The sequence below is a fragment of the Sphingopyxis sp. PAMC25046 genome (assembly GCF_004795895.1).
In the GTDB taxonomy this organism is placed as follows: domain Bacteria; phylum Pseudomonadota; class Alphaproteobacteria; order Sphingomonadales; family Sphingomonadaceae; genus Sphingopyxis.
In genome coordinates this window covers 1,595,060-1,708,397 of sequence record NZ_CP039250.1, presented here as the reverse complement: position 1 = coordinate 1,708,397, position 113,338 = coordinate 1,595,060, and the positions used below count along the sequence as shown (strand labels likewise).

Sequence of the window (113,338 nt, the reverse complement as noted above, 5' to 3'; positions counted from 1 at the left end):
GCTTCCCGTACGAACTGACGCATGGCGCGCTGTATAACGCGCTCGACCGCGCCCGCGGCGCGGCGCTGGTCGATCCGGCCCAGGTGTTCCTCAACACCCGCCCGGCGACCTTTGGACGTCGCGGATTGAGCTGACCATCAAAAGCGCGGGACCGTCACGTCCGCGCGCTCATTGTCCCAGATCATCGCCATGATCCGCCAGCCGCGATCGGGGTCCTTGAAAAGCTGGATCGAATTGATCCCGCGCCGCTCGGGCTCGGCGTCATCCAGCGAATTGCGCGCCTCATAGGCGCTCCAGACATGCGCGATATTGCCGAACAGGTCGATCCGCCGGCCGATTTCGATCTCATAGAAATCATTGGCCGCGAAAAAGGGCGTCGTGTCGCGCGCATAATCGTCCAACCCCATGCTCCGAAACGTCGCGCGGCCATCGGCGTCGATCCATGTCCGGATCTGCCGCGCCTCGGGGTGAAAGCAATACGTCTGCCGCGACCAGTCACGCGTCCCCTTGGGGCCCGAAATCATCGCATACATCTCGTCTATCACCGCGCCGATCGCATTTTCCTCGCTCATTCGGACCATCCTTTCCCGCTCGACGGCACGACCATCCTGCTTTTCCGTCGCATCGCAAGAAGAAAGCATCGCGGCCGCGCGCCGCCAACCTTGCCGCGTTCGCCTTTTGTCCCTAGCTTGGCGCGATGGCCCCCGACCCGCTTACCCTGCCCGCGATCCATGCGAGCCATATCGGCATCTGGATTGCCGACACGCACGGCCGCGTCCAGCGCGTCGGGCGCGGGGAGGCGATCGCGGCGGTCGCCGCAACCCCGCATGTGTTGCTGAACGCGACGCTGACCGGCGACCGGCTCGGCTATCCCGAACTGTCGGGGCTCGACCTGCTCGAGTTGTTCGCCTTCCTCTATCCCGCGCGCTTCGCGGTGCCGACCCCGGCCGGCCTCGCCGCCGCGGCCGGACTGCCGCCGCCCAAGAGCGAAGACGACGTCGCCGCTTTCCTGCCCCGTGCCGCTGCGGCGATGCTCGCCAGCATCGACAATCCCGATTGGGCGGAACGCGAAGGCGCGTGGCACGGCGTCGAGGCGCTGGCGCGCCAGCGCTGGTCATGGGCGCCGCTCGTCCAGCCGCGCCTCGCCCGCCCCGATGCCGGCGAACGCTGGCTCTTTGCGCGCCTTCCCGAATGGGAAGAGCAATCGCCGCGCGGCGCCCCGCGCCAAGTGGCGATCGATGAAGCCGACGTCGCCGCGCGGCTCGACCGCCTCACCGGCGACGGTGCCGAACGCCGACCGGGCCAGCAGGATTATGCCCGCGCGACCGCTGCGATCTTCGCCCCGCGCGAACGCAAGGATGCGCCGCAAATGCTTGTCGCCGAAGCCGGCACCGGCATCGGCAAGACGCTGGGCTATCTGGCCCCCGCCAAACAATGGATCGACCAGTCGGCGGGTGCGATCTGCATTTCGACTTTCACCAAGGCGCTGCAACGCCAATTGTCGCGCGAGACCGAACGGCTCTATCCCGATGCCGCGACGCACCGCGAAAAAGTCGTCGTGCGCAAGGGGCGGGAGAATTATCTCTGCCTGCTCAACCTCGAAGATGCGCTGCAAGGCGGCTTTTCGGGCCGCGCCGCAATCCTTGCGCAGCTCGTGGCGCGCTGGGCCGCCTACACCCGCGATGGCGATATGGTCGGCGGCGATCTGCCCGGCTGGCTCCCCGCCCTGTTCCGCCGCAACGGCACCACCGCCCTCACCGACCGGCGCGGCGAGTGCATCTATGCCGGCTGCCCGCATTTCCGCAAATGCTTCATCGAACATTCGGCGCGCGCGGCGACGCAGGCCGATATCGTCATCGCCAATCACGCGCTGACGATGGTGCAGGCCGCACGCCCGCGCGACAGCGGCGCGCCTGCGACGCGGCTGATCTTCGACGAAGGTCATCACCTTTGGGACGCCGCCGATTCGATGTTCGCCGCAGCGCTTACCGGACAGGAAGCGGTCGAAATTCGCCGCTGGGTGCTGGGGCCGGAGGGCAAGTCGCGCGGGCGGCGGCGTGGGCTCGCGGCGCGCCTCGCCGATGTCGCCAGCTATGACGAGGCGGGCGACCGCGCAATCCAGGCCGCAATCGCCGCTGCTGCGGAACTGCCGGGCGACGGCTGGCTTGGCCGGCTTTCCGAAAACGAACCATGGGGCGCGATCGAAGCGCTGCTCGTCGCGGTGCGCGCCATGGTCTACGTCCGCGCTGTCGACACGCGGACCGCCGATAGCGGCTATGGCCTTGAAACCGAACTCGCGGATCCCGAACCCGAACTCGTCACCGCCGCGGCGAGCGCGAACGACGCGATCGAGGCGCTGCTGCGCCCGCTGATGGCGCTTGGCAAAAGGCTCGAAGCCTTGACCGAAGATCCGCCCGACTGGCTCGACGGGCAGGCGCGCGCGCGCGTCGATGGCGCGCGGCACAGCCTCGGCACGCGGATCGACACATTGGGCAGCTGGCTGTCGCTGCTCGGACGCGTCGGCGGGCCCGCCGACCCCGATTTCGTCGACTGGCTCGCGGTCGACCGCTACGACGGGCGCGAGTTCGACTGCGGCCTCCACCGCCACTGGCTCGACCCCGCGCGCCCCATTGCCGAGGTGGTTTACCGCCCCGCGCAGGGCGTTCTCGTCACCTCCGCGACCTTGCGCGGCGGCGGGCATGGCAGCGGCGGCTGGACCGACGCCGATATCCGCACTGGCGCGCGCCACATGGACGGCGGCGTCCAGCATTTCGCGGTCCCCAGCCCGTTCGATTATGCGCGCCAGTCCGAAGTGCTGATCGTCACCGACATCGCGCGCGGCGACCTGCCCGCGCTGGCCGGCGCCTACAGCCGGCTGATCGAGGCCGCGGGCGGCGGCGCGCTCGGACTGTTCAGCGCGATCCGGCGGCTGCGTATCGTCCATTCGCGTATCGCCGACCGGCTCGCCCGCGCCGGGCTGCCGCTCTTCGCGCAGCATGTCGATCCGCTCGACACCGGGACGCTCGTCGACATCTTCCGCGCCGATCCGCACGCCTCGCTGCTCGGCACTGATGCGCTGCGCGACGGCGTCGACGTGCCCGGCGATTCGCTGCGGCTGGTCGTGATGGAGGGCGTGCCCTGGCCGCGCCCGACGATCCTTCACGCGGCGCGGCGCGCGGCGCAAGGCGGCAGCGCCTATGACGACATGGTCATCCGCGCGCGCATCGGGCAGGCGTTCGGCCGCCTGATCCGCCGCGCCGACGATTTCGGCCAGTTCGTGATGCTCTCGCCCAGCTTTCCCTCGCGGCTGCTCAGCGCCTTTCCCGAAGGCACGCCGATCCGCCGCCTGCCGCTCGACGAAGCGGTGGGCCATGTCGCCGCGGCGAATGTCGAAAGGCGAAAAAGCGCGTTTGCCGCCTTTTCACCGTCATAAGTTTGCGGCACAAGGCCCCGAATAAGGGCATAAGCGCGGGGACGCGGGGAGAAATTTTGAAGACTTTGACCATCCTGCGCCACGCCAAGTCGGGTTGGGACGTGGCCGTCGAACGCGACTTCGACCGCCCGATCAATAAAAGGGGCCAACGCGGTGCCGAATTGATCGGCCAGTGGCTGAAACGGCGGAAACTGCCGGTCGACCGCATCATCGCCTCGCCCGCCGTCCGCGTCACCGAAACGCTCGATATCTTCCAGCCCGCCGCCGGCCTCGACGCGCTCGAACCGCATTGGGACCGCCGCATCTATCTCGCCTCCGCCGCGACGCTGATCGACGTGATCCGCGACTCCGGCCGCGACGCGCAGCATCTGCTGATTTCGGGACATAATCCGGGGCTCGAGGATCTGATCCTCATGCTCGTCCCCGAATCGCAAGACGACAAACTCCGCGCCAGGGTCGAAGAAAAGCTCCCGACTTCGGCGCTCGCACGCCTCGACCTCGACATCGCCGACTGGCACGACCTCGACACCGGCATGGCGCGCTTCGCCGATTTCATCCGCCCCCGCGACCTCGACCCCGCGCTCGCGCCGGCGATGGACGACGACTAGGGCGCCCCGCCCGTCCCTTCTGGCCAACCCGCCTCGTCGCCCCTATGGCGGCAAATGATGGCCGATGACCGCTTCCATTCCCGCTTTGCCGCCGATGCGAGCCTGCTGCCGCATATGGCGGATCTTGCGAACGACCGGGTGCTGATCGCGCTGCTGGGCGAAGCCGATTATCGCGCCGCGAGCTTCCTCGACCAGCGGCTGCTCACCGATCGCATCGGGCGCGAGTGGATGGCGTGGAGCGCCCTCCCCGACCTCGGCGCGCCGGCGCCGCGGCCCGATTTCATCTTCCACATCGGTCATGTCGGATCGACGCTGGTATCGCGCCTGCTCGCCGAGACAAGCGGCGCGCTGCCGCTACGCGAACCGATGCTGCTGCGCACGCTGGCGCAGGTCGCCGAGCGGATCGACCGGCCCGAATCGCTCTGGTCGGCCGAGCTTTACCGCACGCGCCTCACACAAAGCCTCGGCTGGCTGGGCCGCGGCTTCGCGCGGGGCCAGCGCGCGATGGTCAAGGCGTCGAGCGTGATCACCGCGATCGCCGGCGACCTCACGGGCCCCGACGGCCGCGCGCTCTTTCTCTATGTTCCACTCGACCGCTATGTCGAAACGATCCTCGCGGGCGAGGCGTCGATGGCCGAAACGCTGGCGCAGGCCCCCGCGCGCATGGCGCGGCTCGCGGCCCTGCTCCCCGATTTCCCCCATGCGCTGTGGCAACTGCCGCCGGTCACGCGCGTCGCTATGAGCTGGCTTTGCGAAATGGCGACCGCGCAGCACACATTACCGCGCGACGATCCGCGCCACCTCTGGGTCGATTTCGAGAGAATGCTGATCGACCCCGCCGCCGCACTCGCGGCGCAAGCGACGCACTTCGGCTTGCCGGTCGACGGCGCGCGTATCGATGCGGCGCTCGCCGGGCCGATCATGCGCCAATATTCGAAAGCGCCCGAACATGGCTACAGCCCTGACCTGCGCCGCGAATTGCAGGCGCAGGCGGCGGCCGGCCATGCCCCTGCGATTGCCGAGGCCATCGCATGGGTTGAAGCGCTCGCCGCGCGCTATACAAGCCTTGCCGACCTGCCGATCCACGGCCAATAGGAAGCCTTAGATGTTCAAGCTCGTCCAACTGCTCGACGACAATGCGGTCCGCGCGCTGCGCGAGATCGCCGCCGGCGGAAAGTTCGTCGACGGCAAGATCAGCAACCCGCATTCGAAGGTGAAGAACAACCTGCAACTTCACGACGCGGGCGCCTATGAACGTTCGTCGAAGATATTGCTCGACGCGATGGTGCAGAATCCCGACTTCATGGAATTCTCTTTTCCGGCGCGCATCGCCCCGCCGCTGCTGACGCGCTACACGCCGGGCATGCACTATGGGTTGCACCCCGACGCCGCCTATATCCCGCTACCCGACGGCCAGCTGCGCACCGACGTCAGCTGCACCGTCTTCCTGAACGACCCCGCCGATTATGACGGCGGCGCGCTGCATGTGCGGCTGGGCAGCGCCGACCTGCGCTTCAAGGAAGCGCCGGGGGTCGCGGTCGTCTATCCCTCGCACACGCTGCACGAAGTCGAACCGGTGACGCGCGGCGAACGCCTCGTCGCGATCACCTTCATCCAGAGCCTGATCCCCGACGTCCAGCACCGGAACCTGATGTACGAACTCAACGAGGTGGCCGCGCTGGAGGGCGGCAAGATGGAGCCCGAGAACTTCACGCGGCTCCAGGCGGTCCAGTATCAGCTGCTCAGGATGTGGCGGCGGTAATCTCGTCGCCCCCGCGAAGGCGGGGGCCGCTGGAGTGGTAGCGCAAGGCCGACGGCGGCCCCCCCTTCGCGGGGGCGAGGGTTAGTAGCCCATCAGGCTCAGCACTTCCTTGCGGCTGCGCTCGTCGTCGAGGAAACAGCCGAGCAGGCGGCTCGTCACCATGCCGACGCCCGGGGTGCGCACGCCGCGCCCGGTCATGCAGCCATGCTGCGCGTCGATCACCACCGCGACGCCGTGCGGGTGCAGATTGTCCCAGATGCAGCGCGCGACTTCAGCGGTGAGGCGCTCCTGCACCTGCAACCGCCGCGCATAGCCGTTGAGCACGCGCGCCAGTTTCGAGATGCCGACCACGCGGTCGCGCGGCAGATAGGCGATCGACGCATTGCCGGTGATCGGCGCCATATGATGTTCGCAATGCGACTGGAACGGAATGTCGCGCAGCAGCACGATCTCGTCATAACCGCCGACCTCCTCGAAGGTGCGCGACAAATGGATCGAGGGATCCTCGTCATAGCCCTGGCAATATTCCTTCCATGCGCGCGCGACGCGGCGCGGCGTATCGCGCAGGCCCTCGCGCGCCGGGTCGTCGCCCGCCCATTCGATCAAGGTCCGCACCGCGTCGGCGACATGGTCCGGAACCACCACCTTGCCGTCCGGCCCCAACTCGACTTTGTCGCTCATTGCCCCGCTTTCACTGTTGCCATCATGTCGCACATTTCGACGTCCCGGTGCCGATACGCAAGGGCCGGACCAAAAGAAATTGTCCTTCCCCGTCAACTTTACGTTGCGGAATCTTGACTTTTTCTCTTTTCGGAGAGGCGCGGTTTCGCGTCCTTTTTCGGGCCAAACAAGTGACTTGACGCTTTCGTCAACTCGGCGCACCTTCACCTTGCATTACAGAACCCGCCCAAGCGGGTCGTGATCCGGAGAGGCCGCGCGTTTTCCCCGACGCCGGCGGGAGAGGACGATGACCAGCACAGCTGGCAAGTGGGACACAGACGGGTGGCTGGCCATATCGGCCCGGCGCCCTTCTCCATGGCCGGTCATATCCCCTCCCCTTACCACAATTTGAAGTTGGGCGGCGCCGCACCTCGCGGGGTCGAAAAAGGGAGGCTATAGATGAAGTTCAAGGCACTGATCGGAACGTCGATCCTTGCAATGACGGTGGCGACGCCGGCAATTGCGCAGGACGCGGCGGATGAAGTGGAACGCGATGCTTTCGGCGGCGAAATCGTCGTCACGGCGCAGCGCCAGTCGGAACGCCTGCAGGACGTGCCGATCGCGGTCAGCGCCTTCTCGACCGAGGCACTCGAAGCGCAGCAGATCAAGACCCCGTCCGATCTTCAGCTGACCCTGCCCAACGTCACCTTCACCAAAACCAACTTCACCGGCGCCAGCTTCACGATCCGCGGCATCGGCGACCTTTGCGTCGGCACGACCTGCGACAGCGCGACGGCGATCCACCTGAACGGCGATCCGCTGTTTTCGACCCGCCTGTTCGAAACCGAATTCTTCGACCTCGAACGCGTCGAAGTGCTGCGCGGGCCGCAGGGTACGCTGTTCGGCCGCAATGCGACGTCGGGCGTGGTCAACGTCATCACCGCCAAGCCCAAACTCGGCGTCTTCGAAGCCGCCGCCGAGGCCGAATATGGAAATTTTGATTCCATGAAGGGCAAGGCGATGGTCAACATCCCGCTCGGCGATTCCGCGGGCATCCGCGTCGCGGGCATCTATCTCAATCGCGACGGCTATACGAAGAACGAGTTCCTCGACACGCGCATCGACGATCGCGACCTCTATTCGGTCCGCGGCTCGTTCCGCTGGGAGCCGACCGAGGACACGACGATCGACCTGCTCGCCTCCTATTTCCGCGAAAAGGACAAGCGCACGCGCATCCAGAAACAGCTCTGCCAGCGCGACCCGACCGGCATCCTCGGCTGTCTGAACAGCCGCCTCGACAACGAACCCTTCAATGGCAACGCGACCTTCACCGCCGCCCTGACCTCGCGCGAATTCTTGGCCATTCGCGGCATTCCGCAAGGTTTCGCGCTCGGCAGCCTCTATGGTCCCGACGTCTATGCCAATACGACGATCCCGTCGGATCCGCGGACAGTGAACACCGCCTATACGCCGAGCTATTTCACCAGCGAACTGACGCTGCAGGGCCAGATCGAGCATAATTTCGGCCCGGTGTCGCTACAGGTTTCGGGCCAGTATCAGAAGGTCAAGCTCGACGCGTCGCAGGACTATAACAGCAATGTCGGCGACCGGTCGCTTTACGCGACCGGCCTCAACACCCTTGCCTTCTTCGCCAACAACCCCATTCCGTTGGGGGTGGACGCGGGCGGCAACCCGATCCTGTCGAACACCTATTTCGGGCCGGTGGCCGCGGCGATCATTCCCGACGGCCCGAACGGCCAGCTTTGCACGTCGCTCGCCGAGGAAAGCGGCTATGGCAGCTTTGGCGGCAACAAGATCTGTAGCGACCAGTCGCTCCAGTTCGACCGCTCGAACCAGTATAACAGCAGTTGGTCGGTCGAAGGCATTTTGTCGAGCGACCTCGACGGGCCTTTCAACTTCCTCGTCGGCGGCATCTATGCCGATTACCACCTGACCGAGAACAGCTATTATGTGAACGCCTTTCCGATCGACTATCTGACCGGGGTATTGGGCGCATTCACCGCGGCGACCAATCGGGTTCCCGATCCGAACAATCCGGGGCAGACGATCGCCGCGCCGCTGCCGCCCTCCTTCCTCGCGACGCCTTTCTTCCGCAACAACACCGACGATCTGAAGATCCGATCCTACGGGCTGTTCGGCGAAGCTTATTTCGAGTTCAGCGACCGGCTGAAACTGACCGCCGGCCTGCGTTACAACAATGACAAGAAGAGCGTCCGGGCGCGTTCGACGCTGGCAAGCTTCCTGGCTCCGCACGGCGGAACGGGCAGCGCGTTCGATTCACCCTTTGTCGGCTCGTTCGACGCCGACCCCGGCACGCCGGGCAATCAGATCATTCAGGAACGTTCGGTCAAGTTCAACAAGCTGACCGGCCGCGCGGTGCTCGACTTCAAGATCACCGAGGATAATCTCCTCTATGCCTCCTATTCGCGCGGTTACAAATCGGGAGGCATCAACCCGCCGCTACAGCCGATCTTCGAAGTGCCCGAAAGCTTCCGACCCGAACAGGTCGATGCGTTCGAAATCGGTTCGAAAAACACCTTCGGCAACGGCGCGCTCCAGCTGAACCTCACGGCCTTCTATTATAAGTACAAGGACTTGCAGCTCAGCAAGATTGTCGCCCGCACCGCGGTCAACGACAATGTCAGCGCCGACATCTACGGGTTCGAGGCCGAAGCGATCGTCCGGCCCGACCCCGATCTCGTCGTCAACCTGGGCTTCAGCTATCTGCACAGCAAGGTCACCGACGACAAGTTCACCAGCAACCCGCGCGATTTCGGCGGCGGCCGCGAAGATGCGGTGATCATCAAGGACATCACCAACGCCGCAAACTGCGCCGTGGCGTCAACCTCCGGAAGCATTGCTGGGGTCAACGGCTACGTCAATCAGGTTCAGCAACTGATCAACGGTGGCCTGATCCCGGGTGTCGCGGCGGGCGCTAACCTGCAGCCGACGACGGCCTTTCCCGCCGACGGCGGTATCGCATCGACGGGCGCGTTCAGCATCTGCTCGGTCATGGAAGCGACGGCGGGCACGGTCGGCGCGGCCTTCGGCGGGATCGAATATTTCTCCGCCGGCATTCCTGTCAACATCAAGGGCAACCAGCTGCCGCAGGCGCCGAACTACAAGTTCAGCGCGGGCGTGCAATATACGGCGCGGCTGGGCGGCGGCGACATGTCGCTCGTCCCCCGCTTCGACCTCGCCTATACCGGCGAAAGCTATGGCAGCATCTTCAACGGCAATGTGAACCGGATCAAGGGCTATGCCCAGGTCAACGCCCAGCTGCAGCTGAACGGCCCCGACGACAAATGGTATGTGAAGGGGTTCATCCAGAATGTCTTCGACGCCAACAGCGTCACCGGGCTCTACATCACCGACCAGTCGTCGGGGAATTACACCAACATCTTCACCCTCGAACCGCGCCGCTACGGCATCGCGGCGGGCGTGCGATTCTGATCGCCCGAGGCGGCAACGCCACAAAAAAGCCCCGGCCTCTCATTCGGGAGGCCGGGGTTTCTTTTGCCCTGATGGCGGGACGGCCGGGCGCTCGCCGCCCGGCCGCTCGCGATCAGAATTTGAAGCGGACCGTGCCGCCATAGGTGCGCGGCTGGCTCGGGTAGCCCGAGACGCTGCCTGCCTGCGCGACGGCGTTGAAGATGGTCGTCAGATATTGCGCATTGGTGAGGTTGCGGCCCCACACGCCGACCTCCAGCCCGTTGGTCAGCGCCAGCGTGAACGATGCGTTGAGCTGGTTCACCTCGCGCTTCAGATTCTGCGCGACGCTTTCGGGGAAGCCGTTCAGACCGTCGACGATCTGGGTCGGGCTTTCATACTGATAGTCGACATGCGCGATCGCGCGCGTGCCGCCGGCGAACTCGTGGGTATAGGTAGCGCCCATCGACACCGCCAGATCGGGGATGCCCGCGGGCTTGCGCCCCGAAAGATCGCCGAACGCCGAACCGACGAAGCTGTCGTATTTGGCATCGAGATAGGTGACCGCAAGGTTCAGGTTGAGCCCGTCGACCGGACGCACCGACCCGTCGAATTCGACGCCGAAGGTCGACTGCTTGCCGGCGTTGGCCAGCGCAAAGCCGGTGCCGGTGAAGACGTTCGACTGGAAGCCCTTGATCGACTGCTTGAACACCGCGAGGTTCATGGCCGCGACCGACCAGTTCGCCTTGAGACCGAATTCATAGACTTCGGATTCCTCGGGCGCGGCAAAGCGCGAGCCCGCGGCGAGGTTCGGCGTCGTCAGCCCCGCCGCGGCGATCGCCGCAAGGTCGCTGGCGAGCGGACGGCTGTCGCGCGACAGGTTGACCGAGCTCGCCTTGAAGCCCGTCGCATAGGTCGCATAGACATTGACCGTGTCGGTGAGCTCATAGGCGGCGCGGACGCTCCACGCGAGATCGCTGTCGTTGGTCTTGCCCGATTCGACCGCGTTCGGCACGTTCAGGAACGGCGGCAGGAACTGGAACGCCTTCAGCCCGTTGAGCGGGTTCGCCGCCGGATTGTTGTCGTTGGCATCGGCAAACGCGACAAACTGCTGGAAGATCGGCGCCGTCGCGGGGTTCGTCGCAAAGGCCGCGACCGCGGCGGGGTCGTTGGGATTGACCCCGGCCTGTTGCAGCGCGCCGCCGAGCAGCAGCTGGTTGCGGAACGGCGCAAAACCCGCGGCGTCGAGGTCGATCGCCGAGAAGGTGTCGGTGCTGACCACGTCGGTCGAAAAACGCTTCTTGTCCTTCGTATAGTTGGCGCCGGCAGTCAGCGTCAGCCGGTCGGTGACGTCGAAATCGACCGTGCCAAAGATCGAGAAGGCCTCGTTCTTCATGCGATAGGCTTCATCGAAGCCGTCGCCCGCGCGGAAGAAGGTGCCGAGATATTTCGTCGGGTCGCCTTCGAGCGTGCCCAGCGTTCCTTCGAGCGTACCGACGTTCAGCGCACCGCCGCTGGCGGCCTGGATCAGCGCGTTGCCATAGGGACGGAAGTCGTCGCCGAACAGCAGGCCGTTCTTCTGGTCGATCTTTTCGTTGAAATAATAGCCGCCGAGCAGGAAGTTGACCGGCCCGTCGAAGTCGGAGGTCAGGCGGACTTCCTGGGTAAAGGTGTCGATGCCCAGATCCTGGCTGTTCTCGCCGATCAGGTCGGCGGCGGTGAAGTCCGAATCCTGATTGGTCAGCGCACGCACCTGGCGATAGGCGGTGATCGAGGTCAGCGCCATCGTGCCGAGGTCATAGTCGATCTGCGCCGAACCGCCGTAATTCTCGATCTCGTTCGACGACAGGAAATTGTTGTAGACGTCGTAGGAGAAGGGATTTTCGCGATCGACGCTCGTGCCGCCCGCGAGCGCGTCGGTGATCGCAACCGTCGGCCCGGCGATAACATTGCCCGCGATGCAGCAATTTTCGTCGATCTTGTCGTAATCGCCGATCAGGCGGATGCTGAGTGCGTCGGTCGGTTCGAACAAAAGCTGGCCGCGCACGCCCCAGCGGTTGCGGTCGTTGACGTCGGTATCGAGCGCGAGGTCCTGCGCATAGCCGTCGCGACGATTGTAATTGCCGCCGATCGAGAAGGCGACCGTTTCGCTGATCGGGCCGGTAATATCGCCCTTGACGGTGATCGCGTCGTAATTGCCATAGGTCGCCTCGATCGAGCCGCCGAATTCATATTGCGGCTTGCGCGTGACGATGCTGATGACGCCCGCCGACGCATTCTTGCCGAACAGCGTCGATTGCGGGCCGCGGAGCACCTCGACGCGCTCGACATTGGGAAGGTCGCCGATCTGCGCGGCGGAACGCGAGCGATAGACGCCGTCGATGAAGACGCCGACCGACGGTTCGATGCCAGCGTTGTTCGCGCCGTTGCCGAAGCCGCGAATGATGAAGTTGGTGTTCGCGCTCGACTGAAGCTGCGACACGCGAAGGCTGGGAACCGCCGACTGCAGGTCGATCAGATCGCGGATCTGCGCATTTTCCAGGTCGGCGCCCGAGGTGACCGAAACGGCGACCGGCGTGTCCTGCAACGTCTGCGACCGCTTCGTCGCGGTGACGATGATCTCGTTGCCATAGTCGGTGGTGTCGGGGGCCGCATCCTCGGCCGGCGCGGCATCCTGGACAAAGGCATAGGCCGGGGTCGTGGCAGCGCACAGCATCGTGCCGCCCAACAAAATGTTGCGCAAAATCATGACAGGTCCTCTCTCCAAAACCGTCGCGGCGCAGCCAAAGGCTTATCGGGAGATGCCCGACGGTGAAGTGCCGGTCTAACGCACCGCCCCGCCGCGTCAACGCGCGCGCGCGCGAGCATCTGGATTTTCCGTCTATTAGTGGCACAAAAGCAACAGTTTACGCTACGGCAGGCGCAATCGGACTGTCACAAAAAATGCCAAGCAACGATGGGTGAGAGGTGGTGCCTGGGGACGGGATCGAACCGCCGACACTGCGATTTTCAGTCGCATGCTCTACCAACTGAGCTACCCAGGCGAACCGCGGCGGCCGGTCGGCCGCGCTGGCGAGCGGCGGCTATAGGCAGGGCTTCGCATCCTGTCCAGTAGCTTTCTCGGCCTTTTATCCCTCGTCGAAACGATCGTCGTCGGCGGTGCCGTCGGGCGCCTGATCGGCCGGCACGCGATAATCCTCGCCGAACCAGTTGAGCAGGTCGCGATCGCGGCAACCGCGGCTGCAAAAGGGCTTATATTCAGGGTCGCGCGGCTTGCCGCAGAGCGGGCAGCGCGGGGGTTTACTGGGCATGGCCGGCTCCTTTGACGGCCGGGTCCGCGGCGAGGCGGACGGCGCGGCCGGTACGATTCTGCAATGTTTCGATCCACGCCGAATGCGCCGCGATCCGGTCGACCACCGCGCCGCGCGCGGTCAGCGTCAACTCGCCCGTCCCCACCGCGCGTTCGGCCTGGCGCAGCAGCAGCGCGGCATCGGTCGCGACCGGATCGAGCCGGACCTGCTCGATCAGCGAGGGCCGCTCGCGGCGGCGGACGATCTGCATGAAACCGAAGCCGTTGACCGCGGTGCGCTCGAACGGCTGGGGCAAGGCGGCGTCGACCGCCGTATCGATCGCCTGCCGCCCGGCGCGGTCGGGCACCGAGGGAAAATCGATCCCGATCGATCCGCCGATGTCGCAGCGACGAATCAAGGCCGCCGCCTCGCGGGCGCCCGCCAATGCCAGCGCCAGCGCGTCGCCCTCCCCGTCGATGTCGATCAGCAGCATCGCGGGGGTCGCATCCACCCACAGCGCGCCGCCCGCAAAGGGCCAGTGCCCGGTGCGGACATGGTCGATCAGCTCGGACCAGCCCGCCTGCTCGAGCCGGTCGGCACCGGTCGGTTGCAGCTCGGCGACGGCGACGCCGCTAGCGGCGATGCGTGCGCGCAAATCCGGCCCGTCGCCGATCGCGACGCCCGCCTCCGCCATCCGCGCCCGCGCGGGCTTGTCGCGGCCGCGTTCGCGCAGCGCCATGCGAGTGATTTCGACCGTCAGCCGCGCCCCGGTCGAGGTCGACGGCGGCAGGCCGGTCAGCGTCGCCTGCGGCGCTCCCGGCCAGTCGAGTGCAACCAGCGCGCCTTTGCCGCCTTTGCCCGCCTCGACCAGCTTCGCAGCCACGATCGCGCCGACGCGCGGCCCTTCGCCTTCACGCTCGATCCGCGCCTCGACGATTTCGCCATCCTCGATCAGCGCCGCGCGCGCTTCGCCGATTCCGGCTTCATAGAGCCACTCAGCCAAGCGCGATTCCCGCGCTCGTCAACAGCGCCCGCGTTTCGAAGAGCGGCAGGCCGACGACGTTCGAATGGCTGCCCGACAGGAAGCGCACGAAGGTTTCGGCGCGCCCCTGGATCGCATAGCCGCCCGCCTTGCCCATCCCCTCGCCGCATTCGACATAAAGGTCGATCTCGGCGGCGCTCAGCGCCTTGAACGCGACGATCGTATCGACGACGCGGACGCGCGGGCGGTCATCGGTGCCGACGACGCAGACGCCCGACCAGACATGGTGCCGCCGCCCCGACAGCAGCGCGAGCATCCGGCGGAGGTCGGCTTCGTCGGCCGGTTTTTCGAGAATGCGGCGCCCGACCGCCACCGTCGTGTCGCCCGCAAGGACCACCTCGTCCGGCGCACGCTCGACCGCGAGCGCCTTGCCCCGCGCCAGCCGCGCGACATAATCGCGCGGCAGCTCGCCCTTCAGCGGCGTCTCGTCGATTTCAGGAGCCGCGATGCGCGCGGGCACGAGGCCGATCCGCGCCAGCAATTCGCGCCGGCGCGGCGAGGTCGAAGCCAGAACCAGCGCGGGCGATTTAGGGTTCGAACCCATGCCGCCGCGCTCACTTGAAGCGATAGGTGATCCGACCCTTGGTCAGGTCATAGGGGGTGAGTTCGACGAGCACTTCGTCGCCCACGAGAACGCGGATGCGGTTCTTGCGCATCTTGCCGGCCGTGTGGCCCAGAATCTCGTGATCATTTTCCAGTTTGACGCGAAACATCGCGTTGGGCAGCAGTTCGACCACTTGGCCGCGCATTTCCAGAAGTTCTTCTTTCGCCATCTATCCTCTATGGGCTCGAAATATCGGGATGCGCGCCCATAACCGCAATTCGCGGCAATTGGAAGCAATCTGTCACAGGCGTCATTCGACGAGGCGCAGCTTGCGCGCGGCGCGCCAGCCGACGGTCTTAATCCACGCATAGCTCGGCCAGCGCGGCGGCATCGCGGGGTCGAGCCCCATGCGGCGCAGCGCGGCGTTGGCGGCGTGCGCTTCGGATTCGCGATAGCTCCATTCGCTGCGCCAGGTGATCGACAGCGAAATCGACGGCGCATCGCCATTGGCGACGAAATGCGGCGCCATCACGGGCATCAGCACGGCGTCGCCGGGGCCGAGCGGCACCTGCTGCGCGTCGTCCTTATACGCCTCCTCCCATGGCAGATTGCGGTGGCCGCCGGTGTGATAGCGTTCATGCTCGCGGCGATGCGCGAAACGCTCGTCGCCCGCGGGCCAGACGTTCATCACCTTCTGCCCCTTGAGCTGAAGCAGGATGTTGTGCTCGGGGTCGAAGTGGAACGGCGTGATCGACCCCGGCGACGAGATGAAGATAAAGCCCTGCGGCGTCAGCATCGCACCGGTGCGCGGGGTCACGACGGGTTCGAGTTCGCCGAGCAGGTCCATCAGCAGCGTGCGATAGGCCGCGACATTCTCGATATTCTTGAGCACCGCCCAGCTGCCGTTGCTGTCGATCGTGCGGATGGTCTCGCCGATCGACAGGCCGTTCGAGGGCACATCCTCGGGCCGGATGCCGATCGGCACATCGCCCGGATTATATTCGACCTCGCTCGCGGGCAGGCCTTCGCCGAGCACCGCGAGCGCCTCGATCGACAGCAAGGGATGGTCGGGAAGATGGTGGTGGAGCAGCCCCGCGCGCTGCGGATAGAGCGCCGCCATCCGCTCGAGCGTCTCGGCGGGAAAAACGGCGCGGTCGATCTGCTGGTGCGCGGTCATGTCGGGCTTTCTACTTCATTTGCGGGCGCGGCGGCACCCTTCCAGCGCCGCCACAGGCGCTCGGCCTTGTCCAGCATCGCAAAGCGCAGCCGGTCGGCGGGTGCCGACAGCGGCACATTGACCCAGACCAGCGAACGGCGTTCGCGCCAGACGCTGTCGATCATCGGGTGGCCGGGCGCGGCGCAACTGTCGATCCACGCGATCTTCGGATCGTCGAGCAGGTCGAGATTCGCCTGCTGGAGCAGCACGCCGGGCGAGAAGCGGGCATAATCCTCGTCGAACGCGGTCTTGAAGGAAAAGCCGCCGGGCGGGCAAAGGAAGTTGACCAGCATCGCGAGCGGGCGCCCGTCCAGATCGAGCGCGCGCATGTCGAGCTTGCCCGTATCCGCCGCGCCGGTCAGGATCGCGCGAAACCACGCCGCGGTATCGCCATGGCTCGCGAGCGCCGAGCCGGCGCGTCCCTTCCAGCCGCGCGCTTCGAGCGTGAGGAAGGCATCGATCCACGGATCGAGCCCCTCGCCCGCCTGCCAGCGGCGGACGCCGACCGCGCCCTCTTCGGCCAGCCGGTTCGCCTGACGCCGCAATTCCTTGCGCTTCTTCGCGCGGACCGCGGTGTCCCAATACTCGTCCGGCGACAGCGCGCTTTCGAGCAGCGCGCGTTCTTCGCGGTGCACCACCCGCGCCTCGCCGCCGCGCACCCGCGCGACATCGACCAGCGCGCGGTGGAGCGGGCCGTCCTCGGTCAGGCGCGGCACGTGCAGCAGCGTGCGCGCCCAGGGCGCGGCATCGCACCAGCCGAGCAGGATCGACCAGAAGAGGCTTTCAAAACCCGCGCGCACCAGCGGGGCGCCATGAAAATGATTGGGGTGCGCCCAGCCGGTCACATGCCGCAGCGGCAGGCGGCCATAATGGAGCGCGGACGCGACGGGCATCACGCCGATCACCGGCCCGTCGCTGCCATCGCGCACGAGCACGAGCCGCGCCTGCCGCTCGGGATCGAGCAGATGAAGCGCCGATTGCAGGCACCAGCGCTCGGCAAACGGATTGGGCTCGCTCGCCTCGCCCGCGAGCCGGTCCCACGCCGCCGCGAGTTCGCTCGAAAGCGACAGCGGATCGACGACGCGCACGGTCAGCGGTGCAGCTTCGCCGACGCGCGTCGAAAAGGCGGGATGGACCGTCATCGGCAAGAGATTAGCAGCGAAGCGTTAAGATGGCGTGGCGATTCGTCGGGATGCCTCGTCAAACGAAGCGGGATCGGAATAGCGGCGTTCGACCGGAAGTTGACCTATCGATGATCGTCACCCCGGACTTGATCCGGGGTCCCGCTTGATGCCGAAGACCGGTCGACGCCCCAAAAAGCGGGATCCCGGGTCAAGCCCGGGATGACGGAAGTGGAGGAGAGCAACGACAGCTCACCACCCCAAAACCGACGTATGCGCCCGCAACCGCCTTCGCTTCAATCCAGCGCCGCGACCAGCCGCTGCCGCAGCGCGACAAGCGCCTCGACCGGAATCCCCGCCGCACGCGGCGGCGCCGCTGCATCGCGCGTCGCGCTTATCGACGGCACCGCGCGCGCGGCGTCCGGTTCGGACAGCGCCTTGCGCGCGCCCTCGACCGTAAAGCCCCGCACATGCAGCAAATGGTGGATACGCTCGGCGAGCGCGACATCTTCGGCTCGGTAATAGCGGCGGCGGCCCGACCGCTGGAGCGGCTTTAACTGCGGGAAGCGCGTTTCCCAATATCGCAGCACATGCGTCGGGACGCCGATGCGCACCGCCAGCTCGCCGATCGCCAGCATGGCGCCCGCCGCCTTGCCGTCATCGCCGGCCATGTCAGACGCCGGCATCGATCGGACCGAATCTATTTGCCGGCAACACGCGCTCGCATCGTCTGGCTGGCGCGAAAGGTCATCACGCGCCGCGGCAGGATCGGAACCTCGATCCCCGTCTTGGGATTGCGGCCGATCCGCTGCGCCTTGTCGCGCAGCACGAAGGTGCCGAAGCCCGAAATCTTCACATTCTGGCCGACCGCAAGCGCGTCGGACATATGGTCGAGAATCGATTCGACGATGGCGGCCGATTCATTGCGCGACAAGCCGATCTGCTGGTTGATGCGGCTGGCGATATCGGCTCGCGTAAGCGTCCCTGCGGTCATGTTGATCCCTTCCCCCTCCTGAAGCGAAACTATGCGGCCGGTTCCCTGACAGCCCCCACCGTCACGAGTCCCGTTACGCATATGTAACAAATCCGAATTAATCCGCCAAACTGAAACGGATGGAGCGAGAAGTTGACGCGACGAGTTCCGTGCGTCGGCGTGGGGAGCGGGCCGGTGCCGCGACTTCAGCTTAAACCCGCAGCACCGCGGCGCCCCAGGTGAAGCCGCCGCCCATCGCTTCGAGCACCACCAGGTCGCCGCGCTTGATCCGCCCGTCGCGCACCGCAAGGTCGAGCGCGAGCGGCACCGACGCCGCCGACGTGTTCGCGTGCTGATCGACCGTCAGGACGACGCGCTCGGCCGGCAGGCCCAGCTTTTTCGCGGTCGCGTCGATGATCCGCTTGTTCGCCTGGTGCGGCACGACCCAGTCGATCTGCTCGGCCGACAGCCCGATCTCTTCCATCACCTCCGCCAGCACATTGGCAAGGTTGGTGACCGCGTGGCGGAACACTTCGCGGCCTTGCATCCGGACATGGCCGACCGTCCCCGTCGTCGAGGGGCCGCCATCGACATAGAGCATGTCCGAATATTTGCCCTCGGCGTGGAGCCGCGTCGTGAGGATGCCGCGGTCGTCGGCGACCTCTTCGGCCGACAGGACGATCGCGCCCGCGCCGTCGCCGAACAGCACGCAGGTCGTGCGGTCTTCCCAGTCGAGGATACGGCTGAAGGTCTCGCTGCCGATCACCAGCGCGTGCTTCGCCGCGCCGGTGCGCAGCATCGAATCGGCGACCGACACGGCATAGAGGAAACCCGAGCAGACCGCCGCTACGTCGAACGCGATGCAGTCGGGCGCACCGAGCAGCGCCTGCACTTTCGTTGCGCTGGCCGGAAACGTGTTGTCGGGGGTCGCGGTCGCGACGATGATCAGGCCGATGTCGGCGGGTTCGAGCCCCGCCGCCGCCAGCGCCTGCTTCGCCGCATCGGCGCCGAGCGTCGCGGTCGTCTCGTCGGGTTCGGCGATATGGCGGAAACGGATGCCGGTGCGCTCGACGATCCATTCGTCGCTCGTATCGACGCGGCTGGCCAGCTCAGCGTTCGACACGCGCGTGCGCGGCAGCGCCGATCCGGTGCCGGCCAGGATCGCGCGCAGGGTCATGCCGCGTCGCCGCTGCGAAAGTTGGCGAGATCCTCGGTCACCTGACGCGTGATATCCTTTTCAATGAGCTCGGCGCACAGGTGGACGCAGTTCGCGACCCCCTTGGCATCGGCGCTGCCATGGCTCTTGAGCACCACGCCGTTGAGGCCGAGGAACACTGCGCCATTGTGATTATTGGGGTCGAGATGGTGGCGCAGCAGCTCGGTCGCGGGGCGCGAGATTAGGAAGCCGATCTTCGAGCGCACCGACGAGGTGAAGGCGCGGCGGAGCAGGTCGGTGACGAAGCGCGCCGTCCCCTCGATCGTCTTCAGCGCGATATTGCCCGAAAACCCGTCGTGGACGATCACATCGACATTGCCGCGCGACAATTTGTCGCCCTCGATAAAGCCGGTGAACTCCATCGGAAGCCCCGTCGCGCCGCGCAGCCGCGCCGCCGCGTCGCGGATCTCGCCGGTGCCCTTGAGCTCTTCGGTGCCGATGTTGAGCAGCGCGACGCGTGGGCGTTCCAGCCCCATCGCGGTGCGCGCATAGGCGGCGCCCATCACCGCGAACTGGATCAGGTTATTGGCGTCGCAATCGGTGTTGGCGCCAAGATCGAGCATGACGACGTCATTGTCGCCGAGCGTCGGCAGCAGCGCCGCGAGCGCGGGCCGGTCGATCCCCGGCATCGTGCGCAGCGCGAGCTTCGCCATTGCCATCAAGGCACCGGTATTGCCCGCCGACACGGCGCCGCCGGCATCGCCGCGCTTCACCGCGTCGATCGCCAGCCCCATCGAGGTGCTCTTCGCCTTGCGCAGCGCCTGGCTCGGCTTGTCCTCGCCCGACACCACGCCGTCGGTGTGGAGGATGTCCGACGCCGCGCGCAGGTTCGGGTGATGATCGAGCGCCGCCTTGATCTGCTCCTCGTCGCCGACGAGGATGAAGCGGAGGCCGTCGTGCTTGTGGCGCGCCATCGCGGCGCCGGCGAGCATCATGCGCACGCCGACGTCACCGCCCATCGCATCGATTGCGATTCGCGGTGTCAGTGCCATCTAATGCCCTCCGGCCTGTTTGTTACGCGCCGACCGACACCACTTCGCGGCCGTTATAATGGCCGCAGGCGTTGCAGAGGTTGTGCGGGCGCTTCAGCTCGCCGCAGTTCGGGCATTCCTGAAAGGCTTCGACCTTCAGGCTGTCGTGGCTGCGACGCATGCCGCGCTTCGAGGGCGAGGTTTTTCGCTTGGGAACGGCCATGATTTTTCCTGCATTCTCAAAAATTGTGTCACGAATCGGCTACCCGGATTTGTCATCGCCGTCGCCGGAAATGACTGGCCCGCCCGCCACGCCGAAGCCCATTCCCGCCCAGATGACGCAGGAAAAATCTTCCGCCGGAAGGTGCCTCAACGCCAGATGGTGTCGGGTGCCGGATCGGGCGCGGCTATAGCGTTTTTGCCCGCAAAGGCAAGCCCATTGCGCGCGGCGATGGCGGCGACTTCATTATCCGGCACAAGCTTGCCCTGCCCCTCGCGCAATGCCACACCGGCCCTGTCGCCGGAACGACCGGCTCACAAGGGGGATGCCAAATGATAATCTTGCCGATCAGCCTGACGATCGCCGCCGGTGCGGCGCTGCTCAACCTGTGGCTCGCGCTCCGCGTCGGCCGCGTGCGGACGCGGGAGAAAGTCTTCATCGGCGACGGCGGCAACGATCTTTTGACCCGCCGGATGCGCGCGCACAGCAATTTCGTCGAAAACACCGCCTTCGTGCTGATCCTGCTCGCGCTCGTCGAACTCGGCTTCGGCTCCTCGATGTGGCTGTGGGCCGTCGGCGCGCTCTACCTTGTCGGCCGCATCCTCCACGCGCTCGGCATGGACGGGATGATGTGGGGCCGCATGGTCGGCACGATCGTCACCATGCTCACCCAGCTCGGCCTCGCGCTCACCGCGCTCGCGATCGTCTATCTCACGCCGGTGAGCATCACCGCGACCGAGGTCGAGACGGTGGCGGCCACGCCGAAGTAATTTCTCCCCTCCCGCTTGCGGGAGGGGAACCTCAGCCGCCCAGCGCCATATCGCTCACGAACGGGTTCGTCCGCCGTTCGTGGGCGAAATTGCTGTGCGCGCCGTGCCCGGGCAGAAAAGTTGTGTCGCCGCCGAGCGGCCATAATTTCTGCGTGATCGAATCGAGCAATTGCTGGTGATTGCCGCGCGGAAAATCGGTGCGCCCGATCGACCCCTGAAAGATCACGTCGCCGACGATCGCGAGCTTCGACGGCGCATGATGAAAGACGACATGCCCCGGCGTATGCCCCGGGCAGTGGATGACGTCGATCTCAAGATTGCCGACGGTCACCGTGTCGCCATCGACCAGCCAGCGGTCGGGCTCGAAGGATTCGCCGACCATGCCGAAACGCGCGCCGTCCTCGGCAAAGGCGTCGATCCAGAAACGGTCGTCCTCGTGCGGCCCCTCGATCGGCACGCCCAGCTCCTTCGCCAGCATCCCCGCCTGCCCGCAATGGTCCATATGGCCATGGGTGACGAGAATCTTCTCGACCTCGACCCCCGTCTGCTTGACCGCTTCCTTGAGCTTGGGCAGGTCGCCGCCGGGATCGACAAAGGCCGCCTTGTTCGTCGCGGTGCACCACAGCAAGGTGCAATTCTGCTGGAAGGCGGTGACCGGCACGATCGCCGCGCGCATCGGGGGGTTGGGAGCGTTCATGGCGCTCGATGTGGGGAAAAGCGTCGGAAATGGCAAGGGCGGCACGCGATCGCGAAAGCTGCGCCGGCGGGGCTGCTTCCGACCGAACCTAGCCGTCGCCCCCGCGAAGGCGGGGGCCGCTAGCGGCCTTACTCAGCGCCATTGTGTAAACCGACAGCGGCCCCCGCCTTCGCGGGGGCGACGGTTGTGGAATGTCCGCTCTCCACCCCTAAACCGACAAGCTTCAGCCGTCTCCCCTCAGGCTGCCATGCGCAGCCGGTTCCGACCCTCGCGCTTTGCCGCGTAAAGCGCCTGATCGGCGCGGTGCAGCAATTCCTCGATGTCGAGCTCGCCGTCAAACACCGCCAGCCCGATGCTGATCGTCGCTTGCGGCATGCCGTCTTCGGCCGCGGTGCCCGTTTCGACCGCCTTGCGCACGCGCTCGGCGACGATTTCGGAAGCCTGCGCGCTCGATCGCTGCAGGATACAGACGAATTCCTCGCCGCCGATGCGTCCGAGCATATCCTCGTCGCGCAGCGCCGCCTTGGCGCGCTGCGCGACGAGGCGGAGCACCTTGTCGCCCGTCGCATGCCCGTGGGCGTCGTTGATCCGCTTGAAATGGTCGATGTCAAAGATCGCGACCGCCAGCGGCGCGCCATGTTCGCGCGCGCCCGCCAACGCTTTCTCGAGGAAGGCCAGAGTGTGCCGCCGGTTGGGCAGGCCGGTCAGCATGTCGGTGTTCGCAACCCGCTCGGCGGCGCTGCGCGCGGCTTCCAATATCCGCGCATTTTCGACCGTCTCGGTCACATCCTGCACCGTGCCGAAAATCGCGACCGCCCGACCGCCGCGACCCGCCTCGATCGACCCGTGCGACTTCACATGGCGAATCTCCCCGTCGGCGCGCACGATGCGTCCCTGAAACTCGAAAGGCTCGCCGGTGCGGACCGCCTCTTCCAATATCTTCCGGACCGCGGCGCCGTCTTCGGCGACATATTGTTTGACGCTGTAATTCACGTCGACCGGCGTGCCCGGCACCAGCCCGTGGATGCGATAGGCCTGGTCCGACCAGTGGATCTTCCAGTGGATCAGGTCGACGCGCCAATGGCCGACGAGCGCCGCCGCCTCGGCCTGAAGCAGCCAACCGTTGCTCTGCTCCAGCCGTTTCGCGAGCCGCTGGCGTCCGACGAGCAACGCCGCAAGCGGCAACGCCGATCCAAGGAGCATCAGCAAATAGAATTGCAGGAACAGGATGATCGTCGTCGGCGGCTCGTGCATATGCGCGATCGGCCCCAGGCCGCGGCCCGTCATCCACGACACGATGATCGTCACGATCAGCACGCTCCCCGCGGCACCGAAGGGCCCGAGCCGGTAAGAGGCCGCGACGACGGCAAGGCACGGCAGGAAAGTGACGGGGAACTCGGCCTGCGAGAAACAGACGATCGCGATCATCGCCGTCGCGACGAGGATCGCGGTCGCCTCGGCAATGCCTCGGCGGCTCACGCTGGCTATCGCACCCGTTTCGACAAGCCGTGCGAGCATCACGATTGGCGGGGTGACGATCAGCATCCCCAGCGCCACCGTGGTCAGCCACGACCGGAAAAAATCGAAGCCGCCGCCGGTCAGCAGCGCCGCCAGCCCCGCGCTTGCGATGCTCGCGGCGACCGTCGCGATACAAAAGGCGACCACCGACCGCGGCACCATGAACGATGGCGTGCCCCTTTCGCGCAACCGGATCAGCTTGAGCGCGACGAGCGCCTCGACCCCGTTCGCGAGCGAGAAGGCGGCGCTGGTGTCGAGCGAGCCGCCCGCCCACATATTTGCGGCGATGCTCGACAGCGCCATGCCCGCGAAGGCAGCGACACACGTGCGCAGCGCATCGGGCATCAGCAGCAACAGCGCTAGGAAATATCCGCTCGGCGGCCACACCGCGGCGATATTGTCGGCGCCTTTCGTCGCGTGCAGCGACAGGCTCGCCAGCAGGAAATATCCCACCGCGGTCAGCAGGAACCAAAAGACCGCCTCGACTCTGGGGGACAGCGACCGGATCATGTCACCAGCTAGCCGAAAACAGGAAAATAAACCGCTAATATTGTTTGCGGCACCGCACCCGCGGGATCAGCCGACGCCGCCGAAGGTCAAGCCGACAACTTCGGCGACCTTCGCCTCGTCCCATTCGATCCGCCGGTCGAGGACCAGCATCGCGAGGCCATGGACCAGCGACCAGGCGTGGAGCGCCGCCGTGTCGGGGTCCGCGACGCCGGGCAGCGCCTCGCCGACGCCGGCGCGCAGCAGGTTATAGGCCACCTCGCCGCCGTCCCCACCTTCCTTGCGGTCGGGCATCTGCCGCGTGAAGCTCAGGCGGAACAGCGCCGGTTCGTCATGCGCGAAGCGGACATAGGCGATGCCCGTCGCCTTGAACCCCGCGACCCCGCCGCCCGCTTTCAGCCAGGCCTGCGCCTGCAGCGCGCCCAATCGCCGCAACCCCTCGTCGGCAAGCGCGTCGAGCAGCGCCTCTTTGTCGGGAAAATGCCGGTACAGCGCGGTCGCGCTGACCCCGACGTCGCGCGCCAGCGCGCGCAGCCCCAGCTCGGCGCCATCACCCGCCTCGAGCCGGTCGAGCCCCGCCGCGAGCACCGCCGCGCGCAGGTCACCGTGATGATAGGCGCGCGACGCCTTCGCCGCCCCGCCGCCTTTTAAGTTGACACTGTTATCTTTGCTCGCCATAATGTTGCCACTGTAAACATATCGAGTCGTCCGCGCAACCCTCCGCGGCACCTTCGCCAACTTCCGTAAGGAGCATCGCCATGGCAAGCAACGTCGAAACCCTGATCCGCAGCGCCGTCGTCAAAGGCATCGGCAAGGTCGCCGACTTCAACCGCAAGCGCCTCCCCCGCCCCACCGACGCCCATCCCTTCCTCACCGGCATCCACAAACCGATGACGCGGGAGTTCACGCTCGAGGAGTTGCAGGTCGAGGGCGAGATTCCGGCGCAGCTCAAAGGTCGCTACCTCCGCAACGGTCCCAACCCCGCCGCCGCCCCCGATCCCGCGAGCTATCACTGGTTCACCGGCGCCGGCATGGTGCATGGCATCCGCATCGAAGGCGGCAAGGCCGACTGGTATCGCAACCGCTGGGTGCGCGGCAGCGAGGCGTGCGAAATGCTCGGCGAGGAATTGCCTCCCGGCCCGCGCGAAGGCCGCAACGATGCGCCGAACACCAATGTCGTGGGTTTGGCCGGGCGCACCTTCGCTATCGTCGAAGCGGGCGGAAAGCCCGTCGAACTCGGTTACGAACTGAACACGATCGCGCACAACCCGTTCGATGGAACGCTGCTCGGCGGATATACGGCGCACCCGCACCACGACCCCTTCACCGACGAGATGCACGCGATCACCTATCGCGGCGATGAACCCAACAAGGTGTGGCACGTCGTGCTCGACAGCCAGGCACACGTCATCCGCGAAGAAGCGATTGCCGTGAGCGACGGCCCTTCGATCCACGATTGCGCGATCACCGAAAATTACGTGCTGGTCTTCGACCTTCCCGTCACCTTCTCGATGAAGATGCTGCTCGCCGGCTATCGCTTCCCCTACGCATGGAACGAGGCGCATCCGGCGCGGGTTGGTCTCCTTCGCAGGAACGGCCGCGGCGACAGCATCATCTGGGTCCCGGTCGAGCCCTGCTATGTCTTCCATCCCGCCAACGCGTTCGAAACCGCCGATGGCAAGGTCATCGTCGACGTCGTCGCGCACGAAACGATGTTCGCCGAATCGAAGCGCGGGCCCGACAGCCAGAAATCGCGCATGGAACGCTGGACGATCGATCCCGCTGCGGGCGCGACGACGCGCACCGTCATCCACGACCATGCGCAGGAATTTCCGCGCTATGACGAGCGGCTGACAACCCGGCCCTATCGCTATGCCTACAGCGTCGCTATTCCCGACGGAGAGGCGGCCGAATGGGCACTCGCTGAAACGCGCCTGTTCAAACATGACCTCGTCAAGGGCACTACAGCCATCCACGACTTCGGCCCCGGTCGCCATCCTGGCGAGTTCGTGTTTGTCCCGCGGAGCACCGATGGAGCGGAAGATGACGGCTGGCTGATCGGCTTGGTCGTGAACATGAACGACGAGACCACCGACCTCGTCATTCTCAACGCCGACGACTTTACCGGGTCACCGCAAGCGATCGTTCACTTGCCGCACCGCATCCCGCCTGGGTTTCACGGGAACTGGGTCGCGGATTGACGATATCGGGCCGCTTCATCAGCGCCTCGGTCACCCTGAGCGACCGTTCATTGTCGACGTCGATCGCCGTCGCCCCGTTGCTGACCAGCAGCGGGGCGATATCGACTTTCAGGCGGCGCGAAAGGCGGGCAAAAATATGATGGATCGGCCCTAGCCCGAAACGGAAGCGCAACAAGTTGATCAGCCCGAAAGCCTGTATCACGCGCAACGGTTTTTTCACGAACTGGCCGCCGCCGCGAAACGCCTCCGCCGCTCTGAGCGCGTCGCGGTCGCCGATCCAATAGGCGTTGCAATTCGACACGGCGACGTCCGAAAATTCATAGAAGCGCCGCTGTCCGTCGGGATGAACCGCGAGAACATCCTCGCGCCGCGCCAGCGCCACGCCGGCCTCGACGCCGAGCCGCGCGGCTTCGACATTGATTTCCGCGATCGTGGCAGGAGTGAGCAAGCAATTGTCCGCGGTCGTGACGAGCAGCGGAAAGTGCGCCACCCCCACGACGGCCAGCACCGAATCCGTCAGATTGTCCGCCGCCGGCAAGACGACGAGTCGTTCGCCGAGTCTTTGAATCACCGGATCGGACAGTTCGTCGAGCAATCCGTCATGATGTGTCGAAACGAAAATATGCGCGGCCGGTGTGGCCGCAGCGCTTTCGAGCACATGCGCGATCATCGGCCGGCCCGCCACGGGAACGAGGCATTTGTCGCCGACTCCATGCGCCCCGGCAAGCGCGTCGACCGCACCCGGACGACGGCCGGCGAGGATCAGGATCGACCCGGTCATGCCGCATCCCTTCGCGCAAAACCGACAAGCTGGCGGATCATGCTTTCGGCCACGATCGTTTCGATCAGATCGGCCTGGGTGAAACCCGCCGCGACCGCCGCCCTGCCGAACACCTTCTCGGACCAGAGGTTGCAGTTCAGATTGACTTCGAGCAGCCGGATCTCGCCAGTCGTGAAATCGACCCGATACTCGAAGCGGCCGTAATCGAACGGCCGGAAGATTTCGGCCATCCTTCGCGTATATTCGACGAGCCGGGCGCCGATATCAGGGTCATCGAACAGTTTGAGGCTGTATTTCTGACTACGATCGACCAGATCCCGCTTTTCCTGATATGTGCGCAAATGGCCCGGGTCGGCCTGCTCGAATATCATCATCGGCAGCATCGCGGGGTCGCCGTTGCAGGTGATCACAGGCACCTCGACGTCGCTCCCCTCGACGAAGGGTTCAACGATCGCATCATGATCCAGCGCATGGATTTCCGCGACGGCGCGCGCGAGTTCGATACGGCTATAGGCATCGCGCAGCCCCCACGATGCCGAACTGTTGTTCGGCTTGATCACCCACCGACGCGCCGGCGGGCAGCGCGCGACATCGACCGGCGCACCGCGGCGGAAGAGCGACCACGGCGCGGTCGGAACGCCGCGCGCGGCCGCCTCCAGCTTTGTCAGATGCTTGTCGTCGGAAAGCCCGCGCACGATCGGCGAAGCGCCGACATAGGGCAGCCTCAGCCTGTTGCAGAGCAGCGGCAACAGCATTTCCGAATTATAGAAACCGCCGCGATTGAGGAGAGGAAAGACGAAATCCGCGTCGGGTCGCGTAAAAAGCTCGGCATAGCCGTCGGCAACGACGAGCGGCATGCCGATGCGTTCGAGTATCTCGCGCGTCTCGCGGTGATAGACGGCATGGTTGCCGTCATCGGGATGGAGGCCGCCAGTCCATTTGGCGTGCTTGGCGACGAAGAGAAGCCGCTGCGTGTCGCGGAGGCGATCGGGAAGCCGGGTGGGTTTGAGGTCGGTCGTTCGCATGCGGGCGATCCGACCACGCCGAGGTTTCACCGCGATGACCATTTGATGACCGGATTGAAAGCAAAATGCCAAATCTCTGTCATTTGAATCCGGTAGGTCGCAATAAATCCTCTCGCCCCGGATGCCCATGCTTCTGCACCCCAACGATTTCGATAGAACCGCGTCAGCCCCGGACGGCCGCTATACCGCCCGCCTCGCGTCAGCCCTCGTCAGCGGCGGCGACAGTCGCATCCACCTCGATGCGCATGGCCGCAACCGATATTACGCGACCGCCATGCCGAGCGACGCGATCGCTTACGGCTCGTCGACGATCAGCAGTATTTCGGACCATGCCTTCGCCACATTGGCGCGCCGGTGGCGCGACGGGCTCGAACAGCCAATGTCGGCATCCGATTACGCGGAAGGGCTGGCTACGATCCGCGCCGGCCTTGCGGGCTACTTCGGGCTCGAGGCGGAGACCGCTATCGTCTTTGCGGCATCGGGCACCGATCTCGAATATGTCGGGCTTGCCGCGGCGCATGACGGGCGTCCGCTTACGGCGGTTCTGCTCGGCCGCGACGAAGTAGGCAGCGGTTGCGTTCATAGCGCTGCGGGACGGTTCTTTTCCGAGGTAACGGCGACCGGAGCGCGGGTCGTACCGCATACTGCGATCGATCCCGTCTTTGCCGGAACCGAACTGATTGACGTCGCTGTGCGCGATCGGGCTGGGCTTCCTCGTGCGTCCGCTGCCATAGCGGCCGAACTGTCGCTCCATGTCGAGCGCGTCGCCGCGAACGGCCGCCGCGCGGTCATCCACGTCGTCCACGGATCCAAATCGGGCCTGACCCTGCCCGCTCTCGGCGACGTCGAGCGACTGGTCTCAGTCCATGGCGACGACATGATCGTGGTGGTCGACGCCTGTCAGCTTCGCCTCAGCGCCCCCGTCGTACGCCAGTATCTCGCGCTGGGATGCGTCGTGCTGATGACCGGCTCGAAGTTCGCGGGCGGGCCGCCGTTCAGCGGCTTTGCGTTCGTTCCGGGCGCCGTCCGCAGCCGCGCCATGCCCCTGCCGCTCGGGCTTCGTCGCCTCGCCAACCGCGCTGAATGGCCTGAAGACTGGCCAGGCGCCGGCGCGCTCAATGCAGGTGGCAACTTCGGTCTGCTCCTGCGCCTCGAGGCCGCGATGGTCGAAATCGAGCGGTTTGCCGCGCTTCCGACCGCCCGCGTCACCGAAGTGACGTCGCGGTTCAGCCATCACGTCACGAACATGGTCAGGCGACTTGAGCTTTCGGAGGTGCCCGGCGCGGAAGGCATATCGTGCCTCGCCACGGAAACCTTGCGCACGCTCGACCTGTCCGCTCGCTGGCCAGGCTGTGACTTCGAAGCGGCCCGGCAACTGCACGACCATATCGCGCACCAGTCGCGGCGCTGGCTCGGGCGGGAAATCCGCCTCGGCCAGCCCGTGAAAACACACCGGATGAATGATGGACGGATCGCGGGCACTCTGCGCCTGTCGCTTTCGATGCCGCTGATGGCCGAACTGGCTCAGCTTCGCGGCGAAGCGCTCGACCAGAAACTCGAAAATGATCTGGCGCTGATCGGCGCCGCGATTTCCAAGGCCGGCACCACGACGCTGGTCGAGAAGCGGCCTGTTTCGATCCTCTGACCCGAAAAGGCAGTCGAATTGACCAGCCGCTCAACGAGAATCTTCGTTCGGACGTCGCGGAACAACGACTCGTCGTGGAAGCGCCGCTTTTCGGGCAGCACTTTCAACCTGTGGCTCGTTCCTTCCTCACTATGATGAAGAATATCGCCCTCTCCCGCCCCGCCACGAGCGCGATTGCCGCGTTTCTGGTTCTGTCCACCCCCGCCGCGTTCGCGCAGGAAGCGCCGACGATCACGATGACCCCGCCGGTCGCCGCACCCGCGCCGCAAGCCCCGCCGACCGTGCCCGAACCGAGCGCCCCGGCCCCGGTTGCAGCGCCGCAAACCGCACAGCCCCCGGCCGCGCAGCCGCCGGCGCCGAAGCCGGTGATCCGCGTGCCGCTGGAAATCGAGCCGGCCGAAGCCGCTCCCGCCCCGAAGGCGGCCGAGCGAGCCGAGCCCGTCCAGCCCAAGAGCGAACGCGCCGCGCCCCGCGCCCGTGTTGCGGCCGCTCCGGCAGCTTCGCAACCGGCCCCCGAAGCCGCTCCCGCGGATACCCCGCCGGTGGAAGACATCGCTCCCGTCGCCGCACCGATGACCACCGCTGCCGAGCCCGCGGCCGAGGTCGCGCCGCCCCCGCCCGTCGAAACTGCCAGCACCGGCGGCAGTGATTTTCCTTGGGAACTCGCTGGCGGTGCGGCTGCGTTGCTGATCGTTGGCGGTGCCGGCATCGCCTTTGCTCGCCGCCGCCGCAACGAGCGAGCGCTTGCAGACCGCGCTTATGATGATGAGCCGGCGATCGCCCCGACGCCGGTCATGGCCGAAGCACAATCCGCCGAGACGCAAGCGTGGATTACCCCGGCCTATATTCCCCGCGAACGTGTCGAGGCGCCGCGCACCACCCCGGCCTTCGCTGCCGCACCGAGCGGCAGCATGGGTCGCCATGAAGCGATGGCGCTTGCGGGCCCGACGCTCGACAATCCCTTCGCCACGCTCAGCAAGCGTCTCAAGCGTGCGCGCTTCCTCGACCGTCAGGAACGCACCGCTTACGACGAAACGCTGGCCCAGCAGCAGGATATGACGCGCAAGCCCGTCAGCGCCTGGGAAATTTCCCAGCGTCCGGCAAGCCCGTCGGAGCAGCAGCAGGAGGTTCGTCGTCCCGAGCCTGGCCGCGGCAACCCCGGTCTCCGCCCCGGCTTTGCCCGCAACTGACGGACCGGCCTGTGCCTAATGAAAAAGGGCGGTGCCTCGCAGCACCGCCCTTTCTTTTTCGCTGGAGCCCGGCCGGGGAACCGGCCGGAGCCCGCGGAACCGAATTACTTCAGTTCGACGGTCGCGCCGGCAGCTTCGAGCTTCTTCTTCAGCTCTTCGGCTTCCGCCTTGCTGGCGCCTTCCTTGACGGCCTTCGGCGCGCCTTCGACCAGCGCCTTGGCTTCGCCCAGGCCCAGGCCGGTGATCGCGCGGACTTCCTTGATCACGTTGATCTTCTGGCCGCCGTCGCCGGTCAGGATGACGTCGAACTCGTCCTTTTCTTCAGCGGCGGGAGCAGCGGCGCCCGCGCCACCCGGAGCGGCAACCGCAACGGCAGCAGCAGCCGAAACGCCCCACTTTTCTTCGAGCAGCTTCGAAAGTTCAGCAGCTTCCAGAACGGTCAGCGCCGACAGGTCTTCAACGATCTTTGCAAGATCAGCCATTTTCATTCTCCATCAGAACCGGGAAAGCCCGGTGAATTGTTACGGTAGGTAAAAGTTTATGCCGCTTCCTTGGCGCCATAGGCACCAAAGACCCGCGCCAGCTGACCAGCCGGGGCTGCCGCAATCTGGGCGACCTTTGTGGCCGGAGCCTGGAGCAGGCCGACAAGCTTGCCACGCAGTTCGTCAAGCGACGGCAGCGATGCAAGCGCCTTCACGCCTTCCACGTCGAGGACCACATCCCCCATGCCGCCACCAACGATTTCAAGCTTGTCGTTGGTCTTGGCAAATTCCACCGCGATCTTTGCAGCCGCGACCGGATCGGTCGAGCTGGCGATTGCCGTGGGGCCGGTCAGCAGATCGCCGATACCGGTGTAGGAGGTGCCATCGAGCGCGATCTTGGCCAGGCGGTTCTTCGTGACCTTGAAGCTTGCACCCGCGGTCCGCATCTGCTCGCGAAGCACCGTCGACTGGGCGACGGTAAGACCCAGGTTGCGAACAATCACAACCGAGGCTGCATTCGACAGCGTAGCGTTCAGCGAGGATACGGCTTCGGCCTTTTCAGCACGATCCATGCCTGTTTCTCCACTCATGCCCGGTTGCAGGCAACCGGGCCGCTAACACACGCAAAAGCCATGCGGGACGTATCCCGCCTGTCCTTCACGCAACGATGTCCGATGGGGTCGGTCAAGCCGCTGGCGCCTGCACAAGCAGGCGGGCGACCGATAAAAGACTGTCCCCGTCTCGGCTGGAAATTAAGAAGGGCATATTCCCCTCACCAACTGTCTCGGACGGAGCTGTCACGGCCGAGACCGCGACAACACGAACGCGCACATAGCGGCGGCGCGTGTAGAGTCAAGCTTTCCTTGGATTGCCATCGGCTCACGCGCGCGCACGGATCGACCAGCAGGCGATGGGTACATGGACGGTGTCGCCATCGATATAGCGATCGAATGCCGGTAGCACTCTGGCAAGGATCGAGCCCCGCTCCGCCGGATCGAACTGCGCCAGAAACAGCCCGAGCGGCCCCATGTTGGCGACATAGTCGGCAAGCGCCGGCGTCGGCAGGGTGCAAGCAAAATCGATCGGTTCGATCACGATGTCCGACCACCCGGCATCCCACAGAAATCCGAGGACGCGCTCGTTGCTGGCGAAAGCAAACTGGCCCGGCGCATTCGGGTCGGGTGCCGGCATCGCCGGCAGAATCGGGGCCGCCGCACGCCAGGCAGTGGTCATAAAGTCGTTTTCCCGGGCGCTGCGCCACGCCACCGCGTGAAGCACCCCCTTGGGGACCATAGCCGCGCGGATGTTTGCGAACGCGGCGACGCTGTCCGAAAAAAACATCACCCCGAATCGGGAAATCGCCATGTCAAACGCTTCGGTCGGAAAATCATACTCCTCGGCGTCCCCCTCCTCGAAACGCACCGGCAGTCGTTCGGCGGCCGCGCGCTTCCGCGCCCGGGCGATCATCCGGGCTGAAATGTCGACACCCAGCACGTCCCCGCCGACGCCAAGCCGCTGCGCGGCCGCGAGCACGGTCGCCCCGGTTCCGCAACCGATGTCGAGAAGGCGGTGTGGGCTCGCCTCGCCGACCGCATCGGCCAGATAATCGGCGACCGGCGCGAACAATGCGTCGAGCATTTCCTGTTTCGCTACCCATGTTTCTCCCGCTGGCCCATTCCAGAGCGCCGGCTGGTCGATGGGCGCTATTTTCACGTCGGTCATGATGATCTTTTCCTTGTCTTCGCGAATCGATCACACCATTCTGCCACTTCAAGTCGACTTGAGGTCAAGCATGGCTGCACTGGACATTGCCGAAGTTGCCCGACGCTCCGGAGTTCCGGCATCAACGCTACGCTATTATGAGGAAAAGGGCTTGATCGCCTCGATCGGCAGGCGCGGGCTGCGGCGCCTGTTCGATCCCGCGATTCTCGACCGGCTCGCGCTGATCGCGCTTGGCCGCGCCGCCGGTTTTTCGCTCGGCGAGATGGCAGGCATGTTTACGCCCGAGGGCGCACCCAGGATCGACCGTGCCGCGCTTGCGGCGAAGGCCGACGACATCAATCGCACGATCCGCCGTCTCGCGGCGATGCGCGACGGGCTTCGCCATGCGGCGGCATGCCGCGCGCCGAGCCATATGGAGTGCCCGACATTCCGCAAAATATTGAAAGCTGCTGCCGGCAGAGCTTTCACCCCGCCCGTGCACCGCATCAACCGTTGATCAATTGTTGATCCACCGGACAATTCGGCCTCTTGTCAAAATTGACACAAGATATATCTTAGACACATCGAATCGCACGAAGGAGTTTGAGATGCGACATGGAATGAACCGGCACGGGTGCGACGAGCGCCATGCCATGCACCGCGCGATACGGCAGGCGATGCGCCACGGAATGCACCGCGGCGGGCGCGGGTTCGGTGGTGGCGGCTTTGGCGGGCGCCACGGGTATAACGACGATGGCGGCGCACGACGGCGGCGCATGTTCGACAGCGGCGAGCTGCGACTCGTGCTGCTCAAGCTGATCGCCGACGAACCGCGCCACGGATATGACCTGATCCGCCAGATCGAGGAACTGACCGGCGGCGCCTATGCGCCGAGCCCCGGCGTGATCTATCCCACCCTCACCCTGCTCGACGACATGGGGCTGATCGAGGCGCAGCAGAGCGAAGGCGCAAAGAAGCTGTTCGCGATCACCGACGCTGGCCGCGCCGAAATCGAAACCAACGCCGCACTCGCCGAACGGCTGATCGCACGCCTGACCGAAATCGGCGAGGAACGCCAGCGCACCGACAGCGCCTCGGTCCGCCGCGCGATGGGCAATCTGAAGGCGGTGCTGATGAACCGGCTGGGCGACCGCGACCTCGAAGAAGCCACGCTGCACGAGATCGTCGCGCTGATCGACGAGGCGGCGCAGAAGATCGAGCGCCTGTCATGACGAGCCTGTCCGCCCACGTCCCGACCGCCCACGCGAGTAGATATCTGCAGCAATTGTGCAAACATTGGCAGCATAATCTGGCGGTCGAATTTACGCCAGAGCACGGCACCGTTACCTTTCCCAAGGATGCGCGCGGCGCCACCTGGACGGGCGATGCGCTCGTCACTTTCGATGCGGGCACCGACGCGCTGTCGGTCCGCATCGACGCAAGCAGCGACGCGCACGCCGAAGCGATGACGGGCGTCGTCGCACGCCATCTCGACCGATTCGCCTTTCGCGAAGCCCCGCTGGCATTCGATTGGAATCCCGCCTGAAACCTCGCACCGCCATCGGACGAACCGCGCTTTTCGCGCTTATGGAACGCACGTCGGCGGTGGCACGTTGAACCGGCGCCGCCTCCTCCCGGCGGTCGCTACGAAGAAAGGAATCTCTGTGTCCGAGCCCCAAGGCTTGCTTTGCCCGACCTGCCGCGTGAATTTGACGATGTCGGAACGTCAGGGGATCGAGATCGATTATTGCCCGCAATGTCGCGGCGTATGGCTCGATCGCGGCGAACTCGACAAGATCATCGAGCGCAGCGAAGCCGCGAGCGCCGGTGCACCGCGCGCGCCAGCTCCGCCGCCGCCTGAATATCGCGAACGCGGCTACGACGACCGTCACTACGGCAAGCCTTACAAGAAGAATTACAAGAAGAGCTTCCTCAGCGAACTGTTCGACTGACGACCGCGTTTCGGCGGGCATAGAGGAAGTAGACGCCCAATCCGCCGATATTCCAGACGACGAACCAGAGCTGCGTCTGCGCCGGCAAGCTGAAGAAGAGATAGATGCAGCCGAGCACGGCGATGCCGCCGACCACCCACGGCAGCGGCGTGCGGAACGTGCGCGGCGCGTCGGGGGCGCGGCGACGCATTATCAGCATACACACCGACACCGCGGTAAAGGCGGCGAGCGTCCCGGCGTTGGCGAGTGCCGCGAGTTCGCCGAGCGGAATGAAGCCCGCCAGCACCGCGACGACGATCGCGGTGAAAATGGTGATGCGTACGGGCGTGCCCCGCGCAGAGAGCTTCGCAAGGCCCGCAGGCAGCAAGCCGTCCCGCGCCATGGTGAAGAAGATACGGCTCTGCCCATAGAAAAAGGCGAGGATCACAGTCGGCAGCGCGATGACCGCCGAGACCGCGAGATATTGCGCGGCGAGCGGACTGCCGAGTTCGCGCAGGATAAGCGCGAGCGGTTCGGGGCTGTTCGCGAAGCGTGTATAGGCGATTGCGCCGACCGCGGCGACCGCGACGGCGATATAGATGGCGACGCAAGCGACCATCGATCCGACGATGCCGATCTTGAGATCGCGGTCGGGATTCTTCGCTTCCTCGGCCGCGGTCGCGATCGCGTCGAAGCCGTAGAAGGCGAAAAAGATGATCGCCGCCGCCGCCATCACCCCGCGCTCGACGCCATCGGGGCCCATATGCTTGGCGAAGCCATAGGGACTGAACGGTTCGAGATTGGCGGCGTTGAAGGCGGGCAATGCGACCGCGACGAAGACGACAAGCGCGACGATCTTGACCAGCACGAGCAGCGCGTTGAGCGTCGCGCTCTCACGCGTGCCGACGAGCAGCAGCCCCGCAACGACGGCGATGATCGCAATCGCCGGCAGGTTGACGATGCCGCCAAGCTCCGGCCCCTGCATGAGCGCCATCGGAAAGCCCGCCCACGCCTCGAGCAGCGGCGCGGCATAGCCCGACCAGCCGACCGCGACCGCGCTCACCACGAGCGAATATTCGAGGATCAGGCTCCACCCGACGATCCACGCGAGCAGCTCGCCGATGACGACATAGGAATAAGTATAGGCGCTGCCCGAGGCGGGGATCATCGTCGCCATTTCGGCATAGGCGAGCGCGGCGCAGGCGCAGATCAACCCGGCGACGGCGAAGGAGAGGATGACCGCGGGGCCCGCCTTGTCGGCGCCGACGCCGATCAGCGTCAAAATGCCCGTTCCGACGATCGCGCCGACCCCCAAGGCAATCAGATGCGGCCAGCCGAGCGTTCGCGCCAGTGCCTGCTCCCCCTCCTGCCGTTCCGGCACGATCGGTTTGCGGCGGAAAAGGCTATCGGTCATGCGGTGGGCTCTCCCTTGGGACCTATGTTGCTTTGCGCTGCTTGTAAGCGCGCGCAGCGTCAACGCAAGACGCGGCGGACGGGCTGGCGATGACCGGCGGCTTTGGGTTGGTTTTCAGACGTCCCCTATAACCGTGGCCCCCGCGACGGCGAGGCGACGGCCAGGTTCGGTCGAAAAGCCGACGTTACCGTCTTTCAAGCCAGCGCTTCGATTGCCTCCGCCAGCTTTGCGTCGCGTTCGGACAAGCCATCGGCGTCGTGCGTCGTCAGCAATATGTCGACGCGATTATATACGTTCGACCATTCGGGATGATGGTCCATCTTTTCGGCGACGATCGCGACGCTCGCCATGAAGCCGAAGGCCCGCGCGAAATCGTCGAATTTGAACTGGCGCGTGATCGCGTCGCGCGACGGTTCGTGCCTCCATTCGGGAAAGCGGGCGAGCAACGCGGCGCGCTGGGTGTCGTCGAGCCTCTGGACCATCTTCTTTCTCCCGCTGGTCAATGTCGTGCGCCCGCCATAAGGAAGGGCGCGATGAGCGACAAGAGCAGCCTGCCAGCCGGATGGACCGGCACCGCCCCCGACGCCGACGCGCTGTTCGCGATGGCCGAGGCCGCGCTCGCAACCATGCCCGATGTGTTCAAGCCACATATCGAGGGGGTGGTAATTTCGATCGAGGAATTCGCCGACGACGACGTGCTCGCCTCGCTCGACATCGAGCACCCCTATGATCTCACCGGCCTGTACGAAGGCCGCCCGCTGACCGAGCGCAGCATCGGCGAAAGCGGCGGGATGCCCGACCGCGTCACCCTCTATCGCATTCCCATCCTCGTCGAATGGATCGAGACGGGCGAAAAGCTCGAATGGCTGGTGCGCCATGTCCTGATCCACGAGATCGGCCATCATTTCGGCTTTTCGGACGAGGATATGCACGCGCTGGAGCGCATGGCGTGAGCGCGCCTCCGCGCACGGGTGGCGTGAGCGAGCTTTTGCGGCTCGACGACGTCGCTTGCATCCGCGGCGACCGGTTACTGTTCGATGGGCTGTCACTGACGTTGAATCGCGGCGATGCGGTGTGGCTGCGCGGGCCCAATGGCGCGGGCAAGTCGAGTCTGATCCGCCTTGCCGCCGGGCTGCTGCGCCCCGCCGCAGGGACAATCGAGCGCCGCGAGCGTGTCGCGCTGATCGATGAGGCCGCGGCGCTCGACGCCGAACTGCCGCTACGCCGCGCGCTCGATTTCTGGGCGCGGGTCGATACGGTCGACGGGCATGCGGTCGACCGCGCGATGGCCGAGATGGCGCTGGCGCCGCTTGCCGAGGTTCCCGTGTCGATGCTCTCGACCGGCCAGCGCAAGCGCGCCGCGATGGTGCGCGTGATCGCGAGCGGAGCGCCGATCTGGCTGCTCGATGAACCCGCGAACGGGATGGACGACGCCGCGCAGGCACGGTTGGTGGCGGCAATTGCCCGACACCGCGGCAATGGCGGGACAGTGATGTTTGCATCGCACTTCGCGCTCGGTATCGCCAACCTCGCCGAACGCGATATGGGCGCGCCCGCTTGACCGCGCTCATCGCTCTCTTCTGGCGCGACTTGCAACGCGCGTGGGGCAGCGGGGCGCTGTGGTTGCCGGTGATGTTTTTCCTGCTTGTCGCGACCGCCTTTCCTTTCGCGGTAGGGCCGGACGCGCCGCTGCTGCGCCGCGCAGGCGGCGGCATGGTGTGGGTTGCGGCTTTGCTGGCGGCGCTGCTGCCGATCGACCGGCTGGTGCGACCCGACCGCGAGGCGGGCGTGCTCGACCAGCTTGCGGTGCGAGGTTTCGCCGACGAGCTGATCGCGGCGGTCAAGATCGCTGCGCACGCCGCCGGCTTTGGGCTGCCGCTGATGATCGCCTTGTTCCCCGCGTCGGCGCTGCTGGCGCAGGATGCGGAGCGCGTCGTACTGCTCGCGACGGGGATCGCGATTGCCATCCCGGCACTGGCCTCGCTCGCGGTACTGAGCGCAGCGCTGACCGCGAACCACAAGGGCGGCAGCGCGGTCGGCGGACTGCTTGTCCTGCCGCTCGCGGTGCCGATGCTGATTTTCGGCGCAGGAATGCTCGACCCTTCGGGGCGCGGCGCAATCAAGCTGCTGGCCGCAGTCAGTCTTCTGCTGACCGTGATCGGGCCGTTCGCGGCGGGTGCGGCGATGCGGGGGCTGCGCGAATGACGCGCCAGTCGCTTGCGCATATCGCGCTGGTCGTGCGCGATTACGACGAGGCGATCGACTTTTATGTCGGGACGCTTGGTTTCAAACTCGTCGCCGACGATTATCAGCCGGCGCAGGACAAGCGCTGGGTGCTCGTCGCGCCGCCGGGCAATCCCGAAGGCGGCGCAACGATCCTGCTCGCACGCGCGGCGAATGAGGAACAGGCGAAATTCGTCGGCGACCAGTCGGGCGGGCGCGTCTTCCTGTTCCTGCAAACCGACGATTTCGCCCGCGATTACCAGCGCCTGCTCGACAAGGGCGTGCGGATCGAGCGCGAACCGCTGGAAGCCGACTATGGCACCGTCGCGGTCTTCCTCGACCTTTATGGCAACAAGTGGGATTTGATCGAGTTTCGTCGGTCGGCCTGATTACCGACGCGCGAAAGTTGACGAAGTTGACGGCCCCATGCGCGCGCGAACAAGGCGATAGACGCGACGGTGATCGATGGACCAGGGCTTTGGTATCGGCGTCATCCAACAGCGTAGATCATGCCGATATTTTTAGGAAAGCGATTTATGGCGGATGACGGCATTCGGCTGTTAGTGGCCGTCCCTTATATCGTCATCCCGGCCTTGATCCGGGATCCATTCCTTCAACGCTGCGAGAATGGATTCCGGATCAAGTCCGGGATGACGAATATTGGGGAGCATCCGCTTCCCACCCCAAAGCCGCGGCCTCAACGCAGCGTCATCGTATCCCCTTCGACATTCACCGCGTCGAGCTTCGCCAGAAAGCTCTGCCCTAGAAGCGACACCCCCATGTCGGCGTCGATCACCGCCGCCGGAACCTGCCGCACCTCGATCCCTTCGACCACCACGCTGCCCAGCGTCACCGTGCGCATCGGCACGTCGCCGCCCGCGGTGCGCGCCGTGCCGCCGACCGGCAGGCTGTCGACGTCGATCCCGATTGCCTCGGCATCGCGCCGCGTCAGCGCGACGATCGACGCGCCGCTGTCGACCAGCATCCGGATGTTGGTGCCGTCGACCTCGGTATCGGCATAGAAATGCGAATCGCCGGCCCGGCCAAGCCGCACTTCGCCGCCCAAGCCCCTTGCGGCCGGCGCCGAAGGCCCCGACGACCAGGTGCTGCGCTTGCCGCGCTGCGTCGTCCAGTTGCTATTGTCCTGCGTTTCTGCCGCAGCCCGCGCACCGTCCGCATCACCGGATGATCGGCTGGCGACGCTCGCCACACCGACCGACACCGCCGTGATGGCGACCGCCAAGCCAAGATACCGCCCGATCATGGGCGGTTTGTCGCAGATTGGGGTTGGAAATTGGTTAAGTGGGCTCGCGCTGCTCGATGAACGCGCGCCACGTCGGCGCGTCGCCGCGGATGCTATAGGCGATCCGCGCGCAGGCGTAAGGACGCCCGGGGCGATTGTCGGCCTCGCGCGCCGTCGACGGCCACACGCCCTCACCACCGGCAGACCAGCAGATCAGCGCCTCGGCCTCTTGCCCCGCCTCGATCGCCTCGCGCTCGGCGGCGCTCATCGATGCGGGCGCATCCCAGCCGAGGATCGCGCTATGCGTCGCGCCCTTGGAGAAAAGGGCATCAAGAAACGGACTGTCGCGATCGACGAGCAGGCTCCTGATGCGTTCGCGATCGGCCGCCGCCAGCCACTTTCCGCCGAACATCGCTCCCCACCGCGCCTCGTCGCGCGAGCGCAGGGCGTCGGCGAGTTCGCCGGCGGCCGCCTCGAAACGCGGCGTCCAGACCGACTCCCTAGCAAGCGGCGCCAGCGCGGCAGCAGGCGCGGGCGCTTCGGGCTCGACGGGCAACAGCGACGTCGGCGCCGCAGCGGCGACGGCGGACAGAAAAGCGGCGGCGAGCGCCGAAGAGATCAGCATGGCGCGCATGGCCGCCAATCTAGCAGCAAAGGCTGCACCTGTCATGAACCCGCGGCGAGCCCTTCGCGCATCCATGCCGGCGCCTCGGCGGCATCAATATCCTCCACCCGCCGATGCTCGACCGACCAGCCGAGTTCGGGATAGGCGATCATCTGCCTTTTTTCATCGGCCTCGGCGATCGGCACGACGACGATCCGCCGATTGACCTTCTGCCGCCAGTTCATCCGCGCCGTATTTTCCTGCCCGACGTAACACCCCTTGGCAAAACTGACCCCGTTCAGTTCGGCGGCATTGCATTCGAGCCACAGCGTCGCTCCGTCGCCGAGCTCGGCGCGCCCTTCGGCAACGCCGAGCGCCAGCCGGTGCGCGCGCCACGCGGCGTCGGCGCCCTCGCCTTCATCCGCCGGCGCCAGCCATCGCTGGCCGAGCCCGGCCAGCCGCGGATCGACGACGCCAAGGTCGCCCGCGGGCGCCCAATGCACCGCCAGTTCGGGCTCCAACGCGATCGTGATCGCGCGGCGCAGGCGATAGAGGGTCAGCCGCTTAACCAGCGCTTCCGCCGCATCGCGCTCGCAATCGATCAATATGTCCGACGACCCCGAGCCTGGTCGAGGGGCGGCCCAGATCAGGAAGTCGAACAGCGCCTTGCCCTGCGCGGTGAGCAGCGCCGCCCACGCCGGCAAATTGCCCGACGTGTCGTTGGTGACGAGTCCTTGCAGGAAACCGCGGACGTCCTCCCCCGAGAGACGGATGAGGGCACGGTCGTGAAGGGTGGTATTAGCCATGGCGATAATCTAGGGACCCGGCAGCCAAAACCAACCCGCAAGTTGATGAGTCCGACATGACCGACCGCCTGACGATCCGCCGCCCCGACGACTGGCACGTCCATCTGCGCGACGGCGCGATGCTCGAACATGTCGCGCAATATACCGCGCGCCAGTTCGCCCGCGCGATCGTCATGCCCAACCTGTCACCGCCGGTGACGACCGCCGAGGAAGGCCGGGCGTATCGCGACCGCATCAACGCCGCGGTGCCCGCCGGGCTCGACTTCACGCCGCTGATCGTCGCCTATCTGACCGACCACAGCAGCCCCGACGAAATGGCGCGCGGACACGCCGAGGGCGTCTTTACCGCCGCCAAACTCTATCCCGCGCACGCGACCACCGGCAGCGCGCACGGCGTCACCGACGTCGCGAACATCATGGGTGTGCTCGAGCGGATGCAGGACATCGGCATGCCGCTCCTCATCCACGGCGAAGTCACCGACCATGACGTCGACATTTTCGACCGCGAGGCGGTGTTCATCGAACGCACGCTCGCGCCGCTGGTAAAGACGCTGCCCGGCCTCAAGATCGTCTTCGAACATATCACCACGGCAGAAGCCGCGCAGTTCGTCGCGGGCGCCCCCGCCAATGTCGCCGCGACGGTCACTCCGCAGCATCTCCACATCAACCGCAACGCGATGCTCGTCGGCGGCATCCGTCCGCACGCTTACTGCCTGCCGGTGGCGAAGCGCGAGCATCACCGGCTCGCGGTGCGCAAGGCCGCAACCTCGGGCTCGCCCAAATTCTTCCTCGGCACCGACAGCGCGCCGCACGCGGTGCATACAAAGGAAGCCTCATGCGGCTGCGCGGGCATTTTCAACGCCCCCTATGCGCTCGAATCCTATATCAAGGCGTTCGACGAGGACGGCGCGCTCGCCCATTTCGAAGGCTTCGCCAGCGAACATGGCCCGCGCTTCTACGGCCTGCCGCTCAATACCGGCACGGTGACATTGGAACGCGCCGAGACGCTCGTCCCCGACCGCATCGGCGAAGTCGTCCCCTTCCACGCCGGCGAAACGCTGGGCTGGCGGCTGGCCTGAAAATCCTCCCTGTGGCGAAGCCATGGGGAGGACCGAACTCAAGCCACCTCGATCATCCGCTCGGCGCGCATCTTGCGCAGCATGTCGAAACTGAACACCGCGATGCTCGCCCAGATCAGGATGAAGCAGGCGAGCTGTGCGGGCTTCAGCGGTTCGTGGAAGACGAACAGGCTCAGGACGAACTGGAGCGTCGGCGCTAGGAACTGGACGAAGCCGAGCGCGGCGTAGCTCATCCGCCGCGCCGCGGTAGCAAAGAGCAGCAGCGGCACCGCGGTCACGACACCCCCCGCCATCAACAAGAGGCTGATGCCGCCGTCCGATCCGAAGCCGCGCCCGTCGCCCGCCCACAAATACCAGGCCGACACGGCAAGCGACGGCAAAAGCAGCACCGTCGTCTCGACCGATAGCCCGGGCAGCGAGCCCACCGGCACCACTTTCCGGATCAGGCCATAGATGCCGAAGGAAAAGGCCAGCGTCAGGCTGATCCACAGCGTATCGAGCGCGCCCGCGAGCAGGATCGCGACCCCTACCCCCGCGATCGCCACCGCCAATAGCTGCAGCTTCGACAGCCGCTCGCCGAGGAAGATCATGCCGAGCATCACATTGACCAGCGGGTTGAGATAATAGCCGAGGCTCGCCGCGAGCACATGGTCGGTGAAGATCGAATAGATATAGACGAGCCAGTTGACCGCGATCAGCAGCGAACTCGCCAGCAGCAGCCGCAGCGTCCGCCAATCTTTGAGCGCCGCCAGATATTCGCCGATCTGCCGGCGAAAGAGCATGATCAGGAAACAGAGCGGCAGCGACCAGATGATCCGCTGCGCCAGCACCTCGACCGGCGGAACGCTCGCGATCAGCTTGAAGAACAGCGGGACGAATCCCCAGATGCCATAGGCGGCCAGCGCATAGGGCAGCCCGCCCTGATTGCTCCCCGCGGGGGGCGGTGTCTGTGCCATGGCGCTCGACTTCTAAAGGATCAGATGATGCCGCCGCCGAGCATCAGGCGGATGACGCCGATGACGATGACGACGATATTGAGGTTCCGCCCGCTCGTCTTGTCCGACATCGCGCCGAGCGCGAGCCCGATGACGGCGAAAGGAATGATCACCCAGTTGGCCCAGCCGAGCAGCGGAATGAACGCAAAAACGGCCAGAACCAGAGCGATGGCGCCGATGATGAGCGATCCGATATTGAGCATGGACAGGGTTTTCGCACGCCGCCCGCGATGCGGCAAGAGCCTTTCGGTTCGTCGATGGATGCGCTCGCTTCATCTTGTTGCCTTGCGTTCATGCAACGCGACCGGGAGCCGGCTCGTTTTCTCCTCGAAGCGCCCGGCCCTCCAAAGGGACGGAGCGCGGAACCAGGAAAGGATTTATCATGCGTATCTTCACCAAAGGCCTGATGGGCGCGTTCGTCGCCGCCAGCGTCCTCGGCACCACGCCGCTCCACGCCGGCGTGACCACCCCCGCCAAGGCGCCGGGCTATCATGAATTCGAACAGTCGTCGGACTTTTATCGCAAGCGCAAGGATCGCCGCTATTATGCGCGTGACGAGCGCATCAATCGCGACACCCGCATCTGGCGTGACAACGACGGCCGCTATCGCTGCAAGAAGGACAATGGCACGACCGGCCTTCTGATCGGCGGCGCGGTCGGCGGCCTGGCCGGCCATGAAATCGCCGGCGGCGGCGACAAGCTGCTCGGTACCGTGCTCGGCGCCGCGGGCGGCGCGCTGCTCGGCCGCGAGATCGACCGCGACAAATATCGCTGCCGCTAAGTGAGACAGAAACCGTCTCGAGTGCGGGTTCGAGACCCCTCCACCCGTACACGCTGATGGCGAGGGCACCGGTTAACGCCGGTGCCCTCAAGCGTGTGCGCCTTGTCCCCCGGCCGTTCTTGTCCCACAAGCGTCGTCCACCGCTGCGGGAAAGAGACATATCATGCTGAACGGCCCCCTGCTCGTTACCGAGCGCCTGATCCTCCGCCCGCCCGCGGCGGAGGATTTCGACCCCTTTGCCGCGATGTGCGCCGAGGAAGAGACGATGCGTTTCATCGGCGGCGCCTGCCCGCGCTCGGCGGCGTGGCGCCAATGGTGCACGCTCGCGGGCGCGTGGCACATCCGCGGCTTTTCGATGTTCTCGGTGATCGAGCGCGACACCGGCGAATGGGTCGGCCGCCTCGGCCCGTGGGAGCCAGACGGCTGGCCCGCGCCCGAGATCGGCTATGGCGTCAGCGCGCGCTTCGCGGGCAAGGGCTATGCCTTCGAGGGCGCCGTCGCCGCCTGCGATTTCGCGGTCGAATTCCTCAAATGGCCCGAACTGATGCACAGCATCGACCCCGCGAACACGCGCTCGCAGGCGCTCGCGAAACGCCTCGGCGCGACCAACAGCGGCCCGACCCGCCTCCCCGCCCCGTTCGAGGACACGCCCGTCGATGCCTGGACGCAAAGCGCCGACGCGTGGCGCATCAAACGCAGGGAATTCCAGCCCTGACCGTGGCCGAATATGCAAAAGCGTCTCGCTCCGAGACAGGTTACGGCCAATAAAGCCCGCGCGTTAACGCATTTTATTTGGGCCTTTTTGACCAGGATCGGGCATTCCCGGTAAAGGATTAAGGGAGTGTTAGCGATGATCTTGCGCGGAAAATGGCTGGTTGCCGGTTTGCTGGTTGCGGCGGCGCCGCTCGGCGGATGCCGCGACAACCCCAATGCCAAGGCCGATCTCGCCCCGCTCGACGACGGGCTGACCAACGCCGACCCGGCGATCAAGGGCTCGCTGGAAGACAAGATCATGGTCGATCCGGCGCTCGCCGGCCAGTCGAACCGCAACGCCGTCGGCCCGGGCAACCGGCCGATCGACGGCGGCGTCCCCGGCGTCAGAAGCGGCAAGGCCGCGACCGCCGCCGAGGCCGCCGCGGCGCTCAAGGCCGGCAAGCTGCTCACCGCGCCCCGGGCGCTCCCGATGGAGGCCGGCTGCAACGGCTGCGAGGCAGAGGCGCGCCCGGTGACCATCGGCGCCCTCGCGCGCGACCAGCAAAAGGGCGGCGGCTGCGACGCCAAGCTCACCTACAGCAACGCGTGGGCGAACCGCCTGCCCGCCGCGTTCAAGGTCTACCCGCGCGCGACATTGCGCGAGGCGGCGGGGATCGCCGGCGGCAAATGCAATATCCGCGTCGTCAATTTCCAGACCGCCGCGTCGATGCAGGCGGTGCTCGACTATTATCACACGATGGCGATCCGCGCCGGCTACACCAGCGACCACCGCGTCAACGGCAACGAGCATATGCTCGGGGGTACCAAGGGCGATCTCGCCTATGTGCTGATGATGCGCCGCGACGGCGGGATGACCGACGTCGACCTCGTCGCCTCGGGCGGCAAATAAGCCTTATCCCGCGAACAACATGAAAAAGGCCCCGGGGAGAGGGATCCCGGGGCCTTTTTCCTTGCTTGCGTGACGAGCAAGCGGTCGGACCAAAGGGTCAGATCTTGTCGCCGAGCGCGCCCTGGACCTTGCCCTTCAGATTCTGGGCTTCGCCCTTGCGCTCCTGCGCCTCGCCTTCGGCGCGCAGACGCTCGTTGTCGGTCGCCTTGCCGGTCACCTGCTTCACATTGCCGGCGGCTTCGTTCGCGAGACCTTTGGCTTTTTCGGTGAGTTCACCCATGGCGTATCTCCTTGCTTTTGCAGAGGCGGAGGGGTGCGCCTCTTGCCGGACCAACGACGCGGCGGGGCATATGTTCCGCTGCTTGAGACGGACCGTTCGGGAGCGAGGATTACTGACCCGACGTCTGCTTTGGGGGTGGTGAGCTGTCGTTGCTCTCCTCCACTTCCGTCATCCCGGGCTTGACCCGGGATCCCGCTTTTTGGGGCGTCGACCGGTCTTCGGCATCAAGCTGGACCCCGGATCAAGTCCGGGGTGACGAATGAAGAGACGGCTACAATCGGTCGTTTCCTGACACTCGTTACAACGCGCCTGTCAAATCACGGGCCATGGCGGGTTCGGGGCGCAAGTCTTTGCCCTTGACCGCGGCGGCGTGGCGGGCGGCGACGGCGTTGCTGCCGGCCATGGTCAGGGCGAGCAGCCCGACGACGAGCGCGTCGGCGATCAGCAGCGGCCAGTCGAGGATCGCGGGGGCGAAGATCGCGCCGAAGCTGAGCGCATAGTGCGCGATCATCAGCGGCAATACGCCGGCAAGGAGCAGCAGCACGGTGCGCCAGAAGCTGCCTGCCATGATCCGCACCGAACGGATCGGGCCGATCGCGATATTGCCGAGCGTCCAGGCGACGGTCCATGCCATGAAATAGATGCCGGCGACGCTGCTGAACAAGACCAGCGCATAGCCGGTCCATTGCGCGGGCGTCCCGGAAAGGCCCATCAGGCCGGTCAGCGAGGGGCCAAAGAGCGTCCACCATTGCTGGAGCCCATTGAGCGCGAACAGGATGAGCCACAGCCCGATCGCGGGCCATTCGATGCGCGCGGCGCGCGCGGCGTCGCGGCCGAAGAGGATATAGCGCGTGAACCAATAGCCGGGCAGCAGCAGCGCGAGCGTCTTCGCAAAGCCGAATTGCAGCCGCAGCGGGTCTGCTTCGGCCGCCTTGGCGCCGGCGATGCCGTCGTACATGCCCGCGCGCCATTCGACGACATGCTGCGCGAGCTCGACCAGCACGGGGATGAGGAAGAGCAGCGGACAGGCGAACGCAAAGGCCCAGGCGCTGCGATAGACGGTGGCAATATCACTCTTCATCGGCCGGTCCCTCCGGGTCGAAGGCGATCAGGTCGCCTGGTTGGCATTCGAGCGCGCGGCAGATCGCGTCGAGCGTCGAGAAGCGGATCGCCTTCGCCTTGCCGGTCTTGAGCACCGACAGATTGGCGACGGTGATGTCGACGCGTTCGCTGAGTTCGGTCAGCGTCATCCGCCGCCGCCACAGCAGGTCGTCGAGCTGGATACGGATCGACATATCGGGGTTCCTAGATCGTCTGCTCGAGCTCTTCGCGCATCGCCGCGCCCTGTTCGAAGATGCGCGCGAGGACGAAGAGAAGGAGCACGGCGAGCCAGGCGGTGAGGCTGGGCTGCCAGCCGAAGACCTCACCGCTGATGCGCGACATTTCGAAAGACAGCCAGCCGTAGGCGGCGTCGATGACCTGCGTCGCGAGCAGCCACCAGCCGATCGCGCGGAGCCGCCGGGCGTTGTCGAGGGTGAAGGCCGCGCCCGCCTTCGTCGCGTCGATCATCGCGATCAGGCGCGTAAAGATCGCATGCGCGGCGATGGCGATCGGGATGCAGAGCAGGAGGGTGATGCGAAAGAGGTCGAGCATATAGCCGCCGTCGATCGCGGGCTTGGCGCCGGCGATCGCGTCGAGGACCAGATCGGGCCGCAGGCTGATCGCGACCAGTGCGATCATGAATAGCGCGAGGAAGGCCCAGTTCAGTATATTCAATCCGATGAGTAGGCGGCGGCTCCATTGCAACATCGCGAATCCCCCTTCGATTATCGATACGGTGCATATCGATAATCGATAAAATCTGTATTGCAAGGCGATAATCGGGGTGTCGGGTTGGGGCTGAAATGCCGCTCACCCATCGCGTCAGGAGGGGCATGTTTCAGAGCGCGGCCGGGCATGGAAAAGGGCGCGGAAGCGATGCTTCCGCGCCCTGAGCTTTTGAAGCCGAAGCGGCTTAGTTGGCCGGCTGTTCGGCCGCCGCGTCGGCGGCAACGGCCGCATCGGCCTGCGGTGCCGGTTCGCCCGTCGCCTGTGCGACGGCGGCGGCGAACTGTTCGGCGGTATAGGCCGCGGCGAGGCCAGCGGGCGACATCAGGAAAGCGCTGCGCGGCAGGCTGACGTCGTCGCCGCCGGGGGTGGTCACGATGACCACATCGGCGCTGACCGATTTGACCTTGCCGAGCACGGCGGCGCCCTTGAGGCTGCGGACGTCGGCACCCGCGACGAGCGCGGCGGCGACCGCGGCGTCATCGGCGGCGGCGGCGGTGTTCACTTGCTGCATCGCGGCGGCGAACTGTTCGGCGGTGAAGCTGGTCGCGAGACCCGCCTGGCCGATGAAGAAGGCATTGCGCGGCAGCTTCACATCGCCGGACGGGGTGGTAAGCACAACGCCGTCGGCGGCGACGAGCTTGACCTTGCCGAGAATGGCCTGACCATTGACGCCGCGGACGTCGGCGCCGGGCTGGATCGCGGCGGTGAGCTTGGCTTCGTTGCCGGCCGCGGCCTGATCGACCGCGGCGACGACCTGCGCCCGCGTGGCGCCGATCGTCGGGCCCTTTTCGAGCTGACCGAAGGAATTGGCGGGGAGGGTGACTTGCTTGCCTTCACCCAGATCGACGACGACATTGGCGCCCTGCGCGCTCGAGACGGTGCCGAGTTCGGCGCCCTCGGAATCGAAAACCTTGGTGCCGACCGAAAGGTCGACGGTCGCCGCGGCGGCGTCCTGCGCCATTGCGGGGGCGGCCACGACGGCCGCCATGCCGAGAGAGAAAGTTGCAACAAAGCCTGCGAGTTTCCGCATCGCTTGGGGTCTCCTTTGAGAAATGATGTTTGGAACGGATGAATCTTGAACGCGTATAAGCGGGCAAGGGCCACGCCAAGGCTGACGAACCGTGCAGAGGATGGGATGAGGCGAGCCATCGGCTGTCGGGAGCGAGGGTGGGGAGCCTTTCAAGGCTTTTGCCCTTCCACGACGGGAGGGGACGGCTGCTTTCGACCGGTTGCTGCCATTAAATCCTCCCTGTGGCGAAGCCATGGGGAGGGGGACCGCCGCCACAGGCGGTGGTGGAGGGGCCACGACGTTGCGCCATGAGCCCCTCCGTCAGCGCTTCGCGCTGCCACCTCCCCATGGCTTCGCCACAGGGAGGATATTTCCTCGTTCGTCACCCCGGACTTGATCCGGGGTCCCGCTTGATGCCGAAGACCGGTCGACGCCTCAAAAAGCGGGATCCCGGGTCAAGCCCGGGATGACGGAAGTGGAGAAGAGCAACGACAGCTCTCCACCCCAAAGCCGACATAAGAAAAGGGCCGGAGTTTCCTCCGGCCCTTCCCTAAGTCATATGCGCTTGCGATCAGGCGCCGGCGACGTCGGCCGTGTCGACCTTCACGCCGGGACCCATCGACGACGACAGTGCGACCTTGCGGACGTACTTGCCCTTCGCACCCGACGGCTTCGCCTTGACGATCGCATCGACAAAGGCGTCGAAGTTCTGGCGGAGCTTTTCCTCGCCGAACGACAGCTTGCCGAGGCCGGCGTGGATGATGCCGACCTTTTCGACGCGGAATTCGATCTGACCGCCCTTGGCGGCCTTCACGGCTTCGGCGACGTTCGGGGTCACGGTGCCCAGCTTCGGGTTCGGCATCAGGCCCTTGGGGCCCAGCGTCTTGCCGAGGCGGCCAACGATGCCCATCATGTCCGGCGTCGCGATGACGCGGCCATAGTCGAGGTTGCCCGCGAGCATGTCTTCCATCAGGTCTTCGGCACCGACCTTGTCGGCACCGGCGGCCAGCGCCTTTTCGGCATTGTCGCCGCGCGCGAACACGGCGACCTTGACGTCCTTGCCGGTCCCCGCGGGCAGCGTGACGACGCCGCGGACCATCTGGTCGGCGTGGCGCGGATCGACGCCCAGGTTCATCGCGATTTCGAGCGTTTCGTCGAACTTGGCGGTCGCCAGTTCGCGCACCAGCTTGATCGCTTCGTCGACGCCGTGGAGCTTCAGCGCATCGACCTTGCCCTCGAGGGCCTTCTGCTTCTTGGTCAGCTTAGCCATGGGTTCAGCCCTCCGTCACTTCGAGGCCCATCGAGCGGGCGCTGCCTTCGATGATCTTCGTCGCCTGTTCGAGATCGTTCGCGTTGAGATCCTTCATCTTGATCTCGGCGATTTCGGTCAGCTTCGAACGGGCGATCTTGCCGCCGCTGATCTTGCCGGGTTCCTTCGAACCCGACTTGAGGTTCGCAGCCTTCTTGATCAGATAGGTCGCCGGGGGCGTCTTGGTGACGAACGAGAAGCTCTTGTCCGCATAGACGGTGATGATGGTGGGCGTGGGCGTGCCCTTGTCCATGCCATCGGTCGCGGCGTTGAACGCCTTGCAGAATTCCATGATGTTGACGCCGCGCTGACCGAGCGCCGGCCCGAGCGGCGGCGACGGGTTGGCGGTGCCGGCGGGCACCTGCAGCTTGATGTAGCCGCTGATCTTCTTGGCCATGATGGCCTCCTTTCTTTCTGTCGCCCCGGACCGCGATCCAGAGCTCAAAATAAGCGGTCGAACAGAAGGGCATCACCCCTTCCTCCCGCGCGGAATCGCAACCTTGTCTGATGCGAAGCGGCGCCCATAAGACCAAAGGCGCCGAAAAACAAGCCTTATTGGGGGCGGTAGCGGATCAGGCCTTCCTGCGCGACGGTGGCCATCAGCGTGCCGTCGCGACGATAGATCGATCCGCGGCACAGCCCCCGATCGCCGCCCGTCCACGGGCTGTCCATCACGAAGACGAACCAGTCGTCGACGCGAACGTCGCCATGGAACCACATCGCATGATCGAGGCTGGTCGATACCATGCCGGGGGTCCAGAAGCTGACGCCGTGCGGCAGCATCGCCGACGACAAGAGCCCCATGTCCGACGCGAAAGCGAGAAAGCCGCGGTGGAGCAGCGGGTCGTCGCCGATCGGCGACGCGACGCGGAACCACTGATAATGCTGCGTCGCCTTTTCGGCGGCGGGCGGCCGAAAGCTGCGCACTTCGAACGGGCGGCTGCGCGCCATATGCGCGAGCTGGCGGTCCGATATATGCGGATCGGCCGCGATGAAGTCGGTGAAATCCCAACACTCCTCGGGCGGCAGCAGCTCGGGCATCGGAACCTGATGCGACAGCCCTTCCGCGGGCAGCTGGAACGAGGCGGTCAGGTTGAAGATCACCTTGCCGTCCTGGCGCACGACGACGCGGCGGTTCGAAAAGCTGCGCCCGTCGAAGTCGCGGTGGAGGCGGAAGTGCAGCGGCTTCGTCTCGTCGCCGCCGCGCAGGAAATAGGCGTGCAGCGAATGCACCTGCTTGTCGGGATCGACCGTGCGCGCGGCGGCGGTCATCGCCTGCGCGATGACCTGCCCGCCGAAAATCCGGTCGCGCGAGGTCGTCGGCCGCGCGGGAAAGGTGAATTCGTCGTCGAGCCCCGGCACCGCGTCGAGGTCGAACAGCCGCGCCACAGCGCCGACGACTTTGTCGGCGGGCGTGCTGCTGTTGATTTCGCGCGCGAGATCGAGGCGCGCCTGCAGCTCTTCGGGCGTGAGGCTCATGCGCTATTCCCTCGGGTAGAGCCGCCCGCGCCCGTCTGGACGCAGCGACGTTACTTGAAGCGTTCGACCTGTTCGAAGTCGAGTTCGACGGGGGTAGCGCGACCGAAGATCGACACCGACACCTTGACCCGCGCCTTTTCGAAATCGAGCTCCTCGACCAGCCCGTTGAAGCTGGCGAAGGGACCGTCGAGCACCTTGACCTGATCGCCGATTTCATAATCGACGCGGATTTCGGTCTTCGGACGCGCCGCGGCCTCTTCCTTGCTGTTGAGGATGCGCGCGGCCTCGGCTTCGCTGATCGCCTGCGGCTTGCCCGACGAACCGAGGAAGCCCGTGACCTTCGGCGTGTTCTTGACGAGGTGATAGACGTCGTCGGTCATCGTCAGCTTGGCGAGGACATAGCCGGGGAAGAATTTGCGCTCGGCCTGAACCTTCTTGCCGCGCTTCACCTCGGTGACGGTTTCGACCGGCACCTCGACCGCTTCGACGAAGTCGGTGAGGCCCATGCGCTCGGCTTCGGAAAGCACCGAATCGCGAACCTTGTTCTCGAAACCCGAATAGGCGTGAATGATGTACCAGCGCGCCATGTCTATCCGTATCCTGTCCCTGTAACCGCGGGCGTTAGCGCGCGAGCGACGTCAGCCAGCTGACGATCGCGTTGAAAACCGTGTCGACGCCAAGGAAGAAGAGCGAAAGGATCGTCGTCATGATCAGCACCATGATCGTCGTCTGCACCGTTTCGCGGCTCGTCGGCCAAACGATCTTGCGAGCTTCGGCGCGCACCTGATTGATGAACTCAGCCGGGCTGGTCTTGGCCATGTCGATCGTCCTGTCCTTGCAACGTCAATGATCCGGGCCAGATGGGTTGCCGCCGCCCACGCGTCAAGCGCGCTTTGGGCAAGTGTCCGCCCACCCTCCCCGAGCATGTCGGCGAAAGGCGGAAGGGGAACGGCGCATCTGTCCGAATGAAGCGGCCTTTACTTGGGCAGCGCCGCGATTGCAAGCGCGGGCGCACGGGTGAATTCGCGATGCATCCAGAGCAAGAGGCCGACCATCAGAATCCACGCGGTCGTTGGTTGCAGCGCAAAGATCAGATGCAGCTCGCGCGCCGCCGCCTTGCCGTTTTGCGGGTCGAAACCGACGAGGTCGAGCGCGGCATAGCTGACCGCGATCGCGGCGGCGACGCCGAATTTGGCCATCAGGTTCAAAAGCGCGAAGAGGAAGGCCGACCGATTGCGCCCGCAACGCTCGCTATCGCGCGGAATCAGATCGGCGAGCATCGAATAAGTGAAAAGCAGGCCGACAAAGCCGGTGCCGAGCATCAGCGAGAAGCCCACCGCCTGCCCCAGCCCGCGCGGCTCCTGCGCCAGCGTCGCAACGAGCAGGCCGCCGATCAGCAGCCCCATCGCCATCATCATCGGCGGTTTGCCGAAGCGGCGCGCAAGGAAGGTCCATATCGGCGACGCGAGCGCCCCGCCGATGAAGCTCGCAAACAGCAGAACGGCGCTCTGCGCATCGAGGTCGAGCACGGCGGCGGCGAAGAAGACGAAGAGCGAGGTCAGCGATCCGAAGGCGAAGCTGTTGAGGAACTGCACGCCGAGCAGCAGCATCAATGGGCGGAACGACAGCGACGTGCGGATTTCATGTCGCCATCCGAAGCCGGATTCTGCCGTCACCGTCCGCGGCGGCACGCGGCGGATCGCCAAGAGCGCGATCGGCACCAGCAGGAGGAAGAGGCTTGCGTAGGCCATGATCCGCCCCTGCAGGCTGAGCCCCGGGATCAACAGCTGCGCCGCGGCGGGCGCGGCAAAGGCCAGGATCAACGCGATCTTCGCAAACCAGTCGCGCATCCCGTAGAGAAGCGCGCTGTCGGCCGGTGTGCGGACGAGCGCCGATCCCCACGAGAGCTGCGCAACCTCGTAGAGACTATAGCTCGAGTAAAAGAGCACCATCATCAGGAAGAGCGCCGCGAAGGGCAGCTGATTGCCGACGGTCACGAGCGCGAGCAGCAGCAGCGACAGGGGAAGCAGTGCAAGCAACATCCAGCGCCGGTGCGCGCCGAGCCCGGTCCGAACGCGATCGACCATCGTGCCGATCAGCGGATCGACGACGCCGTCCCAGATCGTCGTGAGCGAAAAGAGCAGCCCGACGAGCGCGACCGAAATCGCCCCGCCCTCGGCGATATAGGGCGGCAGATAGACGCTGAACGGAAGGCCGAGCATGACCGTCGGCCCCGCGGTCGCGGCATAGGCGGCCACCGTGCGCGGCCGCAAGTCGGAGGTTTCGTCGACCGGGGCGGCCGATGGCAGGGCGGTACTGGCCAAGGTGCGACGCTCCCGAAACGGAAGCCGCAAACTTTCATTTATTAACAATCATGTCAACAACAACCAGCGGGTCGCCTATCGAATCTTGAAATGCGAAAGGAACGGCTGGAGCCGCCAGTCGATCTGTTCGCTGTCGAGCCATTCGACCTCGATCCCCATCAGGGTGTTCAGCATGGAATCGCCGACGACAATATCGAAGAACAGACGCGCGGCGGCGTCCGGGCGATCGATATCGGCCTTGCCCGTCGCCGCCCATTCGGCGAACAATTCGATCAGTTCCTCGAGCGCGGGCACATGAAGGTCGAGGTAGATCTGCATCGCGAATTCATGGTCGCGCAGACTTTCGGAGATCAGCATGCGCATCAGGCCGACAGCGTGCGGCGATTCCATCAGCTCTTTCTGGCGATGCGCGTAACGCTTCAGGATGTCGACACTCGACAATCCCCGAATCGCGTCGTCATCGAGCGACCGGAGCATGGCTTCGTCGCACCAGCGAGTCGCGATCGCGCGAAGCAGTCCCTGCTTGTTGCCGAACAGTTCATAGAGCGTCGCGAGCGAGCCGCCCGAGCGCTTGACGATTTCGGCAAGGCTGGTGCGTTCATAGCCCTGTTCGAGAAACAGCGACTCGGCGGCGTCGAGAATGGCGCTTTGCCGCCGTTCGCGTGGTGAAGAATATCTATCCATTTGACATAAAGTCGATTCCGGCGTGCCCAATTATGCTCCCCCTCTCTTGCCCTTTTCTGTAATTTAAATTACACGACCCCTCAGCGCAAGCTTTTGCGTATATAACAATCCCGCACAACTGCGATTTTTCAGGGGTCCTTATGAGTCGCGTCCGTCCTCTCAGCTGCGCCGCCGGCGCTGCGCTGGCCTTTCTGCTGGCCGCCTGCTCGTCCGAGGCGCCCCCCGCGCCCCCGCCGCCCGAGGTCAATATCGTGACCGTCCGCACGCAAGCCGTGCCGAACGTCATCGAACTGCCCGGCCGGGTGCAGGCGTATCGCACGTCCGAAGTCCGCGCGCGGGTCAACGGCATCGTCGAGCGGCGGCTGTTCAATGAAGGCAGCTACGTGCGCGCCGGGACGCCCCTGTTCCGGATCGATCCGCGCGAGCTGATCGCGACGGCCAATGCGGCGCGCGCGCAGCTGGCCCGCGCTCAGGCCACCGCCGCCAATGCGCGACAAGTTGTCGGACGCTATCAGCCCCTGCTCGCCGACCAGGCGATCGGCAAGCAGGAATATGACGCCGCGGTCGCCGCACAGCGCACCGCCGAAGCCGATGTGGCGGCGGCACAGGCCAATCTGGAATCGGCACGCCTCAACCTCGGCTATGCGTCGGTCACCGCGCCGATTTCGGGCCGCGCGCGCCGCGCCGAGGTCACCGAAGGCGCGCTGGTCAGCGCATCGCAAGGCACGCTGCTGACCACGATCGAGCAAATCGACCGCGTCTATGTCAATTTCGGCCAGTCGAGTTCCGACCTTTTGGCGATCCGCGGGGACATGGGGTCGGGCAAGGTCAGCGTGCCGCAACTCGAACGCGTCGAGGTCCAGCTGATCCTCGAGGACGGCAGCGCCTATCCGGTTATCGGCCACCTAGACTTCCTCGACCTCTCGATCGACGAGGCGACGGGCACCGCGGCGCTGCGCGCCGAATTTCCCAATCCCAATTCGGCGCTGCTTCCCGGCCAGTTCGTCCGCGCACGCATCTTTGCGGGCAATCGCGCCAACGGCGTGCTGATCCCGCAGCGCGCGGTCAAGCTGGCGGAGGACGCGGCGAGCGTGATGGTGCTCGACGCCAAGAATGTCGCGACGCCGCGCCCGGTCAAGCTGGGCGCGATGGTCGCGGGCCAGTGGGCGATCCTCGACGGGCTGAAGCCCGGCGACCGGGTGATTGTCGACGGGCTGCAAAAGGTGCAGCCGGGTGCGCCCGTCCGCGTCGCGCAGCCCAAGGGAACGGCGTCGACCCCCGCGGCGAAGCGCTGATCCGACATGACCCCCCGCTTCTTCATCGACCGGCCCATCTTCTCCTGGGTCATCGCCATCGGCATCCTGCTGGCCGGGATCATCGCGTTGCGCGGCCTGCCCGTGGAGCAATATCCGTCGGTCGCGCCGCCGTCGCTGACGATCAGCGTCACCTATCCGGGCGCCGACGCGAGCACGCTCGAACAGAATGTCACGCAGGTCATCGAGCAGGAACTGAACGGGGTCGAGGGCTTCCTCTACATGGCCTCGACCAGCGAATCGAACGGCACTGCGTCGATCACGCTGACCTTCGAGGCGGGGACCGACATCGACAATGCGCAGATGGAGGTGCAGAACCGCCTGCGCCGCGTCGAACAGCGCCTGCCCGAGGATGTGCGCCGCCAGGGCATTTCGGTGACCGAGGCCAATTCGGGCTTCCTGCTGATCGTCGCGATCACGTCGAAGAGCGGCGACACCGACCCGATGGAAGTCAACAATTTCGCCAACACGCGCGTGCTCGACGAGCTCAGGCGCGTAAACGGCGTCGGCAACGTCCAGGCCTTTGCGCCCGAATATGCGATGCGCATCTGGCTCGATCCGCAAAAGCTCGCCTCCTACAACCTCTCCGCCGCCGAAGCCTTGGGCGCGGTGCAGGAGCAGAACAGCCAGACGCCGGGCGGCCAGCTCGGCGACCAGCCGCTCGCCAAGGGAGCGCAACTCAACGCCGTCATCACGACGCAGGGCCGCTTCACCAAGCCCGAGCAGTTCGAAAGCATCATCCTGCGCGCCAACCCCGACGGGTCGGCGGTGACGCTGGGTGATGTCGGCCGCGTCGAGCTGGGCGCGGCGAGCTATCTCTTCTCGTCCGAACTCAACGGCAAGCCGATGGCGGGTCTCGCGGTCCAGCTGACTCCCGGCGCCAACGCGCTGTCGACCGCCGAGGGCATCCGCGCGCGGATGACCGAGTTGTCGAAGGGCTTTCCGCCCGACGTCACCTGGTCGATCCCCTATGACACCACGCCCTTCATCAGCCTGTCGATCGAAGAGGTGGTGAAGACGCTCGCCGAGGCGATGTTGCTCGTCTTCCTCGTCATGTTCCTGTTCCTCCAGAACTGGCGCGCAACGGTGATCCCGACCGTCGTCGTACCGATCGCACTGGCCGGCGCGTGCCTTGGCCTGTGGATGTTCGGTTTCTCGATCAACGTGCTGACGCTGTTCGGCATGGTGCTCGCGATCGGCATCCTCGTCGACGATGCGATCGTGGTGATCGAGAATGTCGAGCGCATCATGAACGAGGAACATCTGCCGCCCTATGAGGCGACAGTGAAGGCGATGGGGCAGATCACGTCGGCGATCATCGGTATCACATTGGTGCTGATCGCGGTGTTCATCCCGATGGCCTTCTTTCCGGGGTCGACCGGCGGCATCTATCGCCAATTCTCGATGACGCTCGCGATCTCGATCGCCTTTTCGGCACTCCTCGCACTGACGCTCACGCCGGCCCTGTGCGCAACGCTCTTGAAGCCGCACGACCAGACCGAGCGCAAGGGCCGCATCGGGGCCTTCGCCGATCGGTTTTTCGGCCGCTTCAACGACTGGTTCGGGCGCACGACCGACCGTTATCAGGGCAGCGTCGGCAAGATGCTGGCGGCGCCGCTGCGCTGGCTCGGCGTCTTTGTCGCGATGGTGGCGGTGACCGCATTGCTCTTTTTCCGGCTGCCGGGGTCCTTCCTTCCGCAAGAGGATCAGGGCTATCTGATCACCGTCATTCAGGCCCCGCCGGGCGCAACCACGCAGCGCACCGGCGAGGCGAACAAGCAGGTCAAGGCCTTCTTCGCCGAACAGCCGCAGGTCGCCAACATCGTGCTCGTCAACGGCTTCAGCTTCTTTGGCCAGGGTCAGGCGAACGCGATCATGTTCACGCCGCTGAAACCCTGGGAGGACCGCCCGGGCAAGGAAAACAGCGCCGATGCGATCGCGGGCAAGGCGATGGGCACCTTCATGGGCATCAAGGAGGCGTTCGTCTTCTCGCTCAGCCCGCCGTCGATCCCCGAACTCGGCACGTCGAGCGGCTTCACCTTCAAGCTGCAGGACCGCGGCGGCAACGGGCGCGACGCGCTGATCGCCGCGCGCAACCAGATGCTCGGCGGCGCGATGCAGAGCAAGCTGCTCGCCAACGTCCGCCCCGAAGGGCAGGAGGACGCGCCGGTGCTGAAGCTCGACATCGACCGGATCCAGGCGCGCGCGCTCGGCCTGTCGATCGGCGACGTCAATGCGACGCTCGCGATCAGCTTCGGCAGCGCCTATGCCAACGACTTCACCCGCGAAGGCCGCGTGCTGCGCGTATTGCTCCAGGCCGATGCCGCGAGCCGCATGACGCCGCAGGACGTGCTCGACCTGCGCGTGCGCAGCGCGAACGGCGGCATGGTGCCCTTCGGTTCGTTCAGCACCGCCGAATGGTCGGCCGAGGCGCCGCAGCTCCAGCGCTATAACGGCTATCCCGCGATGACGATCTCGGGCGAACCCGCGCCGGGCCAGTCGACCGGGGAAGCGATGGCCGAGATGGAGCGGCTCGCGTCGCAGCTGCCGGCCGGTTTCGCGTTCGAATGGACCGGGATCTCCTATGAAGAGAAGCAGTCGGCGGGGCAGATCGGCATGTTGCTCGGCCTGTCGCTCGTCGTCGTCTTCCTGTTGCTCGCGGCGCTTTACGAAAGCTGGTCGGTGCCCGTTGCGGTGCTGCTCGTGGTGCCGCTCGGCGTGCTCGGCGCGGTGCTCTTCTCGATGCTGCGCGGGCTCTCGGCCGACATCTATTTCAACGTCGGCCTGATCACGATCATCGGGCTCGCCGCGAAGAACGCGATCCTGATCGTCGAATTCGCGATCGAGCAGGAAGCCGAGGGCAAATCGACGCTCGATGCGGTGATGGAAGCGGTCAAGCTGCGCCTGCGTCCGATCATCATGACCAGCCTCGCCTTCATCCTCGGCATGGTGCCGCTCGTCATCGCAAGCGGTGCGGGCGCGGCCAGCCGCATCGCGGTCGGATCGGGCGTGATGGGCGGGATGATCGCCGCGACCTTGCTCGGCATCTTCTTCATCCCGCTCTTCTATCTGTCGGTGCGCAAATGGCTCAGCCGCAAGCGGCCCCCTGCCCCCGCCGAGAAAGGCCATCATGAGGAGCCCGGCCATGCGTAACCTGATCGCGCTCGCCGCGGCGACGACGCTCGCCGGCTGCGTCAACATGGCGCCGAAGCACGAACGCCCGCCGCTGTCGACTGCCGCCGACTATCCCGCCGAATTCGCCGGCGACGTGACGCTCGGCCAGCGGGCGACCGACATCGCATGGCGAGACTTCTTTGCCGACCCGCAACTCGAGGTGCTGATCGAGCAGGCGGTCGCGCGCAACCGCGATCTTGCCGTCGCGGTGGCGCAGATCGAGGAAGCGCGCGGCCTGTATCGCATCCAGGATGCCGACCGCCTGCCGACCGTGGGCGCGAGCGCCGATGCGACGCGGTCGCGCAGCCAGCTGGTTCCGGGCACGGGCGCTTCGACGATCAATCGCTATTCGGTCGGCGTCGGCGTGACCTCGTTCGAACTCGATTTCTGGGGGCGGGTCAAGAATCTGTCAGAAGCCGCGCGCAGCCAGTATCTGGCAACCGAAGCGGCCGAGCGCGCCTTCCGCCTCGCGCTCGTCCGCGACGTCGCCTCGACCTATTTCTCGTCACGCGGCGCCGAGGAGCAGATCGAACTCGCCGAAGCGACGGTGACGAGCCGCAAGGAAGGGCTGCGCATCGCCAAGCGCCGCCTCGACGCCGGGGTGACCTCGGCGCTCGACTATCGCCAGTCGGAGACGCTGCTGACGCAGGCCGAGACGCAGCTCGCGAGCCTGAAGCTCGGCAAGGCGCAGGCCGATAATTTCCTCGCCGTGCTTACCGGCGGGCCCGTCGCGGGGCCCCTGCCCGCGCCGTTGCCACTCGTCGCGCAGGCGCAATCGCCGACGCTGACGGCCGGGCTGCCGTCAGACCTGCTCGTCGCGCGGCCCGACATCCTCGCGGCCGAAGAGCGGCTGCGCGCCGCGCGCGCCAATGTCGGCGCCGCGCGCGCCGCCTTCTTCCCGTCGATCTCGCTGACCGGCAATCTCGGTTTCGCGTCGCTGTCGCTCGATAATCTGTTCACCGACGACAGCATGACCTGGAGCTTCGGTCCGTCGATCAGCCTGCCGATCTTCGATTTCGGGCGCAACAAGGGCAATCTGACCGTCGCCGAAGCGCGTGAGAATATCGCGGTCGCCACCTATGAGCGCGCGGTGCAAGGCGCCTTTCGCGAGGTCGCCGACGCGCTTGCCGGACGCCGTTATCTTGCCGAACAGGTGGAGGCGCAGGAGCGCGGCACGCTCGCGACGCGCCAGATCGCCGACCTTGCGCGCAAGCGCTATCGCGAAGGCGTTTCGACCTATCTCGAAGTGCTCGACGCCGAGCGCAATCTGTTCGCGTCCGAACAGACGCTGATCGAACTCCGCCGCGCACAGGTCGACAATCTGGTCACGCTCTACGTCGCGCTCGGCGGCGGACTGGTCGAGCGCCGCTGAGGCCAGCATTATGAGCGGCGATGCCCCGGCTCTGCTGAAAGATATTCTGGGGCCTCGCGCGCTGGAAACGATCGCCGATGCGGGGTCGAAAGCGGCACCGCGCTTCGATCGCGGCGTTTTTCTGGACGCGGCATCGGGCGGGCTCGACGCGCTGTCGATCATGGAGCGCGTCCGCCATATCGCCGACGCACTCCATCTCGCCCTGCCCGGCGTTTATACGGCGCGCCTCGATGTCCTTCGGGCGATCGCACCGCGATTGACTCACGGATTTCAGGCGATTGCGATCACCGAATATGTCGCGCGCCATGGGCTCGAGCATTTCGACGCGTCGATGGAGGCGCTCGCCGACCTGACCCGCTTTGGGTCCGCCGAATTCGCGATCCGTCCCTTTCTTGCGGCGGATACGCCCCGCGCGCTGGCGGCGATGACCCGCTGGACGAACAGCGACGACGAGCATGTGCGCCGGCTCGCAAGCGAGGGCGCGCGGCCGCGCCTGCCATGGGCCGCGCGCGTGCCGGCGCTCAAGGCCGATCCGACCTTGGCAGCGCCGATCCTGGAACCGCTCAAGGCCGATCCCAGCCTTTACGTTCGAAAGTCGGTCGCCAACCATCTGAACGACATCGCCAAGGACCGGCCCGACTGGCTGCTGGCGCGCCTCGCAGGCTGGCCGCAGGACGATACACGCACCGCATGGATCGTTCGCCACGCGCTGCGCACGCTGATCAAGCAGGGCGACCCCCGCGCGCTCGCGCTGATCGGCGTTGGCCATGGCGCGGCGGTGAGCGTGCGCGATTTCGCTGTCGTTCCGGCGACGGTGCGCCTTGGCGACCGGATCGCGATCGGCGCCGAAATCCTGTCGGATTCGTCCGACAATCAGCGGCTCGTGGTCGATTACCGCATTCATTACGCCCGCGCGGGCGGCAAGACCGCGCCCAAGGTGTTCAAGCTGAAGAGTTTCGAACTCGCGGCGGGCGATACCGCCGCTCTCCGTATCAGCCAGACGATCCGCGATTTCACCACGCGGCGCCATCATCCGGGGCGGCATGAGGTCGAGTTGATCGTCAACGGCCAGACGGTGGCGACCGGGGCGTTCGATCTGTTATCGAACTGAGGCCACTTACCGAGGCGTCGTCACCGGCGGCGGCTCCTCGACCGGTTCGGGCGTGCGGTCCCGGATCGGCAGGCGCAGGTCGATGCGGCTGCCGCCCACCTCGGTCGAGATTACGGCGTCGCCGTCTTCGATCCCGACGCGCGTCCGGTCGCCGACCGGGATGTCGCCGATGTCGGGAATATCGAGCGGCTCGACCGGCCCCGCGGGATCGGCGCGGCGGGGGCGCGGCGCGGCCTTCCGGCCCGATGCCTCGGTCATAAAATCGCGCCAGATGCGGGCAGGCATGCCGCCGCCCGATATGCCCCGGAGCGGTGTGTTGTCGTCGTTGCCGATCCACACGCCGACGACGAGGTCGTTCGCATAGCCGACGAACAGCGCGTCGCGATTGTCCTGCGTCGTGCCGGTCTTGCCATAATTGGCCTGCGGCAACCGCGCGGCGCGGCCGGTGCCGCGATTGACCGCAGCACGCAGCATCGTCTCGATATCCTCATGCTCGCTCGACCCGAAGCGTGACGGCCCCCAGACCAGATTTTCGAACCAGCCCTTTTCGGCCTCCTTGAACGCGTGCGGTTCGACCGGATAGCTGTTCGCCGCGACGGCGGCATATGCGGCGGTCAGTTCGAGCAGGGTCATGCTCGACGTGCCGAGCGCGAGGCTCGGGTCGCCCTTCGCCATCGGCGCAGTGACGCCAAGGTCGCGGGCCATCGCGATCACCTTTTCGTCGCCGACTTCGCCGAACAGGCGCACCGCCGCGACGTTGCTCGACGAGGCGAAAGCATCCTCGAGGCTGATGTCCTTCGAATAGGCGCCGCCCGAATTTTTGGGACGATAGGAGCCGGTTTCGATCGCGCTGTTGTCGATCCGGTCGTCGGGCTCCCAGCCCGCCTCGAGCGCCGCGAGATAGACGAAGAGTTTGAAGGTCGAGCCGGGCTGGCGCCGCGCCTGCGTCGCGCGGTTGAAGGGCGAGGCGGCGTAATCCTTGCCGCCGATCATTGCGACGACCTCGCCGTCCGGGCGCATCGCGACGAGCGCGACCTGCGCCTTGCCGAGCCCCGCGCGGCCTGCCACGCGGCGCGCGATCGATTGCAGCCGCGCGTCGAGCGTCGTCGTGATCGTCTGGCGCGAATAGCCGACATCGCTCAATTTGCGCGCGGCGGGCAGTGCCCAGTCGGCGAAATAGGTGCCGGTCGGCAATGTGTTGCGCGTGCGCACATCGATGCGCGGAGTGCGGATCGCCTTCGCCTCGGCCGCGGTCATAGTGCCGGTGTCGACCATCGCGTTCAGCACGAGTTTCATGCGCTTTTCAGCAAGGTCGGGATTGCGCGTCGGCGCGAGCCGCGACGGCGCCTGCACCAGCCCCGCGAGCATCGCCGCTTGCGCGGGGGTCAGTTTTTCCGGCTGGCGGTAGAAATAATGAAGCGAGGCGGCGCGCAGGCCATAGGTGTTGTCGCCGAAATAGGCGTTCGAGAGATAGCGTTCGAGAATCTCGTCCTTGGTCAGCCAGGCTTCGAGCCAGAAGGCGATCAGCGCCTCGCGCGCCTTGCGGCCGAGCGTCCGCTTCGGCGTCAGAAAGGTGAATTTCGCAAGCTGCTGCGTGATCGTGCTGCCGCCCTGCGTCCGGCCGCCGGTGACATTGCTCCACACCGCGCGCGCGATGCTGCGCGGGTCTATGCCCCAATGACTGTAAAAGCGCCGGTCCTCGATCGCGAGGAAGGCGCCAGTGACATGTTTGGGCAGTTTCTTCGCCTCGACCGGCGCATCGACGATGGCACCGGTGCGCGCGATCGGCGTGCCGTCGGAGGCGAGCAAGGTGATCTGCGGCGGCGCGATCGGTTCGAGCGATTTCGACAGCGGCGCGGTGAGCGCGAGCCAGCCGACGAGCAGGAGAAAAGCAACGCAAAAAATGGCGAAGCCGCGCGAAATGCGGCGCATCCATTTGCGCCGCCGCGTTTCGGGAACGGGCGGCGGCGGAGGCGGCACCATATCGGCAAAGGGTGCGCCCGGCCCCACCGCAAGGGTCGGGTCGGGGCCGTCGGGTTTACGAAACCAGGTCATGCTCGAGGCCGTATTACAACCCCAATACAGCATAAGCAAATGGCTTGTCGCGTCAGTCGGTCACGGCGCAGGTTTTCGGTGACGAACGAGCGGCTCTTTCGATCCGCTCTACCGCTTCCCGGGCATCCTATGTGGCGCTTGCGAGCGTATCGCGCGCGACGCGTTGCAGCGCCGCGGCCTGCGCATCCGAAAGGCCAAGCTCGTCGGCGCCGCGTTCCTTCGGACCCAGCGTCGTGGGATCGATACCTGTAACCGCGCCAAAGGTAATGAGCGCCGAGAGATAATAGCCCGCGACGCTCGCGTGATAATGGTCGTAGGCCCAGAGATCGAGCTGGCCGTAACCGATGCCGTCATAGGGATTGGGGTCGGCGACCCCGCTCGTCATCGCGCGGTTCCACGCCTGTCCGACCGGCAGCACGCCCGCCACCGCGGGGTTGGCGGATCGCGCGCGGTCGGCCGCAGCGCGAAGGTCTTCGGCCATGGCCGACACCGGCTTGCCATACCAATGGCCCTTGGGCTTGTAGGCCTGGTCGGCGCGCGACCAGGTCGCGGCGAGGCGGATGTCGACCGCGGGATTGCGCGCCTTGAACAGCGCCGCGAGGCGGCCGACGTTGCGGATATAGTCGGCGGGATCACCCGGGCGTTCGCGGTCGAGCGTGCTATATTCTTGCAGCACGACGATATCCCACGCGCGGTCGAACCGCTCACGCCGCTCGTCGTAATGAAAGCCGAGCGACTTGCCGCCCTGTGTTTCGAGGCTGACGCGATAGTCGAGCCCCGCCTGCTCGGTGAACAGCTTGAACAGCGCGGGAACGCCGCCATAGCCCGCATTGTTGAGGTCGGTGACCGACCCCGCGCGCCAGTTGCGCGCCGCCGAATGCGCGCCTTGGGTGAAGCTGTTGCCGATGAACAGGATCGTCTTCGGCGCCGCCTTGGTCTCGGCGGGTGCCGCGGCAGCGTCACCATGCGGGGCGGTGCTGGCGACTGCCTGGCCGGGCGCGCACCCCGCCAGCATCAGCAGCACCGCTCCCGACATGGCCTTCAGGGGTCCAGTGGATCGAAGCCCCGAAGCTTTCGTATTTTCGTTTCGCATCAGAATTTCACCGTCGCGCCGACATAGAAGCGGCGTCCGGCAATATCATAGACGCCGTTCTGGTTGGTCAAGCGACCGCTCTCGGTCCCGCTCGGCAGGAAGGGGCTGGTCGAATTGAACAGATTGTTCACCCCGCCATAGAGGCGGAATTCCTTACCGCCGCTGTCGATATCGAACGACATAAACAGGTCGTGCTCCCACACGTCGCCGATGTTGAGGAAAATCGGCACCTCGGCATTCGGATTGGTTTCGAGCAGCGCGGTATATTGGTCGGCCAGCGAATTGCTGTCGTTGATCTTGTCATAGTAGGTGGTCGTCCAGCGAATGCGGAAATTGTCGAGCTTCCAGCTCAGCGACCCGCGCGCGCGATATTTGAAGCTGCCCTCGGCAAGATCCCCAGCAAGGTCGTTGGTGACGGTCCCGTCGACGCCCTGGAACTGGACCTTCTGTTTCAGCACATGCGTGCCGTCGTAACGCAGGTCGAAGCGACCGGGGATGCCGAGCGCATCGTCGAGGCGGAAACGATAGTTGAAGGCGACATCGATCCCCTGCGTGTCGAAGCGCGCGAGGTTGACCTGCCGCTGCACCAGTTCGACGATCTGGCCGTTGTTCGCGTTGCGCGTGATGTCGGCGCAGAATGGATTGTCGGCCTGCGGCACGTCGGTGTCATAGCATTGCAGCTGGATGTCGCGGTTCGAATAGGCGTCGATCGCATCCTTGATGCGGATGTTGTAATAATCGACCGCGATCGTCAGGCCGGGCACGAACCGCGGCGCGATCACGGCGCCGAGCGTCAGCGTATCGGCGGTTTCTTCCTTGAGGTCGAGATTGCCGCCATTGGGGCTGTAGAGGCTGTTGCCCGCCTGCGTATAACGCTGCGTCACGCCGTCGGTCGCCTGCTGCGCGAACAGCGCCTGGATGCCGGGATCGAGCCGGCAGCTCGCGGCGATCCGCCCCGTCGTCGTCGGGGTCACGCCGTCGCACAGATCATTTGCGGCCTCGAAATTGCCGCGCGGCGGCGAATAAAGCTCGGCAATGTCGGGTGCGCGCTGGGCGCGGGCGAATTGCGCGCGGAAACGGATGTCGGGGATCGGCGCATATTGGACGCCGCCGCGCCAGCTGAACACGGTGCCGACCCGGTCGATGCTATAATCGGCGACGCGCGCCGAGGCGTCGACGCTGAGCAGATAGGCGCCGGGCGCGTCGCGGAGCAGCGGCACGCTGACTTCGCCATAGCCCTCGAGCGCGCGGATCGACCCGCCGAAATTGGGCACCGCATTGCCCGTCGTGCCTCCCGTCTGCGACAGGAGGTCGCCGGTGAGGTCCTGGCTGTCCTTGCGGTAATCGATGCCGAAGGCAGCGCCAACCGGGCCGGCGGGAAGCTGGAACAGCTCGCCGGTGACAAAGGCCTGGCCGGTATATTGGCGGATCGTCAGTTCTTGGTGCAGGTCGGCGCGGATCCATGCCGCCATTTCGGGGGTGATCGACCCCTCGCCGAACAGGTCGATCGCGACGCAGCCCGCGGCGCGCGCGTCGGCATCGGCGCATTGCGGCCCATTGGGTCCCATTTCGGCGTTGAGCGCCTGCGTCAGGTTGACGCCGTTGATCTCGTTCCGGCGCCACTGGTCCTGCTTGTACTGGCCGTAACCGAAGCTGGCTTCCCAGTTCCAGCTGTCCGAAATCTTGCCGCGCAGGCCCGCCCAGCTGCGGATCGTCTCGCGCTTGTTTTCGGTGATCTGGCCGCCGACCTCGTCGAAACGGCGATCCCACGCGATGCCCGCGCCGGTCGAGGGCGCATCGGCGCGGATTTCGGCAGGGACGAAGGGATTGCACGGGCCCGAGCCCGAACCGCTGGCGCGGCGGCATGGGATCTTGCCATATTCGATCTCGGTCGTCACGCCGGTGACGGGGTCGGTGAGCGGATAGGTCGAATCCCAGCCGATGCCGACCGATTCACGCGTCTCGCCCGAGGTAATCCGCGAATATTGGAGCTGCGCGAAGGCTTCGATCGCGTCCGAAAATTCATATTCGAGCTTCGCCGCACCCAGATAGCGTTTGCGCGCGAGGATCAGCGAGCGGCCGGTGCGTTGATTGTAACCGTCGCGATTGGGCAGGAAATAGCCGACGTTACCGGGGCTGTTCGCGCCGCCTCCGCTGCCGGTGACGGGCTCGCCGGTGACGGGGTCGGGTCCGCGCTCGACGAGCACGCCGTTCCGGTAGAAACGGTCGCGCGCCGAACTGGCGCCCGAGAATACGCCACCGGGAATGAAGCTGCTGAGGTCGCTCATCACCAGCGGCGGGAATTCGGACGCAGGGCGCGACCCGCTCGCGGGCGCGCCGTCGGCGTTGATATACACGCCTTCGAATTCGTTGATGCCGTTCTCGAAATCATAGTCGTAGGAGACCGGTCGCACCGCCCATTCGCGGTCGACCGCGCGGATGCCCCAGTCGCGGTCATAGGTGCCGCTGACGAGGAAATAGCCGCGGCCGTCGGCAAAGCGCGTGCCGTATGTCGCGCCAAGCGTCAGTTCCTGCCCGTCGCCTTCGGAGGTGATGCCGGTGCGCGCGCGCAGGGTCAGCCCGCGCTCATTCTTCTTGGTGATGATGTTGACGACACCTGCTACGGCATCCGAACCATAGACCGATGAGGTGCCGCCGGTGATGATCTCGACCCGGTCGACGAAATCGCTGGGGATCGTCGACAGGCTAACGAGATTCGAAATGCCGCTGTTCGACACGGTGCGGCGGCCGTCGACGAGGACGAGCGTGCGGTTCGAACCCAAGTTGCGGAGTTCGATCGAGCTGAGGCCCGAATTCTGCGTATTGCCGGTGACGGTCGCGTCATTGGTTGCCGACGACAGCTGCGGCAGATCGGCGAGCGTTTCGCTGAGTTCGCTGTCCCCCGCTTCGAGCAGATCTTCGGAAGTCACGCCGATCACCGGCGCCGGCGTGTCATAGGTTTCACGCGCGATGCGGCTTCCGGTAACGACGATCGCTTCTTCGCCAGACGCGGCGGCGGCGGCCTCGGCCGGCGCTTCCTGCGCGGCGAGCGGCGCGGCGAAGACACCGATGCCGGCGAGAACCAGCACGGTACGGCTGCTGTGGCGGGCCCAGCGGGCTTTGGTCATTGTCATTGTCTCACTCCCCATATCTTGTTTTGTCCGGTCAATCGGCGTCGGCCTCGATCGGCTGCGCGGCTAGCGGCGCGGGTTCGCCCCCCAGCGCGCGATGAAGCGCCTCTCGGTCGAGCGCCTTTTCCCATCCCGCGACGACGATCGCCGCGAGCGCATTGCCGATGAAATTGGTGAGCGCGCGGCACTCGCTCATGAAGCGGTCGATGCCGAGGATCAGCGCGAGCCCCGCGACGGGCACCGACGGCACGATCGACAGCGTCGCGGCGAGCGTGATGAACCCCGCGCCGGTGACCCCCGCCGCGCCTTTCGAGCTGACCATCGCGACGAGCAGCAGCGCGATCTGGTCGCCGAGGCTGAGATCGACCCCTACCGCCTGCGCGATGAACAGCGCCGCGAGCGTCATGTAGATGTTGGTGCCGTCGAGATTGAAGCTGTAGCCGGTCGGCACGACGAGGCCGACGATCGGCTTCGCGCACCCGGCCTGTTCGAGCTTCTGGATCAGGCTGGGTAAGGCCGCTTCCGAAGAGGAGGTGCCGAGCACGAGCAGCAGTTCGGCCTTGAGATAGGAAATCAGGCTGAAGATCGAAAAGCCGCACAGCCGCGCGACCGCGCCGAGGATGACAATCACGAAGAAGAGCGAGGTCAGATAGAAGGTCGCGATCAGCAAACCGAGATTGGCGAGCGATTCGACGCCATAGCGGCCGATCGTGAAGGCCATCGCGCCGAACGCGCCGATCGGCGCGAATTTCATCAACATGCCGACGAGGCCGAAGAAAACGACCGAGACCTTTTCGAGCAGGCCGAGCACCTGCTTTCCCGGCTCGCCGGCGTGCGACAGCGCGAGGCCGAACAGGATGGCGGCGAACAGCGCCTGCAGAATCGATCCCTCGGTCAGTGCCGAAACGAAGGTGGTCGGAATGATTTCGAGCAGGAACGCGGTGAGCGTCGCCTCGTGCGCCTTGGCCTCATATTGCGCGACCGCCCCGGCATCGAGCGTGGCGGGGTCGATGTTCATGCCCGCGCCCGGCTGGATCACATTGGCGACCACCAGCCCGACGATCAGCGCAAGCGTCGAAAAGAAGAGGAAATAGGCAAAGGTCTTGCCGACGACACGGCCAAGCGCCTTGGTCTCGCCGCCGATCGAGGCGATGCCCGTCGCGACGGTCAGGAAGATGACCGGCGCGATGATCATCTTGACGAGCTTGATGAAACCGTCGCCGAGCGGCTTGAACTCGGTCGCAACCAACGGCCAATAATGGCCGAGCAACACGCCGGCGAAGATTGCCGCGAGGACCTGGACATAAAGATGCGTCCACCACGGCCGCGGAGTCAGCTCCGCTTGTGTCGCGTTCAGATCGATCGTGGCTGCCACCAGCCTCTCCCCATTCTCGCGCCCATCGGCGCATCTTGCCGTCCAGCGGCCTTTCCGCTAATCTAGAAGCGGCGCAGAAAGGGGGTCAAACATCACATGAGGTAAATATAATATACTGTAATATATAAATTTTATAGATCGAAGCCTTTGCCGGGGAACATGAATTGTGCGATTTCCCGCATACGCTCGTCGATATTTGTGCAATAATCCACACATGCATTCGCCGCGCGATTCGACTCCGATCGGTCCCCAGGCCAACCGCCGACGCGTGATCGTCGCGGTTGCAGCGGGGCTTGCCGTCCTGCTCGTCGCCGGGTTCGCGCTTGCGCAATGGGCGACGGGCCGTGCGAGCGCGCAGGCCGGTCTCGAAGCGCGCCAGAATGCGCGCGCCCACGCGAGCCTGCTCGAAAGCGAATTGCAGAAATTCCGCCTGCTGCCCCGCGTCCTCACAGAATTTCCAGACGTACGCGCGGCGCTCGCCGACAAGAGCGCCGCCGCATCACGCCGCCTCGACCGCGAACTCGAACAGCTAGCGGCGCGCACCGACGCCGCGGTGATCTATGTCCTTGATGCCGGCGGCACGACGATCGCGGCGAGCAACTGGCGCGCGGCGACGAGCTTCGTCGGCGAGAACTACCGCTTTCGTCCCTATTTCCAGGGCGCGATGCAGCGCGGCGAGGCCGAGCTATTCGCGCTCGGAACGGTCAGCGGGCGCCCCGGGCTCTATCTCGCGCGCCGCGTCACCGTGGGCGGACGCCAGCTCGGCGTGATCGTGCTCAAGGTCGAGTTCGACAAGCTCGAGGCACGCTGGGCGGATTCGGCGGCAACGACGCTGGTGACCGACGCGGCGGGGATCGTCGTGATGAGCAGCGATCCCCGCTGGCGCTTCCGCTCGTTCGAGCCGATTTCGGCCGAAGCGCAGCAACGGCTTCGCGCGACGCGCAGCTATGGCGAGGCGCGGCTGGCCCCGCTGCCGGTTCGCCGCATCGACGGCGATCTTCGCATCGGCGACCAATTGTTCCGCCAGGCAGACGAGCGCGTATCGCTCCCCGGCAGCACGCTCCGCCTGCTCCAGCCCGCGGAGCCCGCGCGCGCCAGCGCCGACGCAACCGCGCGCGTCATCTTCCTGATCCTGCTCATCCTCGTGGGCGCGGCGATCGTCACGCTGCTCCGCCTCGTCGAGCGGCAGACGATGCGGCAGGCCGCGCACGAGGCGCTCGAGCGCGAGGTCGCGGCGCGCACGCGCGACCTGCGCGACGCGAACGACGAATTGCGGCTGGCGTCGGAAAGGCAGACCGAAACCGATCGCCGCTATCGCGCCGCGCGCGAGGAACTGGCGCAGGCAAGCCGGCTCGGCTCGATCGGACAGATCACCGCCGGCGTCGCGCACGAGATCAACCAGCCGGTCGCCGCGATCCGGACCTTCGCCGAAAACGCGCTTGCCTATCTCGACCGCGAACAGGCGGGCAAGGCGCGCGGCAATCTGGACCATATCGTCGAGTTGACCGCGCGCGTCGGCGCGATCACCGGCGAACTGCGCAATTTCGCGCGCCGCGCGCCGGCGCCGCTCGGTCCAGTCCCGCTGCAATCGGCGATCGACGGGGCATTGCTGCTGATCGGCGACCGGCTGCGCGCGCAGGGCATTGCGCTCGACGTGGAGGTAGAGAATCCGGCCATCGCGGTGCATGCGGGCCGCGTGCGGCTGGAGCAGGTGCTGATAAACCTGCTGCAAAATGCCGCCGAGGCCATGCGCGGCATCGACGGCGCGCGCGCTACGCTCCGCGCGCATGGCAGCGACCCGGTGCTGATCGACATTTGCGACAATGGCCCCGGCGTTCCCGCCGACATATTGCCGCAGCTCTTCACGCCCTTCGTCACCGGGCGGCCCGACGGGCTGGGGCTGGGGCTGGCAATCGCGAGCGACATCATGAACGGCTTCGACGGCACGCTGACGCTCATTCCCTCGCCACTCGGCGGTGCCGGCTTCCGCCTGACGCTGAGGCCGGCATGAGCTTCTTCACCGCCGAACAGACGATATTCTTCGTCGACGACGATGCTGCGCTGCGCGAAGCCAATGTCCAGACGCTCGACCTTGCCGGGCTGACGGCCGAGGCCTTTGCCGATGCCCAAAGCGTGCTGCCGCGGATCGCAGCCGATTTTCCGGGGGTGGTCGTCACCGATATCCGGATGCCGGGGATGGACGGGCTCGAGCTGCGCGCGGCGATCCACGCGATCGATCCCGAGATTCCGGTCGTCCTGATCACCGGCCATGCCGACGTCGCGATGGCGGTGCGCGCGCTGCACGACGGCGCCTTCGATTTCCTCGCCAAGCCCTTTGCCGCCGATCATCTGGTTGGCATCGTCCGCCGCGCGCTCGCGCACCGCGCGTTGATCCTCGACAACCGGCGGCTGACCGCCGCGGCGGCGGCGATCGATAGCCCGCTGATCGGCGAAAGCCCGGCGATGGTGCGGCTGCGCGAGACGATCGCGCAGCTTGCACAGGCCGACATCGACGTGCTGATCGAGGGCGAGACGGGGACGGGCAAGGAACTGGTCGCGCATATGCTCCACCGCCAAAGCCGGCGGAGCGCGGCGTCGCTCGTCGCGGTCAATTGCGCCGCGCTGCCGCAGGAACTGGCCGAGGCCGAGCTGTTCGGCAGCGACATGACCGACCGGGCCACAGGCAAGCTGGGACAGGCCGGGCGGATCCGCAGCGCGCATCGCGGCACCTTGTTTCTCGACGAGATCGATACGATGCACCCAGCGGTGCAGGCAAAGCTGCTCCGCGTGATCGAGGAACGCGAGGTTCAGCCGCTGGGCGCCAGCGCGCCCGAGCCCGTCGACCTGCGCGTCGTCGCGGCCACGAAGACCGACCTGATGGACGCAGTGCGCCGCGGCGCTTTTCGCGAGGACCTTTATTACCGGCTGCACGTCGTAAAGCTGCGCATCCCGCCGCTGCGCGAGCGGCGGTCGGACATTCCGCAAACCTTCGCCTTCTTCCTCGACGAAGCCGCGGCGAAGATGGGGCTGGCGGACTTCCGGATCGACGACGCGGTGCGCCGTCACCTCGTCGAACACGACTGGCCCGGCAATGTCCGCGAACTCAAGAATTTCGCCTATAGCGTCGTGCTCGACCTGCCGTCGGACCCCGGCCGCGCGGCGATGCCCGCCGACGCGCCGCTCGCCGAGCGCGTGCGCCGCTTCGAGGCGACGATTATCGAGGACACGCTGGCGCAAACACGCGGAAATATTGCCGAAACCATGGCGCGGCTGGGCGTGCCGCGAAAGACGCTTTACGACAAGATGGCGAAGCTCGGGATCGACCCCCGGCAGTTCCGCGGCTGACCTCTGCTATTTCCCCTGCGCAGCCAGCACGCGCAGAATATTGCCGCTCCACATCTTCTCGATGTCGACGTCCGAATAGCCCGCCGCCTTCAGCCGTTCGGTGACCTTGGGCAGCGCCGAAATATCCTCGATGCCGGGCAGGCCACCGCCGCCGTCCCAGTCGGCGCCGAAGCAGATGTGATCCACCCCCCCAACCTCGATCGCACGCAGCACCATCTTCATATAATCGTCGAAATCGGCTGCCCATAGTTTCTCGGTCTTGTCGAGTTCGCGCCACTGGCGATTGAGGTCGGCCTGCTCGGCGGCGGACAGCGACCCGATCCGTTCATATTTGCCGAACAGCTCCCCGCGCGCGGGCGACATCTTCATCTCCGACATGAAGATGGTCGAGATGCACATCGCCCCGCCCTTCGCCGCGAGCGCCTTCAGCCGTCCCTCGTCGAGGTTGCGCGGATGGTCGTAGGCCGATCGCAGACTCGAGTGCGACAGCAGGATGGGATATTTCGACAATTCGAGCATCTGGTCGAACGCCGCGTCGGACGAATGGCTCGCGTCGATGACGATGCCGAGGCGATTCATTTCGGCGACCCATTGTTTGCCGAGCGAGCTCAGCCCCTTCCAGTGCCCCTCGCCCGTAGCGCTGTCGGCGAATTGGTTGTCCTTCGAATGCACCGGCCCGGCGAGGCGCAGTCCCTTGTCGTAGAACTCCTGGAGCAAAGACAGATCCTCACCGAGCGGATAGCTGTTCTCCATCGACTTGAAGGCGATGAGCTTGCCTTCCTTGTTGAGCCGCACCGCGTCGGCCGCAGTCCGCGCAGGCGCGATGGCGTCGGGATATTTGGCGATGGTGCGGTCGATCAGCTCCGACCGCGCCCGCGCGAACGCCAGCGCGTCGGCATAGCCCTTGGCGGTCAGCGGGCCCTGATCGGTGTAGATGGCGAAGAAGCCGCCATCGAGGTTGCCGTCCTTCATCCGCGGAATGTCGAGCTGCGCCATGTCGTCCGCGAGCGCGTGACGGTCGGCAAAGCTCCAGCCCGCGCGCTCGAAATGGAGCGGCGTGTCGAGATGCGTGTCGAGCACCAGCATCCGGCTGTGCAGCGGCGCCTCGGGCGCCGCCTTCGGCTGTTCGCCACCGGTCGAACAGGCGGTCAGCGCGGTGGCCGTCAGCAGGATGGCGATAGACTTCACTTCTTGTCCTCCGCAGGTTTCAGGTCGAGATCGTGATAGTCCCAGCTAAAGTCGGCGATCTTGCTCACCGCCTTCATCGTCACGCCCGTCACCTTGCCGTCGGCATCGAGCGCGAAGGTCACATAGGCAGGTTCGATCGCCGGATCGTCGAATTTGGTGACGAAGCTGTCATATTGCCAATGATCTAGCCGTCCCGCCATCCGCGGCGTCGAGGTGAAGTCGATCGTCAGCCCCTTCGCGTCTGAGCCGATCACGACATCGCCGTACCAGGGATCGCGGTAGCGCCCGGCATAGCGCGCCGGCGCGAGCGAGGGACCGCTCTGCGCCGGCGACGCCTGCGACTGTTTCAGAAACTCGACCCCGCCCGCGAGCCGCGCCTGATACCAGTCTTCCCATTTCGCGATCCAGCCATAGTCGCCCTGGTCCAGATAATGGTCGAGCAGATCGTAGGTGAGGCCGAGGAGCATGCCGCTGTCCTCGCTGTTCATCATGATCGCGAAGCCGACATTTTTGTCCGGGATCATCACGACGCGCGTGATCGACCCGAAGACGCCGCCGCCGTGCTGGATGATGCGGTGGCCGCGATAATCCTGCACATTCCAGCCGAGCGCATAGGCCTGCTGCGTCGGCTGCGCGGGTTTGAGCTCGGTGGGCAAAGGCGTGATCGGCACCGGCGTCACCGGCGTCCACATCTCGGCCGCCTGTTCCTCGCTGAATAGCCGCTTGCCATTCGGCAGCGCGCCGTGCGCGAGCTGGATCTTGAGCCACGCCGCCATATCGTCGGCGCTGAGTGCCAGCCCGCCCGCGGGCGCGCCGTTGCGGCCAAGCTCGTCGCGTTCGTTCAGCGCCTGTTGCGGACCAAGGCCGCGCAGCGCGCCCGACAGCCGCGCGTGCGGCCACGACCGGTTGGGAACGCGGAAGCGGTCTTCGCTGTCGCTCGTCGCATTTTTCATGCCGCCGGGGCGCAGCACGCGCGCGCGGATGAAATCCTCCCATGTCTGGCCGGTGACCTCTTCGATCAGCTGGCCCGCGACCGCATAAAGGATATTGTCGTAAGCATAGGCCGAACGAAAACTTGTCTTGGGTTTGAGGTACGCGACGCGCTCCACCGTCTGCTTGCGCGTCAGGTGCGTGCGCGGCACGAACATCAGATCGCCCTGCCCCAGCCCGAGCCCGCTGCGGTGGACGAGCAGGTCGCGGATCGTGATCTCGCGCGTGACCCACGGGTCGTACATGCGGAACCACGGCATATGCTGGATGACCGGATCATCCCATCCGATCTTGCCTTCGTCGACCAGCACCGCGAGCGCCGCGGCGGTCATCGCCTTGCCGGTCGAGCCGGTCTGGAAAATCGTCTGCGCATCGACCGCGCCGCGCTCGCCCAGCTTGCGCACGCCCCAGCCGCGCGACAGCGTCGTCTTGCCATCCTCGACGATCGCGATCGAAACGCCCGCCGCGCCAATTTTCTTGCGCAGCGCCTCGACGCTTTCGCCGATGTCGGCGGGCGGCTCGGCCCACGCCGGCACGGCGACCGACAGCATCAGCGACAGGGCAAGCAGGCGTTTCATGGCAAAGCCTCCATATGGGTAGCGGGTGCGGGGCGCAGCAGGCGCCAGATACCGACGGTGAGCAAGGGCAAGACGAAGGTCGCGAGGAACAGCCACGCGAGGAAGCGATATCCGCTGGCGATCAGGTCGACGAGGCCGACACGCGATGCGACGAACATACAGCCGACGAGCACGGCGCCGCCGATCGCCGCGCGGGCGCCGGTGCCGAGCGGCGGGCGGCCGCGCGCCTCGACGACACCCGACACGCGCTCGTTGATCGCATGGATCGCGCCGACCCCGCTTTCGAGCAAAGCGGCGAAGATCATCAGCTGGAACAGTACATGAAAACCCGGCACCGCCATCTGGCGCAGCAGGAAATCGGACGGCAGCGTCTCACCGCCGATCGCGGGATAGAACGCCATCATCGCGACGAAGAAAAGGATCGCGGGCAGCATCGTCAGCGGCCCCGCGATCAGCCCCGCAATGACCGCGTCGCGCTGGCTCGTCAGGTGACGGAGGACGGGCAGGATGACGACCGCCCCGACGATATTATAGCTCGCATAGGTGATGCCGCCTGCCACCCAGTTCCCCGAAGGCGGCGGCGCATTCGCGAAACCGCTCGCGATCAATCCACCAAAACTCGCGAGCGCGAAGACGAGGAACAGCGCGTAGACCGCATAGATCAGCGTCGAGGCATATTTGAACAAGGTCTCGACCAGCGCGGTGCCGAAGGCGGTGAAACCGAGGATGGCGAGCGCGAGCAGCACCGAGCCGGCCAGCTCGGGCCAGCCAAAGGTTGCCGCGCCGATAGCGCCGGCAGCGGCGCCGAAAACCGCGAGGATCAGGACCACGAAGATCAGATAGGCGATTTCGAACGCGATCCACCCGGGGCCGAGCAGCCCTTCGAAGAAGGCACGATAATCATAGGCGCCAAGCTTGCGCGCGAGCGCGAAGGTCAACGCGGCGACGACGCTCCAGATGAGGGTCGCGAGCAGCATCGCGGACAGCCCGCCCCAAGGCCCCGACGGCACGAAATATTCGGCGAGTTCGCGCCCGGTCGCATAGCCGCCGCCGATGATGACGGCCTTCAGCGCGAAACCGGGCAGCAGGAAGCGCTGGAACCAGCTCGACCTGCCGCCCGTCTCGCCCACACTCATGCGAGAATATTGTCCACGAGCGCGTCGAACGACGCGCCGCCGCGAATCGGGTCGGTGACCGGCAGGCCGAGGCGTTGCCGCTCGGCCGCCATCAGCGCCTCGGCCGCATCGGCATCGTAAGCCGAGGTGTTGAGACTCACCCCGCCGCAGCGGATCGCCGGGTTGGTGCGGCTGCCGAGGCGGATCGTCAGGTCGATCACTTCCTCGATGCTCGGGAGCGCGAAGCTTTCCATGCCGAGGATCACCTTGCGCGCCGGGTCGTGGCAGACGACGAATACGTCGGGCTGGCTGCCGTGCAGCAGCCCCATCGACACCGCGGCATAGGCGGGGTTGAAGATCGACCCCTGCCCCTCGATCAGGTCCCAGTGATCGTCGGGCGCATCGGGGCTCAATATTTCCGCCGCCCCGGCCTCGAAATCCGAAACCACCGCGTCCATCGGCATACCGCCGCCGGCGATCATGATGCCTGTCTGGCCGGTCGCGCGAAAATCGGCGTCGATCCCGCGCGCCACAAAAGCGCGGTGCAGCGCGAGCGCAGTATATTTCTTGCCGAGCGCGCAATCGGTGCCGACGGTCAGCAATCTTTTGCCGCTGCGCTTGCGCCCATTGGCGATCGGGATCGACGGCGGCGGCGTGCGCACGTCGATCAGCCGCTGCCCCGTGCGCCGCGCCGCCTCGACCAGCGCGGGAATGCTCGTGAGCCGCGTGTGGAGCCCGCTGACGATGTCGAGCCCCGCCTCCATCGCCTCGACAAGCACCGCGACCCAGGCGTCGCCGATAACGCCGCCCTGGTTCGCAACGCCGATCACCAGCGACTGTGCCCCCGCGGCGCGTGCCTCGGCGGGCGACAGCCGCGGCAAGCCGGCGCTGACCGAGCAGGCGCCGATCCCATATTCGCCGACGCAGCGGTCGGCCGCCCAGTCGGCGAGGCCGAAGGCGGTCTTGGCATAGCCCGCCTCGGTCGTATCGCCGAGGAACAGCAGATAGGGTTGCGGCAGGGTCAGGCTTTCGGCCAGTCTGCCGGTGGGCGCGTTCATCTTGTCCAACTCCAGTTCGCTCAGAAAGCCATGTCGAGCGCGACGCCGATCGTGCGCGGCTGCAACGGCGAGATTCCGAGGAAGCTCGGCTGGTTGAGCCCGTCGGCAAACGTCGATCGCGCCATCTCGCCCTTGTTGTCGAGCAGATTGCGCGCATAGGCGCGGAGCGTCCAGTGATCATCGAAGGTCACCGACGCGTTGAGATCGACCGACGTATAGGCCTTGGCGCGCGCGACGAGCGGGTCGCTCTCGACCAGCGACAGCCGGTTGCTCGCGTGGCGGATGCCGGCGCCGAAGCTGCCCCGGTTACCTCCGCCCAGTTCGAACTCGTAATCGGCGCGCAGCGCGCCGCTGAATTTCGGCACCGCAGGCAGGCGGTCGCCATCGACGCCGCTGATCTCGGGCACGTCCTCGCTCAGCGTCGCGTCGGTGTAGCTGCCGGTGGCGCTGATCGTCAGCCCCGCCGCCGGGCGCAGCGCGAGGCTGCCTTCGAAGCCCTTGCTCGTCGCCTTGCCGCCGTTCGCGCCACCCGACACGCCGCCGAAGGCGCGCGTGACCTGAATGTCGGTCCAATCCATCCAGAAAAATGCTGCATCGACCGACACCATGCGGTCGGCGAAATCGGCCTTCAGCCCGACCTCGTAATTGGTCATGCGGTCGGCATCGACGCTCGGCGGGACATTGGGGACAATGACGTTCGGGCCGCCGGGGCGATAGCCCGTCGCGACGCGGGCATAGAGCATCGCATCCTCGTTGATGTGGAATTGCGGGCTGACCGAGAAGGTCCAGACGCTTTCGGCCGATTCACCCGGATCGTTGGCGCTGGGAACGATCGCGCCTTCGCTGATCTGGGTGAAAGTCTGTTCGTTGCGCGCCCAGCGGAGGCCGCCGGTCACTTCGAACTGCTCGCTGAGCTTGAAGGTCGCGTTGCCGAAGATCGCATATTCCTTGTAGGTCGCGGGCAGCCCGACGATCGCCAGCGGGTCGAGCCCCGGGATGCTATTGCCGTCCATGTCGAACGACCGCACGAGCTGGGCATTGCTCGTTTCCTCGTCGGTGAAGAAACCGCCGATCATCCATTCGAAACGACCGCCGCTCGGCGAAGCGAGACGGACTTCCTGCGTCCATTTCTTGAGCCCGAGGTCGAGCGAAAAGGGTGTGATGCCAGGATCGACCGCGCCGCCGGTGAGCAGCGGGAACAGCACACCAAAGGCGTAGCTTGCATCCTGCACCTGCCGGCTCTGCGTCTGACTATATGTCGTCGCCGACGTCAGCGTCGCGGCGCCGAAATCATAGTCGATCGTCGCCGAATAATAGTCGAGATCGATGTCGTAGGATTCGGGGACATAATTGTTGAACGAATGGCCGTTGCCGAGCCGGTTGCCGTCGAGATCGGCGGCATAGAGGCCATTTCCGTCCGAATCGAGCGACTGCCAGATGCCCGCGAGCTTGATGCTGAGCTCGGGCGTCGGCTGCCACAGCAGCGCGGCACGGCCGCCGCGCTGTTCATAGTCATTCTGGTCCTTCAGCCCCGCATTGTTGACGCTGTCGACCCAGCCCGGCGTCTTGCGCCACGCAAAGCTGCCCGAAATCGCGAGCGTGTCGGTGACGATCGGCGCGTTGGCATAGACCTGCCCGCCCCAGCCGAGGCTGCCCGCGTCCTTGATCGTGAAACCCTCGACGCCCGCGCGCACCTTGAACGCGCTCGTATCGGGCTGAACGGTCACATATTTGACGAGGCCGCCGATCGAGCTGGCGCCGTAAAGCGTGCCCTGCGGCCCCTTGAGCACCTCGATGCGTTCGAGGTCATAGGGCATGAGGTCGATCGTGAACGACCCCGCCCGATTGTAAAGCGCACTCGACCCCACCGGCGCATCGTCGAGATAGATGCCCACGGTCTGGCTGGCGTTGAGTGGCGCGACGCCGCGCAGCGTGATCGTCGTCTGGCCCGGCGTGCCGCCGTTGCTGACGTTCATGCCGGGAACATAGCCCGCATAATCGACGAGCGAGGCCGAGCCCTGCTCCTGCAGTTCCTCGCCGCTGACCACGGCGATCGAGATCGGCACGTCCTGCACATTCTGGACGCGCTTTTGCGCAGTGACGACGATCTCGCCCGCGGCTTCGATCGCGCCCGCTTCCTGCGCCTGTGCCGGCATCGCGGCGATCACCGCGGCAATGCTTGCTGCAACGAAAAGTCCCTTGTTCATCGTCTTACCCCCAGACTTGGGCGAGCAGGCGGCGGAAATTGCCACCGAGCACGGCCCGGATGTTGTCGTTCGAATAGTTGCGGCGAATGAGTTCCTCGACGAGGTCGAAGGTCTTCAATGGATGGTCGAAACCGTCGATGTCGATCTTGTCGCGAAAGGCATAGCTGCCCTTGTAGCTGCCCTTGAGCGCGGCATATTCGTCCGGCTGCATATCGTCATAACCGTGGAGGTCGGCGTCGGAGCCGATCCCGACATGGTCGATGCCGACGAGCTTCGCGACATGGTCGATATGATCGGCCATATGCCCCACGTTGGTCGGGTCGGTCGTCCGCACGAACATGCGCACCCCGGTGATGCCCATCACCCCGCCCTTCGCCGCGAGCGCCAGAATCGCTTCGTCGGTCTTGACGCGCGGGTGATCGACGAGCGCGCGGGCATTGCTGTGGGTGATCGCGATCGGGCCCTTCGCTATCTCGATCGCGTCCAAGGTCGTCCTGTCACCGCAATGCGAGACATCGACGAGCATCTTCTGCTTTTCCATCTCGGCGATGATCGCCGCGCCATAATCGCTGACGCCGCCGTCGACGCGCTCGGTGCTGCCCGACCCGATCCGGTTCTGGCTGTTGTAGGTGAGCTGCGCACAGCGGAGGCCGAGGCGGCGGAACAGCGCGACATCCTCGACCTTTTCGAAATGCTCGGCATTCTGGATGCCCATGATGACCGCGCATTTCTTTTCCGCCTTGGCGCGGTCGAGATCGACGGCTCCGTCGACGAGCGTGAAGACATGGCTGTTGCGCCCGACGAAACCCTGCCACCCGGCAAGAAATTCGAGCGCCTGCTGCTTCGCATCGGGGCCGCCAAGGCCGTAGGCGTTGTGGAAGCCGGTGATGCCCGATGCCCGGAACTCGGCGGCCTCGGCATCGGTCAGCCTGTGCGCGACATAGTCGGGCGACATGGTGATCTTGAGCGGCGCCAGCATGTCGATGACGAGCGACGAGGCGACGAGGTCGACCGCGCGGCGCGAATAGGCCTTCGCCGGGGCCGCCGCGAAGGCATAGGCGCCGCGATTCACCATCGGCGCGGACAAAGCGACCCCGACCGCGCCCGCGAGTGCCGCGCGGCGCGTCATCGGGAATGACGACGTCATTCCAGCCTCCCTCAATGAAATCTCAATTCAAAGACTATTGTCCTAATCAGAAAATTGTCAACCCGTTTAGGACATCAATTTGTCACGAACCCCAAATTTCTGCCGGACAATGGATCATCCCGCCCCGATATTCGACGCCGGGAACCCGATCGCGCGCGAGGAACGTCGGCCCGTCGAGATCGACGATGTCGCAGAGCTGGCCGACCAGATAGGACGGCGCCATCGACAGGCTGGTCCCCATCATGTTGCCGACCATCACATCGAGCCCGAGCTTTTTCGCCTGCCGCGCGATCGCGAGCCCTTCGGTCAGGCCACCGCATTTATCGAGCTTGATGTTGACGATGTCGAAGCGCCCGACGAGCGCGGCGGTATCGACGAACGAGAGCGCGCTTTCGTCCGCGGCGAAGGGCAGCGGCCGTTTCAGCCCGTCGAGGTCGGCCTCGCGTCCGCGCCTTAGCGGCTGTTCGAGCTGCGCGACGCGCGCCGAGACGAGCACCGGGAGCAGGTCGGCGAGCGTGCGGACGTCGTAGCCCTGATTGGCGTCGACGCCGATCCACGCGTCGGGGCGTGCGGTGCGGATCGCTTCGATGCGCGCGATATCGTCAGCAAGGTCGCCCGTCAGCTTGACCTTGATCGGCGCCTCCGGGTCGATCGCTAACGCGGCCTTCGCCATATTCTCGGCGCTGTCCGCCCCGAGCGTCAAGGTCGAGCGCAGAGCCCTGGGCTGCTCAAGCCCCGCGAGCGCCCACACGGGACGTCCCGCCTGCTTCGCTTCCAGATCCCAGAAAGCGCAATCGAGCGCGTTGCGCGCGCCGCCGGGCGGCAGCAGTTTCTGCAATTCCTCGCGCGTTGCGCCGCGCTCGATGTCATCGCGAACCCGTGCCGCTTCGGCCAGCATATGGTCGATGTCGTCCCCGAGATAATAGACCCCGGCTCCTTCGCCGCGCCCGACATGTGTGCCGTCGGATATCTCGGCGACGAGCAGCGCGGTTTCGGTGAAGACGTGGCCGGAGATGCGGAAGGGCTGATGATAGGGAAAACGCTCGACCCGAAGGTCGAGCGTCAATTTCGAGGCCTGCTGCGTCGCCATCAATAGACCATCCCGAAGCCATAGAGGTGGAAGACGAGCGTCACCCAGACGAGTACGAGCGCGGCGAGGATCAGCAGCACCGCGCCGAGCTTCATCGTCCACTTCTGCTTGCCCTTGATGCTGAGCCAGAGATGCCACGCCGCTGTCGCCAGCAGACCGAAGGCGGCGAGCGGGGTCAGGATGCGCAGCAGGTGGATAAGCCAGTCGAGCGGACCGCCGATGCTGCCGATGTCGGCTGAGAAAGCGGCGATCAGCCCGATCCATCCGGCGAGCGCGCCGAGCGCGAGCCAAGCGAAGACACGCGACAGGCGATAGGCGCGGAGCGACTTGTCCTGAAGCGCGAACTCGGCCTTGAAGCTGCGCCGCACCAGCGCACGCACCGGCCATGCCAGCGCCGCGAGCAGGATGATGCCGAAGGCGAGGATCAGCGCGGGATTGAGCCATGCAGCATTGACGCCGGCGGGCGCGGGTTCGAACACCATGAAGGGCGATCCGGCGTCGATGCTCCAGCGCACGACGCGCCCGTCCTTGACCTCGGCCGCAAGACGTTCGCCCGTGCCGGTGTCGCGCCACACGAACGGTTCGACCTCGACCCAGTCGCGCGCGCCCGCGCCGAGTCCGTCGAGCGCGGGGAGCGTGATCTTTCCGTCCTCGGTCAAGCCGATCGACGCCTGCCCGAGCAGGCCGAACAGGCTCATGAAATTGGTGAAGCTGCCGCGGCTGCTGATATAATTGCCGACCATCATCTGCGCATGCTCACGCGCCGTCTTGGCATCGACCTGCGCCGGCTTTTCGGCCGGACCCGGCAGGTAGCGATCGGCGAATTTGTGGAACAGCGCGCTGCGCACCGCTCCCGCCGCGCCGTCCTTGCCCGCGCTGTTCATCGATACGAAAACGCCGGTATCGGCGTCGGGGAACAGCCAGAGGTAGGAGTGGAACCAGACGGTGTCGCCGCCATGCGCGATCGCGCGGTGGCCGTTGACCCATTGTTCATAAAAGCCGAGCGCCATGCTGTTAAGCGGGCCGACGCCGGGGGCCTTGAAATCGTGCATCATCTTCGCGGTTTCGGGCTTCATCAGCCCCGCGCCGTCATTGAGGTGCGCAATCATGAACTTCGCCATGTCGGCGCCGCTCGACGACAGGCTGCCCGCGGGCGCTGGGATCACCATTTCGAACGGCTCGGGCTTTTGCGTGATGTCGGGATAGCCCTTCGACATATGCGGCACGAGGCGCGCGGGAAGCGGCTGGCGGAACGACGAATGCGTCATGCCGAGCGGCTGGAAGATGTGGTTTTCGATATAATTGTCGAACGGCTCGCCGCTGACGCGCTCGACGATATAGCCCGCGAGCGCGGTAGCATAGTTGGAATAGGCCGGGGTCGTGCCGGGCGCGAAGACGCGCTCGGGCAGCGCGAGCGGCATCTGCTTCTTCAGCGTCATCACCGCCTTCGGATCGCTGCTGATCAGGTGGCGCACCGATTCCTCGAAGCCCGCGGTGTGCGTCATGATGTTGCGCATCGTCACCGGCTTGCCCTCATAGGGCGGAATCTTGAAATCGAGATAGGCGTTGACGTCCTTGTCGAGGTCGATCTTGCCGGCCTCGACCTGTTGCATCACCGCGGTCCAGGTCAGCAGCTTCGACACCGAGCCCGGGCGGAAAAGCGTCGTCTCGGGCAGGACGGGCGCACGCTTGGCGACATCCGAATAGCCATAGCCCTTCTGAAGCACGACCTCGCCGCCGCGCACGACGACGACGACCGCGCCCGGAATGCGCCCGCGTTCGAGGGCGTAGGGCAGATAGCCGTCCATCCACGCTTCGAGATCCTTGGGGTCGAGCGCGACCGGCGCCGCAGCCGTCTTGGCAACCGGCGCAGTCGCCTCGGCCTTCTTCACGGCGGGCGCGGGCACCGGCCCCTGCGCCGCGAGCGGCAGCGCGGCAAAGGCCGCCAGCCCGATCATCGCCTTGCGGATGAAACGCATCGCTTTCCCCTTTTGTCTGGCGCGCCTGTCACACCTTGCGGCAAGCCGCGCGACCCCTTACCAAGGGACCAACAGTTGTTGACCCAATAGGGACATAATGATCCTGATTAGAAAATTGTCAAATATGGAATGGAAAAATTGATGGCGGACCGTGCAACCCCGCCGACGCTCGGCACGGTGATGAAGGGCATTCGCGCGCGAAACGGCTGGACGCTCAAGGAAATGAGCGCGAAGTCGGGCATTCCGGTTTCGACGCTGTCGAAGGTCGAGCATGACCGGCTGACGCTGAGCTATGACAAGCTCCAGCAACTGAGCCAGCGACTCAAGATTCGCATGTCGGACCTGTTCGCCGAGGACGAGGAAGAGGCCGCGCCGCGCGTCACCGGACGCCGCAGCATCGCCGCGATCGATCGCGCCGCGCGCGTCACCACCGACAATTACGATTATCATTACCTCTGCACCGACCTGCGCCAGAAACGGATGATCCCGATCCTGACGCGCATCCGCGCCCACAGCGCGAGCGAGTTCGGCGAGCTCGTCCACCATCAGGGCGAGGAATTCATCTATGTCCTCGAAGGGCGGATCGAAGTGCACAGCGAATTCTACGATCCCGTCACGCTCGACGTCGGCCAGGGCATCTATATCGATTCGTCGATGGGCCACGCCTATGTCGTCGCCGACGGGTATGACGAAGCCCTCGTCCTTGGCGTCTGCTCGAGCGCCGACGACGGGTTGATGGACAGCTTGATGAGCCTTCACGGATAACCCACCGAAAATGGAGACATAAATGGCAACGCCCCGGCGCTTCGCACCCTCGCTTTTGCTGCTGTGCAGCTCGATGCTGGTCGCGGGGCCGATCGCCGCACAGGCGCCGGCCTATGACCTGATCATCCGTGGCGGCACCATCTACGACGGGTCGGGCAAGCCGCCCGTCGTCGGCGACGTCGCGATCAAGGACGATCGCATCGTCGCGGTCGGCAAGGTCGAAGGCACGGCGACGAAGGAGGTCGCGGCGAAGGGCATGGCGGTCGCGCCGGGCTTTATCAACATGCTGAGCTGGGCGACCGAATCGCTGATCGCCGATCCGAAAAGCCAGAGCGACATCAGGCAGGGCGTCACGCTCGAGGTGATGGGTGAAGGCTGGTCGATGGGGCCGATGAATGCCACGATGAAGCGCCAGGAGACCGAGCGACAGGGCGACATCAAATATCCGATCGAGTGGACGAGCCTCGGCGACTATTTCGGCTGGCTCGAAAAGCGCGGCATATCGACCAATGTCGCGAGCTTCGTCGGCGCCGCGACGGTGCGCGTCCATGAACTGGGCGAAGGCGACGTCGATCCGAATTCCGAGCAACTCGGCCGGATGCGCGCGCTGGTGAAGCAGGCGATGAACGAGGGCGCGATGGGGGTCGGCAGCTCGATCATCTATGCCCCCGGTTCCTATGCCGAGACCGACGAGCTCGTCGCGCTGACGAGCGAGGCCGCGAAATGCGGCGGCATGTATATCAGCCACATGCGCTCCGAGGGCGACCGGATCGAGGAGGCCGTCGACGAGCTGATCGAGATTTCGCGCCGATCGGGCGCGCCCGCGGAAATCTATCATCTGAAAATGGCGGGGCGCAGCAACTGGGGCAAGCTCGACACGATCGTGAAGAAGATCGAGGATGCGCGCACCGCGGGGCTGCGCATCACCACCGACATGTACACCTATACGGCGGGCGCGACGGGCCTCGACGCGGCGATGCCGACATGGGTCCAGGCGGGCGGGCTCGAACAATGGATCGAGCGGCTGAAGGACCCGGCGATCCGCGCGCGCGTTGCCGAGGAGATGAAGAAGCCCGGTAGCGACTGGGAAAATCTCTATTTCGGCGCGGGCGCCGACAAGATGATCCTCTCTGGCTTCAAGAATGACGCGCTCAAGCCGCTAACCGGCAAGACGCTCGCCGAGGTTGCGAAGATGCGCGGCAAGTCGCCCGAAGAGACGGCGATGGACCTCGTCGTCGAGGATGGCTCGCGCGTCGGCACCGTCTATTTCCTGATGTCCGAGGACAATGTGCGGAAACAGATCCGGCTCCCATGGATGAGCTTCGGCTCCGACGCCGCGTCGCAAGCGCCCGAGGGCGTTTTCCTGAAATCGGGCGCACACCCGCGCACCTACGGCAATTTCGCGCGGCTGCTCGGCCGTTATGTCCGCGACGAAAAGCTGATCCCGCTCGAACAGGCGGTGTACCGGCTCACCACCCTGCCCGCGACCAATTTGGGCATCAACGATCGCGGCGCGCTGAAGCCCGGCTATTATGCCGATGTCGTCGTCTTCGATCCGGCGACGATCGGCGACCGCTCGACCTTCGAGAAGCCGCACCAATATTCGGTCGGGGTGCGCGACGTGTTCGTCAACGGCGTAGCGGTGCTGCGGAACGGCGAGCATAGCGGCGCGACGCCGGGGCGTGCGGTGCGCGGCGCCGGCTTCAACCGCTGTTCCTAGGCGGCGAGCGGGAGCGCAGCGAGCAACCGCCGCTGTTCGGCCGGCGATTTGAACAGGAAATCATGCGGCAGGCCGAGGCGGACGCTCGCCTGGCAATGCGGCGCCGCGCGATCGACATGGCGGTCGGCGAGCCGGCCGGCGATGCGCAGCGCGGTGCGGTCGAGCCGCGTCAGGTCATAGCGCGGGCCGAGTTCGAGCTTGCGGCGAATATGATCGGGCAGCAGCGACACCGACGCCCGCGCGATGGCGCGGTGCAGGAAGCGCGGCACGCCCGGTGCCGCGCGGCCCGACTGGATAATATCGAGGAATTCGAAGATGATCGGATGCGGCTCGAAGCGCGGTTCGAGCTCGGCCATCATGTCCATGAAAGCCGCCACCGTCGGCGGCGTGCGCCGCGCCCCGAACTCGCGACCGATCGTGTCGCCATCGGACATGAAGCGATCCTTGTCGGCGTCGCTGACGGGCCGGACGAAACGGTCATAGGCCATCAGGAAGCCATAGGAGGCGGTCGCGGCAACCCAGTCGAGCAGCACCGGATCCATCGCGCGATATCTGTCGCCCGCCGGCGTTTCGCCCTTCACCTTGCCGTGCATGCGGTTGACCTTGCCGATCACCTCCTTCGCCACGCTCGCGGGACCGTAACAGGCGAGCATCGCGACGAGACCCGTGCGGCGCGAACGCCCGATCGGGTCGGCCTTGTAGGTCGAATGATCCCACACCCCCGACCGGATGCGCGGCTCGGCGAATTCGAGCAGCACCGCCGCGATGCCGCCGATGCCGAGCGCGATCGGATTCTTGTAGACGCGCCACTGGACGCTGTCGGGCGCGAGCAGCGCGGGTTCGCCGGGGGGCGCGGCGAAATCGATCGCCGTCCCCAGATAATCGTCCTGCATCGGCGCACGCACCACTCTCTGTCGCTCCTTCAGAAGTCATAACCCACAGAGAGGCCCCAGGTTCGCGGCTGGTTGGCAAAGCGCACGACGACATTGGCGTTGCTCGCCACCGCCGACCAATAATATTTGTCGAACAGGTTCTTTGCCCAGAGCGAGACAGACCAGCCGCTTTCATGTTTGAGGCCAAGGCTCGCATTGACCGTGCCATAGGCATCGACCTTGTAGAGATCGAGATCCTCGAAGATCGTGTTCGACTTGCTCTGGTACCGCGCACTCACTGCGCCGGTCAGGTTCAGCGTATCGCTGACCGGCGTGTCATAGGCGATCGTCACACTGCCCTGGAATTCGGGGCTGTAGATGAATTCGGCTCCGTCGAAATTCTCGGGCTGCCCCGCGGCGTTGGTGCCGTCATAATCGTTGATCCGCGTCTTCAGCCACAGCGCGTTGGCGGCGAGCGTCAGCCCCGTCGCCGGGCGGATCGTCAGCTCGCCCTCGACGCCGTAAGCTTCGCTGTCGGGCACATTGTCGAGGCGCGAGAGCGCGGTGTAGATCGGATCGGCGAAATAGGTGCTGATCTGCTTGTCGCGATAATCGTAATAGAAGGCCGAAAGATTGGCCTGAACCAGCCGATCCGCCAGCGTCGCCTTCACGCCCACTTCATAGGCGGTGAGCTTTTCCTGCGTCACCGGCGCATTCTGGCGCGCGAGGTTCGCCGCGTTGATCGGCGTCGTCCCCGATTTATAGCCGCGCGAGACCGAGGCGTAGAGCAAGGTGTCGTCGTTCGGCGACCAGTCGAGCGCGGCGCGCCAGGCGACGTTGTTTTCGTCGAGCAGCGACTGGACCTCGCCGAAGGTGCCCGTCGCGGGATCGAAAGTGTTGCACTGCCCCTCGGCGATTTCGGGGGCGAGCACGCCATAGGTCTGGAAATAGAGCGCGCGGTTCACGACATTGACGTTGGGCAACATATTGCCGTTGAAGTCGCGCGAGCAGCCGTTGTAGCGCTGCTTGTCCTCGGTATAGCGCACCCCGACGGTCAGCTTGAGCTGGTCGGTCAGTTCGGCATCGGCGTTGCCGAAAATGCTCCATGTCTTGGTGCGGATACGGCCGAAATCCTCGTAGGTGCGGAAAGCCTGCGAAAGTTCGAGCGGGGTGTAGCCGCCCGAATTGAACGGCGTTCCTAGCAAGGGCACGCCCGCACCGCGGATCAGCCCGACATTGGCATTCTGGCCGAGCAAAGTGCGGTTGGAGTCGATGATCCGGTCGTTGGCATAATAGGCGCCGACGAGCCAGTTCACCGCGCCGCTTTCGCCTTCCAGATGCAGTTCCTGCGCGAAGCTCTTGATCCGCCCGACGGTGTTCTGGAGCAGGATTTCGAACGGCGCACCGCTCCAGTCGGAGAGCGCGTTGCGCTTGAAATCATTGTAGCTGGTGAGCGAGACGAGCTTCATCGTCTCGCCGAGATCCTGATCCCAGCGCAGCTTCAAGCCCCAGAAACGATTGTCCTCGGCGAGCGGGCCGGCGAGGCCGAGCCCGGTGCCGATATCGGCAGAACGCGACGCTTCGGGAGCCCAATCGGCCCGGCTCGCCTTGGTCGGGAAATTCGCGCCGAGATAGTCGGCGAGCCCCGGCGCATTGAAGAAGCGCGAATTGCTGGTGCCGCTGACGGGGTTGGTGGCGGGGGTGAAACCGATCCCCTGCCCCGCGACGGTATCCGACCTGTTGCGCCACCAGGTCACCGACAGGTCGAAATGCGTCCCCGGCGCAGGGTCGATGGCAAGCGAGCCGCGGATGCCCAGCTTGTCGACCTCGCCCAGCCGTTCGCCCCGCGTGTTACTGACCTGCCAGCCCTTGTCGCTATTCTCGCTGCGAAAGGCGATGCGCGCGGCGATGCCTTCGCCAAGCGGGCCCGAGATATGGCCGCCGATATTCCAGGTCTGGTAATTGCCAAGGTCGGCCTTGATGCTGCCCTCGAAGCTGTCGGTCGGCTTGGCGGTGATGAAGTTGATCAGGCCCGCGGTGGTGTTGCGGCCATAGAGCGTGCCTTGCGGCCCCTTCAGCACCTCGACGCGCTCGAGGTCCATCACCGGGCCGGTGTTCATGATCGGATAGGCATAGGCGACCTCGTCGACATAAGTACCCACCGTCGAGGTCGACGACAGGTTGATCGTATTGAAGCCGATCCCGCGCAGCGTATAGGTCGGAACCCCCTGATAGCTTTGCGAGACGGTAAAGCTCGGCGCCACCGCGGTCAGGTCGCGCAGGTCGGTCACGCGCAGATTTTCGAGCGTTTCGGCATCGACCGCCTGGATCGCCATGCCGACGTCGTTCATCGATTCGGCGCGGCGCTGGGCGGTGACGATGATGTCGCCTTCGGCCGCGACGCTGTCGGGCGCGGTTTCCTCCGCCGCAAAGGCCGGAGCCGCGACGACGAGCCCCATCGCCGAACCGGCGGCCAGGAAAATACGCATTGCCTTCATCACTCATCCTCCCTCAAACACCTTGTCGCGGGGCTCGTCTTTGTGCGAGCGTCGCGCGAAACCGGACCGTGACAGAACAAGGGATTGCGGCCGCGCGAACAAGCTGACACCTGTGTCAGGGAGCGGAGGGAAAAGCGCGTGATCGACGAAAGGGCCGAATGCTGGGCGGACATGCCGGCACTGATCGCGGCGGTGCAAGCCGCGGGCGACGCGGTCGGCCTGCCCTATGTCGCGGCGCAGGCCGACCTTGGCGATCCAGAACCGATGAGCGACGCCGACGGGCGCCCCTATGCCGAAACCAGCTTTCGCTGGATCGATCCGGATTACGCCTATTGGCGCGACCGCAAACTGGCCTTGCATATCGCCTTCCTGACCGCGGCACGGCTGGTCGGCGAACCCTTTTACTACAGCGACGGCCGCCTTCGCACCTGGCGCCCGACGCAATTGCTCGACGAGGTCGATTGCTCGCAGGCGAAGAACACACCCAATTTCGGCGAAGCGATTGTCGCGCCGGTGCATCTGCCGCGCGGGCTGGTCGGCGCGGTCTTCTGGTGCTCGCGCGAGCCCGTCGGGGTCGAAGCGGTCTTCGCCGATCAGGCGGGCCATTTGCACAATCTCGCGGTCAAGCTGGTCGCGACGCATAACGAAGCGCGCGGCCGCCCGCGCAACGCCACGGTGCCGCAAACGCTGACGCGGCGCGAGGTCCAGTGCCTGCGCTGGGCGGCGGCTGGCAAGACCGACGGCGAGATCGGGATCATCCTGTCGCTGTCGGTGTCGACGGTGCGCTTCCACCTCCGCAACGCCGCGGCGAAGCTCGGCGCGACGGGGCGCGCGCAGTCGATCCAGATCGCGGCGGGGCTCGGCTTCGTCGGCGCGCGCGCGGCCTGATGCAGGTGCCAGCTTGGCCCGGCATCGGCGGGAGGCCTAAGCCGTAGCCATGGACATGCTGAACGATCCGGCGCTGATCGCCTTCCGCGACGAGGTTCGCGCCTTCCTCGCCGCGCACCTGCCCGACGATATTCGCCTCGCGGCGGGGCGCGCGACCAGCGTCTTCATCGACCCCGACGTGTCGCTGCCGTGGCAGCGCATCCTGCATGCGCGCGGCTGGGCGGCGCCCGACTGGCCGGCCGAGTTCGGCGGCCCCGGCTGGAACGAGATCGAACGCTATATATTTGCCGCCGAATGCGCGCTGGCGGGGGCGCCCAACCTTGCGCCGATGGGGCTGAAAATGGTCGCCCCGGTGATCATGCATTATGGCGCTCCCGAACAGCGCGCCCATTATCTGCCGCGCATATTGTCGGGCGAGGATTATTGGTGCCAGGGCTTTTCGGAACCGGAAGCGGGTTCCGACCTTGCCGCGTTGCAACTGCGCGCGGTGCCCGACGGCGACGATTATGTCCTGAACGGCTCGAAGATCTGGACCACCCACGCGCATTTCGCGAACCGCATGTTTGCGCTCGTCCGCACCTCGAACGAAGGCAAGCCGCAGGCGGGAATCAGCTTCCTGCTGCTCGACATGCAAACGCCGGGCATCACGGTCGAGCCGATCCGCACGCTCGCGGGGGATCATGAACTCAACCAGGTCTTTTTTGACGAGGTCCGCGTACCGCGGGCAAACCGGCTCGGCGGCGAGAATGAGGGCTGGTCGGTCGCCAAACATCTGCTGACCTTCGAACGCGGCGGCAAATATGCGCCGGGGCTGATCGGCCGCCTCGAACGGCTGCGCGCGCGCGAAGATATCGATCCGGTGCTTCGCGCGCAGCTCGACCGCGAAGCGGTGACGCTGAAGGCGTTGCAGGCGCTCGAGCTGAAGGCGATGCGCGGGGTCGGCGGCAGTCCGGCGCTTTACGCCTCGGCGCTCAAGATCATCGGGACCGAGGCCGCGCAGCGGATCGACACGCTGGCGTGCGAGGTCGCGGGTTACGCCGGATGGGCCGACGCCGACGGGCAGACTCCCGCCGAGCTGGCGGTCGCGGTGCCGCGCTATCTCAACGACAGGGCGGCGAGCATCTATGCGGGGTCGAACGAAATCCAGCGCGACCTGATCGCGCGGACGATGCTGGGCTAGGCAGCCGCCTCGGCAAAGCGCGCGAGGTGACCGGCGCGCGGGCCGAATGCGGCCGCAATCGCCAGCGCGCGCTTGAAAGAGCCACCAAGGCTCAGTTCCTCGGTAAGCCCCATCGCGCCGTGAATCTGCACCGCGCTTTCGCCGACGATCCGCACCGCGTCGCCGACCTCGATACATGCCGCGCTGACCGCCTGCGCCCGATCGGGGCCGCCCTGATCGACCGCTGCGATCGCCACCTCGGTGAGCGCGACCGCCTTCATCATCGCGAGCTGCATGTCGGCCGCCCGATGGCGCAGCGACTGGAAACGGCCGATCTCGACCCCGAACTGTCTGCGCTGGCCCAGATAGTCGACGCTGTCGGCGATCATGCGCTGCATCAGGCCGGCGGCCTCGGCACAGCGCCCGGCCAGGATCAGATCGTTCGCATAATCGGCCAGCGCCCGCGCTTCGTTCCCGTCCGCCAGCAGGTCCGCATCGCCCGGCTTGAGCGTGAAGGAAAGGTCGGCCGAGACGCTGCCGTCGTGCATGATGCGGTGGCGCTGCTCGACCTTGTCGCCGTCGGCGGCGACGAGCAGCAGCGCGTCGTCGTTTGCGAGCAGCAGCAGGTCGGCCTCGGCCGCGCCCGCGACCAGCGTCGCGCCGCCGCGCACCAGCTCGCCTTCGACAGCGGGCATCGACGCGGTCGAAGCGGCGCAGAGGATCGCGATGCGACGATGCCCCGCCGCCAGATCGCCGAGCGCGGGATGCTCGGGCGCCGCGCGCGCCAAAAGCGCCGTCGCCGCGACGTGCGAGAGCCAGTCGGCGCCCGCGAGCGCCGGGCCAAGTTCGGCCATCACGATCGCAATGTCGACCGCGCCGCCGCCGAAACCGCCCACGCTTTCGGGCAAAGCAATTCCGGCCAGGCCGAGTGATTCCGAAAGATCGTGCCAGCCGGGCCGCGCATTGTCGGCAAGGAAACGCTGGACGCTCGCCCGGAGCATATTTTGCTCATCACGAAGCGGAAGGTCGAGGGCGGCCATGTCAGAGGGCCGAACCGGCAGGGCGCGGCGATTGGTCGGTGTATGTCATTTGCTCTCCCGCTTCCCTTGTGCAGCGCGGCGCGGCGCGGGTCCAGCTGATTGGCGTGGCAGGTGGACGACCGACAGCGTCGGCGATCGCTCAATATACTTAGTAATAAAACTATTGCATGGGTGCCGCATGCAAAGCTTGGGACGAGTCGGGAACGCGGGACGGGGCGCGAGGGCGGGATGAACCCCATCTGGCTTCCCGCGTCGCTGTTCGGCGGTCTGTTTCAGGCGTGGCGCACCGCGCTGCAACAACGCTTGCGCGCCGAACTCAGCGTCAGCGGCGCAGGGCTGGTCCGCTATCTCTACGGCGTGCCTTTTGCGCTTTGTTTCGCGGCAATCTGGCTGACCATGCGCGGCGAAGCGGTGCCGGCCTTCGGCGCCGCCTTCGCGGGCTTCGCCGTCGCCGGGGCGATCACGCAGATGGCAGGAACGATCCTGCTCATCATGGCGTTCGGACACCGCGGCTTCGTCGTCGGCACCGCCTTTTCCAAGACCGAAGCGGTACAGGCGGCGCTCGTCACCGCGCTCTTCCTCGGCGAACGATTGCCGCTGCTCGCGTGGATCGGGATCGTCGCCGGGGTTGCCGGCGTGCTGGTGCTCGCGCTTGCCGGACGCGGCGTTTCGTCGCGCGAGATCTGGCGCGCGCTGGGCCAGCCCGCGGCGCTGTGCGGGCTTGGCGCGGGGTCGATGTTCGCGCTCGCGGCGATCGCGGTGAAGCTAGCGACCGCCGAACTCGATGGCGTCGATCTGATCGGGTCGGCGCTCGTCACGCTCGTCGTCGTCATGGCGATCCAGACCGGCTTGCACCTCCTCTGGGTCGTCCTGCGCGATCGCGACACGCTGCGCGCGGTGTTCCGGACCTGGCGCAATTCGAGCCAGGTCGGGCTGCTGTCGGCGCTCGGTTCGGCCTGCTGGTATATCGGCTTTGCGGCGGCGCCCGCGGCGCTCGTACGGATCGTGGGGCAGGTCGAGGTCGTCTTCACCGTCGGCTTCGCGCATTTCTATCTGCGCGAACCGGTACGCTGGCACGAGATCGTCGGCCTGCTGCTCGTCGTCGGCGGCGTGGTGATGGCGCTGCTCGCGACCTTTTAGGGAAAGGCGGGCGCCTTGCTGACCATCGCCGGCAACGCACGCCCCATAACGCCGGTCAGCCATCCGGCCGCCTCGACGACAGACGGCAGCGTGACACCCGTCCGGACACCGCTGTTTTCGAGCATGTAGATCACATCCTCGGTCGCGACATTGCCCGCCGCGCCGGGCGCGAAGGGGCAACCGCCGAGCCCGCCGAGCGACGCATCGACCGTCGCCGCGCCTGCCTGCACCGCCGCCCAGACATTGGCGATGCCGGTGCCGCGCGTATTGTGGAAATGGACGCGCACCGGCAGATCGCCGACCGCCTCACGCACGCGCCCGACCATTTCGGATACCTGCGCGGGCGCCCCCACCCCGATCGTGTCGGCAAGCGCGATTTCGCGCGGGCGCGCGTCGGCCGCGCGCTTCACCATCTCGACGACGCGGTCGATCGCCACCCTGCCCTCGAACGGACAGCCGAAAGCGGTGGCGATGGTGATCTGTCCGCTACGACCGGCTTCTTTGGCAAGCGCGACGATCTCCATCGCCGCGGCGAGCGATTCGTCCGAGCTTTGCCCCTGGTTGCGGATGCCGAAGCTATCGCTCGTCACGCACACCGCACCAAGCTCGTCGATCCGCGCCGTTGCGAGCGCGCGCTCGGCGCCGCGGCGATTGAGCACGAGGCCGATATAGGTCATGTCATCGCGCGCCGGCAGCATCGCCACCAGCTCCTCGGCGTCGGCAAGCTGCGGCACCTTCTTCGGATTGACGAAACTCGTCACCTCGATACGCCGGATCCCATAGTCGATCGCGCGGCGGATCAGTTGGAGCTTGTCGGCGGTCGATATGGTGGCCGCCTCGTTCTGCAGCCCGTCGCGCGGGCCGACTTCCACCAGTTCCACGGCTTGATTTTTCAACATCTTGCGTCCCGATTGTCCCGAGTCATTTAGCAGGTTGAAAATTACATAGCATTCTAAGTATACAAAGGCCATGGGCGAGGCAGGTCGTCTTACCAGAGTCGGCCGCGAAAGGAATGATATGAGCGAGACGGGCAGCGGGGGCGCGCTGGAGGGCATCAGGGTGGTCGAGATGGGGCAGCTCATCGCCGGCCCATTTTGCGGCCAATTGCTCGGCGACATGGGCGCCGAGATCGTCAAGCTCGAACCCCCGGTGACCGGCGACCAGATGCGCAACTGGGGCCAGGGCGACAAGCCGAGCTGGTGGCGCGTCATCGCGCGCAACAAATATTCGGTCGCGGTCGACCTGCGCTCCGAAGAAGGCCAGGCGCTCGCGCGCGAGCTGATCGCCAAGGCCGACATATTGATCGAGAATTTCCGTCCCGGCACGCTTGAGAAATGGAATCTCGACCCCGCCGAGCTTCGCAAGGCGAACCCCGGGCTGATCGTCGTGCGCGTGTCGGGCTATGGCCAGACCGGCCCCTATTCGGCGCGTGCGGGTTTCGGCGGGATCGGCGAAGCGATGGGGGGCTGGCGCGGCATCGTCGGCTATCCCGACCTCCCCCCTGCTCGCATGGGCGTGTCGATCGGCGACACGCTCGCCGCGACCTACGGCTGCATGGGCGCGCTCGCCGCGCTTCACCATCGCGGCAAGACTGGCGAAGGGCAGATCGTCGACTCCGCGCTCTATGAGGCGGTGCTGCAGGTGATGGAATCGACCGTGTCGGACTATTCGGCGAGCGGCACCAAGCGTCGCCGCACCGGATCGACGCTGCCCGGCATCGCGCCGTCGAACGTCTATCCGTGCAAGGATGGCGAATATCTGATCGGCGCCAATCAGGACGGCGTCTTCGCAAGGCTCGCCGCCGCGATGGGCCGCCCCGAACTGGCGAGCGACGAACGCTATGCGACGCACCGCGCGCGCGGCGCGCGTCAGGAGGAACTCGACGCGCTGATCGGAGAATGGACGCGGACGCTGACCATCGAGGAACTCGAGACGAGGATGGTCGAGGCCGGCGTGCCCGCGGGCCGGGTGTTCGATGCCGAGGATATGCTCGCCGATCCGCATTTCGCCGCGCGCGAGGCGCTCGTCACCGTCGAGGATGCCGAATTGGGCGAAGTCACGATGCAGGGCGTTTTCCCCAAGCTGTCGGCGACGCCGGGCAGCGTCCGCCGCCCTGCCCCGCTGACGGTCGGTCAGGATGGCGCCGACGTGCTCAAACGCTGGCTCGGGCGAGAGGACTGAGGCGATGATCACCCTCTATGGCGGCCCGACCCCCAACGCGCGCAAGATCGCGATCGCGCTCCTCGAAATGGAACTCGACTGGCGGCTCGAATATATCGACATCCTCGCGGGCGACCAGCTTACCCCCGAATTTCTCGCACTCAACCCGAACAACAAGACGCCGGTGATCGTCGACGACGAGGGGCCCGATGGCGAACGCTTCGTGCTTTGGGAAACCGGCGCGATCCTCCTCTACCTCGCCGAAAAGACCGGGCGTTTCCTGCCCGCCGATCCGGTGAAGCGCGCGATCTGCTGGCAGTGGCTGATGTTCCAGCTGTCGGGCGTCGGCCCGATGTTCGGGCAAGAAGCGCATTTCACCCATTATGCCAAGGACCGGCACGAATATGCGATCGCGCGTTACAGCCGCGAGGTCGACCGGCTGATGATGGTGCTCGACAAGCGCCTTGGCGAAGCCGAATGGCTCGCGGGCGAGGAGTATAGCATCGCCGACATGGCGACCCTGCCCTATCTGCGCCGCCAGCTCATCGAAAAGGCCGGCCGGTTTCCGAATGTCGATCGCTGGGGCGCTGCGATGCTCGCACGCCCCGCGGTCGCGGAGGGCATGACGGTCGGCGTCGCGCGCGCCGAAACCATCGAGGGCGGCCTCACCGGCTTCACCGACGAGCACCGCGCAATCCTGTGGGGCGATAGGCAGCATGTGAAGCGTTAAGGCAGATAATCTGCTTTGGGGTGGAGAGCGGACGTCGCTTTCGTCATCCCGGGCTTGACCCGGGACCCGCCTTCCTTCTTGCCAAGGGCAAAGGTTCGAACCCGAAATCCTCGGCGAGATTGCGCCATGTCGGGTTCATCGCGTTGATCAGTTCGTATTTCCATGTACGCAGCCACCGCTTGATGCGTTTCTCTCGAAGGATTGCCGTATCCATCATCTCGTGGCGTTCGAACCAGACGAGGCGCTTGATTCCATAGTCCTTCGTGTAGCCGCCGAATGTCCCTTCACGATGTTGATGGATCCGCTGGACAAGGTTCGAGGTGACCCCGGTGTAGAATGTCCCATGCGACGAACGCGCAAGAATATAGACGCAGGGATAACGTTCCATAGCGCCAGAAAAAGACAAGGCAGGCCCCGGGTCAAGCCCGGGGTGACGAGAAGTGCAACGTCCGCTATCGCCCGAAACCGGTCATAGGGTCCGGATTGGCAAGAACGACCGGAAGCGCCCGCAATCCGGCCACCCCTACCCCATCACCCACTGCCGCCGCGAATAGCCCTGCGCCCATAGCAGCGCCGTCAAATCATGATGCCGGATTACCGCCGCGGCCGCCTCGCCCGCGGCGGGATGCGGGTAATATCCGATCCCCAGCCCCGCGCTCGTGATCATCGGAATGTCGTTCGCGCCGTCACCCACGGCCAGCGTCTCGGCGAGCGGCAGGCCGTGTCGCGCCGCCTCGGCCTTCAGCGTCTCGAGCTTCGCCGAACTGTCGACGATCGGCTCCAGCACCTTGCCGGTCAGCTTGCCGCCTGAAATCTCCAGCTCGTTCGCGACGACCTTGTCGAAGCCGATCGCCTCGGCCACCGGCCCGGCGAAGGGCATGAAGCCGCCCGACACCAGCACCGAATATGCGCCATGCGCTTTCATCGTCTGCACCAGCGTGCGCGCGCCGCGCGTCAACCGCACGCGCTCCATCCGGCAATCGACCAGCGTGCTCTCCGCCATCCCGCCGAGCAGCCCGACGCGCTCGGTCAGCGCGGCGCGGAAATCGAGCTCGCCGCGCATCGCGCGTTCGGTGATCGCCGCGATTTGCGGCTTCAACCCGGCATAATCGGCCAGTTCGTCGATGCACTCGACGGTGATCATCGTCGAATCCATGTCGGCGATGATCAGTTTCTTGGTGCGATCGCCCAGCGGCTGGACGACGATGTCGAGCGCGCCATGGTCCATATGCGCCAGTTCCTTGCGCGCGCTCACCAGGCTGCCGTGAAAGACGATGTCGGCCGCATCATGCTCGTCGAGCCAGTGCGGCGCGCCGACATCGTGCCCCGTCGCCGCCAGCCGGTCTATACCTTCGCGAACCACCTCGTCGGTCAGCTTCCCGGCTGCTATCAGCGTCGCGACGAACATGGCATCTCCTTTTATCTCGACCGCCAAAGCGCGGCTGCCCGTGGCACTTATCGCCGGACCCACCGCCAGCGGCAAGAGCGCTTTGGCGGTCTCGCTCGCAAAAACGCTCGAAAATGGGATCGTCGTCAATGCCGACGCGAGCCAGGTCTACGCCGACCTCGCGATCCTTTCGGCGCGCCCGACCGACGAGGAGATGGACGGCGTGCCGCACCGCCTGTTCGGCCATATCGATGCCGCCGACGCGCATAATGCCGCGCGCTGGGCGGCCGAAGCGCGCAATGTCATCGCCGAGGCACATGCTGCGGGCCGGGTCCCGATCCTCGTCGGCGGCACCGGCCTTTACCTGCGCACCCTGCTTTATGGCATCGCACCCGTCCCAGAAATCGACCCGCAGGTCCGCGAAGCCGTGCGCGCGCTTCCGGTGGCCGAGGCTCATGCCGCGCTGGCGATCTCCGACCCTGCAGCCGCCGAACGCCTCAACCCCGCCGACACCACGCGCGTCGCGCGCGCGCTCGAGGTCGTGCGCGCGACCGGCCGCACTCTCGCCGACTGGCAGCAGGCGCGCGAAGGCGGCATCGCCGATACCATCGCCCTCGCCCCGATGATCCTCCTCCCCCCGCGCGACTGGCTTCGTACCCGCTGCGATACCCGCCTGATCCAGATGTTCGAGGGCGGCGCGATCGAAGAAGTCGAGGCCCTGCTCGCACGTCACCTCGACCCCGATCTTCCCGCGATGCGTGCGATCGGCGTGCCGCAGATCGCCGCTTTTCTCCGCGGCGAAATCAGCCGCGCCGACGCGCTCGAAGCGGCGCAGGCGGCGACCCGTCAATATGCGAAGCGCCAATATACGTGGTTCCGCCACCAGCCGCCCGCCGATTGGTCGCGCCACGAAGAGTCATTAAACGTCGATTCTATTGGTCAATTAGTAATAATATTACGTGATAGTCTGTTGACAGGATAGAATCATACACCTATTGCCCGCAACCCTGTTGCAGCGCACAAGCGCGGCACTTTTGCGTTGAAAGGAGTTTCGTCGTGACGGAAATGAGTGGTGCCGACATGGTGGTTCAGGCGCTGGTCGACCTCGGGGTCGATACGGTGTTCGGCTATCCGGGCGGCGCGGTCCTTCCGATCTATGACGCGCTCTACAAACACCCGACGATCAAACATATCCTCGTCCGCCACGAACAGGCGGCAACGCACGCGGCCGAAGGCTATGCGCGCTCGACCGGCAAGCCCGGCGTCGTGCTCGTCACCTCGGGGCCCGGCGCCACGAATGCCGTCACCGGCATCACCGACGCCTTGCTCGATTCGATCCCGATGGTCGTGCTGACGGGGCAGGTGCCGACGACGCTGATCGGTACCGACGCCTTCCAGGAATGCGACACCGTCGGCATCACGCGCCATTGCACCAAGCATAATTATCTCGTGATGGACCCCGACCGTCTCGGCCCGATCATGCACGAGGCGTTCCATATCGCGACCCACGGCCGCCCCGGTCCGGTGGTGATCGACATTCCGAAGAATGTGCAGGTCGCGACCGGCACCTATTCGGTGCCCGAATTCATCCAGCACAACAGCTATCGCCCGCAGGTCGAACCCGACGCCGATGCGATTGCCCAGGCGATCGACATGATCGCCGCGGCCGAACGCCCGGTCTTCTACACCGGCGGCGGCGTGATCAACGCAGGGCCCGATGCGAGCGCGGCACTGCGCCAGCTCGTCAGCCTGACCGGCGCGCCGATCACCTCGACGCTGATGGGGCTCGGCGCCTTCCCCGCCGACGATCCCAAATGGCTCGGCATGCTCGGCATGCACGGCACCTATGAATCGAACATGGCGATGAACCGTGCCGACCTGATCATCGCGGTCGGCGCGCGCTTCGACGACCGCGTCACCGGCCGCCTCGACGCCTTCGCGCCCGAGGCGAAGAAGATCCACATCGACATCGACCGCAGCTCGATCAACAAGATCGTCCCCGTCGACCTCGCGGTGGTCGGCGACGCCGGCCGCGCGCTCGACGCGCTGATCGCAGCGTGGCAGGCCAAGGGGCACAAGGCGCGCGACCTTGGCGAATGGTGGCGCCGCGTCGACGGCTGGCGCGCGACGCGCTGCCTCGACTTCCCCGAAAAGAAGGAACCGGACGCCGACATCATGCCGCAACGCGCGGTGAAGGCGCTGTTCGACGCGACGCGCGGCCGCGACCCGATCATCACGACCGAGGTCGGCCAGCACCAAATGTGGGCGGCACAGCATTTCGGCTTCTCGGCGCCCAATCGCTGGCTCACCTCGGGCGGCCTCGGCACGATGGGTTATGGCTTCCCCGCCGCGGTCGGCGCGCAGATCGCCAACCCGAACCGCCTCGTCATCTGCATCGCGGGCGAAGCCAGCCTGCAGATGAACATCCAGGAAATGGGCACGGTCAGCCAGTACCGCCTGCCGGTGAAGATCTTCATCCTCAACAATGAATGGATGGGGATGGTCCGCCAGTGGCAGGAACTCACTTACGAGAGCCGCTATTCGAACAGCTATTCGGACAGCCTGCCCGATTTCGTGAAGCTCGCCGAGGCTTATGGCTGGACGGGCCTGCGCATCGACACGCTGGGCGAGCTCGAGGCGGGCATCAGCAAGATGATCGACACGCCGGGACCGGTGATCGTCGACTGCCGCGTCGCCAAACTCGCCAACTGCTTCCCGATGATCCCGTCGGGCGCGGCGCACACCGACATGATCCTCCAGCCGAACGACATCACCGGCACGATGGACGACGAAGCCAAGGCGCTGGTGTAAGCACATGAAAATCAAGACCGAAGCCGGCGAGCGCCATGTGCTCGCCATCACCGTCGACAACGAGGCCGGCGTGCTCGCCAAGATCACCGGGCTGTTCACCGCGCGCGGCTATAATATCGAAAGCCTGACCGTGGCCGACATCAGTTCGGATCACGCGCTCTCGCGGATCACGATCGTCACCAACGGCCCGCCGCCGGTGATCGACCAGATCATCGCGCAGCTCGACCGGCTTGTCCCGGTCCACAAGGTCGTCGACCTCAACGACGCGGGCGAGGCGCATGTCGAGCGCGAGATCGCGCTGGTGAAGGTCGCGGGCACCGGCGACAAGCGGATCGAGGCGCTGCGCATGGCCGACGTGTTCCGCGCCAAGGTCGTCGACACGACGCTGTCGAGCTTCATCTTCGAAATCACCGGGACGAGCGACAAGGTCGACCGCTTCATCGCGCTGATGCGCGAATGCGGGCTGGTCGAGGTCGGCCGCACCGGCGTCGTCGCCATCGCCCGCGGGTCGGAGGCGCTCTAGAGTTTACGCATTGGGTTTCAACTATTGGCGCCCCGGATCACGTCCGGGGTGACGGAAGAAGAATAGGGAAGAATGACATGCAGGTTTATTACGATCGCGACGCCGACCAGGATCTGATCAAGGGCAAGAAGGTCGCCGTCGTCGGCTATGGCAGCCAGGGCCACGCCCACGCGCAGAACATGCGCGACAGCGGGGTGAAGGAAGTCGCGATCGCTCTCCGTCCCGGCTCGCCGACCGCGAAAAAGGCCGAAGCCGCCGGCTTCAAGGTGCTTTCGAACAAGGAAGCCGCCGAATGGGCCGACGTGATCATGATCGCTGCCCCCGACGAGCATCAGGCCAAGATCTACGCCGACGACATCGGTCCGAACATGAAGCCCGGCGCCGCGCTCGCCTTCGCGCACGGCCTCAACATCCACTTCGGGCTGATCGACGCGCGCCCCGACATCGACGTCTTCATGGTCGCGCCGAAGGGCCCCGGCCACACGGTGCGCAGCGAATATCAGAAGGGCGGCGGCGTCCCCTGCCTGATCGCGGTCGCGCAGGAAGCGCAGGGCGCGGGCGCGTCGGGCAACGGCTTCGCCAAGGCGCTCGCCCTTTCCTATGCCTCGGCGGTCGGCGGCGGCCGCAGCGGCATCATCGAGACGACCTTCAAGGAAGAGTGCGAAACCGACCTGTTCGGCGAACAGGCGGTGCTCTGCGGCGGCATCACCCATCTGATCCAGGCGGGTTTCGAAACGCTGGTCGAGGCGGGCTACGCCCCCGAAATGGCCTATTTCGAATGCCTCCACGAAACCAAGCTGATCGTCGACCTCCTCTATGAAGGCGGCATCGCGAACATGCGCTATTCGATCTCGAACACCGCCGAATATGGCGACATCAAGACCGGCCCGCGCATCATTACCGACGAAACGAAGAAGGAAATGAAGCGCGTCCTCGCCGACATCCAGTCGGGCCGCTTCGTCAAGGACTTCGTGCTCGACAACCAGGCCGGCCAGCCCGAACTGAAGGCGAGCCGCAAGGCCGCCGCCGCGCACCAGCTCGAAAAGACCGGCGCCGAACTTCGCGCGATGATGCCGTGGATCGCCAAGAACCAGCTCGTCGACAAGTCGAAGAACTGACGAAAAATCCTCCCTGTGGCCGCAGGCCATGGGGAGGGGGACCGCTCGCTGAAAGCGAGTGGTGGAGGGGCCGCAACCTCGCGCCATTAGCCCCTCCGTCATCGCTTCGCGCTGCCACCTCCCCATGGCTTCGCCACAGGGAGGATCGCATGCAAGCCTGCTCCGATATACCTTCCCCAGTCGCGGGCGAAGAGCTAGGGCCGGATCATGGCATCCGATCTCTCCTTCGCCTGCGACTGCGGCACCGTCACCGGAACGATGCGCGTCGTATCCGGCGAGGGCGACCATGTCGTCTGCCACTGCACTGATTGCCAGAATCTCACCCACCATCTCGGTCACGCGCATCTGCTCGACGCGCACGGCGGCACGCCGCTCTATCAGACGCGATGCGCGCGGATGCGGATCGACTCCGGCCGCGAGCGGCTCGCCTGCCTCCACCTGACCGACGCGCCGACGCTGCGCTGGTACGCCGCCTGCTGCCGCACACCGCTGTTCAACACCTTCAAGAACGGCAAGCTCCCCTTCGTCACGATCCTGATCGCCGCCTGCGATCCGGTAAGGCGCGCCGACATGCTCGGCCCGCCGCGCGGCCATCTCTTCACGCACGAAGCCATCGGCGACGCCAGCCACCTGCCCAAAATGGGCACCCCGACGCTGATGCGTCGCTTCTTCTGGCGCGCGATCAAGGATTTCATCTCGGGCGACCGCCGGCGATCGCCGCTCTTCGACGCCGCAACGCTCGAACCGATCGCCAAACCTCACCGATTGACCGGCGAAGAACGGTCGGCGCTAAGAGGCGCCAGCCGCACAGACTAAAAATTCGTCATTCCCGCGAAAGGTGTCCGGAGACACGTGGCTCCGAGCAGAACCCAGCGAGCCGGCGTCGCAACCGGGTTCCCGCTTTCGCGGGAATGACGAGAGAAGGAAGAAGATGGTGATCTCCCCTTTTACCGCCCATCGCGCCGATCTCGCGGCGCTCGCGCACGACAGCCGCCGCCGCAAGCTCGCGCCGCGCGCCGGCCGCGATTTCGCGTCGAACGACTATCTCGGCCTCGCCGACAGCGAAGCACTCCGCGATGCCCTCGCCGCGGGCATTGCGCGCGGTCTCCCCGCCGGCTCGGGCGGTTCACGCCTGCTGCGCGGCAATCACGCCGAGCATGAAGCGCTCGAAGCGCACGCCGCGCGCCACTATGGCAGCGAGGCGGCGCTCTTCTTCGCGACCGGCTTCGCCGCCAACGCCGCGCTCTTCGCGACACTGCCGCAGCGCGGCGACCTCGTCGTCCACGACGAACTGATCCACGCGAGCGCGCACGACGGGATGAAGCTCGGCCGCGCCGGCCACGTCGCCGCCGCGCACAACGACGCGCAGGCGTTCGAGGACATCATTTCGCGCTGGCGCGCCGGCGGCGGCGCCGGGACGCCGTGGATCGCGGTCGAAAGCCTCTACAGCATGGACGGCGACCGCGCCCCGCTGGCGCAGCTCGCCGCGGTCGCCGACCGCCACGACGCCGTGCTCGTGGTCGACGAAGCGCACGCGACCGGCGTCTTCGGCCCCGGCGGCGCCGGCCTTGCGCATGCGCTGCCGCGCCGCGACAATCTCGTCACCCTCCACACCTGCGGCAAGGCGCTCGGCGCCGAAGGCGCGCTGCTCTGCGCCCCCGCGATCGCAACCGACTTCCTCGTCAACCGCGGGCGTCCCTTCATCTTCTCGACCGCCCCCTCACCCCTGATGGCGTGGCTCGTTCGGCAGGCGATCGAGATCGTCGCGAACGAGCCCGAGCGCCAGGCGCGCCTCCACGCGCTCGTCCGCCACGCCACCGAGCGGCTCGTGCCGCTCGGCATCCCCGCCAGCGGCACGCAGATCCTACCCGTGATCATCGGCGACAACGAACGCACGATGCGCATCGCGGGCAGCCTTCAGGACGCCGGCTTCGACATCCGCGGTATCCGCCCGCCGACGGTGGCTGAGGGAAGCGCGCGCCTCCGCATCGCCATCACGCTCAATGTTAACGAAGCCAACATAGACGATATGGCGGACGCGCTCGCGCAGGCGATGGCCGCGGCATGACGCGCTTCGTCGTCACCGGCACCGACACCGGCATCGGAAAAACCATCTTTTCCGCCGCTCTGGCGCAGGCCACCGGCGCACCTTACTGGAAACCGATCCAGTCGGGACTCGAAGACGAAACCGACAGCGCGGTCGTCGCGCGCCTCGCCGGGGTGCCGGTCCGCCCCGAAGCCTACCGCCTCGTCACCCCCGCCTCGCCGCATATCGCCGCCGAAATTGACGGCGTTAACATCGACACGGAAACGCTGACTCCGCCCCCCGGCGATCTGATCGTCGAGGGTGCGGGTGGCGCGCTCGTCCCGGTCACGCGCACGACGCTCTACGCCGACCTTTTCGCGCGCTGGCAAATCCCGGTGATCGTGTGCGCGCGCACCGCGCTCGGCACGATCAACCACAGCCTGCTCACGATCGAGGCGTTCAAATCGCGGGGCGTCCCGCTCCACGGCGTCGCTTTCCTCGGCGACGCGGTCGAGGACAGCGAGGCGATCATCGCGAAGCTCGGCGGCGTCCGCCGGCTGGGCCGCCTGCCGATCATCGACCCGCTGGACAGCGCAACGCTGGCAGCGGCGTTCAAAGCAAACTTCCAGATCGCCGACTTCCTCTGACCCATCGTGCACCCCGGGGTTCTGTCTTTCGCGCGAGTGACGAATGCGTATAGGGACACGCCATGAGCACGCCCAACTCCCCCGTCTGGCACCCCTTCACCCAGCACGGCCTCGGTGATTCCATCCCGCTGATTTCGCACGCCAAAGACAGCAAACTCTACGACGCTGGGGGCAATAGCTGGATCGACGCCATATCGAGCTGGTGGGTCACCACCCACGGCCACGCGCACCCGCGCATCATGGCCGCGATCGCCCGGCAGGCCGAAACGCTCGACCAGCTCATTTTCGCCGGCTGGACGCACGCACCCGCCGAGGCGCTCGCCGCCGAGCTGGTCCGCATCACCCCCGCCCCGCTCACGCGCGTCTTCTTTTCGGACTCGGGGTCGACCAGCGTCGAGGTCGCGCTCAAGATGGCGCTCGGCTATTGGTATAACATCGGCGAGGCGCGCAGCCGCATCCTCGTCCTCGAACATAGCTATCATGGTGACACGATCGGCACCATGTCGGTGGGCGAGCGCGGGGTCTACAACCGCGCGTGGCAGCCCCTGCTCTTCGACGTCGACACCATCCCCTTCCCGCACGAGGGGCTCGAACAGGCCACGCTCGACGCACTCGAAGCGGCGTGCGCCCAAAAGCCCGCCGCCTTCATCGTCGAACCGCTGATCCTCGGCGCGGGCGGCATGCTCATCTATCCCGCATGGGTGCTCGCCGAAATGCGCGCCATCTGCGCGCGCCACAATGTCCTCTTCATCGCCGACGAAGTGATGACCGGCTGGGGCCGCACCGGCACGCGCTTCGCATGCGACCAGGCGGGGGTGATCCCCGACATCGTCTGTCTCTCGAAAGGCCTCACCGGCGGCAGCCTGCCGCTCGCGGTCACCCTCTGCATCGAGCCGATCTTCGCAGCGCATTATTCGACCGACCGCGCGAAGACCTTCTATCATTCAAGCAGTTACACGGCCAACCCGATCGCCTGTGCCGCCGCCAACGCCAATCTCGATATCTGGCGCGACGAGCCGGTGCAGCAGCGCATCGACGCGCTCGCCGACGCACAGGCCGCGCATCTGTCGCTGCTCTCTCACGACCCGCGCGCCCAAAAGTCACGTCGCCTCGGCACGATCGCCGCGCTCGACATAGCGGTCCCCGACGCGGGGTATCTCTCGAATCTCGCGCCGCGCCTGATCGCTTTCTATCGCGACCGCGGCATCCTGCTCCGCCCGCTCGGCAACACGCTCTACGTCATGCCGCCCTATTGCATTACTGCGGACGAACTGGCGCAGGTATGGGATGCGATCGGCGCGTCGCTGGATAGCCTCGAGGCCGGCTAGAAGCCCTTATTTAAACTATCACCCGGCCCTTCGCCGATCCTCCCTGTGGCGAAGCGATGGGGAGGGGGACCACCGCCGCAGGCGGTGGTGGAGGGGCCGCGACGTCGCGCCATTGGCCCCTCCCTCAGTGCTTCGCGCTGCCACCTCCGCATCGCTTCGCGACAGGGAGGAGCTTAGGACGGCTCAAAAAAACGGGGCGAGCCAAGGGCTCGCCCCGCATATCTTGTCCGCCATCAAGGCTTACAGACCGTCGGTCGCCTTGCTGACCAGAATATTCACCGCGACGCGGCGGTTCTGCGCCTTGCCTTCGGGCGTGCTATTGTCCGCCGCCGGGTCGGCTTCGGCCATGCCGGTCGGGGTGAGCATCCGATAGGGTTTCCAGCCGCAGGCCTGCTGCAGATGGTTGACAACGCGGCCGGCGCGCTTTTCGCTCAGGACCTGGTTAAGTTCCTGGCTGCCCGTGGAATCGGTGTAGCCGACGACGAGCAGCAGCGCGTTGTCCATGCCTTCGGCCTGGTTCGCCGCGGCGCACAGATCGGCCTTCGCCTGTTCGGACAGCACGGCCTTGCCGGTGTCGAAGTTCACGTTCGTCGTGGCCTTGACGTTATACTGGTCGATGTCGCCCACGCGGCCGCGCAGCGCCTCGGTCGCCGCCGTCTGCTCGGCGAAGCGCTGGTCGGTGCCGGTGTGGATCATCGACGCGGTGCGCAAATCCTTGCTCTTGAGGTTGACTTCATTCGCGACCAGTCCGCCGTCCCACTGCAGGGTGTCGACGCTGACCGGAAGGCCGTTAAGCAGCGAATTCGCCGCGAGCTTGTCGCGGTCGAGGCCAAGGAAGCCGCCGCTGCTCTTGATCTTCGTATAGTCGGCGATCGCGATCGCCGTGTTGTTCCCGTCGGCGGTCGTGACCTGCATACGGCCGTCGCTGCGCGCCGAGATGATGCCTTCGACCTTGGGCCCCTTGGTCATCTCTTCAGGCGACGGCAGCTGTCCGTAAACGGTCGCCATCACTTCGTTGCCGGACGCATCCTGCTCCTGCGCCGCCAGGCTGCCCGTCGCCGGTGCGGCGAGCATCGCCAGCATCAGCATCGCGCCCGAGCTCTTCGAAACGGCACCCATACCCTACTCCTTCAATTGAACCAGCTGCCCCCGCAGCTCGAACCCGCCCGTTGACGTGGCCCGTTCTGGCACATGAATACTCGTGGATCGGGCGAAAGTTGCGCAAGTCGTCGGCCGTTTCGCACGGCAAGCCGATAAGGCCATGGCGCATAATCGAAATTTTTTTCGTGCGCGGATCGATAAAAAGGGGAAGCGGGGAACGAAAATGCCGCTCCCCTGCCCGCCCTCACTCGCCGAATTTGGCGTCGTCGGGCATCGCCGCCCAATTCTCCTCGGCCGCCGCGATAAAGCCCGCGCGATCCTTGTCCCACTTCGCCTTCACCTCCTGATTGAAGTTCAGGTAAAGCTTGCCGTCGACGATCGCATAGGCGAGCGGGTCGCCCGGCGCGAGATAGCCGCGCGACATCGCCCACGCGCAATGGCCGCCATATTGCGGCATGAACGCCGCCGGATCGGCCCGGAATTTCGCGGCATGTTCGGCGCTTGCGAAATGATAGACCGCGCCGCCATGCTCGACGGCAAAGGCCGCGTCGCCCTTCATCGGCACGCCGTCCTCTTCGAAATAGCTCACCGCGTCATAGCCGCTCACCGCGATGTTGCCACCGTCAACACCGACATACACCGGCTTCGCATAGGCCTGCGGCGTGAACGCCGCGACCGACAGCGGAGCGAGCACCGCGGCGAGCAGCGCGAAAAAGGCTTGGTTTTTCATAAGCAATCTCCATCTGGAAGGCATCGGCCCCGCGCCGGCCTCCGTCGCCACCCAGTTCGCGCCGAAAGCGCAAAGGGTTACGGCAATTGTTGCAGGGGGCAGTTCGGATTAGGTTCATCTGCGGGGCTCCATCTGCAACGCGGGGAACCGGGGCTTGGGAACGCGATTTTGTGACGAAGAAAAAAACCGCCCTCCTCCCCCTCCTCGCGGCGCTCGCGCTGGCCGCGCCGGCACTCGCGCAAGAGGATGGCGGCAGCCTCGCGCAGTCGAGCACGCCGCCCGAGCGCACCTCGATACTCTATACCTATGGCGACGAACCCTGCCCCGAAGCGCAGGAGGGCGAGATCGTCGTCTGTGCCCAGCAGCCCGAAACCGAACGCTACCGCGTGCCCAAGGAATTGCGCGAGGAGCTGAAGGAGGAAGAGGCCGTCGGCGGCGGCAGCTGGGCCTCCAAGGTCGAGGGCTATGAAAATGTCGCGCGCGCGAGCCGCCCTAACAGCTGCTCGCCCGTGGGCAGCTATGGCTTCACCGGCTGCGCCGCCGCGGCGCTGCGCGACTGGTTCGAGGCGCGCCGCGCGCCTTGACGCAAAAACCGAAACCTTGCGTTTCTCCGCCGCTTGTTGACGCCGTCCCTCGCTGTCGCCTAGCTTCCGCTTCCCCAGCAGGAGATCGTTCATGCGCCGCATTGCCCCCCTCGCCGCCATCGCCTTCATCGCCGCCGTCGCGACCCCGATCGTCGTCGCCCAGGGCGGCTCCGCCCCCGGCGCGCCCGACAAGTCGCGCGTCACCGCGGGCACCTATGCCGCCGATCCCGGCCACACGATGGTCGTGTGGGAAGTCGACCATCTCGGCTTCAGCAAATATAGCGGCATCTTCGGCGACGTGACCGGCACGCTCGTCATCGACCCCGCCAATCCCGCCGCGGCCAGGGTCGATGTGACGATCCCGGTGTCGAAGGTCACGACCGCCAGCGCCGGGCTCACCAGCCACCTCCTCCGCGCAGGCAAGGACGGCGGCAAGCCCGACTTCTTCGGCGCCAATCCCGCCGACGCCAAATTCGTCTCGACCAGCGTCGTCGTCGATGCCGAGGGCGACGAGGCGCAGGTCACCGGCAACCTCACGCTCAACGGCGTCACCAAGCCCGTCACCCTCGACGTCGATTTCCACGGCGCGGGCATGGGCATGACCAAGAAGGAAACGGTCGGTTTCGAGGCCGAAACCACGATCAAGCGCAGCGACTTCGGCATCTCGATGGGCATTCCGATGGTCAGCGACGAGGTCGAACTCGAAATCCACGCCGCCTTCGAAAAGCAGTAAGCGCGCATCCAATCTGTCACACGCGCCGCGTATGAAAAGGGGCGGGACCAACGCTGGTCCCGCCCCTTTTCGCACAAGGAGCCCATGTGATGAGCGAACTGGTCCGCGAAATCGTCGAAGTGAACGCCGGGATCGACGGCGACGAGGAAAATCCGCTGCTGGTGGTCGAAGCCGAGGGCCTCGCCCCCACCGCGGGCTGGACCAACGTCCGGCTCGACCCGCATGTCTATATCACCCCGCCCGACGACGGCGTGCAGGATTTCGACCTCGTCGGCGACCGCCCTGCCCCCAATCCTTCGGACGCCGCCGAGGCGCTGAGCGAAGTCGAGGCCGGATGGGAAGGCCCGCTCGAGGACTGGTGCATCGGCGTGCGCGTCCACGCGGTCGACAATCTGATCGAGGACGAGGTCTACGAACCGTGGGACGAGGACGACGAGAGCGAAGCCGCCTGAGGCCCGCTCCGCAACCATCCCCTGCACTACGCCGGGCCGCGGGTCTCTTCGCGGCCCGGCGACATTTTTCGGTTCATCGCAGAGCCAGCCAAAGCGGCCTAGCCTCCCTTGCATTCAAGGGAGGATCCTCATGCGCAGCCTGCTACTCGCTCTCGCCCTTACGTCCACGCCCGCGCTGGCCCAGGCCAACCCGCAGATCGACTATCCGGCTTTTCAGGCGCTCACCGCCAGCGTCGCCCCCGAACGCGCGCAGCGCCTGATCGCCTTCGACGCTTTCAAGGCCGAGGCGGCAAGGCCCGGCACGCTCCTCCTCGACGCGCGCTCGAAGGACGCCTTTCAGCGCGGCCACATCAAGGGCGCGGTCAACCTCCCGCTCACCGACTTCACCGCGGAGAGCCTCGCCGCGGTGATCGGCGCCGACCCGAACCGCCCCATCCTCATCTATTGCAACAATAATTTCTCGAACCACAAGAGCCCCGTGCCGCTCAAGCGCGCCCCGCTCGCGCTCAATATCCAGACCTTCATCAACCTCGTCGGCTATGGCTATCCGAACGTCCGCGAACTCGCCGATGTCGTCGATTTCCACGACCCGAAGGTCGAGTGGGTGGCTGGCTGAGCCCCTCTACTCGTCACCCCGGACTTGATCCGGGGTCCCGCTTGACGTCGAAGCCGGTGCGAGCAGAAAAAAGCGGGATCCCGGGTCAAGCCCGGGATGACGAAAGCGTGGCAGCCACGCAATTTTCGCATTCCCCCCTTGCATCCGGCGACATTTTGCATCACTAGAGCCGCCATGCGCGGCAACGCCCTTCTTCTTCTGCGACTTACACGCCCTTGGGCGTGACACTGGCTGCGCGCTAGTCGCGGCCACCCGCTCAAGGGTCCGATCGACAAGCACTCGCAACCACCAGAAGAAGTTTGAACCCCATGACCATGCTCCGCGACCCCTCGGTCAAATATAGCGCCTTCCCGCAGGTTCCCCTGACGAACCGCGAATGGCCCGGCCGCGTCACCACCAGCGCGCCGATCTGGCTCTCCACCGACATGCGCGACGGCAACCAGTCGCTGATCGACCCGATGGATGCCGAGAAAAAGGCGCGCTTCTTCGACCTGCTCGTCAAATGCGGGTTCAAGGAGATCGAGGTCGGCTTCCCCAGCGCGGGCGCGACCGAATTCGACTTCATCTCGGGCCTCGTGAAGAACGGCCGCATCCCCGACGATGTGACGCCCCAAGTCCTGACGCAAAGCCGCGCCGACCTCATCCGCACCAGCTTCGACAGCCTCGAAGGCGCGAAAACCGCGATCGTCCACGTCTATAACGCGGTCAGCCCCGCGTGGCGCAAGATCGTCTTCGGCATGGAGATGGACGAGATCAAGGGCATCGCGATCGAGGGCGCAAAGCAGCTCCGCGACAATGCCGCGCGCCTGCCCGGCACCGACTGGCGCTTCGAATATAGCCCCGAAACCTTCTCGACCGCCGAGCTCGATTTCAGCATCGCCTGCTGCGAAGCGGTGATGGACATCCTGCAACCCACCACCGACAAGCCGATCATCCTCAACCTCCCCGCGACGGTCGAGGCGTCGACGGCGAACATCTACGCCGACCAGATCGAATATTTCTGCAAGAACTTGCCCAACCGCGACCGCGCGATCATCTCGCTGCACACCCACAACGACCGCGGCACCGGCGTCGCGGCGGCCGAGCTCGGCCTGCTCGCGGGCGCCGACCGCGTCGAGGGCTGCCTGTTCGGCAATGGCGAGCGCACCGGCAACACCTGCCTCGTCACCGTCGCGCTCAACATGTACACGCAGGGCGTCGATCCCGAACTCGACTTCTCGAACATCGACGAGGTCATCGCGACGGTCGAATATTGCAACAACCTGCCCGTCCACCCGCGCCACCCCTATGGCGGCGAACTCGTCTACACCGCCTTTTCGGGCAGCCATCAGGACGCGATCAAAAAGGGCTTCGCCGCGCGCGAACGCCAGAATGACGAGCGCTGGGAAGTGCCCTATCTGCCCATCGACCCCGCCGATTTGGGCCGCAGCTATGAAGCGGTGATCCGCGTCAACAGCCAGTCGGGCAAGGGCGGCGTCGCGTGGGTGCTCGAACAGGACAAGGGCCTCAAGCTCCCCAAGAAAATGCAGGCGAGTTTCAGCCATATCGTGCAGGCCCTCGCCGACCGGACGAGCCGCGAACTCGGCGCCGAGGATATCTGGCACGCGTTCGAGGGCCAGTATCTGGCGACCGAAGCCAAGCGCTTCCAGCTCGTCGACTGGCATGAGACGCACAGCGGCGCCGACCGCATCTTCGCCGGCAAGCTCACCATCGACGGCACCCCTCGCAGCGTCAGCGGCCGCGGCAACGGCCTGATGTCGAGCGTGATCGCGGCGCTCGCCGAGTCAGGAGGTCCGCTGATGGACATCGTCGACTATAGCGAGCACGCGATCGGCCAGGGCAGCAATGTGCAGGCCGCGGCATACGTCGAATGCCGCACCGCCGACGGGAAGAGCCTGTTCGGCTGCGGACTGGACACCGACGTGGCGACGGCGAGTGTTCGGGCGATTTTGTCGGCGGCGAATGGGGCCAGCTAGAACACAACGGAGCTTCTCTCTCCTATCGGTGTAGTGTTTCAATCCAGAATTAGGCGCACATAGATGCAAGCTGCTGACGATTGTCAGTTTGGTTGACCGCATCAAAATGATCACGATTCAGTTTGACCGACTCGCTCTTCCGTGAAACGGCGTGGAAATTCAGAGGGGGAGGAATTGTGAACTATCTTAAGTCGTCGTTGGATACCGCGCGTGACTGAGCTGGCGCTGCATACCCGTCAATCAAATCAAGTTGGGAATATCTGCGATCCGAATGCAAGAACGCATGGGATTACCGCAGTGAGCGACGACTATAAACGACGCTATCCTACCGCATTTCATAGATCAACCGAGCCAACAGACACTTACAATTGTCACGGACTGACGTTCGGAGCGCGA

General features: G+C 65.7%; 110 protein-coding genes and 1 tRNA gene (2 of these 111 cut by a window edge). 49 read left to right on the top strand and 62 right to left on the bottom strand.

The window, feature by feature from the left end; genetic code table 11:
* Positions 1-134, top strand: partial view of a PilZ domain-containing protein gene (locus E5675_RS07945; protein WP_136174045.1) — the final stretch only. Its footprint begins 235 nt before the window's first position; the window shows 134 of its 369 coding nt (coding positions 236-369); its start codon lies off the left edge, out of view; the stop codon is at positions 132-134.
* 3 nt (positions 135-137) lie between these two features.
* On the opposite strand, the gene E5675_RS07940 is transcribed toward E5675_RS07945, so the two are convergent.
* Positions 138-572, bottom strand: coding sequence for a hypothetical protein (locus E5675_RS07940; protein ID WP_136174044.1), 435 nt, complete (start codon positions 570-572; stop codon positions 138-140).
* Positions 573-697: 125 nt separating this feature from the next.
* Here E5675_RS07940 and E5675_RS07935 point away from each other — a divergent pair, with 125 nt between their 5' ends.
* Genes E5675_RS07935 through E5675_RS07920 form a run of 4 tightly spaced genes read left to right on the top strand, consistent with a single transcriptional unit; the run spans position 698 to position 5,803 of the window.
* Entirely contained in the window at positions 698-3,433 is a 2,736-nt protein-coding gene (locus tag E5675_RS07935; RefSeq protein ID WP_136174043.1) for an ATP-dependent DNA helicase, read from the top strand.
* Positions 3,434-3,489: 56 nt separating this feature from the next.
* Complete coding sequence (locus tag E5675_RS07930) at positions 3,490-4,041, top strand: histidine phosphatase family protein (protein ID WP_136174042.1); 552 nt, start codon at positions 3,490-3,492, stop codon at positions 4,039-4,041.
* Between the two features lie 54 nt (positions 4,042-4,095).
* Positions 4,096-5,136 carry a hypothetical protein gene (locus E5675_RS07925; protein WP_136174041.1) on the top strand — a complete coding sequence of 347 codons (1,041 nt, stop codon included), beginning with the start codon at positions 4,096-4,098 and terminating at the stop codon, positions 5,134-5,136.
* 10 nt (positions 5,137-5,146) lie between these two features.
* The gene (locus E5675_RS07920; protein WP_136174040.1) at positions 5,147-5,803 is read left to right on the top strand and encodes a Fe2+-dependent dioxygenase; all 657 of its coding nucleotides are present in this window, start codon (positions 5,147-5,149) and stop codon (positions 5,801-5,803) included.
* A gap of 81 nt (positions 5,804-5,884) precedes the next feature.
* Here the strand turns inward: E5675_RS07920 and folE are convergent, their stop codons facing one another.
* The gene (folE, locus tag E5675_RS07915) at positions 5,885-6,484 is read right to left on the bottom strand and encodes a GTP cyclohydrolase I FolE (protein ID WP_136174039.1); all 600 of its coding nucleotides are present in this window, start codon (positions 6,482-6,484) and stop codon (positions 5,885-5,887) included.
* 438 nt (positions 6,485-6,922) lie between these two features.
* Here folE and E5675_RS07910 point away from each other — a divergent pair, with 438 nt between their 5' ends.
* Positions 6,923-9,937, top strand: a complete 3,015-nt coding sequence (locus E5675_RS07910; protein ID WP_136174038.1) for a TonB-dependent receptor — start codon at positions 6,923-6,925, stop codon at positions 9,935-9,937.
* Between the two features lie 112 nt (positions 9,938-10,049).
* Here the strand turns inward: E5675_RS07910 and E5675_RS07905 are convergent, their stop codons facing one another.
* From E5675_RS07905 to rpmF, 13 genes are all read right to left on the bottom strand, one after another.
* Positions 10,050-12,662, bottom strand: a complete 2,613-nt coding sequence (locus tag E5675_RS07905) for a TonB-dependent receptor (RefSeq protein WP_168707816.1) — start codon at positions 12,660-12,662, stop codon at positions 10,050-10,052.
* A gap of 219 nt (positions 12,663-12,881) precedes the next feature.
* A tRNA-Phe gene (locus E5675_RS07900) sits at positions 12,882-12,957 on the bottom strand.
* A gap of 84 nt (positions 12,958-13,041) precedes the next feature.
* Complete coding sequence (yacG, locus tag E5675_RS07895) at positions 13,042-13,224, bottom strand: DNA gyrase inhibitor YacG (protein ID WP_037556792.1); 183 nt, start codon at positions 13,222-13,224, stop codon at positions 13,042-13,044.
* Complete coding sequence (locus E5675_RS07890) at positions 13,214-14,206, bottom strand: ribonuclease (protein WP_136174037.1); 993 nt, start codon at positions 14,204-14,206, stop codon at positions 13,214-13,216. The genes yacG and E5675_RS07890 overlap by 11 nt, the downstream gene beginning before the upstream one ends.
* Complete coding sequence (locus E5675_RS07885) at positions 14,199-14,789, bottom strand: Maf family protein (protein WP_136174036.1); 591 nt, start codon at positions 14,787-14,789, stop codon at positions 14,199-14,201. The genes E5675_RS07890 and E5675_RS07885 overlap by 8 nt, the downstream gene beginning before the upstream one ends.
* Positions 14,790-14,799: 10 nt before the next feature.
* A complete protein-coding gene (gene infA, locus E5675_RS07880) occupies positions 14,800-15,018 on the bottom strand; it encodes a translation initiation factor IF-1 (protein WP_010162480.1) in 219 nt (72 codons plus the stop codon).
* A gap of 81 nt (positions 15,019-15,099) precedes the next feature.
* Positions 15,100-15,966: a cupin-like domain-containing protein gene (locus E5675_RS07875; protein ID WP_136174035.1), complete on the bottom strand. Its 867-nt coding sequence runs from the start codon at positions 15,964-15,966 to the stop codon at positions 15,100-15,102.
* Positions 15,963-17,147, bottom strand: a complete 1,185-nt coding sequence (locus E5675_RS07870) for a GNAT family N-acetyltransferase (protein WP_136174034.1) — start codon at positions 17,145-17,147, stop codon at positions 15,963-15,965. Before E5675_RS07870 ends, E5675_RS07875 begins: the two co-directional genes overlap by 4 nt.
* A gap of 275 nt (positions 17,148-17,422) precedes the next feature.
* The gene (locus tag E5675_RS07865; RefSeq protein WP_247594829.1) at positions 17,423-17,797 is read right to left on the bottom strand and encodes a MerR family transcriptional regulator; all 375 of its coding nucleotides are present in this window, start codon (positions 17,795-17,797) and stop codon (positions 17,423-17,425) included.
* Positions 17,798-17,826: 29 nt separating this feature from the next.
* Positions 17,827-18,120, bottom strand: coding sequence for an integration host factor subunit alpha (locus tag E5675_RS07860; RefSeq protein ID WP_037556786.1), 294 nt, complete (start codon positions 18,118-18,120; stop codon positions 17,827-17,829).
* A 190-nt stretch (positions 18,121-18,310) separates the two neighbouring features.
* Complete coding sequence (locus E5675_RS07855) at positions 18,311-19,276, bottom strand: beta-ketoacyl-ACP synthase III (RefSeq protein WP_136174032.1); 966 nt, start codon at positions 19,274-19,276, stop codon at positions 18,311-18,313.
* Positions 19,273-20,307 (bottom strand): phosphate acyltransferase PlsX, encoded by a 1,035-nt coding sequence (gene plsX, locus E5675_RS07850; RefSeq protein WP_136174031.1) that lies wholly within the window; start codon positions 20,305-20,307, stop codon positions 19,273-19,275. The genes E5675_RS07855 and plsX overlap by 4 nt, the downstream gene beginning before the upstream one ends.
* Positions 20,308-20,329: 22 nt before the next feature.
* A complete protein-coding gene (gene rpmF, locus E5675_RS07845) occupies positions 20,330-20,509 on the bottom strand; it encodes a 50S ribosomal protein L32 (protein ID WP_011541714.1) in 180 nt (59 codons plus the stop codon).
* 329 nt (positions 20,510-20,838) lie between these two features.
* Between rpmF and E5675_RS07840 the strand changes: the two genes are divergently transcribed.
* Positions 20,839-21,276 carry an MAPEG family protein gene (locus tag E5675_RS07840; protein WP_037556783.1) on the top strand — a complete coding sequence of 146 codons (438 nt, stop codon included), beginning with the start codon at positions 20,839-20,841 and terminating at the stop codon, positions 21,274-21,276.
* 31 nt (positions 21,277-21,307) lie between these two features.
* Here E5675_RS07840 and E5675_RS07835 read toward each other — a convergent pair whose 3' ends face one another.
* The 3 genes from E5675_RS07835 to E5675_RS07825 form a co-directional block, all read right to left on the bottom strand.
* Positions 21,308-21,973: an MBL fold metallo-hydrolase gene (locus tag E5675_RS07835; protein ID WP_136174030.1), complete on the bottom strand. Its 666-nt coding sequence runs from the start codon at positions 21,971-21,973 to the stop codon at positions 21,308-21,310.
* A gap of 237 nt (positions 21,974-22,210) precedes the next feature.
* On the bottom strand, positions 22,211-24,001 hold the full coding sequence (locus tag E5675_RS07830) for a sensor domain-containing diguanylate cyclase (RefSeq protein ID WP_136174029.1): 1,791 nt from the start codon (positions 23,999-24,001) through the stop codon (positions 22,211-22,213).
* 66 nt (positions 24,002-24,067) lie between these two features.
* On the bottom strand, positions 24,068-24,676 hold the full coding sequence (locus tag E5675_RS07825; protein WP_136174028.1) for a TetR/AcrR family transcriptional regulator: 609 nt from the start codon (positions 24,674-24,676) through the stop codon (positions 24,068-24,070).
* 80 nt (positions 24,677-24,756) lie between these two features.
* On the opposite strand from E5675_RS07825, the gene E5675_RS07820 reads away from it, so the two are divergent.
* Complete coding sequence (locus E5675_RS07820; protein WP_136174027.1) at positions 24,757-26,199, top strand: carotenoid oxygenase family protein; 1,443 nt, start codon at positions 24,757-24,759, stop codon at positions 26,197-26,199.
* Here the strand turns inward: E5675_RS07820 and E5675_RS07815 are convergent.
* On the bottom strand, positions 26,120-26,980 hold the full coding sequence (locus E5675_RS07815; RefSeq protein WP_136174026.1) for an NTP transferase domain-containing protein: 861 nt from the start codon (positions 26,978-26,980) through the stop codon (positions 26,120-26,122). The two genes, E5675_RS07820 and E5675_RS07815, sit on opposite strands and share 80 nt — an antisense overlap.
* A complete protein-coding gene (locus E5675_RS07810) occupies positions 26,977-28,005 on the bottom strand; it encodes a phosphoribosylglycinamide synthetase (protein ID WP_136174025.1) in 1,029 nt (342 codons plus the stop codon). Before E5675_RS07810 ends, E5675_RS07815 begins: the two co-directional genes overlap by 4 nt.
* Positions 28,006-28,132: 127 nt before the next feature.
* On the opposite strand from E5675_RS07810, the gene E5675_RS07805 reads away from it, so the two are divergent.
* Both E5675_RS07805 and E5675_RS07800 read left to right on the top strand, forming a co-directional pair.
* Positions 28,133-29,650: a hypothetical protein gene (locus tag E5675_RS07805; protein WP_168707815.1), complete on the top strand. Its 1,518-nt coding sequence runs from the start codon at positions 28,133-28,135 to the stop codon at positions 29,648-29,650.
* A 131-nt stretch (positions 29,651-29,781) separates the two neighbouring features.
* A complete protein-coding gene (locus E5675_RS07800; protein ID WP_136174023.1) occupies positions 29,782-30,840 on the top strand; it encodes an LPXTG cell wall anchor domain-containing protein in 1,059 nt (352 codons plus the stop codon).
* 104 nt (positions 30,841-30,944) lie between these two features.
* Here E5675_RS07800 and rplL read toward each other — a convergent pair whose 3' ends face one another.
* The 3 genes from rplL to E5675_RS07785 form a co-directional block, all read right to left on the bottom strand.
* Complete coding sequence (gene rplL, locus E5675_RS07795; protein ID WP_037557545.1) at positions 30,945-31,322, bottom strand: 50S ribosomal protein L7/L12; 378 nt, start codon at positions 31,320-31,322, stop codon at positions 30,945-30,947.
* Positions 31,323-31,378: 56 nt separating this feature from the next.
* Positions 31,379-31,894 (bottom strand): 50S ribosomal protein L10, encoded by a 516-nt coding sequence (gene rplJ, locus E5675_RS07790; RefSeq protein ID WP_136174022.1) that lies wholly within the window; start codon positions 31,892-31,894, stop codon positions 31,379-31,381.
* Between the two features lie 307 nt (positions 31,895-32,201).
* Positions 32,202-33,044, bottom strand: a complete 843-nt coding sequence (locus tag E5675_RS07785) for a class I SAM-dependent methyltransferase (RefSeq protein ID WP_136174021.1) — start codon at positions 33,042-33,044, stop codon at positions 32,202-32,204.
* A 70-nt stretch (positions 33,045-33,114) separates the two neighbouring features.
* On the opposite strand from E5675_RS07785, the gene E5675_RS07780 reads away from it, so the two are divergent.
* The 4 genes from E5675_RS07780 to E5675_RS07765 all read left to right on the top strand — a co-directional run bounded on the left by E5675_RS07780 (position 33,115) and on the right by E5675_RS07765 (position 34,975).
* Entirely contained in the window at positions 33,115-33,540 is a 426-nt protein-coding gene (locus tag E5675_RS07780) for a helix-turn-helix domain-containing protein (RefSeq protein WP_136174020.1), read from the top strand.
* 172 nt (positions 33,541-33,712) lie between these two features.
* Positions 33,713-34,255, top strand: coding sequence for a PadR family transcriptional regulator (locus E5675_RS07775; protein WP_168707965.1), 543 nt, complete (start codon positions 33,713-33,715; stop codon positions 34,253-34,255).
* Positions 34,252-34,569 carry a DUF2218 domain-containing protein gene (locus tag E5675_RS07770; protein WP_136174019.1) on the top strand — a complete coding sequence of 106 codons (318 nt, stop codon included), beginning with the start codon at positions 34,252-34,254 and terminating at the stop codon, positions 34,567-34,569. Before E5675_RS07775 ends, E5675_RS07770 begins: the two co-directional genes overlap by 4 nt.
* Positions 34,570-34,738: 169 nt before the next feature.
* Positions 34,739-34,975 (top strand): zf-TFIIB domain-containing protein, encoded by a 237-nt coding sequence (locus E5675_RS07765; RefSeq protein ID WP_247594828.1) that lies wholly within the window; start codon positions 34,739-34,741, stop codon positions 34,973-34,975.
* Here E5675_RS07765 and E5675_RS07760 read toward each other — a convergent pair.
* Both E5675_RS07760 and E5675_RS07755 read right to left on the bottom strand, forming a co-directional pair.
* Complete coding sequence (locus tag E5675_RS07760; RefSeq protein WP_136174017.1) at positions 34,956-36,368, bottom strand: amino acid permease; 1,413 nt, start codon at positions 36,366-36,368, stop codon at positions 34,956-34,958. The genes E5675_RS07765 and E5675_RS07760 overlap by 20 nt on opposite strands.
* 194 nt (positions 36,369-36,562) lie before the next feature.
* Positions 36,563-36,850, bottom strand: a complete 288-nt coding sequence (locus E5675_RS07755; RefSeq protein WP_136174016.1) for a 4a-hydroxytetrahydrobiopterin dehydratase — start codon at positions 36,848-36,850, stop codon at positions 36,563-36,565.
* 51 nt (positions 36,851-36,901) lie between these two features.
* Between E5675_RS07755 and E5675_RS07750 the strand changes: the two genes are divergently transcribed.
* The 4 genes from E5675_RS07750 to E5675_RS07735 are packed head-to-tail and all read left to right on the top strand — an operon-like array spanning position 36,902 to position 38,980.
* Positions 36,902-37,321: a metallopeptidase family protein gene (locus E5675_RS07750; RefSeq protein WP_136174015.1), complete on the top strand. Its 420-nt coding sequence runs from the start codon at positions 36,902-36,904 to the stop codon at positions 37,319-37,321.
* A 23-nt stretch (positions 37,322-37,344) separates the two neighbouring features.
* Positions 37,345-37,929: a heme ABC exporter ATP-binding protein CcmA gene (gene ccmA, locus E5675_RS07745; RefSeq protein ID WP_247594873.1), complete on the top strand. Its 585-nt coding sequence runs from the start codon at positions 37,345-37,347 to the stop codon at positions 37,927-37,929.
* Positions 37,926-38,573: a heme exporter protein CcmB gene (locus tag E5675_RS07740; RefSeq protein WP_136174013.1), complete on the top strand. Its 648-nt coding sequence runs from the start codon at positions 37,926-37,928 to the stop codon at positions 38,571-38,573. Before ccmA ends, E5675_RS07740 begins: the two co-directional genes overlap by 4 nt.
* The gene (locus E5675_RS07735) at positions 38,570-38,980 is read left to right on the top strand and encodes a VOC family protein (RefSeq protein ID WP_136174012.1); all 411 of its coding nucleotides are present in this window, start codon (positions 38,570-38,572) and stop codon (positions 38,978-38,980) included. The genes E5675_RS07740 and E5675_RS07735 overlap by 4 nt, the downstream gene beginning before the upstream one ends.
* Before the next feature lie 308 nt (positions 38,981-39,288).
* Here E5675_RS07735 and E5675_RS07730 read toward each other — a convergent pair whose 3' ends face one another.
* The 3 genes from E5675_RS07730 to E5675_RS07720 are packed head-to-tail and all read right to left on the bottom strand — an operon-like array spanning position 39,289 to position 41,244.
* The gene (locus tag E5675_RS07730) at positions 39,289-39,834 is read right to left on the bottom strand and encodes a TIGR02281 family clan AA aspartic protease (protein ID WP_247594827.1); all 546 of its coding nucleotides are present in this window, start codon (positions 39,832-39,834) and stop codon (positions 39,289-39,291) included.
* A gap of 55 nt (positions 39,835-39,889) precedes the next feature.
* Positions 39,890-40,468 (bottom strand): hypothetical protein, encoded by a 579-nt coding sequence (locus E5675_RS07725; protein WP_136174010.1) that lies wholly within the window; start codon positions 40,466-40,468, stop codon positions 39,890-39,892.
* A 32-nt stretch (positions 40,469-40,500) separates the two neighbouring features.
* Positions 40,501-41,244 carry a folate-binding protein YgfZ gene (locus tag E5675_RS07720; RefSeq protein WP_136174009.1) on the bottom strand — a complete coding sequence of 248 codons (744 nt, stop codon included), beginning with the start codon at positions 41,242-41,244 and terminating at the stop codon, positions 40,501-40,503.
* Between the two features lie 56 nt (positions 41,245-41,300).
* Here E5675_RS07720 and pyrC point away from each other — a divergent pair, with 56 nt between their 5' ends.
* Positions 41,301-42,323 carry a dihydroorotase gene (gene pyrC, locus E5675_RS07715; protein WP_136174008.1) on the top strand — a complete coding sequence of 341 codons (1,023 nt, stop codon included), beginning with the start codon at positions 41,301-41,303 and terminating at the stop codon, positions 42,321-42,323.
* A gap of 38 nt (positions 42,324-42,361) precedes the next feature.
* On the opposite strand, the gene rarD is transcribed toward pyrC, so the two are convergent.
* Both rarD and E5675_RS07705 read right to left on the bottom strand, forming a co-directional pair.
* A complete protein-coding gene (gene rarD, locus E5675_RS07710) occupies positions 42,362-43,279 on the bottom strand; it encodes an EamA family transporter RarD (protein WP_136174007.1) in 918 nt (305 codons plus the stop codon).
* A gap of 20 nt (positions 43,280-43,299) precedes the next feature.
* A complete protein-coding gene (locus E5675_RS07705; protein WP_136174006.1) occupies positions 43,300-43,521 on the bottom strand; it encodes a hypothetical protein in 222 nt (73 codons plus the stop codon).
* 179 nt (positions 43,522-43,700) lie between these two features.
* Here E5675_RS07705 and E5675_RS07700 point away from each other — a divergent pair, with 179 nt between their 5' ends.
* The 3 genes from E5675_RS07700 (at position 43,701) to E5675_RS07690 (ending at position 45,702) form a co-directional block, all read left to right on the top strand.
* Complete coding sequence (locus tag E5675_RS07700; protein WP_136174005.1) at positions 43,701-44,099, top strand: glycine zipper 2TM domain-containing protein; 399 nt, start codon at positions 43,701-43,703, stop codon at positions 44,097-44,099.
* A 163-nt stretch (positions 44,100-44,262) separates the two neighbouring features.
* A complete protein-coding gene (locus E5675_RS07695) occupies positions 44,263-44,814 on the top strand; it encodes a GNAT family N-acetyltransferase (protein WP_136174004.1) in 552 nt (183 codons plus the stop codon).
* Positions 44,815-44,949: 135 nt separating this feature from the next.
* Entirely contained in the window at positions 44,950-45,702 is a 753-nt protein-coding gene (locus tag E5675_RS07690; protein ID WP_136174003.1) for a hypothetical protein, read from the top strand.
* 97 nt (positions 45,703-45,799) lie between these two features.
* Here E5675_RS07690 and E5675_RS07685 read toward each other — a convergent pair whose 3' ends face one another.
* From E5675_RS07685 to E5675_RS07630, 12 genes are all read right to left on the bottom strand, one after another.
* Positions 45,800-45,982, bottom strand: a complete 183-nt coding sequence (locus E5675_RS07685; RefSeq protein ID WP_136174002.1) for a CsbD family protein — start codon at positions 45,980-45,982, stop codon at positions 45,800-45,802.
* Between the two features lie 298 nt (positions 45,983-46,280).
* Entirely contained in the window at positions 46,281-47,063 is a 783-nt protein-coding gene (locus tag E5675_RS07680; protein ID WP_136174001.1) for a hypothetical protein, read from the bottom strand.
* Positions 47,053-47,277, bottom strand: a complete 225-nt coding sequence (locus E5675_RS07675) for a helix-turn-helix transcriptional regulator (RefSeq protein WP_136174000.1) — start codon at positions 47,275-47,277, stop codon at positions 47,053-47,055. Before E5675_RS07675 ends, E5675_RS07680 begins: the two co-directional genes overlap by 11 nt.
* A 10-nt stretch (positions 47,278-47,287) precedes the next feature.
* The gene (locus tag E5675_RS07670) at positions 47,288-47,791 is read right to left on the bottom strand and encodes a DUF2975 domain-containing protein (RefSeq protein WP_136173999.1); all 504 of its coding nucleotides are present in this window, start codon (positions 47,789-47,791) and stop codon (positions 47,288-47,290) included.
* A 205-nt stretch (positions 47,792-47,996) separates the two neighbouring features.
* Positions 47,997-48,842, bottom strand: coding sequence for a hypothetical protein (locus tag E5675_RS07665; protein ID WP_210727622.1), 846 nt, complete (start codon positions 48,840-48,842; stop codon positions 47,997-47,999).
* A gap of 550 nt (positions 48,843-49,392) precedes the next feature.
* A complete protein-coding gene (rplA, locus tag E5675_RS07660; protein ID WP_037554039.1) occupies positions 49,393-50,091 on the bottom strand; it encodes a 50S ribosomal protein L1 in 699 nt (232 codons plus the stop codon).
* A gap of 4 nt (positions 50,092-50,095) precedes the next feature.
* On the bottom strand, positions 50,096-50,527 hold the full coding sequence (gene rplK / locus E5675_RS07655; protein ID WP_136173998.1) for a 50S ribosomal protein L11: 432 nt from the start codon (positions 50,525-50,527) through the stop codon (positions 50,096-50,098).
* A gap of 155 nt (positions 50,528-50,682) precedes the next feature.
* Positions 50,683-51,609, bottom strand: coding sequence for an acyl-CoA thioesterase II (locus E5675_RS07650; RefSeq protein WP_136173997.1), 927 nt, complete (start codon positions 51,607-51,609; stop codon positions 50,683-50,685).
* Positions 51,610-51,659: 50 nt separating this feature from the next.
* On the bottom strand, positions 51,660-52,196 hold the full coding sequence (nusG, locus tag E5675_RS07645; RefSeq protein WP_037554037.1) for a transcription termination/antitermination protein NusG: 537 nt from the start codon (positions 52,194-52,196) through the stop codon (positions 51,660-51,662).
* A gap of 34 nt (positions 52,197-52,230) precedes the next feature.
* Positions 52,231-52,428 carry a preprotein translocase subunit SecE gene (gene secE / locus E5675_RS07640; RefSeq protein WP_037554036.1) on the bottom strand — a complete coding sequence of 66 codons (198 nt, stop codon included), beginning with the start codon at positions 52,426-52,428 and terminating at the stop codon, positions 52,231-52,233.
* A gap of 158 nt (positions 52,429-52,586) precedes the next feature.
* A complete protein-coding gene (locus E5675_RS07635) occupies positions 52,587-53,933 on the bottom strand; it encodes an MFS transporter (RefSeq protein ID WP_136173996.1) in 1,347 nt (448 codons plus the stop codon).
* A 75-nt stretch (positions 53,934-54,008) separates the two neighbouring features.
* Entirely contained in the window at positions 54,009-54,617 is a 609-nt protein-coding gene (locus tag E5675_RS07630) for a TetR/AcrR family transcriptional regulator (protein WP_136173995.1), read from the bottom strand.
* 140 nt (positions 54,618-54,757) lie between these two features.
* Here E5675_RS07630 and E5675_RS07625 point away from each other — a divergent pair, with 140 nt between their 5' ends.
* The 4 genes from E5675_RS07625 to E5675_RS07610 are packed head-to-tail and all read left to right on the top strand — an operon-like array spanning position 54,758 to position 61,587.
* Positions 54,758-55,912, top strand: a complete 1,155-nt coding sequence (locus E5675_RS07625) for an efflux RND transporter periplasmic adaptor subunit (RefSeq protein ID WP_136173994.1) — start codon at positions 54,758-54,760, stop codon at positions 55,910-55,912.
* A gap of 6 nt (positions 55,913-55,918) precedes the next feature.
* On the top strand, positions 55,919-59,083 hold the full coding sequence (locus E5675_RS07620; RefSeq protein WP_136173993.1) for an efflux RND transporter permease subunit: 3,165 nt from the start codon (positions 55,919-55,921) through the stop codon (positions 59,081-59,083).
* Positions 59,076-60,476: an efflux transporter outer membrane subunit gene (locus E5675_RS07615; RefSeq protein ID WP_136173992.1), complete on the top strand. Its 1,401-nt coding sequence runs from the start codon at positions 59,076-59,078 to the stop codon at positions 60,474-60,476. The genes E5675_RS07620 and E5675_RS07615 overlap by 8 nt, the downstream gene beginning before the upstream one ends.
* A gap of 10 nt (positions 60,477-60,486) precedes the next feature.
* A complete protein-coding gene (locus tag E5675_RS07610) occupies positions 60,487-61,587 on the top strand; it encodes a DNA alkylation repair protein (protein WP_136173991.1) in 1,101 nt (366 codons plus the stop codon).
* A gap of 6 nt (positions 61,588-61,593) precedes the next feature.
* On the opposite strand, the gene E5675_RS07605 is transcribed toward E5675_RS07610, so the two are convergent.
* From E5675_RS07605 to E5675_RS07590, 4 genes are all read right to left on the bottom strand, one after another.
* Positions 61,594-63,642 carry a transglycosylase domain-containing protein gene (locus E5675_RS07605; protein WP_168707814.1) on the bottom strand — a complete coding sequence of 683 codons (2,049 nt, stop codon included), beginning with the start codon at positions 63,640-63,642 and terminating at the stop codon, positions 61,594-61,596.
* 127 nt (positions 63,643-63,769) lie between these two features.
* Complete coding sequence (locus E5675_RS07600) at positions 63,770-64,678, bottom strand: DUF4886 domain-containing protein (RefSeq protein ID WP_247594826.1); 909 nt, start codon at positions 64,676-64,678, stop codon at positions 63,770-63,772.
* Positions 64,679-64,734: 56 nt separating this feature from the next.
* Complete coding sequence (locus E5675_RS07595; protein ID WP_168707813.1) at positions 64,735-67,869, bottom strand: TonB-dependent receptor; 3,135 nt, start codon at positions 67,867-67,869, stop codon at positions 64,735-64,737.
* Between the two features lie 31 nt (positions 67,870-67,900).
* A complete protein-coding gene (locus E5675_RS07590; RefSeq protein WP_281727862.1) occupies positions 67,901-69,241 on the bottom strand; it encodes a dicarboxylate/amino acid:cation symporter in 1,341 nt (446 codons plus the stop codon).
* A gap of 214 nt (positions 69,242-69,455) precedes the next feature.
* On the opposite strand from E5675_RS07590, the gene E5675_RS07585 reads away from it, so the two are divergent.
* Positions 69,456-71,252: an ATP-binding protein gene (locus E5675_RS07585; protein ID WP_136173988.1), complete on the top strand. Its 1,797-nt coding sequence runs from the start codon at positions 69,456-69,458 to the stop codon at positions 71,250-71,252.
* A complete protein-coding gene (locus tag E5675_RS07580; protein ID WP_136173987.1) occupies positions 71,249-72,586 on the top strand; it encodes a sigma-54 dependent transcriptional regulator in 1,338 nt (445 codons plus the stop codon). The genes E5675_RS07585 and E5675_RS07580 overlap by 4 nt, the downstream gene beginning before the upstream one ends.
* A gap of 6 nt (positions 72,587-72,592) precedes the next feature.
* Here E5675_RS07580 and E5675_RS07575 read toward each other — a convergent pair whose 3' ends face one another.
* The 8 genes from E5675_RS07575 to E5675_RS07540 form a co-directional block, all read right to left on the bottom strand.
* Positions 72,593-73,774: a dipeptidase gene (locus E5675_RS07575; protein ID WP_136173986.1), complete on the bottom strand. Its 1,182-nt coding sequence runs from the start codon at positions 73,772-73,774 to the stop codon at positions 72,593-72,595.
* Complete coding sequence (locus E5675_RS07570; protein WP_136173985.1) at positions 73,771-75,342, bottom strand: serine hydrolase; 1,572 nt, start codon at positions 75,340-75,342, stop codon at positions 73,771-73,773. Before E5675_RS07570 ends, E5675_RS07575 begins: the two co-directional genes overlap by 4 nt.
* Positions 75,339-76,478: a hypothetical protein gene (locus E5675_RS07565; protein WP_136173984.1), complete on the bottom strand. Its 1,140-nt coding sequence runs from the start codon at positions 76,476-76,478 to the stop codon at positions 75,339-75,341. The genes E5675_RS07570 and E5675_RS07565 overlap by 4 nt, the downstream gene beginning before the upstream one ends.
* Positions 76,475-77,515: a DUF1611 domain-containing protein gene (locus E5675_RS07560; protein WP_136173983.1), complete on the bottom strand. Its 1,041-nt coding sequence runs from the start codon at positions 77,513-77,515 to the stop codon at positions 76,475-76,477. Before E5675_RS07560 ends, E5675_RS07565 begins: the two co-directional genes overlap by 4 nt.
* Positions 77,516-77,535: 20 nt before the next feature.
* Positions 77,536-79,722, bottom strand: a complete 2,187-nt coding sequence (locus tag E5675_RS07555; RefSeq protein ID WP_136173982.1) for a TonB-dependent receptor — start codon at positions 79,720-79,722, stop codon at positions 77,536-77,538.
* Between the two features lie 4 nt (positions 79,723-79,726).
* Entirely contained in the window at positions 79,727-80,869 is a 1,143-nt protein-coding gene (locus tag E5675_RS07550) for a membrane dipeptidase (protein WP_136173981.1), read from the bottom strand.
* An 82-nt stretch (positions 80,870-80,951) separates the two neighbouring features.
* On the bottom strand, positions 80,952-81,959 hold the full coding sequence (locus tag E5675_RS07545; protein WP_136173980.1) for a dipeptide epimerase: 1,008 nt from the start codon (positions 81,957-81,959) through the stop codon (positions 80,952-80,954).
* The gene (locus tag E5675_RS07540) at positions 81,959-83,938 is read right to left on the bottom strand and encodes a serine hydrolase domain-containing protein (protein ID WP_136173979.1); all 1,980 of its coding nucleotides are present in this window, start codon (positions 83,936-83,938) and stop codon (positions 81,959-81,961) included. Before E5675_RS07540 ends, E5675_RS07545 begins: the two co-directional genes overlap by 1 nt.
* Before the next feature lie 141 nt (positions 83,939-84,079).
* On the opposite strand from E5675_RS07540, the gene E5675_RS07535 reads away from it, so the two are divergent.
* Both E5675_RS07535 and E5675_RS07530 read left to right on the top strand, forming a co-directional pair.
* Positions 84,080-84,703, top strand: a complete 624-nt coding sequence (locus tag E5675_RS07535; protein WP_136173978.1) for an XRE family transcriptional regulator — start codon at positions 84,080-84,082, stop codon at positions 84,701-84,703.
* Positions 84,704-84,725: 22 nt separating this feature from the next.
* Entirely contained in the window at positions 84,726-86,423 is a 1,698-nt protein-coding gene (locus E5675_RS07530; RefSeq protein WP_136173977.1) for a D-aminoacylase, read from the top strand.
* On the opposite strand, the gene E5675_RS07525 is transcribed toward E5675_RS07530, so the two are convergent.
* Together E5675_RS07525 and E5675_RS07520 are read right to left on the bottom strand one after the other, a co-directional pair.
* The gene (locus E5675_RS07525) at positions 86,420-87,331 is read right to left on the bottom strand and encodes an oxygenase MpaB family protein (RefSeq protein ID WP_247594825.1); all 912 of its coding nucleotides are present in this window, start codon (positions 87,329-87,331) and stop codon (positions 86,420-86,422) included. The genes E5675_RS07530 and E5675_RS07525 overlap by 4 nt on opposite strands.
* Positions 87,332-87,345: 14 nt before the next feature.
* A complete protein-coding gene (locus E5675_RS07520; protein WP_247594824.1) occupies positions 87,346-89,784 on the bottom strand; it encodes a TonB-dependent receptor in 2,439 nt (812 codons plus the stop codon).
* A 147-nt stretch (positions 89,785-89,931) separates the two neighbouring features.
* On the opposite strand from E5675_RS07520, the gene E5675_RS07515 reads away from it, so the two are divergent.
* Together E5675_RS07515 and E5675_RS07510 are read left to right on the top strand one after the other, a co-directional pair.
* Positions 89,932-90,681 (top strand): helix-turn-helix transcriptional regulator, encoded by a 750-nt coding sequence (locus tag E5675_RS07515; protein WP_247594823.1) that lies wholly within the window; start codon positions 89,932-89,934, stop codon positions 90,679-90,681.
* Positions 90,682-90,730: 49 nt separating this feature from the next.
* Positions 90,731-91,861: an acyl-CoA dehydrogenase family protein gene (locus E5675_RS07510; RefSeq protein WP_168707812.1), complete on the top strand. Its 1,131-nt coding sequence runs from the start codon at positions 90,731-90,733 to the stop codon at positions 91,859-91,861.
* Here the strand turns inward: E5675_RS07510 and E5675_RS07505 are convergent.
* A complete protein-coding gene (locus E5675_RS07505) occupies positions 91,858-92,841 on the bottom strand; it encodes an acyl-CoA dehydrogenase family protein (RefSeq protein WP_247594822.1) in 984 nt (327 codons plus the stop codon). The two genes, E5675_RS07510 and E5675_RS07505, sit on opposite strands and share 4 nt — an antisense overlap.
* A 267-nt stretch (positions 92,842-93,108) precedes the next feature.
* On the opposite strand from E5675_RS07505, the gene E5675_RS07500 reads away from it, so the two are divergent.
* The gene (locus E5675_RS07500) at positions 93,109-94,020 is read left to right on the top strand and encodes a DMT family transporter (protein ID WP_136173974.1); all 912 of its coding nucleotides are present in this window, start codon (positions 93,109-93,111) and stop codon (positions 94,018-94,020) included.
* Here the strand turns inward: E5675_RS07500 and E5675_RS07495 are convergent.
* Entirely contained in the window at positions 94,017-94,919 is a 903-nt protein-coding gene (locus tag E5675_RS07495) for a hydroxymethylglutaryl-CoA lyase (RefSeq protein ID WP_136173973.1), read from the bottom strand. The two genes, E5675_RS07500 and E5675_RS07495, sit on opposite strands and share 4 nt — an antisense overlap.
* Positions 94,920-95,037: 118 nt before the next feature.
* Here E5675_RS07495 and E5675_RS07490 point away from each other — a divergent pair, with 118 nt between their 5' ends.
* Together E5675_RS07490 and E5675_RS07485 are read left to right on the top strand one after the other, a co-directional pair.
* The gene (locus E5675_RS07490) at positions 95,038-96,201 is read left to right on the top strand and encodes a CoA transferase (protein WP_136173972.1); all 1,164 of its coding nucleotides are present in this window, start codon (positions 95,038-95,040) and stop codon (positions 96,199-96,201) included.
* 4 nt (positions 96,202-96,205) lie between these two features.
* Positions 96,206-96,910 carry a glutathione S-transferase N-terminal domain-containing protein gene (locus E5675_RS07485; RefSeq protein ID WP_136173971.1) on the top strand — a complete coding sequence of 235 codons (705 nt, stop codon included), beginning with the start codon at positions 96,206-96,208 and terminating at the stop codon, positions 96,908-96,910.
* A 43-nt stretch (positions 96,911-96,953) separates the two neighbouring features.
* Here the strand turns inward: E5675_RS07485 and E5675_RS07480 are convergent, their stop codons facing one another.
* Positions 96,954-97,298 (bottom strand): GIY-YIG nuclease family protein, encoded by a 345-nt coding sequence (locus E5675_RS07480; RefSeq protein ID WP_136173970.1) that lies wholly within the window; start codon positions 97,296-97,298, stop codon positions 96,954-96,956.
* Between the two features lie 135 nt (positions 97,299-97,433).
* Positions 97,434-98,318: a phosphoserine phosphatase SerB gene (gene serB / locus E5675_RS07475; protein ID WP_136173969.1), complete on the bottom strand. Its 885-nt coding sequence runs from the start codon at positions 98,316-98,318 to the stop codon at positions 97,434-97,436.
* Between serB and miaA the strand changes: the two genes are divergently transcribed.
* From miaA to E5675_RS07435, 8 genes are all read left to right on the top strand, one after another.
* Positions 98,317-99,279: a tRNA (adenosine(37)-N6)-dimethylallyltransferase MiaA gene (gene miaA / locus E5675_RS07470; protein WP_136173968.1), complete on the top strand. Its 963-nt coding sequence runs from the start codon at positions 98,317-98,319 to the stop codon at positions 99,277-99,279. The two genes, serB and miaA, sit on opposite strands and share 2 nt — an antisense overlap.
* 74 nt (positions 99,280-99,353) lie before the next feature.
* Positions 99,354-101,108 (top strand): biosynthetic-type acetolactate synthase large subunit, encoded by a 1,755-nt coding sequence (gene ilvB / locus E5675_RS07465; protein ID WP_168707811.1) that lies wholly within the window; start codon positions 99,354-99,356, stop codon positions 101,106-101,108.
* Positions 101,109-101,112: 4 nt separating this feature from the next.
* Complete coding sequence (gene ilvN / locus E5675_RS07460) at positions 101,113-101,631, top strand: acetolactate synthase small subunit (protein WP_136173967.1); 519 nt, start codon at positions 101,113-101,115, stop codon at positions 101,629-101,631.
* 77 nt (positions 101,632-101,708) lie between these two features.
* Positions 101,709-102,749 carry a ketol-acid reductoisomerase gene (ilvC, locus tag E5675_RS07455; RefSeq protein WP_136173966.1) on the top strand — a complete coding sequence of 347 codons (1,041 nt, stop codon included), beginning with the start codon at positions 101,709-101,711 and terminating at the stop codon, positions 102,747-102,749.
* A 207-nt stretch (positions 102,750-102,956) separates the two neighbouring features.
* Positions 102,957-103,565, top strand: coding sequence for a DUF6151 family protein (locus tag E5675_RS07450; RefSeq protein ID WP_136173965.1), 609 nt, complete (start codon positions 102,957-102,959; stop codon positions 103,563-103,565).
* A 115-nt stretch (positions 103,566-103,680) separates the two neighbouring features.
* Positions 103,681-104,817: an 8-amino-7-oxononanoate synthase gene (locus E5675_RS07445; protein ID WP_136173964.1), complete on the top strand. Its 1,137-nt coding sequence runs from the start codon at positions 103,681-103,683 to the stop codon at positions 104,815-104,817.
* Positions 104,814-105,422 (top strand): dethiobiotin synthase, encoded by a 609-nt coding sequence (gene bioD / locus E5675_RS07440; protein WP_136173963.1) that lies wholly within the window; start codon positions 104,814-104,816, stop codon positions 105,420-105,422. The genes E5675_RS07445 and bioD overlap by 4 nt, the downstream gene beginning before the upstream one ends.
* Before the next feature lie 62 nt (positions 105,423-105,484).
* A complete protein-coding gene (locus E5675_RS07435; RefSeq protein ID WP_136173962.1) occupies positions 105,485-106,750 on the top strand; it encodes an adenosylmethionine--8-amino-7-oxononanoate transaminase in 1,266 nt (421 codons plus the stop codon).
* Positions 106,751-106,990: 240 nt separating this feature from the next.
* Here the strand turns inward: E5675_RS07435 and E5675_RS07430 are convergent, their stop codons facing one another.
* Both E5675_RS07430 and E5675_RS07425 read right to left on the bottom strand, forming a co-directional pair.
* Positions 106,991-107,869 (bottom strand): OmpA family protein, encoded by an 879-nt coding sequence (locus E5675_RS07430; RefSeq protein WP_136173961.1) that lies wholly within the window; start codon positions 107,867-107,869, stop codon positions 106,991-106,993.
* A gap of 226 nt (positions 107,870-108,095) precedes the next feature.
* Complete coding sequence (locus E5675_RS07425; RefSeq protein WP_136173960.1) at positions 108,096-108,581, bottom strand: YHS domain-containing (seleno)protein; 486 nt, start codon at positions 108,579-108,581, stop codon at positions 108,096-108,098.
* A gap of 170 nt (positions 108,582-108,751) precedes the next feature.
* On the opposite strand from E5675_RS07425, the gene E5675_RS07420 reads away from it, so the two are divergent.
* The 6 genes from E5675_RS07420 to E5675_RS07395 all read left to right on the top strand — a co-directional run.
* Positions 108,752-109,165 carry a hypothetical protein gene (locus E5675_RS07420; RefSeq protein WP_136173959.1) on the top strand — a complete coding sequence of 138 codons (414 nt, stop codon included), beginning with the start codon at positions 108,752-108,754 and terminating at the stop codon, positions 109,163-109,165.
* A 91-nt stretch (positions 109,166-109,256) separates the two neighbouring features.
* Positions 109,257-109,898, top strand: a complete 642-nt coding sequence (locus E5675_RS07415) for a YceI family protein (protein WP_136173958.1) — start codon at positions 109,257-109,259, stop codon at positions 109,896-109,898.
* Positions 109,899-109,987: 89 nt separating this feature from the next.
* Positions 109,988-110,350 carry a hypothetical protein gene (locus tag E5675_RS07410; RefSeq protein WP_136173957.1) on the top strand — a complete coding sequence of 121 codons (363 nt, stop codon included), beginning with the start codon at positions 109,988-109,990 and terminating at the stop codon, positions 110,348-110,350.
* Between the two features lie 130 nt (positions 110,351-110,480).
* Complete coding sequence (locus tag E5675_RS07405) at positions 110,481-110,966, top strand: rhodanese-like domain-containing protein (RefSeq protein WP_136173956.1); 486 nt, start codon at positions 110,481-110,483, stop codon at positions 110,964-110,966.
* A gap of 308 nt (positions 110,967-111,274) precedes the next feature.
* Complete coding sequence (leuA, locus tag E5675_RS07400; protein WP_136173955.1) at positions 111,275-112,942, top strand: 2-isopropylmalate synthase; 1,668 nt, start codon at positions 111,275-111,277, stop codon at positions 112,940-112,942.
* A gap of 210 nt (positions 112,943-113,152) precedes the next feature.
* On the top strand, positions 113,153-113,338 hold the 5' end (the start) of the coding sequence (locus E5675_RS07395; RefSeq protein ID WP_136173954.1) for a hypothetical protein. It continues 297 nt past the right edge of the window; the window shows 186 of its 483 coding nt (coding positions 1-186); its start codon is at positions 113,153-113,155; the stop codon falls past the right edge of the window.

Coding starts and splice junctions, on each gene's coding strand:
- E5675_RS07485 (WP_136173971.1), top strand. CDS start 96,206: ATGATCACCCTCTATGGCGGCCCGACCCCCAACGCGCGCAAGATCGCG.
- E5675_RS07520 (WP_247594824.1), bottom strand. CDS start 89,784: ATGCGTATTTTCCTGGCCGCCGGTTCGGCGATGGGGCTCGTCGTCGCG.
- E5675_RS07410 (WP_136173957.1), top strand. CDS start 109,988: ATGAGCGAACTGGTCCGCGAAATCGTCGAAGTGAACGCCGGGATCGAC.
- E5675_RS07665 (WP_210727622.1), bottom strand. CDS start 48,842: ATGCGGAAACTCGCAGGCTTTGTTGCAACTTTCTCTCTCGGCATGGCG.
- E5675_RS07435 (WP_136173962.1), top strand. CDS start 105,485: ATGAGCACGCCCAACTCCCCCGTCTGGCACCCCTTCACCCAGCACGGC.
- E5675_RS07830 (WP_136174029.1), bottom strand. CDS start 24,001: ATGATCCGGTCGCTGTCCCCCAGAGTCGAGGCGGTCTTTTGGTTCCTG.
- E5675_RS07865 (WP_247594829.1), bottom strand. CDS start 17,797: ATGGCCGGCGATGACGGCAAGGCGGCGGGCGCCATGCTGGCGATCGGC.
- E5675_RS07760 (WP_136174017.1), bottom strand. CDS start 36,368: ATGACCGATAGCCTTTTCCGCCGCAAACCGATCGTGCCGGAACGGCAG.
- E5675_RS07430 (WP_136173961.1), bottom strand. CDS start 107,869: ATGGGTGCCGTTTCGAAGAGCTCGGGCGCGATGCTGATGCTGGCGATG.
- E5675_RS07405 (WP_136173956.1), top strand. CDS start 110,481: ATGCGCAGCCTGCTACTCGCTCTCGCCCTTACGTCCACGCCCGCGCTG.
- E5675_RS07445 (WP_136173964.1), top strand. CDS start 103,681: ATGGTGATCTCCCCTTTTACCGCCCATCGCGCCGATCTCGCGGCGCTC.
- E5675_RS07800 (WP_136174023.1), top strand. CDS start 29,782: ATGATGAAGAATATCGCCCTCTCCCGCCCCGCCACGAGCGCGATTGCC.
- E5675_RS07810 (WP_136174025.1), bottom strand. CDS start 28,005: ATGCGAACGACCGACCTCAAACCCACCCGGCTTCCCGATCGCCTCCGC.
- E5675_RS07585 (WP_136173988.1), top strand. CDS start 69,456: ATGCATTCGCCGCGCGATTCGACTCCGATCGGTCCCCAGGCCAACCGC.
- E5675_RS07480 (WP_136173970.1), bottom strand. CDS start 97,298: ATGGAACGTTATCCCTGCGTCTATATTCTTGCGCGTTCGTCGCATGGG.
- nusG (WP_037554037.1), bottom strand. CDS start 52,196: ATGGCGCGCTGGTACATCATTCACGCCTATTCGGGTTTCGAGAACAAG.
- E5675_RS07920 (WP_136174040.1), top strand. CDS start 5,147: ATGTTCAAGCTCGTCCAACTGCTCGACGACAATGCGGTCCGCGCGCTG.
- E5675_RS07670 (WP_136173999.1), bottom strand. CDS start 47,791: ATGTTGCAATGGAGCCGCCGCCTACTCATCGGATTGAATATACTGAAC.
- E5675_RS07785 (WP_136174021.1), bottom strand. CDS start 33,044: ATGACCGACGTGAAAATAGCGCCCATCGACCAGCCGGCGCTCTGGAAT.
- E5675_RS07625 (WP_136173994.1), top strand. CDS start 54,758: ATGAGTCGCGTCCGTCCTCTCAGCTGCGCCGCCGGCGCTGCGCTGGCC.
- E5675_RS07495 (WP_136173973.1), bottom strand. CDS start 94,919: ATGTTGAAAAATCAAGCCGTGGAACTGGTGGAAGTCGGCCCGCGCGAC.
- E5675_RS07860 (WP_037556786.1), bottom strand. CDS start 18,120: ATGACCGCAGGGACGCTTACGCGAGCCGATATCGCCAGCCGCATCAAC.
- E5675_RS07820 (WP_136174027.1), top strand. CDS start 24,757: ATGGCAAGCAACGTCGAAACCCTGATCCGCAGCGCCGTCGTCAAAGGC.
- E5675_RS07535 (WP_136173978.1), top strand. CDS start 84,080: ATGGCGGACCGTGCAACCCCGCCGACGCTCGGCACGGTGATGAAGGGC.
- E5675_RS07560 (WP_136173983.1), bottom strand. CDS start 77,515: ATGAACGCGCCCACCGGCAGACTGGCCGAAAGCCTGACCCTGCCGCAA.
- ilvN (WP_136173967.1), top strand. CDS start 101,113: ATGAAAATCAAGACCGAAGCCGGCGAGCGCCATGTGCTCGCCATCACC.
- E5675_RS07425 (WP_136173960.1), bottom strand. CDS start 108,581: ATGAAAAACCAAGCCTTTTTCGCGCTGCTCGCCGCGGTGCTCGCTCCG.
- E5675_RS07935 (WP_136174043.1), top strand. CDS start 698: ATGGCCCCCGACCCGCTTACCCTGCCCGCGATCCATGCGAGCCATATC.
- E5675_RS07555 (WP_136173982.1), bottom strand. CDS start 79,722: ATGAACAAGGGACTTTTCGTTGCAGCAAGCATTGCCGCGGTGATCGCC.
- E5675_RS07595 (WP_168707813.1), bottom strand. CDS start 67,869: ATGACAATGACCAAAGCCCGCTGGGCCCGCCACAGCAGCCGTACCGTG.
- E5675_RS07885 (WP_136174036.1), bottom strand. CDS start 14,789: ATGGGTTCGAACCCTAAATCGCCCGCGCTGGTTCTGGCTTCGACCTCG.
- rplA (WP_037554039.1), bottom strand. CDS start 50,091: ATGGCTAAGCTGACCAAGAAGCAGAAGGCCCTCGAGGGCAAGGTCGAT.
- ilvC (WP_136173966.1), top strand. CDS start 101,709: ATGCAGGTTTATTACGATCGCGACGCCGACCAGGATCTGATCAAGGGC.
- rarD (WP_136174007.1), bottom strand. CDS start 43,279: ATGGCACAGACACCGCCCCCCGCGGGGAGCAATCAGGGCGGGCTGCCC.
- E5675_RS07675 (WP_136174000.1), bottom strand. CDS start 47,277: ATGTCGATCCGTATCCAGCTCGACGACCTGCTGTGGCGGCGGCGGATG.
- E5675_RS07505 (WP_247594822.1), bottom strand. CDS start 92,841: ATGCTCCGGGCGAGCGTCCAGCGTTTCCTTGCCGACAATGCGCGGCCC.
- E5675_RS07765 (WP_247594828.1), top strand. CDS start 34,739: ATGTCGGAACGTCAGGGGATCGAGATCGATTATTGCCCGCAATGTCGC.
- leuA (WP_136173955.1), top strand. CDS start 111,275: ATGACCATGCTCCGCGACCCCTCGGTCAAATATAGCGCCTTCCCGCAG.
- E5675_RS07510 (WP_168707812.1), top strand. CDS start 90,731: ATGGACATGCTGAACGATCCGGCGCTGATCGCCTTCCGCGACGAGGTT.
- E5675_RS07940 (WP_136174044.1), bottom strand. CDS start 572: ATGAGCGAGGAAAATGCGATCGGCGCGGTGATAGACGAGATGTATGCG.
- E5675_RS07620 (WP_136173993.1), top strand. CDS start 55,919: ATGACCCCCCGCTTCTTCATCGACCGGCCCATCTTCTCCTGGGTCATC.
- E5675_RS07615 (WP_136173992.1), top strand. CDS start 59,076: ATGCGTAACCTGATCGCGCTCGCCGCGGCGACGACGCTCGCCGGCTGC.
- E5675_RS07925 (WP_136174041.1), top strand. CDS start 4,096: ATGATGGCCGATGACCGCTTCCATTCCCGCTTTGCCGCCGATGCGAGC.
- E5675_RS07610 (WP_136173991.1), top strand. CDS start 60,487: ATGAGCGGCGATGCCCCGGCTCTGCTGAAAGATATTCTGGGGCCTCGC.
- E5675_RS07500 (WP_136173974.1), top strand. CDS start 93,109: ATGAACCCCATCTGGCTTCCCGCGTCGCTGTTCGGCGGTCTGTTTCAG.
- infA (WP_010162480.1), bottom strand. CDS start 15,018: ATGGCGAAAGAAGAACTTCTGGAAATGCGCGGCCAAGTGGTCGAACTG.
- plsX (WP_136174031.1), bottom strand. CDS start 20,307: ATGGCACTGACACCGCGAATCGCAATCGATGCGATGGGCGGTGACGTC.
- E5675_RS07870 (WP_136174034.1), bottom strand. CDS start 17,147: ATGACGGTCCATCCCGCCTTTTCGACGCGCGTCGGCGAAGCTGCACCG.
- E5675_RS07770 (WP_136174019.1), top strand. CDS start 34,252: ATGACGAGCCTGTCCGCCCACGTCCCGACCGCCCACGCGAGTAGATAT.
- E5675_RS07825 (WP_136174028.1), bottom strand. CDS start 24,676: ATGGCGAGCAAAGATAACAGTGTCAACTTAAAAGGCGGCGGGGCGGCG.
- folE (WP_136174039.1), bottom strand. CDS start 6,484: ATGAGCGACAAAGTCGAGTTGGGGCCGGACGGCAAGGTGGTGGTTCCG.
- E5675_RS07565 (WP_136173984.1), bottom strand. CDS start 76,478: ATGAGTGTGGGCGAGACGGGCGGCAGGTCGAGCTGGTTCCAGCGCTTC.
- yacG (WP_037556792.1), bottom strand. CDS start 13,224: ATGCCCAGTAAACCCCCGCGCTGCCCGCTCTGCGGCAAGCCGCGCGAC.
- E5675_RS07855 (WP_136174032.1), bottom strand. CDS start 19,276: ATGACCCTGCGCGCGATCCTGGCCGGCACCGGATCGGCGCTGCCGCGC.
- E5675_RS07580 (WP_136173987.1), top strand. CDS start 71,249: ATGAGCTTCTTCACCGCCGAACAGACGATATTCTTCGTCGACGACGAT.
- E5675_RS07685 (WP_136174002.1), bottom strand. CDS start 45,982: ATGGGTGAACTCACCGAAAAAGCCAAAGGTCTCGCGAACGAAGCCGCC.
- E5675_RS07910 (WP_136174038.1), top strand. CDS start 6,923: ATGAAGTTCAAGGCACTGATCGGAACGTCGATCCTTGCAATGACGGTG.
- E5675_RS07805 (WP_168707815.1), top strand. CDS start 28,133: ATGCTTCTGCACCCCAACGATTTCGATAGAACCGCGTCAGCCCCGGAC.
- E5675_RS07570 (WP_136173985.1), bottom strand. CDS start 75,342: ATGAAACGCCTGCTTGCCCTGTCGCTGATGCTGTCGGTCGCCGTGCCG.
- E5675_RS07530 (WP_136173977.1), top strand. CDS start 84,726: ATGGCAACGCCCCGGCGCTTCGCACCCTCGCTTTTGCTGCTGTGCAGC.
- secE (WP_037554036.1), bottom strand. CDS start 52,428: ATGGCCAAGACCAGCCCGGCTGAGTTCATCAATCAGGTGCGCGCCGAA.
- E5675_RS07700 (WP_136174005.1), top strand. CDS start 43,701: ATGCGTATCTTCACCAAAGGCCTGATGGGCGCGTTCGTCGCCGCCAGC.
- E5675_RS07650 (WP_136173997.1), bottom strand. CDS start 51,609: ATGAGCCTCACGCCCGAAGAGCTGCAGGCGCGCCTCGATCTCGCGCGC.
- E5675_RS07450 (WP_136173965.1), top strand. CDS start 102,957: ATGGCATCCGATCTCTCCTTCGCCTGCGACTGCGGCACCGTCACCGGA.
- rplL (WP_037557545.1), bottom strand. CDS start 31,322: ATGGCTGATCTTGCAAAGATCGTTGAAGACCTGTCGGCGCTGACCGTT.
- pyrC (WP_136174008.1), top strand. CDS start 41,301: ATGACCGACCGCCTGACGATCCGCCGCCCCGACGACTGGCACGTCCAT.
- E5675_RS07695 (WP_136174004.1), top strand. CDS start 44,263: ATGCTGAACGGCCCCCTGCTCGTTACCGAGCGCCTGATCCTCCGCCCG.
- E5675_RS07600 (WP_247594826.1), bottom strand. CDS start 64,678: ATGTCGGGAGCGGTGCTGCTGATGCTGGCGGGGTGCGCGCCCGGCCAG.
- E5675_RS07725 (WP_136174010.1), bottom strand. CDS start 40,468: ATGCGCGCCATGCTGATCTCTTCGGCGCTCGCCGCCGCTTTTCTGTCC.
- E5675_RS07705 (WP_136174006.1), bottom strand. CDS start 43,521: ATGCTCAATATCGGATCGCTCATCATCGGCGCCATCGCTCTGGTTCTG.
- E5675_RS07840 (WP_037556783.1), top strand. CDS start 20,839: ATGATAATCTTGCCGATCAGCCTGACGATCGCCGCCGGTGCGGCGCTG.
- E5675_RS07835 (WP_136174030.1), bottom strand. CDS start 21,973: ATGAACGCTCCCAACCCCCCGATGCGCGCGGCGATCGTGCCGGTCACC.
- E5675_RS07605 (WP_168707814.1), bottom strand. CDS start 63,642: ATGACCTGGTTTCGTAAACCCGACGGCCCCGACCCGACCCTTGCGGTG.
- E5675_RS07415 (WP_136173958.1), top strand. CDS start 109,257: ATGCGCCGCATTGCCCCCCTCGCCGCCATCGCCTTCATCGCCGCCGTC.
- E5675_RS07750 (WP_136174015.1), top strand. CDS start 36,902: ATGAGCGACAAGAGCAGCCTGCCAGCCGGATGGACCGGCACCGCCCCC.
- miaA (WP_136173968.1), top strand. CDS start 98,317: ATGGCATCTCCTTTTATCTCGACCGCCAAAGCGCGGCTGCCCGTGGCA.
- E5675_RS07755 (WP_136174016.1), bottom strand. CDS start 36,850: ATGGTCCAGAGGCTCGACGACACCCAGCGCGCCGCGTTGCTCGCCCGC.
- E5675_RS07550 (WP_136173981.1), bottom strand. CDS start 80,869: ATGACGTCGTCATTCCCGATGACGCGCCGCGCGGCACTCGCGGGCGCG.
- bioD (WP_136173963.1), top strand. CDS start 104,814: ATGACGCGCTTCGTCGTCACCGGCACCGACACCGGCATCGGAAAAACC.
- E5675_RS07490 (WP_136173972.1), top strand. CDS start 95,038: ATGAGCGAGACGGGCAGCGGGGGCGCGCTGGAGGGCATCAGGGTGGTC.
- rplK (WP_136173998.1), bottom strand. CDS start 50,527: ATGGCCAAGAAGATCAGCGGCTACATCAAGCTGCAGGTGCCCGCCGGC.
- E5675_RS07540 (WP_136173979.1), bottom strand. CDS start 83,938: ATGCGTTTCATCCGCAAGGCGATGATCGGGCTGGCGGCCTTTGCCGCG.
- E5675_RS07775 (WP_168707965.1), top strand. CDS start 33,713: ATGCACCGCGGCGGGCGCGGGTTCGGTGGTGGCGGCTTTGGCGGGCGC.
- E5675_RS07780 (WP_136174020.1), top strand. CDS start 33,115: ATGGCTGCACTGGACATTGCCGAAGTTGCCCGACGCTCCGGAGTTCCG.
- E5675_RS07680 (WP_136174001.1), bottom strand. CDS start 47,063: ATGAAGAGTGATATTGCCACCGTCTATCGCAGCGCCTGGGCCTTTGCG.
- E5675_RS07875 (WP_136174035.1), bottom strand. CDS start 15,966: ATGACCGCGCACCAGCAGATCGACCGCGCCGTTTTTCCCGCCGAGACG.
- E5675_RS07630 (WP_136173995.1), bottom strand. CDS start 54,617: ATGGATAGATATTCTTCACCACGCGAACGGCGGCAAAGCGCCATTCTC.
- rpmF (WP_011541714.1), bottom strand. CDS start 20,509: ATGGCCGTTCCCAAGCGAAAAACCTCGCCCTCGAAGCGCGGCATGCGT.
- serB (WP_136173969.1), bottom strand. CDS start 98,318: ATGTTCGTCGCGACGCTGATAGCAGCCGGGAAGCTGACCGACGAGGTG.
- rplJ (WP_136174022.1), bottom strand. CDS start 31,894: ATGGATCGTGCTGAAAAGGCCGAAGCCGTATCCTCGCTGAACGCTACG.
- E5675_RS07545 (WP_136173980.1), bottom strand. CDS start 81,959: ATGGCGACGCAGCAGGCCTCGAAATTGACGCTCGACCTTCGGGTCGAG.
- E5675_RS07735 (WP_136174012.1), top strand. CDS start 38,570: ATGACGCGCCAGTCGCTTGCGCATATCGCGCTGGTCGTGCGCGATTAC.
- E5675_RS07690 (WP_136174003.1), top strand. CDS start 44,950: ATGATCTTGCGCGGAAAATGGCTGGTTGCCGGTTTGCTGGTTGCGGCG.
- E5675_RS07720 (WP_136174009.1), bottom strand. CDS start 41,244: ATGGCTAATACCACCCTTCACGACCGTGCCCTCATCCGTCTCTCGGGG.
- E5675_RS07815 (WP_136174026.1), bottom strand. CDS start 26,980: ATGACCGGGTCGATCCTGATCCTCGCCGGCCGTCGTCCGGGTGCGGTC.
- E5675_RS07905 (WP_168707816.1), bottom strand. CDS start 12,662: ATGATTTTGCGCAACATTTTGTTGGGCGGCACGATGCTGTGCGCTGCC.